A 115,343-nucleotide genomic window follows, 5' to 3' on the forward strand; every position below is an offset into this window, starting at 1 on the left:
CCACGTGCATATAGGGGTTGCTGTAGCAGTGCCAGACGGTTTGGTTGTACCAGTGGTTAAATTTGCCAACGAGCAAACCTTACCGCAAATAGGCGCTTCTGTTAAAGACTTTGCAGGAAAAGCTAGAAATAAAAAACTAACCCCACAGGAGATGGAAGGAAGTACCTTTACGGTTTCTAACCTTGGGATGTTTGGTATAGAAAGTTTTACATCCATCATTAACCAACCCAATTCAGCCATTCTTTCGGTAGGGGCTATTGTACAAAAACCCGTAGTGAAACAAGGGCAGGTTGTTGCAGGAAATACCATGAAATTGTGTTTGGCCTGCGACCATAGAACAGTAGATGGCGCTACCGGAGCGCAATTCCTTCAAACCTTAAAAGGATATATTGAAAATCCTGTAACCATGTTGGTGTAAAACCATACAACATAAAACTCTTATAAGAAATCCTGCATCACGCAGGATTTTTTTTATATTTAGAGAATCTTCAAAAAAAAGACGTTAATGAAACACATCGTATTATTGTTTTCGGTTTTTATGCTTTTTAATTGTGAAAAAGCTAAAGGCCAAGTACAGCAGGCAACTGTTAGTAGTGAAGAAATTAAAAACATGGTAACCTATTTGTCGGCAGATAGCTTACATGGCCGAAACACAGGAACAGCAGGCATAGAGAATGCAGCCGTTTATATCGAGACCATGTTTAAGCAGTTTAATGTGAGTCCGTACTTTGAAAGTTATAGAGATCATTTTGAGGCCAAAGGGAAGGCGGCTTTTAACATGGTTGGTTTTTTAGAGGGTAACGACCCAAAACTAAAGAATGAAGTTGTAATTGTTGGCGCGCATTACGATCACATTGGTGTGAGTAAAAAAATAGTAGCCACCGATTCTATTGCCAATGGGGCTAACGATAACGCTAGTGGGGTAAGCACAGTGCTCGCTGTGGCAAAATATCTTTCAGAGCACAAGACCAACAAGCGCAGCGTAATGTTTGCCTTATTTTCTGCTGAAGAAATGGGGTTGTTGGGCTCTGAACATTTAGCAAATAAATTAAAGTCTCAGAACATAAATTTGTATACCATGGTTAATATAGAAATGGTAGGCGTGCCATTTAAGGACCGTGACTACACAGCTTTTATAACAGGTTACAATTTGTCTAACATGGCCGAACGGATTAACCATTACACAAATACGAATTTTATTGGATTTTCTGAAGTGGCTCAAAAATACAACCTGTTTAGGCAGTCTGATAATTATGCGTTTTACCAAGCGTTTAAATTGCCTTGCCATACCATTTCTTCTTGCGACCTATCAAATTACGACTATTATCACCATGTAGACGACGAAGCAGATAAGTTGGACTACAGCCATATGGCCAATTTAATAAGTAAGCTAATTCCAGCCATAGAGGCAATAAGCAATACCCCAACACAAGAAATTAAACTTTTATGAATAGTACAGCCAAAAAAAATATTGTTATAACAGGAACGAGTAGGGGTATTGGTTTTGAGTTGGTGCGTTTGTTTGCCGCAGCTGGTCATAATGTGTTGGCGCTGTCTAGAAACGCTCAGCCAGTAAACGAGTTGCGTTTAGAGCGTGTTTCGGCGTTTTCGTTCGATTTAGGCGAGGCAGCAGATTATAAAAAAGTAACGCACTTTATCGAGGACACTTGGCAGCAAGTCGATATTTTGATTAACAATGCGGGAGCCTTGTTAAACAAGCCGTTTTTAGAAACGACCATGGCAGATTTTGAACAGGTGTATAAAACCAATGTGTTTGGCGTTTCCGAGATGATCCGGACCGTTTTGCCTTTTATGGGCACGTCTGGCCATGTGGTTACCATAAGCTCTATGGGTGGGGTACAGGGCAGCATGAAGTTCCCGGGCCTATCGGCATACAGCTCGAGTAAAGGTGCTGTGGTTACACTTACCGAATTGCTGGCCGAAGAGTTTAAAACACAAGGCCCCTCGTTTAATGTGTTAGCCTTGGGGGCTGTGCAAACCGAAATGTTGGAAGAAGCCTTTCCAGGCTATCAAGCACCAATAACGGCCAAGGAAATGGCCGAGTATATCGCCGATTTTTCATTGCAGGGCAACAAATACTACAATGGCAAAATGCTACAGGTATCTAATTCTACGCCTTAATTTCGAATATGTTAAAATCACCTAACATATTACTTCTTTTCTTTGTTTTAGCCTCATTAGGAATGGTGTCGCAAACACAAACAAAAAGCTTTAAGGTTATCCATAAAAACAAGGCGTGTGGCATGCTAACCATAGCAAGAAGCGAGAACAAAGGTGTGGTGGAATACTATTCAAAAACTAGTATTAATGCAAATGTTTTGTTTAAGGACATTCAGGTAGATTACGAGTATAGGGTCTACTACCACAACAATGTTTTTAACAGATCGAATGTTGGGGTTTATATTAATGGCAAGCTTCATTCAAAATCAATTACGGTAAAAAAAGCGGACGGCTACGAACTCTCTAAAGATGAGAAAGAACCGTTTTTTATAGTGAACCCCATTAAATATTCTTCGATTAGACTCTACTTTTCCGAACCCAGCGATGCTTTCCCTACTTATTCGGAACAACACGGAACGTTCGATCAAATTGTTCCCGTTTCAAAGGGAGTTTACCAAAAAATTGACAATAAAAACCGCACCAATACCTACCATTATGAGGAAGGAGTTTTAAAACGAGCAGATATTGATGGTGGTCTGGTGAAGTTTCAACTCATATCGCATGGGTAGTTAATATCCTTAAAAACCGTTACCGTTTTAATAACTTTTAAAAATTGATGGGGATAGATGTTAAATCTGAACGAAAACGTTTTTTCAACCCCTTAAAAATAGCTAATTTTGCAGCATTAAATCAAAGTATCATGCAGCAAACCACCAACACCATTTTAATGGTTCGTCCTGTAAATTTTAGGATGAACGAACAAACAGCGGTAAACAACTACTACCAAAAAGTTCTTGATAACCTACTGCCAGATACTGTAAATGCAAAAGCGCAACAGGAGTTTGATGACTATGTTGAAAAATTACGACAAATAGGGGTAAATGTGGTGGTGATTGATGATACTAACGATTTTGATACGCCAGATTCTATTTTTCCTAACAACTGGATTTCTTTCCATGAAAATGGTACCGTAGCCCTTTATCCCATGTTTGCAGAAAATAGAAGACACGAACGCCGTGAGGATGTTTTAACCTTGTTGGAAGAAAAGGGGTTTAAAATTGATCATGTTGTAGACTATACCAGTGCCGAGGAAGAAGAGTTGTTTTTGGAAGGTACAGGAAGCTTGTTGTTGGATCGCGCCAATAGAAAAGCGTATTGTGCACTTTCGCCAAGAGCAGACGAAGGCCTGTTTATAGAATTTTGTGAAGATTTCGAATACACACCAGTCGTGTTTACGGCTTACCAAACTGTAAACGACCAGCGAAAAGCAATTTATCATACCAATGTTATGATGTGCTTGGCCGAAACGTTTGCGGTGATTTGCTTGGATGCGATAGACGATAAAAAAGAACGTAAAAATATTGTTGACCACCTAAAAGCAGATGGTAAAGAGGTTATTGCCATTACCGAGGCGCAGGTGAATAATTTTGCTGGGAACATGCTGCAGGTTAAAGGCGACAACAACCAAAAGTATTTGGTTATGAGCCAAGCGGCGTTTAATGCATTAACCCAAGATCAAATAACAGCTATAGAAAAACACTGTAACATCCTGTCTAGTTCGTTAGATACTATAGAAGCTTGTGGTGGCGGTAGTGCAAGGTGTATGATGGCCGAGGTTTTTCTGCCTAAAGGCTAATGGTTGTTGCCATTTTCCGATTTCGATTTAGGGAGCTCAACATAAAAGGTGCTGCCTACATTTAGGTCGCTCTCAACCCAAATTTTACCTTGGTTTAGCTCCACCAACTCTTTGCAAATGGTGAGCCCTAGCCCGGTGCCTTTTTCGTTTTGGGTACCAACAGTGGTGAAGGAACTGTTTTTAAAGAGCTTCTCTTGGTTTTCCTTAGAAATACCAACACCTGTATCGGAAATGCTAATAACAGATCTGCCATTGCTGATGTGGTTCGCTATGGTAATGGTATCTCCCGCTTTACTAAACTTAATGGCATTGGTAAGCAGGTTCTGGATAATAATTTCAACCATGCTTCTATCGGCGTAAATAAAGTCGGCCAAGGTTTTGTCCCTTAAGCGAATGTGTTTCTTGGTTAATTTGTGTTCCAACAGTTGAATTTTTTCTTCAAAAACCTCTTGAATATCAAACAAACAAGGGTTTGGCTCTAAAGACTGCATTTGGGATTTGGACCAGTTTAATAGATTGAACAACAGCAACGAAGCGTTGTTGGCATTTTCGCTTAGCTCAGGAATTAGGGCTTCGAACTCCTCGCTAGATACCGCTCCATCTTTTAACAAATCGATAAACCCTTTAATGGAGGATAGCGAATCTTTAAGATCGTGGGATATAATAGAAAACAGCTTGTCCTTTACTTTATTAATCTCTTCTAAATGCTTGGTCTGCTCTAGGATGGCCTCGTTTTGAAGTTCGATTTTTTTGTTTTTTTCTTCTAGCTTTCTGGTGTACTTAATCCTGTTGTTGCGTTTTAAGTAAATTAACACCAAAAAGGTAGACACAATGACCAAAGCCGCCAATAAGGCATAAAGAATTAACTTAAACCGGTTAATGTTGTTTATCTCGCCAGTTGTGTCTGGATTGGGCTGTTGTAAATGTGTTTGGTTATTGGTTTGGCCAACACTAAATAAATCTTCGGGAGTAACTTCTTCTATAGTTGTAGCCGGCTGCTGTTGGTTTTCTTTAGCCAATTCGCTTTTTAACTGGTAGTATTGCCGTTGCCAAACAAAAGCACGGTCGAAGTTTCTGTTGGTCGAATCTAAGGCTTTTAAAAACTTGTAGTTTTTAAGTTGTTCTGCTTTGTTGTTTACCTCGGTGGTTAGTGCTCTAGCTTCTAAAAGCTGTCCTTCGGCGTATTTTAGGTATTGCCGTTGTAGGTTTAAATGCCCCAGGTTGTTTAAAGCTATGAGCAAGCCATTTTTATGGTTTAAGGCGCGGTTTATTTTTAAGGCTTCAACCAGATGCTCTGTAGCTTTATCGTAATCTTTAAACTGTAAATATTCACCACCAAGTTTGGGCAGGATCTCACCTTTTAACGAGTCGGTTAGGTTTTTGGTTAGGCTAAGAGATCTTTCGTAGTATTCTATGGCCTTTCTGTGTTCTCTTTTTTGCGAGTATAATTCGGCAAGGCGCAATAAGGTAAAGATTTCGTTGGGAGCCTGGTTTTGCTGCTCAATTTCTAGCGATTTCACATAAAATGTTATGGCCTTATCGAAATCTTTTACACCGCAATAAGCTTTGGCCAGATTACTATACGTTAGCAAAAGCTCGTTTGTTAGGTTGCGTTTTTCAAATTCCTCTATGGCAGAGAGTGCATATTGAAGTCCTGTATTGTAGTGGCCTCGTTCTATTTCAATTAAACCAATGTTGTTGTTTATGTTGGCAATGCCTAAAGTATCTTTTAGCGTTATATAAATAGCCTTGGATTTATGGTAGTAATCCATGGCGTTTATGTAGTCCTGTTTTTGGGTGTAGGTAAGTGCCTTGTAATACGTAATTTGGGCGATGCCCTTTTGGTCGCCCAAGCTTTCGGCAAGTTTTTCGCTTTCTAAAATATAACTTAAGGCTTTGTTGTAGTTTTGGGTGTCGTATAAGGACTTTATCAAGCGTATGGAAGTAGCTACTTTTGAAGTGTCCGGATTTTGAAAGGCTAACTGAACCATAAGGCTGTCTTGCTCTTTGGTTTGGGAAAAACCAAGGAACGCAAAAAACATAACAAACAAGATGGTAAGCTTCTTCATAGTTAGTTACGCTAACAAAGGCATAAGGTACCCAACTTCCTGTAGAGGGATGAAGAAGTGAGAAAATCTTTACTTACTTAACAGTAATGTGCTAGTTCGTTTTAGATTGTCTATTGCCTTTTAGGGACATTTAGAATTAATAGCATTTACTAAAACAAAAATTATAAAAAGCATTGTTAAATACTAATTTATGCGTTTTTATGCGAAAAAATCAGATAAAAGGTTGAGAGATTTTTAAGGACAAACCATAATATCGACGAACAACACAAAATAGCGGCCGCCCAGCCTAAAAACATCCTGTATTAATTGTAAGCTTGTATGTTTTTTCTTTAGCTGTATTTCTTTAAAGCGGTATAAAACGTATCTTTGCCTACTTAAAAAACCAGTCGTTTATGAATCTTCAAGATGTGTTGTCTAAACAAGTAATACAGGCCGTAAAGGAATTATATCAAAAAGAATTGGATGCTGTAGAGTTTCAAGCCACCCGTAAGGAGTTTGCCGGAGACATTACAGTGGTTGTTTTTCCTATGCTACGTGTCGTTAAGGGGAACCCTGTTCAAATAGGAGAAGCTATAGGTGAATTTCTTGTAGCGCATGTCGAAGCGGTGAAGGCCTATAATGTGGTGAAGGGATTTTTAAACATAGAAATACACGATGGGTATTACATCCACTTTTTCAACAGCATAAAAAATGAACCGTACTATGGGTTTAAAGCCCCTAGCACCAATAACGATGCGGTTATGGTCGAGTATTCCTCGCCCAATACAAACAAACCCTTACACTTAGGGCACATTAGAAACAACCTTTTAGGTTACAGTGTTGCTGAAATTTTAAAGGCTTCAGGGAAAAAAGTCTATAAAACACAGGTTATTAACGACCGGGGCATTCACATTTGTAAAAGTATGCTGGCCTGGCAACGCTTTGGAAATGGCGAAACACCAGAAAACACAGGGCTTAAAGGCGATAAACTTGTAGGGAATTACTACGTGAAGTTCGACCAAGTATACAAACAGGAAATAGAAGCTTTAATGGCTGAAGGCAAATTGGAAGACGATGCCAAAAAACAAGCCCCTATTTTTCTTGAAGCCCAAAACATGCTTAGAAAATGGGAAGCAGGCGATAAGGAAACTGTTGCCTTATGGGAAAAAATGAACAATTGGGTTTACAACGGGTTTGAGGTGACCTATAAAAACCTTGGTGTCGATTTTGATTGCCTGTACTACGAAAGCCAAACCTATCTTTTAGGAAAAGAATTTATCGATCAAGGCTTGCGCTCGGGTGTTTTTTATAAAAAAGAAGACAGCTCTGTTTGGTGCGATTTAACCGATGAGGGCTTAGACGAAAAACTAGTGCTTAGAGCCGATGGCACAGCGGTTTATATGACTCAAGACATCGGAACAGCCATACAACGAATAAAGGATTATCCAGATGTAGGAGGCATGGTTTATACCGTAGGAAATGAGCAAGATTACCACTTTAAAGTCCTTTTCTTGATTTTAAAGAAACTAGGATTCGATTGGGCCAAGAACCTGTACCATCTAAGCTACGGAATGGTAGATTTGCCCAGCGGTAAAATGAAAAGCCGGGAAGGTACCGTTGTCGATGCCGACGATTTAATTGTAGAAATGGCCACTACGGCAGAGCATATTTCAAAAGAATTAGGCAAGCTAGAAGGGTATACCGAAACCGAAAAACAAGCGCTTTATAAAACCATAGGGCTTGGGGCACTAAAGTACTTTATCTTAAAGGTAGACCCTAAAAAACGCATTCTTTTCGACCCTAAAGAATCGATAGATTTCCAAGGAAATACAGGACCGTTTATTCAATATACCTATGCCAGAATACAGTCTATTTTAAGAAAGGCTGCCAATTTGGACCTTACCAAAGATATTACAGCGATAACTCTCGATACTAAGGAAAAAGAATTGTTAAAACAAGTACAGCTATTTCCAGAGGTTATCCAGCAAGCAGCCAGTAATTACAGTCCGGCGGTTGTTGCAAACTACATTTACGATCTGGTAAAGGAGTTTAACTCGTTCTATCAAAACATTCCTATTCTTGGCGCTGAACTAGAAGATGAAAAAATATTTAGGGTACAGCTGTCAAACGGAGTGGCAACCGTTATTAAAAATGGCTTTTTGTTGCTTGGTATTCAAGTGCCAGAGCGCATGTAAACCGCAAGGATATGACTGAGCAATTGGCGGGACATTTGCCCGAACATGCTTTACATGGGGTGTCGCAACTTTTGCGTCAAGACAATCTTACAGTAAAGATTAAGCAAGAACGTAAAACAAAACACGGCGATTATAGGCGCTTACAAAACGGGAAGCACCAAATTACCATTAATGGAAATTTAAACCCCTACCGGTTTTTAATAACGTTAATTCACGAGATTGCCCATTTCGAGGCATTTGCTCATTACGGGCTAACCATTAAGCCTCATGGTATAGAGTGGAAACGCACCTTTCAGCGGTTAATGTTGCCTTTTTTAAATCCCGCGGTGTTTCCTAATACCTTGCTGCCATTATTGGCCAAGCACTTTAAAAACCCAAAAGCGTCAAGCGATACAGATACCCAATTGGCATTAGCCTTAAAGCAATTTGATGCGCCTAACAATAAAACTTATATTTTTGAGGTACCTTTAGGAGCCAATTTTAAATTGTACAATGGACGTATTTTTAAAAAAGGCAATAAACGTGTAAAGCGTTTTGAGTGTGTTGAGGTTAAAACAGGAAAATTGTACCTTTTTAACCCCAATGCAGAAGTTGAAATAATAAATCAAAAATGATGCAAGAAAACTACTATGCTATTTTAATGGCAGGCGGTGTAGGATCGCGATTTTGGCCTGTAAGCACCCAAAGTTACCCCAAGCAATTTCACGATATGTTGGGAACAGGGGAAACGCTTATTCAAAAAACCTTCAATAGGCTAAGCAAACGCATTCCTAAAGAGCAGATTCTTATATTAACCAACGCCCAATATAACGATTTGGTTCTAGAGCAACTCCCCGAAATTACCCAGCAGCAAGTAGTCTTGGAGCCGGCCATGAGAAATACGGCGCCTTGCATTTTATATGCAGCCCTTAAAATACAGAAAGAAAATCCAGAGGCCCTTATGGTAGTTGCTCCAAGCGACCATTGGATTGAAGACGAACAGGCATTTTTAAACAATGTAGAGGAGGCCTTTAGGTTTTGTGCTGAAAATGATGCCTTAATGACTCTAGGTATTCAGCCCACCTTCCCCAACACCGGCTATGGTTATATAGAATATGACAGCGCGTCTGATGCAGCCATAAAACCAGTTAGCCAGTTTCGTGAAAAACCAGACTATCAAACAGCTAAAGCCTTTATAGCGCAAGGAAACTTTTTGTGGAATGCAGGTATTTTTATGTGGAGTGTTAAAAGTGTGATTTCAGCCTTTAAGGCCAATCAACCAGCACTTTTTGAGCTTTTTAATAGCGGTTACGATTCGTATAATACCGATCGCGAGCGAGCATTCATATTGGAGAATTATGCTAAGGCAGAAAACATTTCGGTGGATTATGCCTTAATGGAAAAGAGCAATAATGTATTTGTGTTACCGGCTCATTTCGACTGGAACGACCTCGGAACCTGGGGAAGCCTTTACGATAAGCTAGATAAAGATGCACAGAACAATGCTGTGGTTAACGCCCAGGTGCTTGCCAAGGAGGCTTCGGGAAACATGATTAGAACAAGCAATAACAAGGTTGTGGTAGTCGACGGGCTTAATGATTATATAATTGTTGATAAAGACGAAGTTTTGCTTATCTTTCCTAAAACAAAAGAGCAAGATATTAAACAAGTGCTTCAACAGGTGAAGGATACCTTTGGAGAACACTACGGGTAAATGCCTATGGAAGAAAATAAATTTAACTTTAACGAAGAAGAAAAGGTTAAAGATCAAAAAGTTGAAGCCTCTAAAAAGGCGGTAAAACAAGATGCCAAAGGGCTCTTGCAAAGTGTTAAGACCTTTTTAAACGAATTGCTCGATTTTAGAGACGATACCGATAGAGATGCCACCATAGAAGCCATTAAAAACGATATTTCCTTTCAGGGGGCAACCGCGTGGATTTTAATCTGTTCTATTTTTGTCGCTTCTATTGGGTTAAACGCAAATTCTACAGCAGTTGTTATTGGTGCCATGTTAATTTCGCCCTTAATGGGTCCCATTTTAGGGGTGGGCATGTCTATTGCCATTAATGATGTCGATACGCTAAAGAAGTCGTTAATTAACTTGGCTACTATGATTGTGCTAAGTTTGCTAACCGCTTTTTTGTTTTTTTACCTGTTTCCCTTAAGAGAAGATACCTCAGAGCTTTTAGGAAGAACACAGCCAGACATTAGGGACGTTTTAATTGCCTTTTTTGGGGGCTTGGCCTTAATTATTGCCAGAACAAAACGAGGCACCATCGCTTCGGTAATTTTTGGTGTAGCCATTGCAACCGCATTAATGCCACCTTTGTGTACGGCAGGTTATGGTTTGGCCCAAGGAAATTGGGAGTACTTTAATGGCGCCATGTACTTGTTTACCATAAACACCATTTTTATTGCCTTAGCCACATTTTTGGTGTTAAAGTTATTGCGTTTTCCTATGCTTAGGTATGCCAACTCCAAAAGGCGCAGAATGATTTCTAGAATAGCAACTACACTGGCTATTGTTGTTATGATTCCTGCAATTTGGACGTTTTTAAGTGTTTTGCGTCAAAATAATTTTGAACGCGATGCCCAAAATTTTATAGAAAAGGAAATAGATGCTTTGCCTCACGCCGATTTCATTAAAAAAAATGCATCCTATAAATATGTCGATGCCGAAAACTCGGTAATAGAGCTCAATACATTTGGGTTAGATGAAATTCCAGAATCGACCATTGCAGTACTTCAGGACAGGCTTAACGAGTACAGCTCTTGTAAAAATACGGTTTTAAAAGTAAATCAGAACAAGTCAAAAAACCTAGACCATTTAAGGTATATGGAGCAAATACGCTATCGGGATTCTTTAGACTTGCTTTCCCAAAGCCAACGTATTGTTTTCTTAGAAAACCGCTTAAAGAAACTGGAAAAGTTAGAGCGCAATTTAATTCCGTTCGAGGAGTTTACTAAAGAAGTGAACATTAATTACGAGGCTATTAAGCACATTTCGTTTTCTAACGTTATTGCGTCTAATTTTAAGAAAATGGATACTTTAACTGTATTTACGGTAGAATGGGATAAGGCGTTAATTGCCAAAGAGCAAATTCCGAGAAAACAAAAACAGCTGGAAGACTGGTTAAAAGTTAAGTACAACCTGGATAGCATGCAGGTAAAAAGCCAGTACTAGAAAACCACTAACTTTCGTTTTCCTCTAGGTACATTTTACGAACTTTTTTAAAGAGTTCAGACGAGTAAACAAAATTGGTTACCGCTTCGTTATCGGTTTTAAAGATGGTTTCTTTACTGCCTTCCCAGGCTTTTTTACCGTCTTTTAAGAAAACGATTTTCTCGCCAATTTCCATAACCGAGTTCATATCGTGCGAGTTTATAACCGTGGTAATATTGTATTCTTCGGTAATTTCCTGGATGAGGTTGTCTATAACAATAGCTGTTTTGGGATCTAAGCCAGAGTTGGGCTCGTCGCAAAAAAGGTATTTAGGCTTGTTAACAATAGCACGCGCAATGGCCACGCGTTTCTGCATCCCTCCCGAGGCCTCGCTGGGCATTTTGTAATGGGCATCGGCAAGGTTTACGCGTTTTAAAACAAAGTTAACGCGGTCTTCCATTTCGCTTTTGCTTTGTTTGGTAAACATTCTTAATGGGAACATGACATTTTCGGCAATGGTCATAGAGTCGAACAAAGCACTTCCTTGAAAGACCATGCCTATTTTAGAACGGATGTTCCTTTTTTCATCGGCATTTAACTGCCCAAAGATTTTTCCATCGTAAGAAATACTGCCTTGTTCATAATCGAAGAGGCCGAGCAGGCATTTTAAAAATACCGTTTTTCCAGAGCCACTTTGCCCAATTACCATACTGGTTTTGCCTTTTTTGAAGGTGGTAGATATATCCTTTAAAATATGCACATCGCCAAACGATTTGTGTAGGCCTTTAACTTCTATCATTAGCTTAGTAGTAATTGAGTTATTATGTAGTTTAATAGAATGATGGCAACACTGGTCCAAACAAATGCTGTGGTGCTGGCCTTACCAACTTCTAGGGCGCCGCCTTTCATGAAAAATCCATAAAACGAGGGCACTGTAGCAAGTACAAAAGCAAAAACAATGGTTTTTATAAAGGCATAAGTAATATGAAACGGAATAAAATCTAATTGTACCCCGGTTACATAATCTTCCAATGTGCTAAAACCACCATAAATACAGGCAGCCATACCTCCTAAAATGCCTAAAAACATAGCAATGGAAATGACAAAAGGGTAAAGCATAAGGGCGATAAACTTAGGAAAAACCAAGTAGTTTATGGCATTTATACCCATAACTTCCAAAGCATCGATCTGCTCGGTAACACGCATGGTACCTATACTAGAGGTAATAAACGAGCCCACTTTACCTGCCATAATAATAGAGATAAAGGTTGGAGCGAATTCTAAAATTACCGATTGCCTAGTGGCAAATCCCACCAAGTACTTCGGAATTAAGGGGTTGCTTATGTTTAAAGCTGTTTGAATGGTTACTACTCCGCCAACAAAAAATGAAATGAATGCCACGATACCAAACGAGCCAATAATTAAATCGTCTATATCCTTTAAAATAAGCCCTTTCATTACAGACCATTTTGTGGGTTTCCTAAACATGTCTTTAACCATGATAAAGTAGGCGCCAATATTGTGAAAGTATGTCATAGTTTTTTTGTTACCGCTAATGTATAAAATCTGTGGTTTTTTTAACCTTAAATTTAAATTAAGATATTTAAAAAGATGTACTTTTGATACTTTTAAGTAAAGTAAATACCATGAAAAACCTTATTTGTCTTTCTTTTGTATTATTCGCCACTTTGGCAATACAGGCACAGCAAAACAACAATAACAATAACCCTAAGTTGGTTGTGGGTATTGTTGTGGACCAAATGCGCTACGACTATTTAACAAGATTTGAAGACCGCTATGGCGATGGCGGCTTTAACCGCATGGTTAAAGAAGGGTTTAATTGTAAGAACAACCATTTTAACTACATCCCGACCTATACGGGACCAGGGCATGCTTCGGTTTTTACGGGAACAACACCTAAAAATCATGGCATTATAGCCAACAATTGGTACGATAAAGACCTAAAACAAAGTGTGTATTGCGCTGGCGATACTGTAGTAAATTCGGTGGGAACGGCTTCCGATGCAGGAAAAATGTCGCCACACCGTATGAAAACCACAACATTTTCTGATGAAAACAAGCTTTTCACGCAAATGCGCGGAAAAACCATTGGTATTGCCATAAAAGATAGGGGAGCTATCTTGCCCGCCGGTCACACCGCAGATGCCGCATATTGGTTTCATGGAAAAGATGAAGGGAAGTGGATTAGCAGTACGTTTTACATGAACCAGCTTCCTAAATGGGTGGTAGACTTTAACCGCTCTAAACAAGCTGCTTCGTATTTAAAAGTTTGGGATACGTATTACGATATTGATACCTATGTTGAAAGTGGTGCAGACCTAAATGCTTACGAAAGAGGGTTTAAAGGAAAAGAAACCGCAACGTTCCCATACGATTTAAAAGTACTTCAAAAAGACAACAAAGGGTTCGATATCTTAAAAACCACAGCTTACGGAAACAGCCTAACGGCAGATTTCGCCATAGCAGCCATAGATGGCGAGCAACTAGGCCAAGATAACATTACCGATGTTTTAACGGTAAGTTTTTCCAGCACCGATTATGTGGGGCATAATTTTGGAGTGAATTCAAAAGAAATCCAAGATACTTACATCCGTTTGGATAAGGATATAGAGCGTTTGCTAAATAAGTTAGATGCGACTGTGGGTGCTGGAAATTACACTGCATTTTTAACGGCAGATCACGGTGCGGTTAATGTGCCGGCTTACTTGCACGACCACGATGTGCCGGCAGGATATTTAAACCAATCTGAAACCAAAGCGAAGTTTACGGCGTTTATGGAACAAGCGTTTGGAGCAACAGATCTGGTAGAGAATGTTAGCAACAATCAGATTTTTCTGAACAGAAAAAAAATAGCCTCGCTAGGCCTCGATTTAACACAGGTGCAAAACGCCATTGTAAACGAGATAATTAATTACAATCATGTTTACAAGGCCTATACAGCAACAACCATGGCCTCTGTAGCTTTCGAGTCTGGTGTAGAATCTTTTTTACAAAAAGGGTTTAACCAAAAACGTTCTGGCGATGTTTTGGTTGTTTACGATCCCGCCCATATTTCGTACAGCAAAACGGGATCTACCCATGGTTCTGGATTTAATTACGATACGCATGTGCCATTGGTGTTCTTTGGTAAAGGCATAAAACAAGGCGAAACCCTAGAAAAAACAGTAATTCCAGATATTGTACCTACCATTTCGGCTTTATTGGGCATTAGTTTTCCTAATGGCGCAACTGGGAGGCCTTTGGAGTTTGTAATGGATTAAAAGAAAGGTGGGTTATTTTCGGTAAAGAAAGTAATTGTTAACCAAGTCGATATAAATTTGTTTGGCTTCTTCCTGCGATACATTTTTAACTTGAAATAACGCATTGGTTTTAAACGCATTTATAATAGCCTTCCTGCTTTTAGGTTGGCTATAATCGTTTGTAGCCCTTTTGTAATAGGCGTAAAGGCGCAAGAGGAAATCTGCTGGGAAAGGCTCGTGGTGGTTGTTTATCCTTTCTACAGCGTCCTTAAAGGCTATATTTAATTCTTCTGAAGTCATTTATTTATCGCTCTGCAATAACGGTTTCTCCGCCTCGTACTTTTTGATTGAGTTGTACCTTAATATTACTGTCTAAAGGAAGAAACAAATCAACCCTAGATCCAAATTTTATAAAGCCAGAATCGCTTCCTTGTTTAACAGATTGGCCAGCCTCGGCATAATTTACAATACGCTTGGCCAAGGCTCCGGCAATTTGCCTGTGCAGTACCTTGCCAAAGTGTGAGTTTTCTACAACCACAGTTGTACGTTCGTTTTCTTCGCTAGATTTTGGGTGCCAAGCCACTAAAAATTTGCCCGGGTGGTATTTGCTAAAAACAACATTGCCCCCAATAGGATAACGGGTAACATGCACGTTAATAGGCGACATAAACACACTTACCTGAATTCTTTTATCCTGAAAGAACTCTTTTTCTTCAACCTCTTCAATAGCAACAACTTTCCCGTCAACAGGCGAAATGGCTTGCGATTCGTTAAGGTGGGTGTGTCTTTTGGGGTTTCTAAAAAACTGAAGGATGAGTATAAAAAAGACTAAAATGGCAACCATTAACAAGGTGCGTAACCAGGTAGTTGCAACAAAATAATCGATAAGCAAAACACTTATGGCTACAAAAAAAGTAGCGCCTAATATAATTTTATGACCTTCTTTATGAAACATAGTTCAAGAGTTGTAAATACAAAAATACAAATGGAGCGGCAAATATAATACTATCCAGCCTATCTAAAAGGCCGCCGTGCCCAGGCATAATACCGCCACTATCTTTTACTTGGGCTTGACGCTTAAACTTAGATTCGATTAAATCGCCCAGTGTGCCAAACACGCTAATAATTATGGCGAGCACTAGCCAATTGTTAAAGTTTAAAGTGTGTGTAAAGGTAGCGATAAAATAGCTTGCAATGGTAGAAAAAAATAGCCCACCTAAAAAGCCTTCAACAGTTTTTTTAGGAGACACTTTTTCGAATAGCTTTTGCTTGCCAAATTTTTTACCTACTAAAAAGGCAAAGGTGTCATTGGTCCAGACAAGAATAAAGGCCCCTAATAGCAAAAAAGGGTTGTATTCTTCGTGGAATTTTGCAATTAAGATTAAAAACACAAAGCTACTAGACAAATAAAATGTTGTAATAATAAACCGTTTGGATATAAATAGCGGAATGTGTTTTTGGGTAAATAAATCCTTAATAAGGATTAACTGTACAAAAATCGTAAGGACGAGTAGGATTTGTGTGGCCTCTTTAAGCCCGTAATTAGAGTTCATAACAAACTGCCAATAGCCAAAAACAAAGTACAGCAGTGTAAAGATTATATAGGGGATAAAAGAGTTGTAGTTTATAAGTTTTTTAAACTCTGAGATGGCAATGATACCAAACACAAAAAACACAACAATTAAGGCATGTACATTAAACATGGCCGCCATTAAAAGTAAAATGTACAGCAACCCAGAGAACGATCTAACAAAAATTTCCTTCATGTTTAAAGATCTTCTAACAGTAAAAGGTATAGGTTTTTAGAGCTGCTCCCATAACTCATAAAGTCTTTTTCTTCGACGGTTTTTTCTGGTTTAAAGTGTTTAATGGTTGTAATGTTAGTTGGTATTTTTTTCTTGTTTTTAGATTTAATGCCTCTTAGGCCTTCGCCAATATTCTCGACAATTTGACTTGTGGTGGCAAAAACAACAAAATGATCGGGAAGTTCTTTTAATTTTTTTTCTGCAATTTGGTTAGAAGAGATAAGCAACGAACCGTCATCGCCAATTAGGTGCTCGCAAGTGGTTAAAAAGAAAGCAGCATCCTGTGCTTTGTTGGCCAGATTTAAACCAAAGTCTTTAAAGCGGTCTTTTAGGTTGTTATCTATAATTAGGGCTAAACTGTCCTGCCAAGCGTTTTCAATAATAATATTGTTTAAACTATCGTAAATTTCATCTAGGTTTTCGCAATACAGAAATTTGCCGCCATTGGCTTTGAAATTTATGGTAAACCTCTCGTCGATGGGGAGTTTAATTTCTGGCATGTACTTGCTCCTTTCCTCTGATTTTATGGTTTCTTCTGATTTATCAGATTTGGAGCCAAAAAGTTTTCTAAATAGACTCATTTACTATGTACCTGTTAAGGGCGTTTTTCAAATATAAAAAATCTTAAATTAACAGTTAAGTCAATTTAAGATTTTTGATGGTATTAAAGGTAAATTGGAACGGAATTACTCCTCTTCTTCCAATGTGTTCTCTTGTGTTTTAACGGGTTGGGTATCGTTTACGTCTTCTTTTTCAAAAGGGCGTTTACCAAAAATCTTCTCTAAATTGTCTTTAAAGATAACTTCTTTTTCCAACAAAACATCGGCCAGCTCGGTAAGTTTGTCTTTGTGTTGGGTTAAAAGATCGATGGCTCTTTGGTACTGAACCTCAATAATATCGGATATTTCCTTATCGATTAACTCGGCCGTTTGCTCGCTATACGGTTTGGTAAACCCATATTCGTTTTGCCCTGAAGAATCGTAATACGTTAGGTTGCCCACTTTGTCGCTCAAGCCATAAATGGTTACCATGGCTCGCGCTTGCTTGGTTACTTTTTCTAGGTCGCTAAGGGCGCCTGTAGAAATTTTATCGAAAATCACTTTTTCGGCGGCGCGGCCACCAAGAGCAGCACACATTTCGTCCAGCATTTGTTCTGGCCTAACAATTAAGCGCTCTTCTGGAAGGTACCAAGCGGCACCTAACGAGCGACCTCTAGGCACAATAGTAACTTTTACCAAGGGTGCGGCATGTTCTAGCATCCAGCTTACTGTAGCGTGTCCAGCTTCGTGAAAAGCAATGGCTTTTTTCTCTTCTGGGGTAATGATTTTGTTTTTCTTTTCCAAACCGCCAATAATCCTATCAACAGCATCTAAGAAGTCCTGCTTGTCAACCGCTTTTTTGCCATTTCTAGCTGCAATTAAGGCGGCTTCGTTACAAACATTGGCTATGTCGGCTCCAGAAAATCCTGGGGTTTGTTTTGAAAGGAAATCGGTATCGAGATTTTTGGCCTTTTTTAAAGGTCTTAAATGCACCTCGAAAATTTCTTTGCGCTCGCGTATGTCTGGTAGGTCTACAAAAATCTGTCTGTCAAAACGCCCGGCACGCATTAAGGCTTTGTCCAGTACATCGGCGCGGTTGGTGGCTGCCAATACAATAACGTTGGTGTTGGTGCCAAAACCATCCATTTCTGTAAGCAGCTGGTTTAGGGTGTTTTCACGCTCGTCATTAGAGCCCGAAAAATTACTTTTTCCTCTTGCGCGTCCAATGGCATCAATTTCATCAATAAAAATAATAGAAGGCGATTTTTCTTTGGCTTGCTTAAACAAATCGCGAACGCGCGATGCGCCAACGCCAACAAACATTTCGACGAAATCTGACCCTGAAAGGGAGAAAAACGGCACTTTAGCTTCGCCGGCAACGGCTTTGGCCAATAAAGTTTTTCCTGTTCCTGGAGGGCCAACCAATAGGGCGCCTTTTGGAATTTTACCACCAAGAGCAGTATATTTTTCTGGGTTTTTTAAGAAATCGACAATTTCTTGTACTTCTTCTTTTGCGCCTTCTAAACCTGCAACATCTTTAAAAGATACTTTTACATCGGTGTTTTGATCGAAAAGTTTGGCTTTCGATTTTCCGATGTTAAAAATTTGGCCGCCAGCACCACCAGCACCACCAGAAGACATGCGTCGCATAATAAAAATCCAAACCGCAATAAGAATAATAAACGGCAATAAACCAATTAGGAAATCGCCCAAGAGGTTTTGCTCGGTTTTATATTCAACTTTTGGCTGGGGATCCAATTGGTAATTGGCCACAATTTCGGCTATGCCATCTTCAAAATTTTGAAGGTCCCCAAATTCAAATTTGTAGTTGGGTAAGTTGTTTGAAGAAGCTATAAGCGATGTGGGCTTAGAGGCTTTATGCACTTCTTTTTCTTGGGCTTGTGGTGTTAAATACACTTTGGCCTCCCGACGGTTAACAATTTCTACCTTACTTACGTCGCCATTTTTTAGGAATTCCATAAACTGCGACGGCGTGGTAGATTTAGCTTCCTGGAACGAGCTGCCACTAAAAAGTTGCATACCTAGGAAAATAGCAATGATAGCCCCGTAAATCCAATAAGGATTGAATTTAGGTTTCTGGTTTTTAGTGTTTTTATTATTTGCTGCCATTAATTCGTTTTAGTAGTTTGTTTCGATTACCGTTGTTTTTGCGTCTCCCCAAAGACTTTCTATGTCATAATAGTCTCTAATGTGTTTTTGGAACACATGCACGACAACGTTAACATAATCCATTAACACCCACTCGGCATTGTCGACACCTTCAACATGCCAAGGTTTGTCTTTTAATTCTTTACTGACCTTTTTTTGGATTGCATTTACAATGGCATTTACTTGCGTATTTGAATTACCTTCGCAAATAATAAAATAGTCGCAAACCGTATTTTCAATTTCCCGTAGATCTAAAATGGTAATCTCGTGCCCTTTTACATCTTCAATTCCGCTAATAATCGTTGTTATAAGTTGATCTGCGTTAGAGTTATTTTTTGCCATTAATTTTATTTAGTTTGTGCAAAGTTATTATTTTTTGGTTCTTTATACTTTAAAAAAATCATAAGATTTAAAGTGCGAAGATAACGATATTTATGATGCGTATAATCAAACTTGATGCCATTGACTCTACCAATCTTTATTTAAGGCGTTTAAGCCTTAAGGAACGCTTGGTAGATTATACTGTGGTGGTTGCTTCTAGCCAAGAAAAAGGCAAAGGACAAATGGGTGCCAACTGGGTTTCTGAACCCCATAAAAACCTTATGGTTAGTGTGTTTAAAGGGCATTTGGATTTACCGGCTAACCACGCTTTTTATTTAAGTAGGGCTGTGGCTTTGGCGGTTGTTGCCACCTTAAACGGGCTTGGGGTGCCAAATTTAAGTATAAAATGGCCTAACGACATTTTGTCAGATAATAAAAAAATATGTGGCATTTTAATCGAAAATGTGTTTAAGGGCCATTGTGTGTCGTCGTCGATAATTGGAATTGGGTTAAATGTAAATCAAGAAAATTTCGACGAATTGCCACAAGCATCATCATTAAAATGTGTGACTGGTCGTGATTTTGATTTAGATGAGGTTTTGATAGCTTTACTGGGCGATTTAAAAGCGTACTTGGCTGTTTTGGCTTCTACAAATTACCAAGCAGAGCTTAAAACAGCTTACGAGCGCTTGTTGTTTAAACGGGGAGAAATCGCAGAGTTTACCACCAAAACAGGAGCTGCTTTTAAAGGGGTTATACAGGCCGTGTCAACCTCTGGAAAGCTACAGGTTTTAGTAGCAGGCAATAAGGTTGAGGAATTCGACTTAAAGGAAATTACATTGGCCTATTGAATAGCGTTTGGCATATTTTCTGCCAATGTTTTTATGAAATTTGAAATGGGGCCTTTAATCATCATGGCCATCATGGGGTTAAAGTCGCCATTAAAGGTTAGTAATACCTCACTCGTTTCATGGTCTACTTGAGAGATGTCTCCGGTTAGAGAAAAATCTATTTTTCCACCAGCGGCGCCAAGGATAATTTTGCTAGGAGCTTGGGTGTCTTTTTTCTTTAACTTAATTTCGGGCATGCCTTTTAGGGCAAAAAGAAACGAGTCGCTGTCCAGAGCTTCAAACTTGGTGTTTTCGGGCATGAGCTTTTCAAAGTTCTCAACATTGGTTAAAAATTCGAAAACCTTTTCTGGTGTTTGTTTTACGGTTACCTTGGGTGATTCTAAAGTCATGTTTGCTTTTAGGGTTTGGTTATCAAATAGCGTTCCATTCGCTAGGATTGGCATTCCATTCAGAAAGCGTTTCCAATTCTTTTTGGGTAATATAATTGGTATCTAAGGCTTGTTCCAATAAGGTTTGGTAGTCGCCAAGGGTGTGCAGAGTAATGTTTTCTTTTTCAAAATTTTCTTTAGAAACATCAAAGCCATAAGAAAAAATGGCCACCATACCCTTAACGTTTAAGTGGGCTTCCTTTAAGGCTTTTACGGCGTTTAGGCTGCTTTGTCCGGTACTGATTAAGTCTTCGACCACCACAACATTCTGCCCGCTTTCAACATACCCTTCAATTTGGTTTTTTCGGCCGTGCTCTTTGGCTTTTGGCCTAACATAAATAAAAGGAACGCTTAAATATTCGGCAACCAACATGCCAATGCCTATGGCTCCTGTAGCCACACCGGCAATAACATCGGGTTTGCCATATTGCTTTTCAATATGTTTGGCCATGGTTTCCCTAATGTAATTTCTAATGGTAGGGAACGAAAGAATAATCCTATTATCGCAGTAAATGGGCGATTTCCAGCCCGAAGCCCAGATAAAAGGATCGTTTGGGTTTAACTTGATCGCGTTTATTTGTAATAAAACTTCGGCCGTTTTTCTTGCAGTATGTTTGTTGAAAATCATAGTCGCAAAATTACATTTTTTTATTAATTTTTTAATTTGGAAAATTAATATAATTAACTATTAGAAGCTTTTTATCACGTTAAAAATTATATTTTTACGTTCTTAAAAAGGACTTAAGCTATTACATGATGTACAAAGTTTTTGTTGGAGACAAGCCCTTGGTATTAACAACTAAGGTAGAACAAGAGACAAATTTTAAAAATTACTTGCTTAAAACGGTAAACATAAGCAAAGCAATTAAACAGTTAGGCAAACCCAATGTAGAAGAGGTTAGGCTAATACATAAAAATAAGGACAAGCTTTTGGCAAAGTTTTTAAAGAAACTGCCCAAGGTTATCGCCGGAGGAGGTAAGGTGTATAACGAAAAAGGCGAGGTGTTGTTTATTTATAGAAACGACAAATGGGATTTGCCCAAGGGGAAGGCAGAGAAAAAAGAAACGATAGAACACACAGCTTTAAGAGAGGTAGAGGAAGAGACAGGCGTAGAAGGCCTAAAAATTACTAAACCATTAGAGACCACTTACCACATTTTTAAAAGAAATGGCCGAAACAAAATAAAAATCACCTATTGGTTTGAGATGAAAACCAATTATTCAGGCAAACTATGCCCACAAGAAAACGAGGGGATAACCAAGGTCGCATGGCTTAGCCCTGATGAGAGTGTAAAAGCACTTGAAAATTCGTATGCTAATATTAGAGCTTTGGTTTAGTGTTTCTTATAAATTTACTCTAAAACTAAAGTTTGGTGTAATTCCTAAAGAGGTATTCTCTACTTTATTTACTGTATTACTATCTTCTAAAGTGTAGTAAGTGTTAATTATGTTTTTTCTGTTTAAAACATTCCAAACAGACGCGCCTAAGACAGCTTGTTTATTTTTAAAAATTGAAAATGTATAAGTGGTAGAAATGTCGGTACGAAAATAATCGTTTAAATGTTGACTATTGGACGATTGATAATTGATAGTGGTATTTTGAGTTTGATTAAACTCTTTTGGGGGCGTGTAAGGTCTTCCGGTGTGCCAATTTAAACCAAGGGCTATTTTAAACCTGTTAATAGCATAAGATCCAGCAAATGAAAGCTGATGCCTAATATCTATATTGTTAGGAAAACTATGGTTATTATTTAAGGATTTAAAAACATAATCGTTTTTACTGTAAGTGTAACTAAGCCACGTACTCAAATTATTAAAGTGTTTATTGATTAAAAAGTCAATACCATAAGTTTTGTAACGCCCTGTAGCGTTTGTAAACTGGTATTGATTTTGAAACCCTTGACTTCGGGTTGTAATACCATCAACGTGTTTAATAAAACCTTCCGCACTAACTAATAATCTGTTTTTGTTAAAATGAAGCCCAAGTGAAGCTTGCTTGCTTTTTATTATAGGAATAGTAGTGTTGTTAGCTAAAACCCAACGCCTTTTTTCTATGCCTAAAAAGTCTTTTTGAAGATCTATAATTTGAGAAGTTGTCTGGCTTTTTAATTCGCCCAACAACTCTACTTTAAAGAAGTTTAAAAATTTTTGATTAAAACGAGCTCTAGGTTCAACTAAAAGTGTCTTGAATTTTGAAATATAATTTGTTCTAGCACCTATTTTTAAAAGGGTTTTTTGGTTTTTAGTTGATAACTGCCCTTCAACATATCCAGAATGCGTGCGAATAACTTCTTTAATGTAGCTATTAAAAGGCGGGTTGTTAACATCTTCAAAATTACTTATGCCAACTTCAAAAAATTGATAACCACCTTCAAGTTTTAAATATGGAGATACGCTATAATCTACATGTAATTTAAATGTGTTTTCAAAAACCTCGTTTTCCTGTTTTAAACGCTGATTATTAGCAAGGTCTACATTAGCAGCATTTAAATTGTAATTAGAAATGTAGGCTTCGGCTGTTGTGGTTAGCTTAGTATTCCAATGTCTAGAATAGCTTAATCCACCAGCAAGGTTAACTTGCTTTAAATAACTGCCTGAGGCCGAAGTGTTTTCGTTTATATTAGCTTGTTCCTTATAGTCAAGAGTATTTTTACTTAGCGTACCATAAACCTGAAATTTATCTTTTGGCGAGACATTGTGTAAATATTTTGCAGAGACATCATAAAAATAAAACGTTTCATCGCTAGAGATTGTATTAGATAAGTCGGAGTCTTGAAATACCCGTTTTGTGTATTGATTGTATGTTGGCGTTTTTACAGCATCTGTTAAAGAGCGTCTTGCAGCTATTTGAATGTTACTATTTTTTGAAATTGGTGTTTTAGCAAACCCATCAACACTAATTAAATTTACACCAACACCATAACTAGATTTTTGTTCAATAGAATCGGTTAATTGCATATCGATTACGCTAGATACGCCATCGCCATATTTAGCGCTGCTACCATTTTTTGTAACTTGAATTTTTTCGGTTAAATACGGGTTGAAAGCAGAAATTAAACCAAAAAAGTGTCCAGATTGGTACATTTTAATACCTTCCCAAAGTATTAAGTTTTGGTCGTGCGTACCGCCTCTTACATTAATATTTGAAACGGTTTCGTCGACACTTAAAACACTAGGAAGTGTTTGTATGGTTTGCAAAACATCGGGTTCGGTTAAACCTGGTAGAAGATCAAATTCTTTAGGTTTAATAATAAGATGCCCTTGTTTAGAAATAGAGAGTCCTTTAATTAAATATTTTGTAATAAACACTTCGTCTAATTGCTCTACTTTAGGAGGGTTTGTTTGTGGTTTTGTAATAACAACAAATCTATTGTTTAAAGTTTCAAACTGTAAGTGCGTGTGTTTTTCTAAAATACGTAAAGCTTCCTCTAGAGAAAGAGTGTTGTTAGGTAATGGACTTGAAATATTTTTTATATGATTATCGGCATAAGAAAAGCTAACGTTATAACGCGATTCAAGTCGTTTTAAAATAGTTGTAAGTGGTTGCTGTTCTTGCTGAATAGTTTGTGAAATGATTTCAAAAGTATTCAGAAAACATAAAATTAAAACAAGAAATAAGGCTTTTCTATTATTCACGTTTTAATACAATTGTATCTTTAGTTTTGCTGTAAGATAAATGCATAGGTAGTGTTATAGATTTTAAGGCAACTTCTAAATTGTTGTGTGTAAAACTACCTGTAAATAACATTTTTGTATCTACCTTATCAGTAACAAATGTTACTTGGTATTGGCGTTCAAATTCTGCAATAACATACTTAAATGGAACACTCTTAAATGCACTTTCGTTATTTAACCATTGTGGTGTTTTAACGGTTTCTTTTCCAGTAGTAACTTGTTTTCCATCACGTATTAAAAATCTATGTCCAGGAAGCAATTTTGTGTTTTTAGATTGGTATGTAACGCTAACCAAACCTTCGTAACAAGTGACTTCAAAAAAGTTGTCATGTTGTTTTACGTTAAATTGTGTGCCTAAAACTGTTACGGTTCCTAAATCTGTAATAACATTAAATTTAGAGCCTTTGGCTACTTTAAAAAATGCTTCGCCTTGTAGCATGACATCACGATTATCCTTCCACGAATGTTTGTTGTAGGTTAAGGTAGATTGGGCGTTTAAAGTTACCTCAGAATTATCAGGAAGGTTAATTTCATTTTTTTGAGCGATATGTGTTTTAGTTGTTGTGTCTTGTGTTGTGGTGTAGTAATAAACACAAAAACCAATGGCTAATAAAGCTGCAATACGTAACAAAGGTTTATACCATTGGCGTTTTTGATTGGTGGAATTAATGCTATTTAATGTCGATTCTAGCGCATTTTCGGTATGGAAGTCAGGGGCTTTAAAATGTTTTAAAGCATGAGATAGTTGGGTTAATTCGGCAAAATCCTCACGCTGTTTAAATGCTTGAAGTTCTTCCTGGGTTAACTTGTGATTAAGCCATTTTTTTAATAAATCGTCTTTTTCCATAATCTATGTAACACTTATATAACAGTTCGGGTTTAATTTTTCCTACCCTTAATATGTCTTTTTTAAAATTTATAACTCATCAATGTCTTTACGTAGTTTTTTTAAGGCGCCATAAATACGCTTTTCAACAGCTTTTGTCGAGATATCTAAAAGAGTTGCAATCTCTTTAAAGGTTTTTCCATCAATTCTATTAAGCATAAAAGCTACTCGTTGGGATTCGGTTAATTTAGAGATAGCTGTTTCTAATTTGTTTAAGTATTCTTTTTCCTGAAGTAAAAATTCAGGAGATTCATTGGTATGAGATTTTGGTTTTGTTTGTTGATGTTTCCATACTATTTTTTGATGAGCAGCCTCATTAAGCATTAAATTATTAGCCACGGTAAATAAAAAGCTCTTGGCTTTTTGGGGCGATACTTTAGCACAATTTTGCCACAGTTTAATAAAAGCCTCTTGTACTTTGTCTTGAGGATTTAAATGGCTGCCAAACTTGTAATACAAGAAGTTGTGAAGGTTTTCGGCATGCGTTTTAAACAGTTTAGAAAACAGGGGTTCATTGCAAATATTATCGTTTAAATTGTTGGGCATTTTAGTTTTTTAGAAGTATAAATGTAAAAAAAAATGACTACCATGGTAGGAGATTTTAGCTTTTGTCTGTTTCATTAACAAACAATGTTTAATTAAAATACCAGCTATGAAACCAAATTTTAAGTACTTGTTTATTTTGGCATTTATCACATTATTTTTTGTGTCCTGTCAAGATGAAGAAACCGAAATTAACAATCCAACACCAGAGGAAGTTGTAGCTCCTAATTCCTCTTTAGCAAGTTTAATGCGCTCAACAGTAGCTTTTGATGGTTCTTTTGATGATATTTTAGATAACGCTAATTGTATAGGTGTTAATTTGCCTGTTACCGTTACAGCGAACAATACAACAATAGTTATTGAAACTATAGACGATTTAGAGCTTATCGAAGATATTTTTAACGCTTTTAATGATGATGAGGATGTTCTAGAATTTTTATTTCCTATAACTATTACGCTAAACGATTATACCGAAGTTGTTGTAGAAAATGAAGAAGAATTAGATGCTTTTGTAAATAATTGCGTTAACGAGCCCGATGTTATAGAATGTGTAGACTTTGTTTATCCCATTGTATTTTCTATTTATAATACCGATTTTCAAGTTATTGATACTGTAGAAATTCAAAGTGATTTTGAATTATACGTATTCTTAGAAAATTTAGATGGAGATGAAGGTGCTGTATTAGCTAGCTTAAATTTCCCTGTGTCGTTAATATATGCCAATGGTGATACCGTTGAGGTAACAAGCAATCAAGAATTGGAAAATGCTATTAATAGTGCCGAAGAAGATTGTAATTATGTAGACTGCCAAGCAGAAGATATAGCAGTTAATTTACAAGAATGCCAATGGGTTATTACGTCGTTTAATGGCGATGATAATTTTATCCAGTACGACTTACATTTTAATGCCAATGGCGAACTTCAAATTACTCATGGAGACACTACCGAATTTATAGGAGGTGAATGGCAAGTAACAACCGAAGAAAATGTTGTTTTAACACTTTCAAACTTAACGGCTTTTTCAGGAGACTTAGGCGGCGATTGGTTAGTTCAAAACTGTGAATCTAATCAGCTTGTCCTTACACAGGAGTTTGAAAATCAAACCGTAGAAGTTATTATGGAGCAGGATTGCGAAACCGTAGAAACACCATTTAATTGTTTTGAAAATACAACCATAACAGCTTGCGATTATGATAATGATGGATTTGCAACATTTGAAATGGAAACACAAATTTTAGGCAATGTTGTTTGTAATGTAGATTTTGTAGCTTCATTTCATGTTTCTCAAACCAATGCCGAAGCTAATATTAATGCTATTGTAGCACCAAATGCGTATACCAACACGTCAAATCCGCAAACTATTTATTTAAGAATAGAAGCAAACGATGGTAATTTCCAAATTTTTGAAATAGAATTAATAGTTGAAGACTGTAGTTCAAACTGTACAGAAGCAGATATTGATGCCTACCTGCAAGGATGCAATTGGAATGTAGTTAATTTTAATGGCGATGATCATTTAATGGCCTACGAAATAGATTTCTCATCAAGCACAGAGGCAATTATTACAGGAAATGGTATAACAACAACAATGTACTGGTCGTCTTATCAAGCAGCAGAAGGTGTTGTGGTAGAGTTTTCAAATGTTGCTGCTCCTAATATACAAGCTATAACAGGAAGTTGGTTAGTTGTAGCTTGCGAAGAAGGTAGGTTAGAGTTTGAATCTCTTGATAGTGCAAATACCATGGTTATGGAATGTCATTATTACACTCCAGAAGAGTTATTAACCACTTTAAGCGCATGCCAGTGGGAAGTGTATAGCTTTCAGGTTGAAAATGTAGATCAAACATCAGATTACAATGACGTCTTATTCTCATTCTTTGAAAACGATTTCGCCCTTGCCGAAGTTGGCGCTAACACCATTAACTATGGAAATATAGAAGCAGAGTCTGTTAATGGAGGTACAGAGTTGTCAGCATTTTTATCTATCAATGGAACGATTTCTAGTTTAGGCGGATACTACTCAGTACTTTCCATCACTGAAGATGAGGTTACGCTTATGACTGCGCAACCAAAACGTTTAATTTTAAGAAAAACCTGTACAAACGATAATCAAGATGGCGATACTACTCAAATAAAAGATTGGTTATACGATGGTAATTGGGAAGTAACATATTCTACCATGGAAAATGCAGAAAACTCTCAAGATTATGATGGGGTTGTGTTTAATTTTCAAAGTAATGCTACGTTGTTAGGCGATAATGGTAGTTGGATAGCAGAGTTAGACTACGATGTACTTAGAGATAATGAAGGGAATTTAAGGTTTGTAATTAATTATTTAGGACAATTCCCTTACTGGCAAATGGATGACGATTGGTATATTACCAGTGTCAACAGTACACAAATAGAATTACATGCTGTAAACGATGTAAACAATACCGATTTCGTGCTAATATTTGAAAAAATGTAAAACATTAAAACATAGAAAGAGAAAAATTTAAGTTATTAAACTGGGAGAAAACCATTCTAAAAATGTTTTCTCTCAGTTTTTGTGTATATAATTAATCACTACGCTTTATAAATACACGACAAATCCTTAAATTTGCAAACTTTAAAACAGATGACAGATTATGTTTAATAATTTAAGTGAAAAGTTAGATAAAGCGTTACACGTATTAAAAGGTCATGGTAGTATTACCGAAGTTAATGTTGCCGAAACCTTAAAAGAAGTAAGACGTGCGCTTTTAGATGCCGATGTTAACTTTAAAATAGCCAAAAATTTTACCAATACCGTTAAAGAAAAAGCGTTAGGCCAAGATGTATTAACCACCTTACAGCCAGGGCAATTAATGGTTAAAATCGTTAAGGACGAACTAACCCAGTTAATGGGTGGCGACGCCGAAGGTATTAACCTGTCTGGCAACCCAAGTATTATTTTAATGTCTGGTTTGCAGGGGTCTGGTAAAACAACCTTCTCTGGTAAATTGGCCAACTACCTAAAAAGCAAAAAAACAAAAAAGCCGTTATTGGTTGCTTGCGACGTGTACCGTCCGGCAGCGATAGACCAGTTACACGTAGTGGGAGACCAAATAGGTGTAGAGGTTTTTAGCGATAGAGGCAATCAAGATCCCGTGGCCATTGCTCAGGCAGGTATTGCCCACGCCAAAGCCAACGGGCATAATGTGGTTATTATAGATACTGCAGGTCGTTTAGCTGTTGATGAAGCGATGATGACAGAAATCTCGAACATCCATAAAGCCATTCAGCCACAAGAAACCCTGTTTGTGGTCGATGCAATGACTGGTCAAGATGCGGTTAATACCGCCAAAGCCTTTAACGATGTCTTGAATTTTGATGGGGTTATTTTAACCAAGTTAGATGGTGATACACGTGGTGGAGCTGCAATTTCCATTAAATCTGTAGTTAATAAACCCATTAAGTTTATTGGTACGGGCGAAAAAATGGAAGCCATCGATGTGTTTTACCCTTCGCGTATGGCCGATCGTATTTTGGGCATGGGAGACGTGGTGTCTTTAGTAGAAAGAGCCCAAGAACAGTACGATGAGAAAGAAGCCAGAAAACTTCAAAAGAAAATCGCCAAAAACCAATTTGGATTTGATGACTTCTTGAACCAGATTCAGCAAATCAAGAAAATGGGTAACATGAAGGATTTGATAGGAATGATTCCTGGCGCAGGAAAAATGATGAAAGATATCGATATAGACGACGATGCCTTTAAACATATAGAAGCCATTATTCATTCTATGACGCCAAGCGAGCGTACCACCCCAAAAATTCTTAATGCCAGCCGTAAAAAGCGTGTGGCAAAAGGATCGGGAACTTCTGTTCAAGAGGTAAACCAACTGCTCAAACAATTTGACCAAATGAGCAAGATGATGAAAATGATGCAAGGCGGAAAAGGAAAGGCCATGATGCAGGCCATGAAAAACATGAGATAGTTTCTAGTTTTTAGTAACAGTCTCAGTTTACAGCTTAAAAGAAAATATAGTAAGCAGAATTGGTAAATTGAAGAAATGGATTTTAAAGAGTTGTTAGCTTACCAAAAGGCTTTCGATTTGTCGATGGTTATTTTTGAGATGTCTAAATCTTTTCCTAAAGAAGAAACCTATTCTTTAACCGACCAGATTAGAAGAAGTTCACGTTCGGTTTGTGCCAATATTTCAGAAGCTTACAGAAAAAGAAGATATATAAAGCATTTTATAAGTAAGTTAACTGATGCTGATGGCGAAAATTCTGAAACGAATACTTGGTTAGACTTTGCATTACATTGTAAATACATATCACTTGAAGCGTACTCAATTTGTAAAAATCAAAACGAAGAAATAGGAAAATTAATAAACTATATGATTCATAACCCTGAAAAATTTGGAGTGAAAATTCAATAGTTTATTTAAACAACTGAAACCTGCGACTGAAAACTAAATAACCATGATTTTATTAGACGGAAAAAAAACAAGTAACGACATTAAAAACGAAATTGCTGCCGAGGTTCAGAAAATGAAGGGCAGAGGTGAGAAAGTGCCGCATTTAGCAGCCATTTTGGTAGGTAACGATGGGGCAAGCTTAACATACGTAGGCAGTAAAGTAAAAGCCTGCGAGCGTGTTGGGTTTGAGTCGACTTTGGTAAGAATGTCTAATACAACCAGCGAAATAGAATTGTTGGATAAAATTGATGAGCTTAACAACGATCCAGATATCGATGGGTTTATAGTGCAGTTGCCTTTACCAAGACAAATAGACACCCAAAAAGTGCTTTTGGCTGTAAATCCAGATAAGGATGTCGATGGGTTTCACCCAACAAATTTTGGGAAAATGGCATTGGATATGAGTACCTTTATTCCCGCAACTCCTTTTGGTATTTTAGAATTGTTGGATAGATACGGTGTAGAAACAAAAGGAAAGCACACCGTGGTTATTGGCCGTAGCCATATTGTTGGTCGCCCAATGAGCATTCTTATGGGAAGAAAAGGATTCCCAGGAAACTCTACCGTAACATTAACACACAGCCATACTAAGAACATTACACAAATTACTTCGCAAGCCGATATTATTATTACAGCTTTAGGCGTGCCAGGATTCCTAAAAGCCGAAATGGTTAAGGATGATGCCGTGATTATTGATGTAGGCATTACACGCGTTACAGACGATAGCTTACCAAAAGGCTATAAAATTACAGGTGATGTAGATTTTGAAAACGTGAGTAAGAAAGCTAGTTTTATTACTCCGGTACCTGGTGGCGTTGGCCCGATGACTATTGCCATGCTGCTAAAAAACACCTTGTTGGCTAGAGAACGTAATATGAACAACAGAAAATAAGGAAAACCGTCCTTATTGAGACCTTCTTGGCCTTGTTTTGGGCTGGAAGGTTTTTGTCGAGCTTTCTAAAAGTGCCTTAAGGGTGCTTAATTCCTCTTGGGTAAGCGGTCTATGTGTGCCAACAGGAACATCTAGCTTAATGTTCATAATGCGAGTTCGTTTTAAGGTTTGCACCTCATAATTCAAATACTCGCACATACGCCTAATTTGGCGATTAAGCCCTTGGGTTAAGATAATCTTAAAGGTAAACGTATCTAATTTTTCAACCTCACATTTTTTGGTTACCGTATCTAAAATGGGCACACCTTGGCTCATCCTTTCAATAAAGGTTTGCGAAATGGGCTTGTCTACCGTAACAATATATTCCTTGTCGTGGTTGTTGCTCGCCCTGAGAATTTTGTTTACAATATCACCATCATCAGTAAGAAGAATAAGGCCTTCGCTAGGCTTGTCTAGCCTTCCAATAGGGAAAATACGTTTGTGGTAGTTAATGTAATCTATAATGTTATCTTTTTCAACTCTGGTATCGGTTGTGCAAACAATTCCCACCGGCTTGTTAAATGCCAAGTAGGTAAACGATGCTTTGGTGTTTTCAATCACTTTTCCGTCAACGGCAACCACATCATCTGTACTTATTTTAGTTCCCATTTCGGGTACTTTTCCATTAATGGTTACGCGTCCGGCATCTATCAGCTTGTCGGCTTCGCGTCTAGAGCAATAGCCAACTTCACTTAAATACTTATTAATGCGTTTTAAATTCTCTGCCATACTGCAAAAATAAGACTAGTTTTCTAAAAACTCACATATGTGCTTATTAATACTGTGGTCCCTTAACGCATGCCCAAATCCTTCGGTGGTTATTAGGGCACTTTTTTTAAAATGTGTCTTAATTAAAACGGCGTCTTCATAGGGGATAACATGATCGTTCTTGTCGTGAATAATAAGCCCTTCGGAAGTGATGTTTTTAAGCTGTTTTGCTGTTGAAAAGTCTTCTGGAGAAGAACCGTACCGGGCTATAATAGTAGATGTAATTTGTTTTGTTGTGCGTTGGTTGTACCCCAATACTTGGGTGTAGCGATCCAGAATGTTTTTAAACTCTGAAGGCGAGCCCAGCAAAACAATTTTTTTAATAAAAGGGTTTTGGTATTTGTTTTGGGAAAAAATAGTAGACATGCCCCCAACAGAATGCCCAATAACAACAGCGGGATTAAACCGTTGGGCAACAACTTGGATAAACTCGGCATAGAGCAAGGCATTAAATCTATTGCCTCCAGAATGCCCATGGGCTGGTGCATCTAGAGCAACAATGTTGAAATTTTGTTGTTTTAGTGCCAAAATAAGGTTTTTCCAGCGCGACGAATTGCTTTCCCAGCCATGAACCAAAAGAACCGTGTCTTTTTGGCCTAACCAACGGTAGCTCATAATAGGGGTGTTTTTATAGAAAAACTCTTCCCTAAAAGCGGTGGCTAAAAAATCTGACTGGTCTTTGGTTACGTGCCCTTTAAAGGGTTTGGTAAACAAAAAAATGGCTATTCTGGCAGAAGCTTTAGGAGAAATAAAACTGATAAGGTTTACAGACAACCCTATAATTTTTTGAAGAATAATCATAAAAAAGGTTACTCTCTATTTACGGTTTCCATATTAAAAGCGGGTTGGCAAATAGAAATGTATTCGCAGGGTTCTGTAAAAGGGTTGGCGTATTGCACACGGGTGTGTTTGTTTATTTTAATAGATTCGCCAGCTTTTAAAACCACCTTTTCGTCTTCAATAGTAAATTGTTTTTGGCCTTTTATAATAAAAGTGTACTCGTCGAATTCTGGTGTTTGAAAGGGTTCGCTCCATCCGGGAGGGGCGGTCATGTGGGCAATGCTAATAGCGCTATTGCCATCGCTGGCCAATCCAAAATGCTCTTTTATGGTTTTGCCGTCTGTTGTTGGAACAACAAAGGGCTGGGTTTGTTTGGTGTATTTTTTCATTTTTTCTCTAAAGGTTTGCGCTTAATCATGCCGCCTTTAAGGTCTTTAACTTGCCCCATAATTATAAACGCTTTATTGTCTATTTTATCAATTTCGGTGTGCAGTTTGGCAAGTTCTAGTCGGGTTACAACGGTATAGATAATATCTTTGTCGTAGCTTTTTCCGTTGCTGCCATAGCCACCTTTTCCGGCATAAATGGTACAAGCACGCCTAAGTTTTTCAATAATCATAAGCTTTATGGCTTCGTGCTCTTTAGAAATAATGGTAACCCCCACATATTCTTCAACGCCATCTACAACAAAATCTACAGTTTTTGCTGCCGCCAGATAGGTTAAAATGGCATAAAGGGCTATTTCAATAGAAAGGATATAAGCACCAAACGAAAAGATAATAATGTTAATAAGCAATAACACATCACCAACGGTTAAAGAGAGCTTTCGGCTTAGGTAAATGGCCAAAACTTCTGTGCCATCAATAACACTACCGCCCCTCATGGACATGCCAATACCCAGGCCAAGAAAAAACCCGCCAAAAACTGCGATAAGCAACTTGTCGTCGGTAATGGTGGGGTAGTCTACATAGTGCACTACAAACCCTAGAAGGGCAATGGCCATAATGCTTTTTAGGGCAAATTTTAAACTGAAGGTTTTAGCGCCCAAGATTAAAAACGGAATGTTAACTAAAATAAGCAAAAAGCTTAATTCTATTGACGTGATGTTTTCTAACAACAGCGAAATACCCGTTGCACCACCATCGATAAACCGATTTGGTAGGAGGAAACCTTTTAGGCCAAAGCCAGCAGAAAACACCCCAATAATTATAAAAAGTGCCTCTTTAAAAGCGTGTGACACCTCTACCTTAAGCGACTTTACAGCTGGTGCCAGTTGTTTTTTGGTAATAGGCGCGGTGGGCGTCTCTGCTTTTAGCCGTTTTCGGGCAATGTCTGTTAATATTTTAGAAAAAAATGGGTTCATCTGTTTACCAGCCTATCATAAAGTATTTAATTTTTGCTTGTCCCGGGATTTGAATGGCTTCAATTTTTGCCGAAGCATCAAACTGTAACTCCGCGGGCAGTTCTTTTTTATCAATAGTAAAAAAGGCGTTAATATCGTTTACAAAAACAACAACATTTCTTAGGGTGTTTTGAATGTTGGAAATCTTGTAGTTGTTTTGAATGTCTGCAAAGGTACTGTTAATGGTTAGACCTTTTTTAGTTTTAAACTTAGAATCCATAATTTTTATTGTCCCTATGGTCGATGTGGAATCGTTAAGTTTTTTTGGCGTTAACGCTAAAAGCTCTTGGTTGTTAGTATTGAAAATAGTAATTGGCGAATCGGTTTTTAAAAAGGCATCTTCTGGAGAGCTTTTAACAATCGAATCTTTTGGAAATGCCATTTTTAAATCCTTTACCAAGGTAGAGTCTGTAAGTAAGCCAATGTTCTGTTTTTCAATTAAAAACGGATCTTGTTCTTTTTTGCAGCTTACAGCTGTTACGGCTATGGCCAAAACGGTTAAAAGGGGTTTTTTCATAATAGGTTTTTGTGTTTTTTTATTTTAGCATTTTTCCAAGAATACCCAAAACACTGCGTATAACAGTTGGGCTGCTTAATACTTTTACAATGGGGTTTTGTCTTGAACTCGACCTTGATGCCGATTTTCTAGATGCTGCTTTTTCCAGCTTCTCTTTTTCTTCTTGGGCTTTTCTTTTGGCTTCTTCGGCTTCGGCCTGTTCTATTTTGTCGTTTAAGAGCTCGTAGGCACTCTCCCTATCGATGGTTTCGTTGTATTTTTCAATCAATTCGGAAGTGTGCAACAAATCTTTCAGTTCGCTATCGGTTAAGATATCCATACGGCTCATGGGAGCGCGCATCATGGTGGCGGCCAAAGGGGTTGGTCGTCCTTTTTCATTTAAAGCAGAAACAAGGGCTTCTCCTGTACCTAGAGCGGTTAGCACTTCGGCGGTGTTGTAATAATCGGTGTCTGGGTAGTTTTGTGCTGTAAGCTTGATGGCTTTTCGGTCCTTGGCCGTAAAGGCGCGTAAGGCATGTTGCACTTTTAAGCCCAATTGCCCTAAAACGGCCTCGGGGACATCGGTGGGGTTTTGAGTCACAAAATAAAGCCCCACACCTTTACTTCTAATAAGCTTTACAATGCTTTCTATTTGGTCCAGTAAGGCATCGGAAGCTTCATTAAAAATTAAATGGGCTTCATCTATAAACAAAACCAATTTGGGTTTTTCGGTATCGCCTTGCTCTGGGAAGGTAGCGTATATTTCGGCCAACAAACTCAACATAAACGTAGAGAATAGTTTGGGTCTGTCCTGTATGTCGGTAAGCCTAATAATGTTTATAAAGGCCTGTCCGGTATCGTCCAAGCGTAGTAAATCCTGTACGTCGAAGGATTTTTCACCAAAAAACAAGTCGCCTCCTTGTTGTTCAATTTCAATAATCTTTCTTAAGATGGCTCCCGTCGATGCGGTTGAAATCCTGCCATAGGCGTTTTGAAATTCTGCCTTGCCTTCGTTGGTAGCGTATTGCAGTATTTTTTTAAAATCCTTAAGGTCCAGCAATGGCAGCTTGTTGTCGTCGCAATATTTAAAGATGACCGAGATAATACCTGCTTGGGTTTCGGTAACATCTAAAATTCTAGAGAGTAACACGGGGCCAAACTCACTAACGGTAGCGCGTAGCCTAACACCTTCCTGTTCAGAAAGGGTCATGATTTCCACAGGAAATTTCTTGGCCTCGAAAGGGAGTCCAATTAGGCTGTGGCGCTCATCAATTTTTTCATGGCCAGGGCTAGGTTTTGCCAATCCACTTAAATCACCTTTTATATCCATAAGCAATACAGGAATGCCTTTTTCGCTTAAATTCTCGGCAAGCACTTGTAGGGTTTTGGTTTTTCCCGTTCCTGTTGCACCTGCAATCAAGCCGTGGCGGTTCATGGTTTTTAGCGGTATGTTTACAAAGGCGTTGTTTATGGTTTTGCCGTCTAACATGGCAGCTCCCAACGTAATGTAATCGCCTTTGTGGGTGTTGCCTTGGGTAATGTGTTGTAAAAATTCGTCTGATTTGCTCATTGCATGGGAAAATTTTGATAAAAGTACTACATTTTGTGTAAGTATAAAACGAGCAGCAAATAAGAAAACGACTTTTACAGGATATTTTAAAGGCTTTAAGCGGTAGCTTCTTGTTGATTGATTATCTTTGCCCTAATGAAAAAAGATGTACAAGAAATGGTGGATAGGGGCGAAATGCTTCCGTTAATGGAAGAGTTTTACACCATCCAAGGCGAGGGCTTTCACAAAGGAACTGCAGCTTACTTTATTCGTGTTGGCGGCTGTGATGTGGGCTGCCATTGGTGCGATGTAAAAGAGAGTTGGAATGCCGAAATCCATCCGCCAACATTAACGTCAGAAATTGTAGAAAACGCTCGTAAATACAGCGATACTATTGTGGTTACTGGAGGCGAGCCATTAACTTGGGATATGGGGCCGTTAACCAACCGGCTAAAAGCTAACGGGTTAAATGTTCATATTGAAACTTCTGGCGCTTACCCGTTAACGGGAACGTGGGACTGGATTTGCTTGTCACCAAAAAAAATGAAGCTACCTACAGACGAAGTGTATGCCAAAGCAAATGAATTAAAGGTTATTGTTTATAATAAAGATGATTTTCGTTTTGCCGAAGAACAAGCAGCCAAAGTAGGTGATGCTTGTATTTTATACCTCCAGCCAGAATGGAGCAAGCGAGATAAGGTCGTGCCGCTTATTGTAGATTATGTAATGGCTAACCCCAAATGGAAAGTTTCCTTGCAAACACACAAGTATTTAAACATACCTTAAAAAAAAGCCTTGGTTATTGCCAAGGCTTTTTTTAAAAGGTGTTAAGAACAATTTACTCTGAAATAGGAATGGCTAAGCGCAGGGTTTCCCAGCCTAGGTGCATGGTGCCCTCATCGTCAAAAGCAATGGAGAACGACTCTAAGGTATCTTGGCTTTTGTTCACTTGTGCCAATACTCTTGCAACATCCTTGTTTTTATTGTAGCTGTAAGCGCCCCAAACATCAACTTCGGCATTAAGAATGATGGTCCATGTTTCTTTTTCGGGGATGGTAAAAAGCGTGTAGGTGCCGGCTTTAACGGGTTTTCCGCCAAAGGTAACATCCTTAAAAAAAGTAATTTCTGTAGCTTCGTTGGCGCCAGTACGCCAAACCTTGCCGTTGGGAGCTAAAGATTCTATTGGCCGGCCTTTTAATTGTGGCCTGCTGTAAATAACCTTGACTAGTTTTTTTGAAATTCTATGGCTGCTGGGGTATGTTGCCGCATCCATAGGGCTTACATCAAGTGGTTTAAAATTTTGTCCAACAAGTGTGAAGGAGGTTAAAAACGCAGCGATTAAAAAAGAAGTTGAAAAGGCTTTGGGTAATGTCATGGCTAAGTTTTTTTAGATGAATTTGAATGAGTTTTAAAATTTTATTTTTTGCTTTTGCTATAAAAACGCATTATTCCTTAATAAATTTTAAGGAGGTCCTTTGAAAATTGTTGTGGAAATTGACAAAATACATGCCAGACGATAGGTTATCCACATTAAACGTATAAGTTTTGGTGGTTCCGCCTAGCACATTAACTACCCTTGCGAGTTCTTCTATGTATTGTCCGTTGGCGTTATAGAGTTCAATTAGGGCGTTGTCGCTGTCGGGAAATGTAATAGTGAGTTCTAAATGGGATTTAACAGGGTTTTTGTTAAGCGAAATGTTAAGAGGGTTGGGTGTTGGGTGTGTTTGGTTTTCGGTACTTAGGGTTTCTTCGGTAAATTTGTATATAGTGGCACCCGATGCATAAGCTAGCTCCTGATTGAGAATAAAAATACGATTTAAGTTAGCGCCCACATTTATATTAGTCCAGGTTTGGCCGCCATTATCGGTTTGGTGGAAGCCTGTGTTGTGGCCACCCATCCATCCGGTGTTCTCGTTTATAAAACCAACAGCTTGTATGTTGGTTTCGGGGGCGTTAAAGCTTTGCCAGCTGTTACCATCATCTAACGATTTTATAAGTTTTCCTAGGTTTGGTGCTACCGATGAGACTGCGCCAAAAATAATGTTGCTGTCTTCCAGTAGTTGAAGTTTCCAGACATATTCACCGGGAATGTTGGTGTTGTAAATTTCGGTCCAGCTAAGACCGCCATCGGTAGTTTTTAAAATACAGCCGCCATTTTGGTTTCTGCCACTGGCATACCCTAGGCTTTCAGATTGAAATAGGAGTTCGACCAAGGCCGTAGCATGGGCAGACATGTCGGTAAATTGCCAGTTTTCGCCACTGTCTGAAGATTTTATAATGTAGGCAGGGGTAAAATAGGCTCCACAACCATAAATGGTTGATGGTCCCACCGCATCTAAACCGCAAATGGCCTGTGGGTTTGGAGAAATAGCAACTTCAGTCCAAGTATCTCCACCGTCAACTGTTTTAAAAAACGTGCCGTTAAGAGTGCCTAAAAAACCAATGTTGGCATTTAAAAATTCAATGTTCCTAAAATAATAATTCCCATCTAGGTTGTTTTCGTTAAGCTGTTCTGTCCAGGTTGTGCCGCCATCAACAGTTTTAAATACCGCGGCATAATAACCGTTAGCAGCCCATCCTGTAGATTCATTAATAAAGAAAACATCATCAAAACGTTGGTTGTTGGTGTTGTTTGCTAAAGGTGTTGCTTGCCAGGTTTGCGAGTGGCAAAACCAAGATAGAAAGTATAGAATTATGCTTAAAAATTTCATATTGTAAAAATAAGGAATAAAATTAATGTCTTATGATTACACATTTTATCATTATGTGTTTTTAATGTTTTAAAATAAATCTATTTTACTCCTTGTTGTTTTTAATTATAATTTTAATTCAAATATTTGCTTAGTAATTAAAATTAAATAATAAAATTATGTGCGGAATTGTATGTGCGTTCGATTTAAAGCAAGAAGTAGGAGAGTTGCGTCCCCAAGTGTTAGAGATGTCAAAAAAAATACGCCATCGTGGCCCCGATTGGAGCGGGATTTTCAATAATGAGAAAGCTATTATGGCTCACGAGCGTTTGGCAATAGTCGATCCGGCCTCTGGAGGGCAGCCATTGTTTTCAGAAGATAAAAAACTGGTGCTTGCAGCCAATGGCGAAATATACAACCATAGGGCACTAAGAACACAGTTAAAAGAAGGGTATTGTTTTCAGACAAAAAGCGATTGCGAAGTTATTTTGGCGCTTTATAAGGAAAGGGGTGTCGGTTTTCTTGATGACTTAAACGGTATTTTTGGCTTTGCTATTTACGATGTCGACAAGGACGAATATTTTGTAGCTCGGGACCACATGGGTATTATTCCATTGTATGTTGGCTGGGATGAACAGGGAACCTTTTTTGTGGCTTCAGAACTCAAGGCATTAGAAGGGTATTGCGTTAAAATAGAGACGTTTCCTCCAGGGCATTACCTGTCAAGCAAAGACGGCGTATTTGTGCCTTGGTACAAGCGCGATTGGGAAGATTACGATGCTGTAAAAAACAATGAGACCAGTATTTTAGAAGTACAACAAGCGCTCGAAGATGCTGTGCATAGGCAATTAATGAGCGATGTGCCTTATGGTGTGTTGCTGTCTGGTGGCTTAGACTCTTCGGTAATTTCGGCCATTGCTAAAAAGTATTCGCAAATGCGTATTGAGACCGATGATAAAACCCAAGCCTGGTGGCCACAGTTACACAGTTTTTCGGTAGGGCTAGAAGGCGCACCAGACTTGGTTGCAGCCCGTAAGGTTGCAGCCCATATTGGCACCATTCATCATGAAATTACATTTACTATTCAAGAAGGGCTAGATGCAGTAAGAGATGTTATCTATCAGTTGGAAACTTACGATGTTACAACGGTTCGCGCCAGTACTCCTATGTATTTAATGGCTCGGGTAATTAAATCGATGGGGATTAAAATGGTACTGTCTGGCGAAGGTGCAGACGAATTGTTTGGTGGGTACCTCTATTTTCATAAAGCGCCAAATGCCAGAGAGTTTCATGAGGAAACCGTTAGAAAATTAAAAAAACTCCACCAATACGATTGCTTACGAGCAAATAAAAGTTTAGCGGCCTGGGGCATTGAAGGGCGTGTTCCGTTTTTAGATAAAGCGTTTATAGATGTTGCTATGCGCATCAATCCGAAAGATAAAATGATAACGCCAGAACGCATGGAAAAATGGGTGGTTCGCAAGGCTTTTGAAGCTTACCTGCCAGAAAGTGTGGCTTGGCGACAAAAAGAACAATTTAGCGATGGCGTGGGCTACAGTTGGATAGATACCTTAAAAGAAGTGGCAGCGGCAGCCGTAACCGATGCAGAACTGGCAAATGCCAAACAGCTGTTTCCGGTGCAACCTCCAACCACCAAAGAAGAGTTTTATTACCGCACTATTTTTGCCGAACACTTTCCTAGCAATACCGCAGCGTTAAGTGTTCCGCAAGAGCCCAGTGTGGCATGCAGTACCAAAATTGCTCTGGAGTGGGACGAAGCCTTTAAAAACCTAAACGATCCAAGTGGTAGGGCCGTTGCAAAAGTGCATGCAGAGGCTTATTAAAACAATATGCGGTGCTAAAAATGAATTCAAAATCTCGCCTGTGCGGGATTTTGTCTTTTTTGGCTATGGTGTGAAATGTTAAAATAATTCAATATCGATTTTAAACCTGTTTTAAGCTTGTTTAAGGCAGTTTAAAGAAATTAACAATTGTTGATAAATTTTAACTTAAGGCGCTTAAAAGCTTTAATAAAGCCTTAAAGTTTTGTATATTTGAAAGTGGTAGAACAAATGCACAAAAAGTGCATTTTTTTATGGCATAACCTTAAAAAATAATCAAAAGAAAATATATGAGCGAAGAAGCTAAAAAACAGTATTCCGCCGATAGTATTCAGGCCCTAGAAGGGATTGAACACGTGCGCATGCGTCCGTCGATGTATATTGGAGATGTGGGAACCAGAGGATTGCACCACCTGGTATATGAAGTTGTGGATAACTCGATTGATGAAGCATTAGCTGGACATTGCGACACCATTAAAGTAACCATTAACGAAGATAACTCCATCACCACCGAAGATAACGGGCGTGGTATTCCTGTAGATATCCATAAAAAAGAAGGCGTTTCTGCACTTCAGGTGGTTATGACCAAGATTGGTGCCGGAGGAAAATTCGACAAGGATTCTTACAAGGTTTCCGGTGGTTTGCACGGGGTAGGGGTAAGCTGTGTTAACGCGTTATCTACCCATTTAAGAGCAACGGTTTATAGAGATGGAAAAATATGGGAGCAGGAGTACGAAAGAGGAAAAGCTCTTTATCCTGTTAAAGCCATAGGTGATACCGATTTAAGAGGAACCGTGGTGACCTTTAAACCAGATCCAGATATTTTTCAGCAAACCCTAGAGTATAGCTACGATACGTTAGCGAGCAGAATGCGGGAGTTGGCTTATTTGAACAAAGGCATTACCATTGTACTTACCGATAAACGCCACAAAACCGAAGCTGGTGAGTTTGAAGGGGAAGTTTTTCATTCGGAAAATGGCTTAAAGGAATTTGTTCAGTTTTTAGATGGCAATCGTGAGCCTTTAATTAAAAAAGTGATTGCTTTTGAAGGTGAGAAAAACGATATTCCAGTAGAAGTGGCCATGGTTTACAACACCTCGTATGCCGAAAATCTTCACTCTTACGTAAACAATATTAATACCCACGAAGGGGGAACGCATTTAACAGGATTCCGTCGAGGGTTAACACATACCTTAAAAAAATATGCCGACGAGTCTGGCATGTTGGATAAACTTAAATTCGATATTTCTGGCGATGATTTCCGCGAAGGATTAACAGCCATTGTATCGGTAAAAGTAGCAGAGCCACAATTTGAAGGGCAAACCAAAACCAAACTAGGTAACCGCGAAGTATCGGCCTCTGTTAGCCAAGCGGTTTCAGAAATGCTTACCGATTATTTAGAAGAACACCCAGACGATGCGAAAACCATTGTTCAGAAAGTAATTCTAGCAGCTCAGGCACGCCACGCCGCACAGAAAGCCCGTGAAATGGTTCAGCGTAAAACGGTTATGAGCATAGGAGGCTTGCCAGGGAAGTTAAGTGACTGTTCAGAACAAGACCCGGCCCAGTGCGAAGTGTTTTTGGTAGAGGGTGATTCGGCAGGTGGAACCGCCAAACAAGGTCGTGACCGAAAGTTTCAGGCCATTCTACCCTTACGAGGTAAAATCCTGAACGTAGAAAAAGCCATGTCACACAAGGTTTTTGAAAATGAAGAAATCAAGAACATCTTTACCGCATTAGGAGTAACCATCGGGACCGAAGAAGATAGTAAGGCACTTAACCTGTCTAAATTACGTTACCATAAAATTGTAATTATGTGTGATGCCGATATCGATGGTAGCCATATTGCCACTTTAATCCTAACGTTCTTCTTCCGCTACATGAAAGAACTTATCGAAAATGGCCATGTGTATATTGCCACACCACCATTGTATTTGGTTAAGAAAGGGAATAAAAAACGATATGCTTGGAATGATAAAGAACGTGACGGCATTGCCGAGGAATTTGGCGGAAGTGTAAGTGTGCAACGATACAAAGGTCTTGGAGAGATGAACGCCGAGCAACTTTGGGACACAACCATGAACCCCGAGTTTAGAACCCTACGTCAAGTAAATATAGACAATGGTAGCGAGGCCGATAGAATCTTTTCAATGCTAATGGGCGATGAGGTACCACCGCGTAGAGATTTTATTGAAAAGAATGCCGTTTATGCCAATATAGATGTGTAATTAAATTGCGGCTGTTCTTCACTTAAAAAGGAATCTAAAAACAGCGCATGACAATTTTTAAACTAAAACTAATAAAAACACCTTTGCAATCTGCAAAGGTGTTTTTCGTTTAATAAATATGTGCTACTTTTAAAATTAAAAACAACAACCTACTTATATATGAATAGCATAAAAACAACTTTTGCAGTCTTTTTAATGGGCTTAACAGGGTTTGCCCAAGAAAACATAAACGACTTAATGGCCGCAGGCATTAACGACGCCAAAACATTTACTTCGCATTACATAGCGCCCGCTAGCGATGGTTTAGGGTATGGCATTAACAACGGCTGGTTTAATAGCGGGAAGGCCTTAAAACGATTTGGCTTTGAAATTTCTGTTATAGGCAATGCCATTTTTATAAAAGACAAGCATAAATCGTTTACCATGCAGGCATCCGATTATGAAAACGTGCGGTTTTCCGATGGCAGTACATCCAAGCAGGTAGCCACGGCCTTGGGGCATAACGATCCAGGCATTAGCGTGGTTATAACTTACGACGACCCCATTTTTGGGCAGCAAGAAACCACTCTAACCCTGCCAACAGGCTTGGGAGCTACGTCTGTTAATTTCATTCCTACGGCCTTTGTTCAAGCAGCGTTCTCACCGTTTAAAGGCACGCAGATAAAAGGGCGGTTTTTTCCAAAAACCAATGTAGAAGATGCTAAAGTAAGCTTGTATGGGGTGGGGCTACAACAAGAATTCACTACCTTTTTACCAGCCGACAAGCTGTTTCCTGTAGCCATTTCGGGCTTAATTGCTTACACGCACTTAGATGGCGCATACGATTTCACCGACACCGAAATAGTGGCTGGGAGCAAACAGCGTATAGAAACCGATGTTAATACATGGTTGTTTGAAATGATTGTGTCAACAAAACTAAAGGTTATTAATGTTTATGGCGGTTTGGGGTATATGACAGGAACAACAACCTCCGATTTGTTGGGAAGCTATGTGGTGTCTGACGGCGTGTTGTTTTCCCAAGAAATAAAGGATCCGTTTTCTATAGAGAAAGATGTGTCTGGTGTGCGTGCAACACTTGGCGCCAATCTTAAACTAGGCTTTTTTGGGCTAAACCTAGATTATACCCTGGCAGCGTTTAATAGTGCGGTATTGGGACTTAATGTTTCATTTTAGGGCCATAGCTTAGGTTAAAACAGTAAAAGTGTAGGATTTAGTCCTGCGCTTTTTTATTTACAGCATAATAATTCGTATTTTCGCTGTCTTGAAAATCAACACAAAATAATTTAAAATTTTAATAAACAAATGAAAGTAACAGTAGTTGGAGCAGGAGCAGTAGGTGCTAGTTGTGCCGAATATATAGCCATTAAAAACTTTGCATCGGAAGTGGTATTATTGGACATTAAAGAAGGTTTTGCCGAAGGAAAAGCCATGGATTTAATGCAAACCGCTTCGTTAAATGGTTTCGATACTAAAATTACCGGTGTAACAAACGACTATGCCAAAACAGCAGATAGCGATATTTGCGTAATTACATCTGGAATTCCGCGTAAACCAGGCATGACCAGAGAAGAGTTAATAGGCATTAATGCCGGGATTGTTAAAACCGTATCGTCTAGTTTAATTCAACACTCTCCAAATACCATTATAATTGTTGTGAGTAACCCAATGGATACCATGACATATTTGGTGCATAAAACAACCAATTTACCAAAAAACAGAATTATTGGAATGGGCGGTGCGTTAGACTCTGCACGTTTTAAGTACAGATTGGCAGAAGCTCTAGAGGCTCCAATTAGCGATGTAGACGGTATGGTAATTGGTGGTCATAGCGATAAAGGAATGGTGCCATTAACCGCACACGCTACAAGAAACAGCGTTAAGGTAACCGAGTTTTTATCAGACGAGCGCTTAAACCAAGTAAAAGAAGATACCAAAGTAGGTGGGGCAACCTTAACTAAACTACTAGGAACATCGGCTTGGTATGCACCAGGAGCAGCCGTAAGCGGTTTGGTTCAAGCCATTGCCTGCGACCAAAAGAAAATGTATCCGTGTTCGGCCTTATTAGAAGGAGAGTATGGGTTAAACGACCTTTCAATAGGTGTGCCTGTTATTTTAGGACGTAACGGTATTGAGAAAATTGTAGAAATTGAATTAAGCGATGCCGAAAAAGCACATCTAACAGAAAGTGCTGAAGGGGTTAAGAAAACCAATGGTTTATTAGCCTTATAATATTCTAAAAATTAAATAGATATTTATAAGTAAAGACTGTAGAAATACAGTCTTTTTTTTATATTTGGCGCATGAAAGTAAAATGGTACCTTGGTGCTTTATTAATTGTTCTTTCTGTATTAGGATTATCGCAATATAATGGGGCGCATCCTAATCAGGAAATCATATTAAATTTCACAGATGAAAACACAACATCTGATGAAGCCCAACGTGCTATTGTACTGGTAAAAAATCAGCTTCAAAGCATAGGCGCCGCCTCGGTTAAGGTTCATGAGTTAGACAAAGGAACGCTAAAAATAACCTATTACAGCCCTACAGATGTTTCTAGTGTAAAAAATCTGCTGGTAAACGATAAGCATTTAGAAGTAGGCTATGCATCACATTCTAAGCAGCCAAAACCTTTAAATGAAAAAGATTATAAGCTAGAGGTTTACGAGCTTCAAAATAACGATTTAGAAACTTCGGGACTGAATGGAAAATGCATGCTAAGTGCCAAGCAGGATTTTGATCGTTTTCACTCGCCAAAAGTAAACACGCTTTATAAAAAAAATACTCAGGTGGCTGCTGCCAACAACACTTTTAAAGTAGCTTTAAAAGTTTTTAAAGCAGTAGAAGACACCATAGAAAAGACTTCGCAAGATATTCCAGATGTAAGAGCTGGACCAATATGTTAGTAAACTTCTAACATCATTCAAAAAAAAACATCATTACTCAAGTTTAAACTTAAACAAAAACAGTCAAGGTATTTAAGATATTGAATAGTAACTTTGACTTAAAACAATTAAAACATGCAAAATAAAGGATTAGTAAAACTGTTTGCTATTTTGTTTGGTTTGGTAAGTATTTATCAATTATCATTCACATTCAAAGCCAACAGTGTTGAAAACGAAGCGCAAGCGCTCTCAAATGGAGATTTTGAAGCGGAAAGAACCTATCTAGACTCGATTTCCAGCGAGAAAGTATTTAATTTAGGATTTGCCGATTATACATACAATGAAGTTAAGGAAAACGCCATGAACCTTGGCTTGGACCTTAAAGGTGGGGTTAGTGTTATTTTACAAGTATCTGTAAAAGACATCTTAAAAGGTCTTGCCAACTACAGTAAAGACCCTGTGTTTAACAAAGCTTTGGACGATGCTTCCGAGCTTCAAAAAAATAGCCAGAACACCTATTTAGAAGATTTCTTTGTGGCTTTCGATGCCATTAAAGGCGATAAAAAATTGGCAGCACCAGAAATTTTTGCCAACAGAACCTTAAGCGAAGAGATTACTTTCGATATGTCTGATGATGAGGTAAAGCCTATTATCGAAAGAAAAATTGACGAATCTATCGTTTCTGCATTCGAAGTGTTGCGTAAACGTATCGATGAGTTTGGTGTTGTGTCGCCAAGCATTCAACGTTTAGGGAACTCTGGGCGTATTTTAGTAGAACTACCTGGTGTAAAAGATAAAGAACGTGCTATAAAATTATTACAAAGCACAGCACAGTTAGAGTTCTGGGAAGCCTACAAAGGCGAGCAGTTTTTAGGCTTTTTAAACGAAGCCAACGAACTCTTGAAAAATATGGAAGCACAAGAGGAAGCCGCTTCTAATGAAACTGAAGAGTCTGTAGACGATACCGAGCAAACCGAAGATGATAAGATTGCCGACCTGTTAGGAGAAGATCCAGATTCTACAATTGTAGAAAACAACCCTATAGGGAAACTAATACGTGGGTTTGGCTATCAAGGCGGGCCTATTGTAGCACAATTTGCCGTTAAGGATAAAGACCAAGTAGAGGCGTATTTAAACATGCCGCAAGTTAGAGCTTTACTACCAGCAGAACTTCGCGATGTGAAATTTCTTTTTGGTAAGCCAGCAACCGATAGCGAGATTCTAGACCTATATGCTTTAATTGGAAACCGCGATAATGTACCGCCGTTAAGTGGAGCCGTAGTAACAGATGCAAGACAAGAGTACGGACCAACAGGGAAGCCTGTGGTTTCTATGCAAATGAACTCTAAAGGCGCTAAAGTTTGGGAAGAATTAACTGGAAAAGCTTACCAACAACAAAGCCAGATTGCCATCGTACTTGATAACGTGGTGTATTCGGCACCGGGAGTAACTACAGGAGCCATTTCTGGAGGAAACTCTCAAATTTCAGGGGAGTTTTCGTTAAACGAGGCAACCGACCTTGCAAACGTACTTCGCGCAGGTAAATTACCGGCTTCAGCAGATATTATTCAAGGTGAAGTGGTAGGGCCGTCATTAGGGCAAGAAGCTATAGATAGCGGTAAACTATCGTTCTTAATCGCTTTAGCCGTTGTTTTAATCTGGATGTTATTCTACTACGGAAAAGCAGGACTTTTTGCAGATATCGCAATGCTATTTAATATCTTATTAATTTTTGGTATCCTATCAGGATTAGGCGCCGTACTAACATTACCGGGTATTGCAGGTATTGTTTTAACCATAGGGATGTCGGTTGATGCCAACGTACTTATTTTTGAGCGTGTAAGGGAAGAACTTTACAAAGGAAAAGATCAAAAAGAAGCAGTAAAAGATGGATTTGCCAATGCGTTATCATCCATTCTAGATGCCAACATTACAACAGGTCTAACGGCTTTAATCTTATTTATTTTTGGTACGGGACCAATTAAAGGATTTGCTACCACCTTACTTATAGGTATTGGTACATCGTTATTCACCGCTATTTTTATCACGCGTTTAATCGTAGACTGGTATGTAGGCAGAGGTGGAAAACTGGAGTTCTCTACGGGAATTACTAAAAACCTATTCAGAAACATTAACATTAACTTCCTTACCAAGCGTAAAACAGCTTACGTGGCATCTGCCATTTTAATTGTTGTAAGTTTAGGATCGTTGTTTACAAATGGCTTAGACCAAGGGGTAGACTTTGTTGGAGGTAGAACATACCAAGTGCGTTTTGCTGAAGACATTAGCGCTTCTGAAATTACATCAACCTTAAACGAAGTATTTGGAAGTGCCGATGCTAAAACATTTGGAAGTGCCAACCAATTAAAAATCACCACCAAGTACAAGGTGAACGAAGTAGGTACAGAAATTGATGAAGAAATAAGACAAGACTTATACAATGCCCTACAACCTCACTTTGAAGGCGTAAGCTACGACGAGTTTATTAGCGACGACGCTCACAAGTCTGTAGGCTTAATGAAATACTACAAAGTAAGCCCAACCATTGCCGACGATATTAAAAAGGATTCGTTCTGGGCTATTTTAGGTTCGCTAATAGTGGTGTTCCTTTATATCTTATTCCGTTTTAAAAGATGGCAATTCTCGCTTGGTGCTGTGGCAGCAGTATTCCACGATGTACTTATCGTTTTAGGGATTTTCTCTTTAACGTACAAATTCATGCCATTTACTATGGAAATAGACCAGGCCTTTATTGCGGCAATCCTTACCGTAATTGGATACTCGTTAAACGATACCGTGGTTGTTTTCGATAGAATTCGTGAATTCTTTAACGAGCACACAAGCTGGGATTTCGACAAAGTAATTAACGTGTCTTTAAGCAGCACATTAAGTAGAACGCTAAACACCTCTTTAACAACTTTGGTGGTGTTGTTATCCATTTTTGTTTTTGGTGGCGACTCGATTAGAGGCTTTATGTTTGCTTTAATTATAGGGGTTATCGTTGGTACCTACTCATCGTTGTTTATTGCAACACCAATCATGTACGATTCGGTTAAAAAGGGAGATGCCAAAGAAGCCTTAAGAAAAAAGGAGGAAACGCCTGCTGAAGAAGAGGCACAAGCCTAGGTAAATAAATTATGTACAAAAAAGCCCTTCAAGAACTCTTGAAGGGCTTTTTTTATGGCTTTGCGTAAAAAGCGTTAGCCAAGCTTAAAGTGTTTTTTTTAGTTGCTGCTTTCGGTGAATTTAATACGATCGCCTTGGCTAAGCTGCCAAGTCTCGGAAAGGCCAGCATTAACTTCCAGAACGTACTTTGCAGGCACCTTAGAGGGGAGTGAGCTTTCATCTAGAGGTTTGGCGTTCTTCTGAATGCTAACCACAACTTGCTTATCGTCTAAATAAATAATATCCAAAGGGATTAGCGTGTTCTTCATATAAAAATACCGCGGCGATACATCTTCAAAAATAAACAACATCCCATGGTTGGGCTTTAAAGTGTTTCGGTACATTAAACCTGTTTGGGTCTCGTAACTGGTTTTGGCAATTTCAATATCCAAATGCGCCAATACCGAGTCGGTTTTTGCTTTTAAAATGGTGAGCTCGCCTTCCTTTTTAAAGCTTATCTTGGTTGGCTTTAAAGCAGGCGCTTTATCCTCTTTGCATGCAATGCTCGATAAAGAAACGGCACTGACCAGTAGGGCAGGGGCTACATGGTTTTTTAATAATTTATGCATGGGCAGGTTTTTTCTTGTATAAAAACATGAAATACAGGCCAATTAATATAAATGGTATACTAAGCCACTGGCCGGTGTTTAGTCCCAACCAATTAATGTATTCGTCGCCTTGCGGTTCTTTAGAAAATTCGACAAAGAAACGTATGCTCCACAACAGGATTAAAAACAACCCGAAAAGAAATCCTGTTTGCTCGGCCTTTTTCGTTTTGGTGTAAACAAACCAAAGGATTAAAAAGACAAAAATATAGCAAAACGATTCGTAAAGTTGCGACGGGTGTCTGTAGGGGACAGCCGCTAACAAATGGCTAAATTCTGGGTTGGTGGCTATGGCATTATAGGCGTCTTGTGCAGGCTGTATGCTGGTTAATTTAACCACTTCGTATTTGTTGTAAGCCTCTTGAATAAAGCGTACACCAAAGGCAGAATCGGTTACTTTCCCTATAATTTCAGAATTGATAAAATTACCAATACGAATAAAAACAGCACCTGCCGAAACAGGCAGCACAATGCGGTCTAAAATCCACATAAGGGATTTGTAGGTATATTTTTTTCGGTATAGGTACATGCCAATAATAATGCCTATTGCAGCACCGTGGCTTGCCAAACCTTGAAAACCGGTAAATTCGAACTCTGGTTTAAACCTAAAGGGTAGAAAAATACTGAAGAAATCTTGCGAGATTAACTCCGATTGATAAAATAAAACATGTCCCAGTCTAGCGCCAATCATGGTGGCTAAAACGGTATAGATAAAAAGGGGATCTAGGTATTCAAGCTTTACCTTTTCACGATTAAAAATACGTTTCATAATGTGCCAACCTAATAGAAAGGCCACAATCCACATCATGCTATAAAAATGAAGTTTAAAATTTCCGGCAATATCAATACCTGTTATAGGGTTCCAGTCGAATTTTAGGGTGTGCATAGTTAAGTTTTTCGTTACGTAAAGATATACAAATGTGCTGTAATGAAAAGGCAATGGTAGCCAACAAAACGTTAATTGTTATTTTTTTGATGTTTAGGGTCGGGAACCGGGTCGTATCCAGAACCACCCCAGGGATGGCAGCTAAAAATACGTTTTAAGGCCAATTTGCCTCCGTGCCAAAGGCCGTGCTTTGTTAAGGCCTCTATGGTATAATGCGAACAGGTGGGTTGGTAACGGCAGGTGGCCGGAAAAAAAGGGGATATGGCGTTTTGGTAAAACTTCACTAAAAAAATAAATGGAGCTATAACAAAACGCCTCATCGTACCGGTTAGTTTACAGTAAAGGTTGTCCCTTCTTTACCGTCTTTAAGTTGAATGCCCATGGCGGCCAATTGGTCCCTAATCTGGTCGGATAGTTTAAAGTCCTTATTGGCTCTGGCCTCTTGGCGCATTTTAATAAGAAGTTCTACAACTTGCGACAATTTATCTTCCGATTGGGCATTTTCGCTAGTCGATTGCGATTGTAGTCCTAAAATATCAAACACAAAACTGTGCATGGTTGTCTTTAAGGTATCTAGGTCGTTTTGTGTTATGCTGGCAGAACCGTCGTTAACTTGGTTAATGTGCTTTACGGCTTCAAACAAATGAGCGATTAATATGGGGGTATTAAAATCGTCGTTCATGGCATCGTAGCATTTCTGTTGCCAAGCCAAAACATCGAAGGTCGATGTGTTGCTGGTTTGCAGGCCGTCTAATGCTTGAATGGCTTCCATAAGGCGGTTAAAGCCTTTTTCGCTGGCCAAAAGGCCATCGTTGGTAAAGTCAAGAACACTTCTGTAGTGGGCTTGCAGCATAAAAAATCGGGCAACACTTGGCGAAAAGGCTTTGGTGATGTGCGGGTTGTCGCCAGTAAATATTTCGTTTGGCAAAATAAAATTCCCGGTAGATTTTGCCATTTTCTTGCCGTTCATGATAAGCATGTTGGCATGCATCCAGTAGTTTACGGGGCTTTGCCCTTTGGCTGCTTCGTTTTGTGCAATTTCACATTCGTGGTGCGGAAACTTGAGATCCATACCACCGCCGTGAATATCGAAATGGTCGCCTAGGTACTTTGTACTCATGGCGGTACATTCTAGGTGCCACCCTGGAAAGCCATCGCTCCAAGGCGAAGGCCAACGCATAATGTGTTGGGGTTCGGCTTTTTTCCAAAGCGCAAAATCCTGTGGGTTCTTTTTATCGCTTTGCCCATCCAAAACTCTGGTGTTGTGGATTAAGTCTTCCACATTTCGTTTGCTTAGTTTTCCGTAATGGTTGGTTTTGTTAAATTTTAGCACATCAAAATAAACCGACCCGTTTACTTCGTAGGCAAACCCATTTTCTATAATGCTTTTTACCAGCTCTATTTGCTCAATAATATGGCCTGTTGCTGTAGGCTCGATGCTTGGCGGTAAAAAATTAAATTTGTTAAGAATGTTATGGAAATCTACTGTATAGCGTTGCACCACTTCCATAGGTTCTATTTCCTCTAGGCGGGCTTTTTTGGCAATGCGGTCTTCACCCACATCGGCATCGTTTTCTAAATGCCCGGCATCTGTAATGTTTCTTACATAGCGTACTTTGTACCCTAGGTGTTTTAGGTACCTGAAAATCATGTCGAAAGACATAAAGGTCCGTACATTGCCTAAATGAACATTGCTATAAACCGTTGGCCCACAAACATACATGCCCACGTGGCCGGTATTAATAGGTTTAAAAACGGCTTTTTCTCCCGTAAGGGAATTGTAAATTTTTATGGTTTGCGTGGTGTATAGCTGCATGGGCATTACTTTAAAACGAGGTGTCTAATTTAATATAATCCAAAAACTCTCGGCGTGTTTCCTTCTCTTTAAATTTTCCTCCAAATTCAGAGGTTACCGTACTGCTGTCAACATCGCGAATGCCTCTAGAGTTTACGCACAAATGCTTAGCATCGATAACACAAGCAACATCTTCGGTATTTAAAACCTTTTGAAGCTCTCTAACAATTTGAATGGTTAGACGCTCTTGTACTTGTGGGCGTTTGGCAAAATGGTCTACAATACGATTCATTTTAGACAAGCCAACAACAGTACCGTTCGAAATGTAGGCAACATGAGCCTTGCCAACTATGGGCAATAAGTGGTGCTCGCAGGTAGAGTAAACTGTAATGTTTTTTTCTACCAACATTTCACCATACTTATATTTGTTGTCGAAGGTTGATGCCTTGGGTTTGGTGTTCGGGTTTAACCCGCCAAAAATTTCTTTAACATACATTTTTGCCACACGCATGGGGGTACCTTTAAGACTGTCGTCGCTTAAATCTAACCCTAAGGTTTCCATAATGTGTCTTACATCATCTTTTATGATGTCAATCTTTTCTTCATTGGAAAGCGTAAAAGCATCTTTTCGTAATGGCGTATCGGAAGACGTGCCTATATGGGCATCTCCTAACGACTCGAACTCCTCTATTTTACTGTCAAATTTCATGCAATAGGATATATGATATTTAATCGGCAAAGATAAGAAATTCACCTAAGTATTGCTTTATGGCGTTTTGTTTTATTTTGAAAACACTTAAAAATTAACTAACTTTTAGATAAAATTTTCTTAAATTTCGGCTCGATTTTTTAACAAAACCTTAATAAAGTAAAGCTACTCCTTATATAGTGGCTTGGTATTTAGTTTAATATTATGAAAAAGATAGTTATGCTATTTGCGGTGTTACAATGCCTATTTGTAACCACCTTAGTAGCTCAAAATCAGCAAAGGCAAAATAAAGTACCTTTAAAAGTAGTGCAATATGGTGATAATGTAGCGGCACCTTTAACCTTTAAAGAAAAGCAACAGTTAGAAGAAGTATATGGCGATAAACTGGAAGCTTATGTTTTAAATAGGCCACAGCGCTTAAAGGATATTAAGCATCTTTTAAGAAATAGGGTCGTGTATCAGGAAATACCAAACCCAAACGATCAAAAACCATGTCCGCTGTTATCGGAGGTTTCTTTGTTTAATAATTATGTACCAGATTTAAAACGTGACTTGGTATTTAACCAACAAACGTTTAATCCTCTAAAGTATAATTTTAATTTTTATGCCCGTGGGTCTCACATGTATCGTGTAGACAATACCAACTACTTTATTATTATTAAATCTCAACACCAACGAGTGAAAAAATAAAGACTTCTTATGAAAAAGATAATACCCCTTTTAATAGCACTTTTATTTAGCGCAACGGTCTTTTCGCAAGACGTTCTAATGCAAAACGGTACATCTAGCCAATGTTCGGGCATGTTTTACGACTCGGGCGGTGCCACAGGTAATTATGGTGATGGCGAAAGTTTTGTATATACCATTTGTCCTGAAAATCCAGGGCAACAAGTACAGCTTGATTTTACGGTTTTTAATACTCAGATAAATACCGATACCATGGTCATTTATGATGGTCCAGATACAACAGCCAATGCATTTGGAACTTTTTCAGGGGGGCCAAATGATAGTCCTGGCTTAGTTCAAGCAACACCTAACAATCCTTCTGGCTGTTTAACGATAGAGTTTACTAGTGATGGCACAGGAAATGGTTCAGGTTGGGAAGCAACAATAAATTGTTTAACACCATGTCAAACCATAACATCTCAGTTAGATAGTGCATCTCCAGCACCTAATGCAGACGGTTACATACGTGTTTGTCCTGATGAAGACATTACTTTAACAGGTAGCGGAAACTTCTCTGTCGATGGGACTGGTGCAACCTATGAATGGGATTTAGGCGATGGTAATACAGCTACAGGACAAACAGCAACGTTTTCTTATAGTACACCAGGAGTATATATAGTAAATTTAAATATTACAGATACTAATACCTCAATAAACCCAGATGGTTGCTCAAATACTAATTTAATAAATCAAGTTATACAAGTAGGAACCGAACCTGATTTTACAGGAACCCAAGCAGCAGATAGTGTACTTTGTTTTGGAGACTCAACAACAATTGATGGTGTTGTTACGCCAACAGAATTTATTAATGACTGTACACCACCAGTAAGTGGTACAACATATTTGCCTGATGGTAGTGGAGCGGTTTACCAAACTTGTGTAACAGTAGATTGTTACGATTCAAGTGCAACGTTAACAGATGTTAGTCAGCTTATAAGTATTTGCCTTAACATAGAGCACTCTTATTCTGGAGATTTAGATATAATTATAACAAGTCCTAATGGACAAACAGCAGATTTATTTACACAAGCAGGAAGTGGCACCTATTTTGGAGGGGCAAATGATGATGGAACAAATACACCAGGTGTAGGTGCTGATTATTGTTTTTCTATGTCTGGAAGTGTAACGCTAGCGAATGCTCCAACAGTTACAGCTGGTAGTCCCGCAAATGCTTCATGGCAACCAGGAACTTATTTGCCTGTTGAGTCTTTTAACTCGTTGATAGGTAGTCCGTTAAATGGTGATTGGTGTATTACAGTTGTTGATAACTTAAGTATTGATAATGGTTATATTTTTTCATGGGGCTTAGAATTTGACCCTAACTTACAGCCACCAGAACTATCATTTACACCTGTTATTACCTCTGAAGCTTGGGATGCAGATCCATCTATAGTTTCCACAAGCGGAAATACCATTACAGTACAGCCAACTACAGAAGGTGTACATTGTTACACATATCGAGTAACAGATGATTTTGATTGTGAGTATACCGAGGAGGTTTGTATAACAGTATTACCAGAAATTATAACAGAAACGCCTAATAACTTATTTTTATGTAACCCAGGGGCGCCTCCTTATATTTTTGACTTGACAGAAAATACACCAGTGGTTACAGCTTCCGCTCCTAATGCAAGTGATTTGGTGGTTACCTACCACAACTCACAGGCCGATGCCGATGCCGATACAGGGGTGATAGGCACACCGGCAGCCTATTCGGGTATCGATGGTGAAGTAATTTTTATTCGAATTGAATACCAGAGCTCGGGTTGCTACGAGACGTCATCTTTTACATTAAACATTACGCCAGAGCCCACGATAAATCCAGTGGGTGATTTAGTGCAATGTGATGATCCGAGCAACGACGGCATCGCAGACTTCGATTTAGAGAGCCAATCGGCCACGATTTTGGGAGCACAGCCCTCAAGTGATTTTGTGGTGACCTATTACGACAGCCAAACTTCGGCAGATGCCGGTACAGGCTGGTTAAGTAGCCCATTTTCGAGTTCCGGTCAGCCCATTTGGGTGCGTGTGGAACTGGCTAGCGATGCCAGCTGTAGCAATGTGTCTGTAGGGCCGCTTTTCAATTTGGTTTTAAACCCAGTCCCCGAGATTTTACCGGAGACTCAGACCATCTGTGACAATGTCGCCCCTGGCGATGACGGTTTTGGGACGTTCGACCTGACCCTATCCGAGGGCGGGATTTTAAACGGCCTGATAGCCGCAGACCATGCGATTACTTACTACGAAGATGAGACAGATGCCGAGACAGGCCCAGGTACGCCAAGCGAGATATTAACACCAACGGCTTATACCAATACCACAGCAACCACGCAAACGGTTTATGTACGTGTTGAGAATATTACCACAAACTGCCACAGTGTAACCGAACTGGCCCTTCAGGTAGACCCTCTGCCGGTAATCACCGCATTAAGCACCAACACCGATATCTGTAGCGGTGCCGATGCCATCTTTACCATCACGGGAGCACCAGGCGATGTCGTGGATTATACCGTAAACGGAGGCGCTACCCAGCAAGTCACCCTAGATGCCACCACAGGCGAGGGAGTGGTAACGGTAGCAGGTGCCACAATGGACCAAACCATTACACTAACCCAAGTAACTAACCCTACAACGACCTGTAGCAGCAGTTTAACAGACACAGCAACAGTAACAATAGTACCTTTGCCAAGCATTACCTCCTTAACCACCAACACAGACATTTGTAGTGGTTCGGATGCGATCTTTACAATAACCGGTACACCAGACGATGTTGTAGATTATACTATTAATGGCGGTGCCACCCAACAAGTTACCCTAGACGCCACCACAGGCGAGGGGCTTGTAACCATAGCAGGTGCCGTTTCAGACCAAACAATAACGTTAGAACTAGTTACAAGCCCAGCAGGCTGTAGCACCCCATTAACCGATACGGCTACAATAACAGTAAACCCCAACCCAACAGCCACAGTGGTGGCCAATGGCGATATCTGTCCTAACGGCGACGCCTCGTTTACCATCACGGGCGATGCTGGCGATGTTGTAGACTACAACATTAATGGCGGTGGGAGTGTTCAAGTAACCTTAGATGCCGCAGGAGAAGCCATAGTTACGGCAGCTGCTGTAACGGTAGACCAAGTCCTTACCCTAGAGCAGGTAGAGAACCTTGGAACAACATGCTTAAGTATGTTAACAGCCTCGGCCACGGTTGTGGTTAACCCATTACCAACCCTTGTGGCCCCAACACCATTGGCTGTATGCGACGACAACATCCCTGATGGGATTACGGAGATGAACCTTACGGTAAAGAACAATGAGATTACCGGCGGCAATGCGGGTTATGTGGTAACCTACCACAACGACCTAGCCTCGGCTCAGATCGGCACCCCAGAAGTAGCCCCATCGGCTGCGGCCTATATTGGCACGAACGGCGAGGTGGTACATGTACGTGTAGAGAACGCTGCGACAGGCTGTTTCGATATAACCACACTTACCCTTGAAGTGGTGGGCGCCCCGGCGGCCAATGTTCCGGCAGACCTGGAATATTGCGATCCAGACAATGATGGTTTAGGAATCTTCGATTTAGACAGTACAATAAATGAGATTACCGGTGGCGATCCAACGTTGGATGTGACATTCCACCTAACACCAGAAGATGCCGCAAACGATGTGCTGCCCCAAAGCAGCCCATTGTCAAACGTAGTAAACCAGACCATTCATGTTCGGGTAGACTATGTTAATGGCGCGACCAACTGCCCAACGATAGTTACCTTAAACCTAGTGGTACTGCCCACCCCCGAGATAGCCGACCCAGAGCCCTATGAGCTTTGTGATGACGACGGCACCGCAGACGGCATGACAACCTTTGCCCTGCCGACCATGGATGCCGAGATTTTAGACGGGCTAAACGCAGCAGACTATGAGGTAACCTATTACGGTCTAGTTTCCGATGCAGAGATTGGGACAACAGCCCCTTCGTACATCGCCACACCAGGCGCTTATACAAGCGGAACAACAACATTGGGCGTTCGTGTAGAAAACCTAACAACAGGCTGTTACAGCACAACGACCCTAGACTTGATTGTTAACCCATTACCGGTACCAGTAACCACGGTAGAGGCCCTATCGCTGGCCATCTGTGACGATACCGATGCCAACGATGCGATTGCGACGTTCGACCTTTCCGGTCAGAGTGGCACCATCACCGGTGGGGTATCGAACTGGGCGGTGGACTACTATGAAACCCTTGCCGATGTGCAATCGGATACACCTATAGCAGACTACACAGCCTATACAAACCCGATGCCAGCACCAATGACAATCTGGGTGAAGGTAACCAACACCGATACAGGCTGTTTCGACCTAACAACACTGACCCTAGAAGTAGATCCGTTGCCTACACCAGCCGACAGCGCAGACCTGTCTCCCATAGAATTATGTGACGACAATACCCCTGGCGACCTGGTAGAGACCTTCGACCTAACAATCAACGAACAAGCCGTATTGAATGGCGAGCCCAACGTAACGGTAAGCTACCATACTACTTTTTCGGGAGCAGCATCTGGGGACAGCTCTATTGCAGACCCTACAGCGTACCAGAATACAGATCCGGTAGAAACCATTTATGTGCGCGTTACAAACACAGGCGACCCCAACAATACAAACGATATGGGCACGGGCTGTTATAACATCACCTCGTTCGAGATTATGGTACACCCACTTCCAGACGCCACTGCGGTACTGGAGGATATGATTGCCTGTGAGGACAATACCGATGGCATATATACCTTCGACCTAACGGTTCAGGATGCGATTGCCTTGAACGGTCAGAGCGCTACGGACTTTGCGGTGACCTATTACGAGACCTTGGCAGCTGCAGAATCTGGCCTTGGCGGAATTGCAACCCCATCGGCTTATGCAAACAACAATGCCAACCCACAGGAGATCTTTGTAACAATTAGAAACCTAACCACCGGCTGTGATGTGGTGGCGACCAGCTTCTTTGTAGAAGTACAAGAAGCCGCCAATGCCAATGCGCTGATGCCATTGGTTAGCTGTGACGACAATATGGAATTTGATGGCAACCCGAGCAACGACTCAGTGATGTTCGACCTAACGACTCAGGATGCTACGGTTCTAGGAGCTCAAGCTGCTACCGACTATACGGTGACCTATTACGAGAGTGAAGCCGATGCACTAGCAGGCAGCAATGCCATAGCTGGAGCAACATCGTATTTCAATACCGTAAACCCACAGACCATCTGGGTACGTGTGGACAACGATACCAGACCAGAGGACATCTGCTATGAAGTGACCTCTTTTGACCTTCAGGTGAACCCAGTTCCGGCCTTTGTTCTAGAAGACACATACGTACTTTGTGTGGGCACGAACGGGACAGAAGTCATCAATGTACCGGTTATGGACACTGGACTAGATGCTACGCTGTACGCTTTTGAATGGACCGAAGCAGGTGACCCAGCAACCGTATTAAGTACAGACCCTAGCTACGAACCTTTAATAGGCGGTACCTATACCGTTTATGTGGAGGACTTGGCCACGGGTTGTAACAGCAGTCTTACAACCACGGTTATAGAGAGCGCACCACCAGCAGTAACGGCAGACCCCGCCACCGAGGCCTTTGCCGATACCCATGTTGTTGTGGCCACGGCCACGGGCAATAGCGTCTATGAGTTTAGTATAGACCATGGGCCTTGGGTAAGCAACGGCACCAACACCTATACCTTTACCGATGTAGCCTTTGGCGAGCATGAGATAATGGTAAGAGATGCCAATGGTTGTGGTGTGTCTAGCACTACCGTATTTGTTATGGACTACCCGCTGTACTTTACGCCTAACAACGATGGATATAACGATACTTGGCAGATTGCCGGTATAGGCAACCAACTTAACGCTAAAATTTATATCTTTGATCGCTATGGCAAGTTGTTAAAGCAACTTAGCCCAACCGGAGCAGGTTGGGACGGAACCTTTAATGGCGAGCACATGCCTTCCAATGATTATTGGTTTACGGTAGAGTACCGCGAGCCGGGAGATATTAGTGGAAACACCAAGGAGTTTAAAGCACATTTTAGCTTGAAACGATAAGATAATAGAATACAATAAAAAGCCCGAGCATATGCTCGGGCTTTTTTTATTGGCACACCTAAATCCAATCAGAAAAGTAAAAAGTATCAAGCTTTTAGTTTTAAATAACACTGTACGCTTATAGCATTACAGGATGCTAAACAAGGGAAGGAAGGAAACAGGTTTTATATGGTTGTGCCTTATTTGTATAGTAAAAAGAAAAGACCTGAAGTGTTAACACCTCAGGTCTTTTTTCTATAATAAGCTATTTAAATAACTGGTTAAATAGTCATTTATTAGTTATAAGTTAAAGCCTAGTGTTAGAATAACATTAGAGCTTTTCGAATCTATTTTTGCTTTATTGGTTAGTCCAACATTATACAGCTGGTTTTCATATTCGCGGGCAGCGTGATCGAAAGATAAGTCTAAATTAAATCGGCCAAAACTATAACCAAAACCAAGCGAATAACCGTTTAAGTCACTCATGGTATTGCCGTTGTTATCATTGTTGTCGTAAGGGCTCTCTTCAAAGCGATAACCAGCTCTTAAACTAAGCTGTTTTATGCGAAATTCTCCACCTAATCTATAGGTTGAAGCAAGTGTTAGACGGTTGCTCATACTTTGGTTAAGATGTGAAAAGTAGGCATCAGACGTGGGTTTGAATTTAATGCTTCCATAGTCTTTCACAGCATAATCAAAGCTCAATAAGCCATATTTCCCGAAAATGTAGGCCAAGCTACCTGTAAATTCACTTGGGGTTTGCAGTTTATAGGAAGGATATATGTTGGTAACCGTAGAAATGTAGCCAATATCTTGATCGGCCATATTAGAATCGATGTTTTGGGTTAATTCTTCTTCTATGTGATACCACGTTGGCGAAGCATAAGATAACCCTGCTCTTAGGTTTTTGGTAATGTTAGCTATGGCGCCTATTTGAAACGAAAAGCCAGAACCTATGGTAGATAAACTATTCTCAAAAAGGATGTTATTGGCTAAGGAATTTGGGTTTGAATTGGTTTCGTAAAAGCTTGTAATACTATCGTAGTTGATAAAGTGGGAGTTTAAATTTAGCCCTAGGTACAGTTTGTCTTTAAACTGTGTGGCAAAATTAAACGAAAATTTGCCGTTGTATCCAGAAGAAGCGTAGTAGTGCTCTTGGTTAAAAGATGTTGCTGGGGCAGTATTGGAAATATAATTAGTGGTTTGCATGTCGGTATCATCATCAGGATCTATAATACCGGCCCAATACCCAAGAAACACCTGTTGGTAATCGTAACCGTAGTTAGTGCCAATATCAGCATAGGCTTCTTCAAGGTATTCGCCATTTTGTAGTGTTAAAACCCCAAAAGGGAATTGCCCTGTTTCGGTTCTGTCCAGGAAGTACCGGTCTATAGAAAGGTTGCTGGTACCTTGAGCCAGCCAATCGTTATCAAAGTCGCCAGTCTTATCATAGGCCACGGCCAAGGTGAATTTTTTCCAGTTGGAATTTTGGTTTCCATTGTAGAAAACAAAAGCAGCTCCTGTTTGGTTTAAATCGAAGTTAGAATTGGTCGCTTTGCTATGTCCTTCAAAATATTGGGTGTTATTTTTTAAATGGTTATTGGCAAGGGAAATTGAGATGTGGCTGCCGGTAAATACAGCCGATCCTGCAGGGTTTATTCCAACGGCACTCATATCGCCTCCTAAAGCTCCAAAGGCGCCACTTAAAGCTCTAAAACGGGCGGTGCCTTGAATGTTATCTTGAGAATATCTTAGGGCGTCATTAATGTCTTGGGCATAAAATATTTGTGTAAAAACAAGCCCTAAGGTTAATACGATTAACTTTTTCATAGTGGTTTTTTTGTTTGATACGCTATTTTAAGGTGCATTACTATCGGCCGCCACCTCTTCTCGTGCTACCAGATCCAGAAGAGCTTCTGCTGCTTCTAGATGGTGATCCGTAAGAGGAAGATCTAGACCTGCTACTGTTAATAGAGGAGTTGTTGCTTCGTCTAGGCGCTGTATTTGTTCTTACTCTAGGGCGAGGCGTAGAAATGGTATTGTTTCTAGTATTAGAATTGGTTCGTACTCGAGGTCTCGTGGTCGAGTTGCTGTTTGTTCTTACCCTAGGACGAGTTGTGTTGTTTTGATAAGTTCTTGTTCTGGGGCGTACAGTCGTGTTGTTATTTCTTCTAGAAGATTCTAATCTGTTTCTACTAGAATAATTTAAATAGCTGCCACGTCTTGTATTGCTATGGGCAAAGCTTCTTCTGTAGTAATTATTGCCATAATAATGGTTGTGGTAATGCCCGTAATAAGGGTAGGACCAGCCCCAATTCCATCCGTAGCCATAATAGCCTCCGTAATAGTATGGGTCGTAATAGCCCCATGAGGTGCTCCAGTAAGGCGAGTAGTAGCCCCAGCTGTAATAGCCCCAAGGTCTGTATGGTCTGTACCACCAGCTGTTATAGCCCCAGCTGTTGTTATAAACGTTTATGGTTAAATTGTCGTTGTTTTCTTCGCCCCAGCCTGCATAGCGGGAATCGGTAGTTGCTGTAGAATCATTTTCCTGATAATTGCCTTGGTAGGCATCGACGTCTGTAAAGTATTCATCGCTTTCGGGAATTTGATATTCTTCAGATTTTTCCCTGAAATAGTTTTTGTAAAAATCGCTATTGTTTTCTTGAGCTTGCACAACTTCGTTTTCGTAAGCAATATCAGGATTAGGGTTGTAAATTCCATCATTGTCATACGTAGCATATTGAGAAGACCCGCATGATGACAAGATCAAGAGAAGGCCTAGTAAGCTGGCAAAAGGCCATTTGTTTTTTAGGGTGTGTTTAAATTGCATATCTCTTGAATTTTATTGTTGAACATAACAAAAATAGTTAGTTTTGTGCAACTATTTTCTATATTTAACATAATCACAATATTTGTGCCAAATTCCTATATATGAGCAAGAAACTTACAAGTAGAGCCGAAGACTATTCAAAATGGTATAATGAGTTGGTTGTAAAAGCCGACCTAGCAGAAAACTCGGCAGTTAGGGGCTGTATGGTAATAAAACCTTATGGCTATGCGATTTGGGAGAAAATGCAAGCTGAATTAGATAGAATGTTTAAAGAAACAGGCCATAAGAATGCTTATTTCCCGTTGTTTGTTCCTAAAAGCCTTTTTGAGGCAGAAGAGAAAAATGCCGAAGGGTTTGCAAAGGAGTGCGCCGTTGTAACACACTATAGATTGCAGAACGACCCAGACAACCAAGGAAAGCTTAGGGTAGACCCTGAGGCTAAACTAGAAGAGGAGTTGGTAGTTAGACCAACAAGCGAGGCCATTATATGGAACACTTATAAAGGCTGGATACAGTCGTACCGCGATTTGCCTATTTTGGTTAACCAATGGGCTAATGTTGTGCGTTGGGAAATGCGTACACGTTTGTTTTTAAGAACAGCAGAATTTTTATGGCAAGAAGGGCATACAGCACACGAAACGCGAGAAGAAGCGGTAAAGGAAGCAGAGCTTATGAACAACGTTTACGCCAATTTTGCTGAAAATTTTATGGCCATTCCTGTTGTTAAAGGTCTAAAAACAGAGAGCGAGCGTTTTGCTGGCGCTGTCGAGACCTATTGTATAGAAGCGTTAATGCAAGACGGTAAGGCGTTACAGGCCGGAACCTCACATTTCCTAGGGCAAAACTTTGCTAAGGCGTTTGATGTTAAGTTTACCTCTAAAGAAGGTAAGCTGGATTACGTTTGGGCCACATCCTGGGGGGTTTCTACTAGGTTAATGGGGGCCTTAATCATGACTCATAGCGATGATAACGGCTTGGTATTGCCACCAAATTTGGCTCCTAACCAAGTGGTTATTGTACCTATATATAAATCGGAAGCGCAATTAGAGGACGTCTCTAAAATAGCCCATTTAATTATGGCAGACTTAAAAGCCAAGGGGATTTCGGTAACCTTTGACGATAGAACCACGCACCGCCCAGGCGCTAAGTTTGCACAACACGAATTACAGGGAGTACCTTTAAGGATTGCCATAGGCCCAAAGGATTTGGAAAATGGTACAGTAGAATTGGCGCGTAGAGACACCTTAACAAAAGAGGTGGTTCCTTTAGATAGTTTAACACCAAGAATAGAGGTTTTAATGGATGAGATTCAAAGGGCGCTATACAAAAAAGCATTAGATTATAGAGACTCGCATATTACCGAGGTAAATACCTTTGATGAGTTTAAGCAGACTTTAGAAACCAAAGGTGGCTTTATTTCTGCGCATTGGGATGGTACACCAGAGACCGAAAACAAAATAAAAGAACTTACCAAAGCAACCATTAGATGTGTGCCTTTAGATGTAGCGAGTACGCCAGGCGTATGCGTGTACACTGGTAAACCATCTAACGGGCGAGTACTTTTTGCTAAGGCGTATTAATTTTTTTAAAAAAATGAATTTTGTTGTTGCAGAATATAAAAATAGAATTATATTTGCACCCGCAATGGCAACATTGAGGTTTTGAAAAAAAGTTTTGCAGGAATAAATTTTTAGTTTATATTTGCACTCTCAAAAACAAAATGGCCCGTTCGTCTATCGGCTAGGACGCCAGGTTTTCATCCTGGTAAGAGGGGTTCGATTCCCCTACGGGCTACTTTTTTATAATCGAAATAAGAAGTTAAGGAAATAAAATGGCAAACCATAAGTCAGCTTTAAAGAGAATTAGAAGTAGCGAAAAGAATCGCTTAAGAAATAGATACCAGCACAAGACGACACGTAATGCTGTTAAGAAATTACGTGATTTGACAAACAAAGATGAGGCTGAGAAATTATTTCCTTCAGTTGTTTCAATGATTGATAAATTAGCAAAGAATAACATTATTCATGCTAACAAAGCAGCGAACTTAAAATCGAATTTATCGAAACACGTTGCTTCATTGTAAATTAGAGTTTAAAAGTTATATAATACTATTTGGCTTCTCTTTTTAGGGAAGCTTTTTTTTATTTGTTAATCTGATTTGTTCATAAAAAACCCCGTTGAATTTTCAACGGGGTTTTTTTATTGTAAATGGGTTTGTAATCCCTATCTATCCATTCATAGAAATTAAAAACTCTTCGTTATTTCGGGTTTGCTTCACCTTGTCGTTAATAAACTCCATAGCTTCAACAGGGTTCATATCGGCTAGGTATTTTCTTAATACCCACAGACGTTGTATGGTGGCATCGTCTAGTAGCAGATCGTCACGACGCGTGCTTGATGAGATTAAATCGATAGCCGGGAAAATTCGTCTGTTGGCAATTCGTCTGTCTAATTGCAGCTCCATGTTACCAGTTCCTTTAAACTCTTCAAAAATAACTTCGTCCATTTTAGAGCCTGTTTCGGTAAGTGCGGTGGCTATAATAGAAAGCGATCCGCCACCTTCAATGTTACGGGCGGCACCAAAAAAGCGTTTTGGTTTGTGTAGTGCATTGGCATCAACACCACCACTTAAAATCTTACCAGAGGCGGGTTGTACCGTATTATAGGCACGTGCCAAACGGGTAATAGAATCTAGAAGGATAACAACATCGTGTCCGCACTCTACCAAGCGTTTTGCTTTTTCTAAAACGATGTTGGCAATACGTACATGCTCGTGTGCTTCTTTATCGAAGGTAGAAGAAACCACTTCGCCGCGTACATTGCGTTGCATGTCGGTTACTTCTTCTGGGCGCTCATCTATTAAAAGGATAATTTGATAAACTTCTGGGTGGTTTGCTGCTATGGCATTTGCAATGTCTTTAAGCAACATGGTTTTACCAGTTTTAGGTTGCGATACAATCATGCCTCGTTGCCCTTTTCCAATAGGCGAGAACAAATCCATAATTCTAGTAGAAATGGTACTTTGTCTTTCGGCAATATTAAACTTTTCCTTAGGAAAAAGAGGCGTTAAATGCTCGAAGGACACGCGGTCTCTTACCACTTGTGGGTCAAGGCCGTTAATTTTGTTGACTTTTATTAGCGGAAAATACTTTTCGCCTTCTTTTGGAGGGCGTACATTACCTAATACGGTATCTCCTGTTTTAAGTCCAAATAAACGAATTTGGGATTGCGATACATAAATATCGTCTGGAGAGGATAGGTAATTGTAGTCCGATGATCTTAAGAATCCGTAGCCATCTTGCATAATGTCTAAAACGCCTTCACTTTCTATAATGGCATCGAACTCGTAATCTGGTTCTCTATACCTGTTGCGGGTGTCCTTATTGCCGTTATTTTGAGATTTGTTGTCTCTTTTTGGCTGGTCCTGCGTGTTAGGGTTGGAGTTTGAATTGTCTTTTTTAGGAGCTTTGCTGTTGGTGTTGTTGGTATTGTTGTTGGTGTTTGTAGCTTGCTCTTTGTTTTTGGTGTTTTGACGGCCTTGGTTGCTTTTTGTATTGTCTTTAGCAACAGGTTTAGCGTCTGAAGGTTTTTTGTTGGGGGTGTGCTGAGGCGTTTTTTGAACCCGTTTTCTAGGTTGTTTTTTCTCAGCTTTTGGGGCTGCTTGCTCTTCTTTTTTATCCTGTACGGCTACATTAGAGATGACCTCTGGATTTGCCGCTTGATGGTCAAGGATTTTATAGACCAAGTCAAGTTTTTTAAGCGAACGGTATTTAGACACGTTCAATTGTTTAGCAATTTCCTGCAATTCAGGAAGCTTTTTTGCTTTTAATTGTGATATTTCAAACATTGATGTTGATTAAAAAAAATGTTTCAGTTAAATAATGTGTTTAGAATTTTTCTGAAAAAAAAAGAATTTTATTCTGAAGAATTAACAGGCTACTAACGTGGTAGTTGTGCTTGTTACTGCAAGTATACGACTTTTATTTTAAATATTTGGGTGTATTTTTTAAAATAATCTGCTATTTTTGTGCCTCAATAATTGAAAAACACGTGTTACAAAGAATACAAACAATATATTTATTAGTTTCTGCCATTGTTTCTGGAGGACTTGTTTTTGTGTTTCATTTGTGGATAACCAGCCAGGAGGAAAAAGTATTTGCAGTTGATAACTTGCTTTACTTAGCCTTGTTTTTAGGGTCTGCGTTGTTATCGGTTGTTTCAATTTTTAATTTTAAAAACAGAAAGTCGCAATTTGTTTTAGGGCGGCTTAATATGATATTAAACTTTATTTTACTAGGATTATTCGTGTACCAATCACTAAATTTATCTGGAGAAACAGTAGTTTCTGAGAAAGGTATTGGGATTTTTCTTCCTATTATTTCTATCGTGTTTTTGGCCTTGGCCAACAAAGCCATTAAAAAGGATGAAGATCTTGTAAAATCTGTAGATAGGTTGCGATAGGCCTAACATCTTAGTAGTATTAGTGCGTTAAAAACCCAAAGCGAAAGCTTTGGGTTTTTTTATCTTTTAAACTCGATGACTTCTAGCTGCTCAATTTTTTTACCGTTAATAACAAAGCGCAGCATGGTCCTGGCCTTATGAAACCCGTGTTTTCCTATGGCGCCGGGGTTCATGTGCAATAGGTTTAGTTTTTTGTCGGGCATAACTTTAAGAATGTGAGAATGGCCACAGATAAACAAATCTGGCGGGTGGCTAGCCAGTTTTTCGCGAATGTTAGGGGTATACCTTCCAGGGTAGCCACCAATATGGGTTATCCATACATCTACTTCTTCGCAAAAAAAACGGTTGTCTTTTGGGAATTCTTGCCGTGCCTTACTATCATCAATGTTGCCATAAACCGCCCTTAAGGGCTTGCGTTTCTTTATGGTATCGGTTACTTGCAGGTTGCCTATGTCTCCAGCATGCCATACTTCATCGGCTTGTTCGACATATTTTAGTATGGTGTCGTCTATATGGCTGTGGGTGTCAGAAAGCAGTAAAATTTTTGTCATGGGACGGTAAAACCTCTATTTTAGTATGCTATATTCCTACCTTCATAGGAATAAATTTATCTTTGTAGCTTCAAAAGTAAAAATACAATTTCAAATTGCGCTATTTTATTGAGTTATCATATAACGGAAAAGCTTATCACGGTTGGCAAAACCAGCCCAATGCTATTTCTGTTCAGGAAGTTTTAGAAAACGCCCTTTCAAAGGTATTGCGCGTGCCCATTGCTATTGTCGGGGCAGGTAGGACAGATGCTGGGGTACACGCTATGCAAATGTTTGCGCATTTTGATGTAGCTGAACCTTTTTCTGTACAAGACCTAGTATATAAACTCAATTCTTTTTTGCCCAAAGATATTGCTATTCATGATATTTTTAGGGTAAATGATCAAGCGCATGCCAGATTTGATGCCACCAGTCGCGCGTATGTGTATCGAATTGCCTTGAAAAAAAATGTGTTCAATCAGGATACGGCCTACAGTTTGCGCGTGCCTTTAAATATAGATGATTTAAGAGCGGCTTCGAAAGTTTTATTTGACTATAAGGATTTTCAATGCTTTTCTAAAAGCAATACCGATGTAAAGACGTATAATTGTAAAATTATGGCTGCAGACTGGCGCTTGGTAGAAGATGAACTGCATTTTTACATTAAAGCCGACCGGTTTTTAAGAAACATGGTGCGGGCTATCGTTGGAACGTTAATAAACGTTGGCCAAGGAAAAATAACCGTGGCGCAAATGCACGACATTATCGCATCGAAAGACAGAAGCTGTGCGGGGTACTCTGTTCCTGCGCATGGGTTGTACTTAAAAGAAGTTACGTATCCAGAAAACATAAAAACGATTGGCTAAGACAAAAAAAATATTCGATACCCTCCTGTTTAAACGCTTGTTTAAATTTATAAAACCCTATAAATATGTGTTTATTGGGGTTTTGGCAGCGGTTATTTTATTGGCGCTTTTTGGCGCGGCTAGGCCTTATATTTTACAACAGGCTATAGATAAAAATATAGCAACAAGAACGTTCGATGGGTTTTTACCCTACATTTTAATTATGGCAGCCTTATTGTTTGCCGAAGTGGTGTGCCAGTTGCTGTTTATATTTTATTCGGGGTGGTTGGGCCAAACTGTGGTTAAGGATATTCGGGTTAAGCTGTTCAATCATATCATCCGGTTTAAAATGAAGTATTTCGATAAATCCTCGGTTGGTGTGCTAATTACAAGGTCGGTAACAGATATGGAGCGTATAGCCGATGTTTTTGGAGAAGGCTTGTTTATGATATTTAGGGATCTGTTAACCATGTTGGTGGTTTCCTTGGTTATGGTTTACATGAATTGGGAGTTAAGTTTTATTGTGTTTTTAATGCTGCCATTGGTATTGTATGCCACCAGACTGTTTCAAAAATACATGAAGAAGGCTTTTGAAGAAGTTAGAAACGAAGTCTCTAACCTAAACTCTTTTGTGCAAGAGCGGTTGGTTGGTATGAAAATTCTTCAGTTGTTTACACGCGAAGCGACCGAGTACGGGAAGTTTAAGGCTATTAACGAACGCCACAAAAAGGCGTGGTTAAAAACGGTTTGGTACAACTCCATATTTTTTCCAATAGCCGAATTGTCATCATCAATAACCATTGGGTTAATTGCTTGGTATGGTGGGTTGAATATCGTAATTTCATCAACGGCATCTCTGGGGGATTTAACGGCTTTTATTATGATGATCCCAATGCTGTTTAGACCATTAAGGCAAATAGCCGATAAATTTAACACCCTGCAAATGGGGATGGTGGCTGCCAATAGGGTATTTAATGTGCTGGATACGACATCGCAGATTGACGATTCTGGTACCACAGAACTAAGTCATTTACGGGGGCATATAACCTTTAATAGGGTGCATTTTAGTTATGTTGAAGGCGAGGACGTACTAAAGGGCATTTCTTTTAAGGTAAAACCGGGAGAAACCGTAGCCATAGTTGGGGCAACTGGCGCTGGTAAATCGACAATTATAAACCTGTTAAACAGGTTTTACGAGATAGATAGTGGTCTGGTAGCTGTAGACCATATTAATATAAAAGACGTAACGCTGGCTTCGCTAAGGAAGCAAATAGCAGTGGTATTGCAAGATGTGTTTTTGTTTGCCGATACGATTTTAGGTAACATTACCCTTAACAATCCAAACATAACAGAAGCCCAAGTGGTTCAAGCGGCTAAAGATATTGGTATTCACGATTTTATAATGAGCTTGCCCAATAATTATAATTACAATGTAAAAGAGCGAGGAAGCATGCTCTCGTCTGGGCAGCGGCAATTAATCTCGTTTTTAAGGGCTTATGTTACCAATCCAAGCATTTTAGTTTTGGATGAGGCGACTTCTTCGGTAGATTCGTATTCGGAGCAATTAATTCAAAATGCCACAGATAAAATTACCAAGAACAGAACATCAATCGTTATTGCGCATCGTTTGGCCACCATTATAAAGGCCGATAAGATTATTGTTATGGACGATGGTAAAATTGTGGAGGAGGGTACCCATTACGACTTGCTTAAAACCCCCAATGGCTATTATAAAAACCTTTACGAAGTTCAGTTTTTAAAGAGTGAAATGGTGTAATGGTTAAGACAGGTCTTTTTTAATAATTTCTATAAGATCCTGTGGGTCTTCAAACATCACAAACTCGCCATCTTTAAAGTAAGAGATCTGTCCGGTTTCTTCGCTAACAACAAGTGCAAGCGCATCGGTTTTTTCGGTAATGCCAATGGCGGCTCTATGCCTTAGGCCAAATCGTTGTGGTATGCTGCTATCGTTGCTTACAGGAAGAATTACCCGAGTGGCTTTTACGGTGTTGTTTTCTATAATTATGGCGCCGTCGTGTAGCGGACTGTTTTTAAAGAAAATACTCTCTATTATAGGTTGGGTGACTTTAATGTTCATTTCGTCTCCGGTACTAACCAAAAAATCCAGGTTGTTGTTGTTCTGAAAAACAATTAAAGCGCCTGTTTTTGTGCTTCCCATCTTGTTGCAGGCCAAAACTACGGCTTCGACGTTTGTAGAATTACTGCCCTCGGTTTTTAAGAATTTAAAGGCTTTGAAAAAGTTTTTTTTCTTTCCGAAATTCGTCGATCCCACCATAAGTAGGAACTTTCTAATCTCCGGCTGGAAAACAACAATCAAGGCAATTAATCCCACACTCATAAACCCGCCTAAAATCTTGCTGAGCATTTTCATTTGCAACGCATGGGTAATTAAATAGGTGAAATAGGTCATAACAATTCCAATAAAAATGTTAATCGCTACCGTACCTTTTACCAATTTGTATATGTAATAAAGTAAAACAGCAACCAGAATGACGTCTATAACATCAATAATGGTGAATTTTAAAAGGTCATCGAAAATCTCCAAGAGTTGTAGGGTTTGTGTAAAAGTAACAAATTAAGCTTAATAAATAAATTCGTTCGGGTTGATGGCTATTTTTTTGGTTTCTAAACCCTCAACATCTTTTTTAAAGGTGATGTACTCTTGAAAAGTCATGTGTTTGTTAAAGCACAGCGTAATGGAATCCTGAGCGGTAAAATAGCGGTCTGCCTGATTAAGTGTTTTTAAAGTTGTAGTTTGGTTTTTATGGGTAATAATAATACTGTCTTTTTTTATAAATCTTATGGTGCTGAGTGGTTTGCTGTTGGTTGTTAAAACGGGAGCGTTAAATTGGTAAAACACGTGGGTAAACTCCATAAAACCAAGGTTTTTAATAGCGGTATCGTTACAGGAATAATAGTTTTTGGCGCTTTCGTTTTTGTGCATTTTGGCGTTTCGTTTTTTATCTTGAATAAACTTAATTTTAGGCAGTGCCTGTTCCAAGGTAAGGCGTTTATCAACATTAACCAGCCAGTTTGTGGTGCTTATCAAGTTTTTTCGGTTTAGCTCGACACTATCGGGTTGGGTTTCGTTAAAAAAAATGTAGGCGGCAGAAACATCATTAACAACCGTAGTTTGAGCATTTGAAATTTCAGGGAGTAAAATAACCTTATCCGATTGGCAGCTAAAAGCGGAAATTAAGCAGACAAGCAACAGGATGTTTTTCATGTTTAAGGGTTTAAAGGGTTGAAGAGATTAAAGGTTTAAGCGTTTAATTGGTTAACAATGGTGAGGCATTCCATAGCTGCCTTCACATCGTGAACACGCAAGATGTTAGCGTTTTTTTGAAGTGCTAGGGTGTTTAGAACGGTGGTGCCGTTAAGGGCCTGTTGTGGCGTGGTTTCCAGAAGTTTGTAAATCATCGATTTTCTTGAAATACCTACCAATAAAGGGCGTTCAAGAACATTAAAAAGTTCTAAATGATTCATGAGTTCGTAATTTTGGGCTAAGGTTTTCGAAAAACCAAAACCTGGATCGATAATGATGTCGTGAATGCCATGGGCGTTAGCTTGGGCAAGCCGCTCAGAAAAATAAAATAAAAGGTCTTTCCCTAAGTTATCGTAATGGGTAAATTGCTGCATGGTTTGTGGTGTGCCCCGCATGTGCATCATGATGTAGGGTACTTTAAGCTGGCCTACGGTTTCCAGCATTTTGGGGTCTAAAAGTCCAGCAGAAATATCGTTTACAAGGGCAGCACCGGCTTCAATACATTGCTTGGCAACTTCGCTTCTAAACGTATCGATAGAAAGTATAATCTCTGGAAATGCGTTTAGTAACAATTCAATAATGGGGATAATTCTATCCAGTTCTTCGGTTTCGCTAACAAACGCGGCATTTGGTCTGGAGCTGTAAGCGCCAAGGTCTATAAAAGTGGCGCCCTGTTCTAGCATGGTGGCTGCGTGTGTTAAAAGGCTTTCGGGCGCGCTGTATTTTCCGCCGTCAAAAAACGAATCGGGGGTAACGTTTAAAATGCCCATTATTTTAGGGCGACTAAGATCTATAAGCCGTCCTTTGCAATTTATGGTCATAGGTTTTCTAATTGGTCTGCAACTTTAATACTTTAAACTTGAAACTTTAAACTATTTAAGCGAAATTTACGCAAAATTATACTGTATTAATGCAAAATACTTCAAAACAATACGATAGGGTTATTGCTATTTGCCGTGATCTTTTCGTAAAAAAAATGTTAGATTATGGGAGTGCGTGGCGTATTTTAAGGCTACCATCCTTAACCGATCAAATTTTTATAAAAGCACAGCGTATACGAGGGTTGCAGGAAAATGCTGTTCGCAAGGTAGACGAAGGCGAAGTAAGTGAGTTTATAGGTATTGTTAATTACTGTACCATGGCCTTAATTCAATTGGAAAAAGGCGTGGTTGAACAACCCGATATGGATGTTGAAGCGGCTACAAAGTTGTACGATGAGAAAATAGCCGAAACCAAGCAGTTAATGCTAGATAAAAACCACGACTATGGCGAAGCGTGGCGCGATATGCGTGTAAGCTCGTTAACCGATTTAATCCTTCAAAAGCTATTGCGGGTCAAACAAATTGAAGACAACGCAGGCCAAACTTTGGTTAGCGAAGGTATTGATGCTAATTATCAAGATATGATTAATTACGCTGTTTTTGCAATGATTCATTTAAACGAAGAATAAGATGAAATTTATAGTTACCCTTTGCCGAATAGTAGTTGGCGCTTTATTTATTTTTTCAGGATTTATAAAATTAAACGACCCGCTGGGGTTTTCGTATAAATTAGAAGAGTACTTTAGTTTCGAGGTTTTAAACCTTCCGTTTCTAGAACCCTATGCCCTTATTATTTCGGTGTTGGTTGTGGTATTCGAAGTGGTGCTTGGAATCTTTTTGCTTATAGGTTACAAACCTAAATTTACGGTTTGGAGTTTGCTGGGCATGATTGTTTTCTTTACGTTTTTAACTTTTTATTCGGCGTATTTCGATAAGGTAAAAGATTGTGGCTGTTTTGGCGATGCCATAAAATTAACCCCCTGGGAGTCGTTTACCAAAGATATAATCTTACTGGCCTTAATATTGGTGCTGTTTTTTGGCATGCGCTACATAAAACCCCTGTTTAACAAGCTAGGTACCACTGTAGTGGCCTTGGTTGGGTTTATTGCTTGCCTGTGGTTTGCCTACCATGTGCTAATGCACTTGCCAGCAATCGATTTTAGGGCGTATAAAATTGGCGATAACATACAAGAACAAATGAGCGTACCCGAAAATGCCAAAAAACCCATAGAAGAATGGACGTATACGTTTAACGTTAATGGCGAAGAAAAAGAATTTGTTACCAACGGAGCTTATCCAAATGTAGACGGCGAGTTTGTTGGTGTAGAAACTAAAGTTATCGAGCCCGGTTACGAGCCGAAAATTTTGGACTTCTCCATCGAAACATCTGAAGGTGACTTTACTACACAATTTTTAGAAGAAGATAAACTGGTTATGGTGGTTAATTATAGCTTGGAAAGTGCCGAGGCCAATGGTATGGCAAAAATAAAAGCCATGACGCAAATAGCCCAAGAAAAAGGGTATACGGTTATTGGTTTATCGGCTTCTGGCGATGAGGCCAAGCAGAAAGCCAAATCGGATTACGGCTTAAACTTCGACTTTTATTTGTGTGATGAAAAAGTGCTAAAAACTATCGTACGCGCCAATCCGGGGGTTGTTGTACTCGAAAAAGGCACCGTGACCCAAAAAGTACACTGGAACGATATTAATGACCTAGAGTTTTAATTGTTGTTAAGCTATTTTATAAATAAAATTTTTTATGCAGCCCTAACGTTGTTTGGTGTTGTAACGGTTATATTTTTTCTTTTTAATGTATTGCCTGGCGACCCTGCGCAAATGATGCTGGGGCAAAACGAAGACAGCCATCAACTGGCAATTGTAAAAGCTAAGTATGGGTTTGATAAGCCCTTGTCTACGCAGTATTTGTATTACTTAAACGATTTGTCACCGCTGTCCTTTCATTCAAAGCAGGCAGACCACTATACCTTTCTTGCCAAAGACAAGTACAGTGCGGTTAAACTTGTTTCAATAGGCGACGTAAACATAGCCCTAAAGGCGCCGTATTTAAGGGAGTCGTTTACCAAGCAAGGCAAAAAAGTAACGGCAGTAATTGGCGAAACCTTGCCCAATACGTTTGTTTTGGCCATTTCGGCTATAACCATTGCGATTGTAATGGGCCTTGTTTTAGGGGTTGTTTCGGCCCTGTTTAAAGACCGGTGGTTGGATAGACTAATACAGGTATTCAGTACATTTGGCATGAGTGTGCCGTCATTTTTTAGCGCGATTTTGTTTGCGTGGTTGTTTGGGTTTGTTTGGCATGAATACACCCATTTGGAAATGACAGGAAGCTTGTACGAGTTGGACGATTTTGGAGAAACTATGCACCTGCGTTGGAAAAACCTTATTCTGCCTGCCATAGTGCTGGGCATTCGCCCACTGGCAGTAGTTATTCAGCTTATGCGAAACTCCTTGCTAGAAGTTTTTAACCAAGATTATATTAGAACAGCGCGGGCCAAAGGCCTGTCGGAATACCAGATTATAATAAGACACGCTTTAAAAAATGCATTAAACCCTGTGGTTACAGCTATTTCGGGTTGGTTTGCCTCAATGTTGGCTGGTGCCGTTTTTGTAGAGTATATTTTTGGTTGGAACGGTTTGGGAAAAGAAATTGTAAATGCCTTAAACACCTTAGACTTGCCTGTAATAATGGGTGCCGTTTTGGTTATTGCAACCGTATTTGTAAGTATTAATATATTTGTCGACATAATTTACACGTGGCTAGACCCGAAAGTAAAACTCGAATAATAAAAACCTCTATTTTAAAATGAAACACATTTTTTTAGTCCTTTTTACAAGTGTCCTATTGTTTAATTGCCAGGCACAGGAAGCGCCAAAGCACTTTTCGGAAAGCGCTCTTAACGATACGTTTATAGCTCTTGATGGCACATCCTTGACATTTTCAGAAATACTGGATAAACATAAAGGCAAAACCATTTTAATTGATGTTTGGGCCTCTTGGTGTGGCGATTGTATAAAGGGCATGCCTAAGGTAAAAGAGCTTCAAAAAGCACATACAGATATTGTTTATCTTTTCTTATCATTAGATAAAAGCGAAGATAGCTGGAAGCGAGGTATTAAAAAGTATGATGTGCAGGGCGAACATTATTATATGCAATCTGGGTGGAAGGGCGCCTTCGGAAGTTTCTTAAATTTAGATTGGATACCAAGATATTTGGTTGTAAATCCTGACCAGAGCATCACATTGTATAAGGCCGTAAAGGCAACAGATAAAAACTTAAAAGCCGCATTGGTAAAATGAGAAGACAAATAGTAGCAGGAAACTGGAAGATGAACAACGATTTGGCTCAGACACAAACGTTGATAACCGATTTAAAACAACAAACCAAAACCTCTAAGGCCGAAGTAAAAATAGCACCGGCATTCACTAATTTATGGTCCGCATTCGAGGCAACAAAGGAAACCGATATAGAGGTTGTGGCCCAAACGATGCATTTTGCAGACAACGGGGCCTTTACAGGCGAGGTGAGTGCCTCAATGTTAAAAAGCATAGGGGTAAAGACCGTTATTTTAGGGCATAGTGAAAGACGTACCTATTTTAACGAGAGCGACGAAGATTTGGCAAAAAAAGTAAATGCGGCATTGGCGCACGATATGGAAATTATTTTTTGTATTGGAGAAGTTTTAGAAGATCGAGCTGCTGGACGAGAAGAAGCTGTTGTGGCTGCCCAAATAAAAAATGCACTTTTTCATTTAGAGGGTGAAGCTTTTAAGACTATTGTTTTAGCATACGAGCCAGTATGGGCCATAGGTACGGGAGAAACAGCCAGTCCGGAGCAAGCACAAGACATGCACGCTTTTATTAGAAACACATTGGCCAGCAAGTATGGCGATACGGTGGCTAATACTGTGCCTGTTTTATACGGGGGGAGTGTAAAACCCAGCAATGCTAAGGAAATTTTTTCTAAACCAGATGTCGATGGTGGGTTAATAGGAGGCGCTTCGTTAAAGGCCGAGGATTTTTATGCTATTGTAAATGCGTTTTAATCAAAAAGAATGTCCCAGGTGTATTGCCTTGGGCAATAAACTCACTAAAATAAAAATAAAAAAGGCTCGCATAACGCGAGCCTTTTTTATTAAATGCCTATTTCTATTTGAAATCTAACATACCAATCTTCGTTTGTGGTATTGTCTATAAAATTAGAGTCTGTTCTGGTTACTTCGGCTTGAAGTTTTAAAGCGTGTTCCCAAATGTATTTGGTAACGCCTAGGCTGTATTGGTTTCTTTGTGGCGTTAAAATTTCTATGTCGCTATGAGGTTCTTGGTGCGAAAATCTTCCTATAACTTCGTAATCGTTTTCAAAAATGTAACTCAATTGCGTATCAAAACCGCGTCCTGTAAAAACGTATTCAATATCGTTAATGTCGTCTGGGTTTGCCGTAATAGGGTTGTCTGCAAAGCGGCTTAAATAGGCCGTTTGAAAAGCCCAACCGTTGTACTTTAATATGGCATCTAAAAGCAAGGAGCTCATATCGCGTTGTTCAAACAGCTCGTTGCCCGTACCACCTCTTGTACGTCGTCCCTTATCGTTGTGGTGGTAAACACCAGAAAGCATTAACTTTGGGGTTTCCTCTCGTTTTACATCACCTTCAAAAAAGGCACCGTTGCCTTTAAATGGGCCAAAGGGGAACAGTTCTAAACGCCCGGTAAAGGCCAATCCGTTGTCGGGATTTTTGGTCCAGTTTCTACCTTCACCCGTACTAACAGCTGTTTTTATGTTGTATGAAAACTTGTCCTTGGTCTCGTTTAGGTAATAGGCATGTACACCAAAATCCCTATCAATGTTAAAGCTCGAATTGTTAATGGATCTGTCTGTAAGCTGCAATGCGCCAGAGGAGTTAATACGTTGGCGGTTTCCGGGAAGTTTTGTTTGTCCAAAACCAAAGTTCCAATGTTTGTTTGGCCTATAAAACACAATCGCATCTCTAATAATATTAATGTTACCATGGTCTTCCAATGGGCCAACATCTCTAGGAGAAAAAGACAATTGAATAACGTAAAGTAATTTTGGGTCACCTACATAACCATCAAAACGCAAACGCAGTCGGCGAATCATGGCTTCGTAAGCGGCATCTTCTCCGTCGTCTTGTAAATACGTTAAACGGTTTTGCATTCTAAATCTAATGTTTAGTTTAAAAATGCTATCGGGAGAGGTTATCCCCAGGCCTTTACCATAACTATAATAAGGCAAGGCAGAGAGTTTTATGTCGTTGTTTTCTTGTGCTTTAATTGTGCTAAAGCAGCATAACAAAAACAAGGTAAAGATAAATTTGTACATATGTTAGTTATATTTTGCTGCAAAAATAACAGTATCTAACCAATCATTGCTAAATTTGTTAAAAAAAGTATGTCGGCCATTTACATAGGATATAAATTTGTAATCGCTCCTTTACAACCTGGGGCAGAAATTTTAATTGCAGAGTTGGGAGCTGCTGGTTTTGAGAGTTTTGTTGAAGAAGAGGATGGGGTTTTAGCTTACATTCAAAAAGACGAATGGCATGAGGATATTTTAGATGAGGTTCAAATTTTGAGTTCCGAAGCGTTTGATATCACCTTTACTTTTGAAGAAATCGAGCAGATTAATTGGAATGAAGCTTGGGAAAAGAACTTTAACCCCATAGTAGTCGATGAAGTTTGTGCTGTTAGAGCGCCATTTCACGACCCCTTTAACACGCCGTACGAGGTAATTATAGAGCCTAAAATGAGTTTTGGTACGGGGCACCACGAAACCACGCATATGATGATTCAGCATATTCTAAAGCATGATTTTGAAGGCAAATCGGTTTTAGATATGGGTTGTGGCACAGCCGTTTTAGCCATCTTGGCAGAAATGAAAGGCGCCAACCCTATTGATGCCATAGATATAGACAACTGGTGTTATTTAAACAGTTTGGAGAACATTGCACGTAACAACCGTAAACACATAACAGTTTACGAAGGCGATGCTAGTTTACTTAACGGCAAACATTACGACATTATTATTGCCAACATTAACAGAAACATATTGCTTAACGATATGGAAACCTATGCCGCTTGTTTAAATAAGGATGGGGTGTTATTTTTAAGCGGTTTTTATAAAGACGATATTTCTACAATTGAAGAGGCGTGTAATAAACACCACCTTTTTTACGTTGATGGATTAGAAAAAAACCAATGGGTAGCGCTACAATTTAAAAAAGCTTAAACATGAGTACACAAGAAAAAACGCTAGAGGATGTTCTGCTAGATGAAGCGGTTAACAAAGAAAACGAAATAGTGCTTTATAACGACGATGTTAATACTTTTGATCATGTAATAGAAACACTAATCTATGCCTGCGACCACACCCCAGAGCAAGCCGAACAATGTTCCATTATTGTGCATTACAAAGGCAAGTGTACGGTAAAAACCGGTGCTTACCCCGATTTAGAGCCACGGTGTAGTATGCTTTTAGAAGCTGGATTGAGTGCAGAAATTGTATAAAATGAATATTTTTTTAAAATCCCTTTTAAGAAATAAATAATTAAGTTATATTTGCACCCACTTAAAAAAGGCCTCGTGGCGCAACTGAATAGCGCATCTGATTACGGCTCAGAAGGTTGCAGGTTTGAATCCTGCCGAGGTCACTAAATAAAAATGCAACTCACTAAATATTAGTTTGTTGCATTTTTTGTTTTATGTTATGAGTGAAATTGCTTATTTCACAATTAATTTTTTAACCAGTTTTTTGTTGTTGCCGTTAAATTCAACAAAATACACCCCGGGGTTTACGGGTAAGTTTATTTGGTGTTCCTCTAGGTTAAGGCTACGTTCCAGAACTAACTGCCCTTGAATATTAAAGACCCTTAACTGTTTAAAGTCTGCCAGTTGGTTGTCGAAAAATAAAGTGCCATTATTGGGATTGGGGTAAATGTTAAGTGCGTTAACATCGTGTTCCTGGGTGCTTAGGAAATTACAGTCTACAGGATCGAAAGTAACTTCTCCCAAAGAAGCATCATCGTTTAGATGAACAATAACTGCCTCGGCAGCTGCCAAAGTATTAGGTGTATTGGTTTCGTCCCAGCAATTGTTCATAGCCATAATAGGGCCGCTGGTATTGTTGTATAAAGCGTATGTTATGCCGTTGTTTCCATTTTCAGAAAAGACATTTTGCCCTGGGTTGTCTACGCCGTCTCCCAAGTTAATAGAGGCTTGGCCAATAACCGTAATACCCCATAGGTTGCCCCTAATGGCATTGCCAGAAGCGATAACTTCCATTGGAGGCGCTGAGGTGTTTATCGAAATACCGCTACCGCCTATATTCGGTTGGTTTTGGGTGTTGTTGTTTTCTATAACGTTATTTCTAATGTAAGCAAAGGAGTTGTTTCCTAATACGGTCAAGCCGTACCGGTTGTCGGTAATAACATTATCGTCTATAATAGCGCGTATGTTGCCACCTACAAAGTTAGAAACAGCAATACCGCCAACCTGATCTAAAGCAACATCGCCTTTTATGGTGTTCTGGATAATCTTTAAAGTGTCGTTAACCAAGGTGGTACCTATGTTTATTTGTGGGCGGTTAGAGTTGCCTTGGTTGTTGCCTTCAATGTAGTTGTTAAAAATGTAAGGCGACACGAGATTGGTGGCTCCAGAGCTAATGGCGGGAAGGAAGTTAAAGGTTATGGTGTTGTTTGTAATTTGTGGTGTGCCTCTAGAAAGGGAAATGACGCCACCGGTTGTAGCGCCCGCAACATTGTTGGTTAAAGTGCAATTGTTAATGGTAAAGGTCTCGGTAAGTACCCTTAACCCGCCACCATACGAGATTGTAGCGTTTTGAATGTCGATGGTAGAAAATTCTTCAAACCTAAACCCTTCATAAGGTGTTGCGGTGTTTGCGGCAGTCATGGTAACTTGATTGCCGCTTACGGTAAAGGTTCCGAAAACGGTAATTAATAAATCGGCTTCAATTTCTAGGGTAATGTCGGTATCAATAATAATACTGTCGTTTCCAGAAATGGTTAAGTTTTCCATTAAAGTGTAAGTGCTGCCAGAGACCGTTATGGTAGAAGGGCTTTGGGTAGCGATATCATCTAAGGTCCAGGTAACTCCTGTGTCTGGAGTGCTGTATGTTTGTCCGAAAACAGAGCAGACTGTTGGTAGGCAAACAAGCAATAGTACGAGTAATTGTTTTTTCATAATTTAGGTTGTTTTTATAAAAATACACAATAAGAAAAATATTACAGGTTATTTTTAAAAGATTTTTAGGTGTTAGAAAATAGCCTTGTAAATTATTGACTAACAAGCGGGTGTTTGAAAAGGGAAGGGGATTAGGAAATGTGAAGAATTGCCAGCACGAAGGGTTAATCCAAAGCATTTTTAACCACAAAATACTTCCAACCAATTATGGCCAATTGTACTTTGGTAGCTTTGCCCAAATCTAACCTTTTTTTGGTGTAGTTGGGTAAAACCACTTTGTTTATGCTTGCAAGAAGTTTAAAAAAAGCCTTTTTCATACCTTGTAAATATAATGTTTTAAATGTTGTCTTGCTACTTTTTTTAAATGAGTAAAACTTATTCTAGAACTAAGTTTTACTGGCATCAATTAAAATAAGGACACAATAAATTCAATTATCGCAATAGCAAGTGTTAGCATCATTTTAAGGGTTTTAAAGGTTATTAGTTTAGTATTGAGTTTTCAATATATATTTTTAGGAAAGTTACTTCCAAATAAAGTGTGTAAAATCTATGAAACTGACTTCTTATTTAGTAGTGAAAAAATGATTTATATTTTAATGTGAAATATTAATGCCTTAATTAATGTTTGTTTTTGTTATTGTTTTGTGTGATTATGTTTAATAACTGTAACTTTTATAGGGTGTTTTTTAATTCAATATTAAAAGAATAGGGGGAAGCTATGCGAAAAACAGGTGGTTTAGGGCAATGTCATCTTTATGCAGTAGCTTTTTATCATGTAGACAAGTTGAAAAATGGTTCCCAACTAGAAGCTGTTTTTTTAAAAAGCACCATCTGATTTATTAGAAAATAAGGTGTAAAACGGCCAAGTTTTAACCGAAAAATAAAGCCTGCTTTTCTATTTTTTTAGTTGAAGTTAAAAGCAGCTGTAAAAAAAGCCGCTTAAATTTTAAGTGGCTTTCTTAAGAGGAACGTAGTCTATTTTTTTAAATCGCATGGCGTTCCAATTGGCGTTAATTTCAATTTGTCTAACGGGCTTTAACCAAAAGTCCATTAAATCGTCCCAAGCATTATCGTGGTAGAGTTCTACAATAAGTGCTTTGGATGTTTTTTGCGGGTAGGCAATCCATAACACACAATCGTCATCGAGTTTAGGGAGTAAGGTAAGCATTTGGTCTATAAGTTGTTGCCTAGAGGTAATAAACAGTATGGCAAAGCCAACGCAAGAGGTTTGTATTAAAGATTCAGAAATAAGAACCTCCTTTAATCCCAATGCGTTTAATTCATCTTCAAAATCATCGGGCTTGTTAAGCACCACAATATGATCGCGGTTTTTAAGCTTTAATCTACTGATAAGCGACTTCATAGGAATAAAATTACTAACACTAAAGATAATGATTTTAAATGAAAAAGTGGTGTGCAATATGTTGTAAAGCAAAAAACCTCCCAAGCACAGTTGAGAGGTTTTTTAATGATGGTATTAAGCAATACATTACTTAATCATATCGTAACTACGCTTAATAAAGTTGGTGAGTTCTTCACCTTTTAACAACCCTTGGCTTAAGCGGGCCAAGTCTAAACTTTGATTAATTAAGCGTTCTTGTTTTTTCTGGGTTTTGGTGTTTAAAATTTCACTCACCAAATTGTGGTTGGTGTTTACCACTAAATTGTACATGTCTGGCATATTGCCCATGCCAAACATACCGCCGCCACCTGTTGCTTGCATTTCTTTCATACGACGCATAAATTCTGGCTGTGTAATTATAAACGGTGCGGCATCGCTATCCATAGCTTCTAACTGTACCGTGAATTTTTCGGCAGGAATCACCGTTTTAAGCAATTCGTCTAAGGTAGTCTTTTCCTCTTCACTTAATTTAGAGATTTTGGTGTCGTCTTTTTTAATTAAATTATCAATATGGTCGGCATCTACGCGGGCAAACGAAATGTTCTCTTTGGTTGTCTCTAGTTTCTGCATTAAATGCGATACAATTGGCGAATCTAATAAGAGCACTTCGTAACCTTTAGCTTTGGCTGACTCGATATAGCTGTGTTGCTCTTCTTTGTTAGAGGCGTAAAGAATAACCAGTTTGTCGTCCTTATCAGTTTGCTTAGCTTTAATTGCGTTGTACAGCTCATCGTAAGTGTAATACTTACCATCTACCGTAGGGTAAAGGGCAAAAGCATCGGCTTTTTCGAAGAATTTGTCTTCAGAAAGCATGCCGTATTCAATCACAATTTTAATATCATCCCATTTCTTTTCGAAATCTTCACGGTTGTTGTTGAAAAGCGATTTTAATTTATCGGCCACTTTACGTGTGATGTACGAAGAAATTTTCTTAACAGCGCCATCGGCTTGCAGGTAAGAGCGCGAAACGTTTAACGGAATGTCTGGCGAATCGATTACCCCGCGAAGCATGGTTAAAAATTCAGGAACAATACCTTCAACATTATCGGTTACAAAAACCTGGTTTTGGTACAGTTGAATGCGGTCTTTTTGAACGTTTAAATCGTTGGTCATTTTTGGGAAATACAAAATTCCCGTTAGGTTAAATGGATAATCAACATTTAAATGAATGTGGAATAACGGCTCTTCAAACTGCATGGGGTATAGCTCGCGGTAGAAGCTTTTATAATCCTCATCTTCTAAGTCGGTGGGTTGTTTGGTCCAGGCCGGGTTAGGGTTGTTAATAATGTTGTCAACGTCTTGAGTTGGCGCTGGGTCTTCTTCTTTGGCGCCTTCTGGTTTTGGTAACGTTTCTGTTTTGGTGCCAAACTTAATTGGAATGGGCATGAACTTGTTGTACTTCACTAAAAGTTCACTAATTTTAGATTCTTCTAAAAACGCTTTATCATCTTCTGTAATGTGAAGAATAATTTCTGTACCACGCTCGGTTTTATCGTGAGGTTCTAAGGTGAACTCAGGCGATCCATCGCAAGTCCAGTGAGCTGCGGGTTCATTCTCTAAATACGATTTGGTGATAATCTCAACCTTATTGGCTACCATAAAAGCCGAGTAAAAACCAAGACCAAAATGACCAATAATACCAGAGTCTTTAGCAGAATCTTTGTATTTATCTAAAAATTCCTCAGCACCAGAAAAGGCCACTTGATTAATATATTTTTCAACTTCTTCAGCAGTCATACCAATCCCTTGGTCAATGATGTGAAGGGTGTTGTTGTCTTTATCAATTTTCACCTCAATTTGTGGGTTGCCATAGGCTACCTTAGCCTCTCCAATACTGGTTAGGTGTTTTAGTTTTAATGTTGCATCTGTTGCATTACTAATTAATTCACGTAAAAAGATTTCGTGATCACTATAGAGGAATTTTTTAATTAATGGAAAGATATTTTCTACCGAAACATTAATACTTCCTTTTGCCATAATATATCGTTTTTTGTGTTTGTAAATTTTAAACTCAATAAGTCAAAAAAAATACCAAGACGAAGGATGTGACAAAGTGACATAAAACGGGTACTATGCATGCATAATAATAAGAGTGCGATTTTTTAAAAGTGTTTTATAGGAAATATTTAACTTGCAGAAGCTAATTTTTATGATATGTACAATTCAAAAATAATCGGGCTAGGCTATTACGTGCCAGACAATGTGGTTACCAATGATGATTTAACCAAGCTAATGGACACCAGTGACGAATGGATTCAGGAGCGCACAGGTATTAAAGAACGCCGTTGGGTAAAGCCAGGATCTGGCGAAACAACCTCTTCTATGGGGGTTGAAGCTGCAAAAGTAGCCATTGACCGCGCAGGTATAGATAAAAATGATATCGATTTTATTGTTTTTGCAACCTTAAGTCCCGATTATTATTTTCCAGGACCGGGTGTTACGGTCCAGAAAGAGTTGGGTATAAAAACGGTAGGCGCGATCGATGTACGTAACCAATGTTCTGGTTTTGTATACGGTTTGGCCGTGGCCGATAACTTTATAAAAACCGGCATGTACAAAAATGTGTTGGTGATAGGAAGTGAGCTGCATTCGCACGGATTGGATAAAACCACGCGAGGACGTGGCGTTTCGGTTATTTTTGGCGATGGGGCAGGAGCGGCTGTTTTAAGTAGAGAAGAAGACTCTTCTAAAGGAATTTTGTCTACACACTTACATGCTGAAGGCGAGCATGCAGAGGAGTTAAGTTTAATTGCTCCAGGCATGGGCAAGCGCTGGGTGAACGATATTATTGCCGATAACGATCCCAACGACGAGAGCTACTTTCCGTACATGAACGGGCAGTTTGTATTTAAAAATGCCGTAGTGCACTTTAGCGAGGTAATTATGGAAGGCCTCACAAAAAATAACTTAAAGCCCAGCGATATCGATATGTTAATACCGCATCAGGCCAACTTGCGTATTGCACAGTTTGTTCAGAAGAAATTCCAGTTAAACAACGACCAGGTGTTTAATAACATCCAGAAGTATGGCAACACCACTGCGGCCTCTATACCAATTGCTTTAACCGAAGCTTGGGAACAAGGAAAAATAAAAGTAGGCGATACCGTAGTGCTGGCCGCTTTTGGTAGCGGGTTTACTTGGGGTAGTGTCATTATAAAATGGTAGAGAATAACGCCTTTTAGAGCAAAACACAGGAAAACCCAAAACTATTGAAGAAAGGTTTTGGGTTTTCCACTATTAACCAACTTAACTAACACTAAAAGAATATGTGCTGATTAACTTATCACTCATATATATAGACGTAAAAACGCCGAAAATATTTCATGGCACATTAATTTTAACTATCATTTAACAGAAAACGAAAACCCGGGCTAAAACAACCCGGGTTTTCTTATTTAACAGCCAAACATTAACACTAACCATCAACTATTATGCTGTGGCTGCCAAAATTGCGTTTCTACATAAATCCGCCACTGCTAGAATTCACGTCGCTATCTCTTTTCTTGCGTTGTAACGCTCTGTATTTTCCGCCGCCAAATCGGTAAGACAAGGTCACGTTCCAAGTGTTGCTCTCCCAGTTAAACTCGCCTTTTTCAGGGAAAGGGGTCTTACCTTCGAAGGCAAATTTCATGGTGTCGAAAATATCGTTGTAATTAAACCCAAAGGTCGCTCGGTTGTCTTCTAAAAAACTGTAGCGTAGCCCTGTATTAACAAAGTACATCGGGTCTCTTGTAAACTGAATGCCTTTTTGTTTGCCGCGGTACATAGCAAATACCGATAGGTTTAAGTGCTTGGTGGCTTTAAAGTTGTTAAACATTCTAAAGTTCCACACCATATTCTCAACCTCGGTTTTAACGGTAGCAATATCGTTAACCGTAGCATTCTGAATATCGTCGGTGTCTAAAAATTCGGTCAGGCCTTTTTGGGTTTGCGAGTATAGGTCGAAACTTCCGTTTAGGCTCCACCATTTGGTAGGTCTGTAATTTCCAGAAACCTCTAGCCCGTAAGCCGATGAGTTTTCGAAGTTATCGTAAGACAAGATGGAGTTGGCATCGGAAACATTGGTACGGTCTATCCTTACCATACGGCTAATTTGGTCTTCAATAATACGGTAAAATACACCAGCGGTTAAACTTCCTTTGCTTAGGCTTCTGGTGTAGTTAAACTCGGTAGAGTTGGTAAATTGCGGTTGTAATTCAGGATTTCCGTAAGATGACACTCTAGGCGTGCTCCATTCGCGAATGGGGTTTATTTGTCCCAGTCCCGGGCGGTCCACACGGCGACTATAGCTTACTTGGTATGAGTTTTTATCGGATGCTTTGTAAGTTAAAAAGGCCGAAGGGTATACTTGAAAGTAATCGTTCTCAAAAGGAAGAAACTCTGTGGTATTGTCTTGAAATGTACGTAATGGCTCGGCATCTACGTTTACTTGTTCCAGACGGGCGCCTAGTTGATAACTCCATTTATCTAGCGTTTTGCCATAGGTGGCGTACAGTGAATAAATGTTTCGTTGGTAATCGAAATTGGTTTGGGGTGTAGGGATAAGACTGCCGTTTTGGTCGTAGGTTACCCCGGTTGATTTGTAATCGATAACCGAATTGAACAACCTCACCTCGCCGCCAACTTCTAATTTAGCCACATCGCTTAATGGGTTAACATAGTCTACATTTATAGTGGTTTGGTCGCGGTTGGTGTCAACAAAATCTAGGTAATCAACAGGAAAACTAAAATTTATGTAGTTAAAGTCGGCCAGCTGGTCTTGGCTAAAATCGTTATAGTCAATTTCAACATCTAGGGTTTCATTTTCTTTTTTAAACTTGTGCTTGAAGGCTAAGTTGTACTGGCCAGAGCCATTGTCGGTTTCGTCGGTAAATATCTGTTGCCTTGTAGTGGCGTCGGCATTGGTAATTAGGGTGTTTCCTACGCCATTACCTTCAAAAAAGTTCTGATTGGTAAAGAAGGAGATGGTGTTTCGGTCGTTAAGGTAATAATCAACACCAACTTTAAACAGGTGCGATTTGTTGTTATTGAAGAACTTAAAATCCTGGCGGGAAAGATCGTCTAGCCTGTTAACCTGACCAAAGTTGTCCCATTTGCCAATATTGTTGCCGTAATTCCCGTAAAAGTTAAGCTTGCCGTTGCGGTAGTTCATGTCGATAGAGCTGTTGAACTTGGCAAAAACCTCTTTGGTTACCCCAAGGTTTATGTTTCCGTTAAAACCTAATTTGGTGTTTTTATGAAGGATAATATTAATAATACCGCTCATACCTTCGGGGTTGTATTTTGCCGATGGGTTGGTAATTAACTCAATGCTTTTAATGGATGTCGATGGAATTTGACGCAGCAACTGAGCCACAGGAACGTTACTTAGTTTGCCATCAACCATAACGCGTACATTTTCGTTGCCGCGTAAGCTAATGTTTCCGGTTTGTTGGTCTACGTTTACCGAGGGTAAATTGGTCATAATATCGGAAGCGGTTGCGCCTGCCGTTGTCAGGTCCTTTCCAATGGTAATAACCTTTCTGTCTACCTTTTGTTGTATGGTAGAAACCTCGGCAACAACAGTCACTTCGTCTAGTGCCGCGGCTTCCTCTTCAAGCTTAATCTGGCCGAGGTTTACCCTAAAGTTGTCTTTGTTTATCGTGACGTGCTTGGTTATGGTTTTGTACCCAATAAATTGTATATTAACAACGATATTTCCTTCTGGAACAGAAGTTATTTTAAAGTTGCCATTATCATCGGTAATAGATCCCGTAATGGTTTCGCCAGCGTTGTTTTTTATCACAATGGTCACGTAGGGCATCGGTTGGTTTAAAGTCGCGTCTATAACTTTACCCCTTATGGTGCCGTCCTTAAATAAGGTGTTTGCAGAGCTTTGTGCATGGGATAGCATGCTGCCGAGCAAGACACAAAAGAAGAATACATGTTTCATTTGGTTGGTTTTGGTTGCTTAATTTTGATTGATGTTTTGTTTTATTACCATTAAAGACGCTTCTTTGTAAGAACTGTTACTGCATTTAACACGACTTAACAACATTTTAACATTATGAACAAAAAAACACTAGTGTTTGGCGCTTCGCTTAATCCCAATAGATACGCGTATATCGCAATCAATAAATTGGTAGAGAACGGTATAGAGGTTGAAGCTTTTGGTTTGGAAAAAGGGACGGTTTCGGGTGTCGAGATTCAAACAGCACTCTTGCCTTATACCGATTTGCATACCATTACATTGTACGTAAACCCAACAAACCAGAAAGGGTACTATAACGCCATTGTTTCATTAAAACCCAAACGGGTTATTTTTAATCCTGGAACAGAAAACCCCGAATTCTACGACATACTTAAGCAGCATGATATTTATTTTGAAGCAGCTTGTACACTGGTGTTACTTGCGACGAATCAGTACTAAGCCAAGAAACATTAACAGGCCGTTAATAATTAATATTTCAAACCCAATTTGATAGCCGTTAAGCAATACAGGCGAATATAGGTTGATTGCGTAAGAAACAATAGGGGCAATTAGGGCTACAACCCAAACATACTTGTCCTTAATTTGCGAGGAGGTTAAAATGCCAAAGGCAAACAAACCAAGCAAAGGCCCGTAAGTATAGCCGGCAGCCTTAAACAGTTCCCAAATAACAGAAACGTCTTTAAAAATTAAATCGAACAATAGAATAACAATAACCAAGACCACACTGGTAAAAACGTGCACCGTTTTTCTGGTTTTCTTTTGTTGGTGTTTAGGTTTTTTGTCCAAGTCTATAATATCTATACAGAAAGCTGTAGTTAACGATGTTAAAGCAGAATCGGCGCTGGAATAAGCAGCGGCAATAAGCCCCAGTATAAAGAAAGCAGAGGTTGCAAGGCCTATTTCCGGTAGCATGGCTATGGTTGGGAATAGGTTGTCTTTTTTAGCCGAAATACCGTGTTCGGCAGCATATTGTGTGAGTAAAAGCCCAAGCACTAAAAAAAGGATGTTTACAAAAATTAAAACCACACTAAAAGAAATCATGTTCTTTTGGGCGTCTTTTAAGGTTTTACACGTTAGGTTTTTCTGCATCATATCCTGGTCCATACCTGTCATGGTAATGGTAATAAACATGCCCGATAAAATACTTTTTATAAAATATTGAGGGTCGTTTACATCATCCAGAAAAAACACCTTGCTCATGGGGCTAGAAGCAACATTGTCGTAAATCGCGCTAAAACTGTTGAGGTCTAACGTGTTGGCAATAAAAATAATGGTAACCACAACCGATATTAACATGAATAGCGTTTGTAGTGTATCGGTAAAAATAATGGTTTTTATACCGCCTCTAAACGTATACAGCCAAATAAGCAAAATAGTCGTGATAACTGTTATGAAAAAAGGAATGCCAAATTGATCAAAAATAAGCAACTGCAAAACTTTAGCGACCAAAAAGAGTCTAAAAGCGGCTCCCACTGTTCTAGAAACCAAAAAGGCAACAGAACCGGTTTTGTACGAATACATACCAAAACGATCCTTAAAATAACTGTAAATAGAGGTTAGGTTAAGTCTGTAGTACAAAGGCAAAAGCACATAGGCAATAACCAAATAACCTAGCAAATACCCAAAAACCACTTGTAAATACCCAAACTGCTTATCTTCAACCGCACCAGGAACCGAGATAAACGTGACGCCAGACAAGGAGGCGCCAAGCATGCCAAAGGCCACCAAATACCAAGGCGCCGATTTGTTGGCTTTAAAAAAGGCCTCGTTAGTATCTTCTTTTCCAGTAAAATATGAAATGGCTATAAGCAGGCCAAAATACGAAAGAATTAAGGCGGCAATAAAAAAGGGTGACATAATTTCGCTATTGATTATAAAATACAAATGTAGAAGTATTTCTTTAATGTAAAATCGTAAATTCGCAGCTATGGAATTTTCTTCTAAATTATTGGAAAAGGCGGTAAACGAAATGTCGCAGCTTCCGGGCATAGGAAAACGTACGGCGCTGCGTTTGGTGTTGCATTTATTAAAGCAGCCAGAAACGCAGGCAATAAACTTGGCCAATGCATTAAGCCAACTTAGAACAGAAGTAAACTTTTGCAAAAGTTGCTTTAATGTAAGTGATACAGAAGTTTGCGAAATATGCGCCAACCCCAGACGCCAACCAGAAATAATTTGCGTAGTAGAAGACATTCGCGATGTTATGGCCATAGAAAATACCAGTTCGTTTAAAGGACTGTACCACGTCTTGGGCGGTAAAATCTCGCCAATGGATGGTATTGGTCCTACCGATTTAAACATTCAGCCTTTGGTAGAAAAAGTAAAATCGGGTACTGTAAAAGAGCTCATCTTTGCGTTGGGGTCTACCATGGAAGGCGATACAACCAATTTTTATATCTACAAGCAAATTCAAGGCTATAACATTGAAACCTCTACCATCGCCCGCGGGATTTCGGTAGGGAACGAACTGGAGTATACAGACGAGATTACCTTGGGAAGAAGCATTATCAACCGTATTCCTTTCGAGGCGTCATTAAAATCTTAATTCCAGCGACATTGAAACTTTCCGTTGTCATATTAAACTATAATGTCCGCCATTTTTTAGAACTCTGCCTGGCAAGTGTGCATGCAGCTGTTAAGGATTTGGATGCCGAAATTATAGTGGTTGATAACAACTCGCCAGACGATAGCTGCCAATTGGTTAAAACATCCTTTCCAGAGGTGGTTTTAATCGAAAATAACACAAACGCAGGGTTTTCTAAAGGCAATAATCTAGGGGTAGCACAGGCAAAAGGCGAATACGTTTGCATTTTAAACCCAGATACCGTGGTAGCCGAAGATACGTTTAAAACCTTACTGGCCTTTGCGCAAAACCAACAAAATTTAGGAATAGTAGGCTGTAGGTTGGTAGATGGTACAGGAGCGTTCCTGCCAGAAAGTAAGCGCAATGTTCCAACGCCGGCGGTTGCCCTCAAAAAAATGATGGGCTTCCCAAAACAGTATTATGCCAATCATGTTCAACAAGAGCAGGTTGCAGAGGTTGCTATTTTGGTGGGAGCTTTTATGCTTATGAAAACTTCGGTATACCGTGAAGTAGGTGGGTTCGATGAGGATTATTTTATGTATGGCGAAGATGTAGATCTGTCCTATAAGGTGCTCAAGGCGGGCTATGCCAATTTTTACAATGGCACAACCACCATCATACACTTTAAAGGGGAAAGCACATTAAAGGATGTTAACTATGCAAGGCGCTTTTACGGTGCCATGCAAATCTTTTACCAAAAGCATTTTAAAACGCATGCCCTGTTTAATGCCTTGGTATGGGTAGGAATAAAATTGGCCTTTTTGTTCAGAAAGCAACCTAAGCAGACCAAAACAAATAGGCGAAAGTATGTGTTTTATACAACAGAAAACAAACGTTTAAAAACCTTAAGAGACGGTTTAAAGCGAGATGTTGAGGTGGTACAGCAGCTAGACCAGATAGCGCCACAGACCGAAATTATTTTCGATGCCAATACCGTGACATACAGGGCAATGATTGAAAAAATGAAGGGTCTAAGCGATAAAAGAATGTTTTCATTTAAAATTTTTCCCAAAAACGCTACCTTTATCCTAGGAAGTAACAGCTCCAAAAATCAAGGAGAAGTAATTAATTTACTGAGAAAATAATTAAACAAAACACAAAAAAATAAACGTTTTTTCGTTAATTTTGCAAGCGAAAATTTAAAAAAGACCTTTTCATTACAGATATGGCAAAATTTGAATTAAAGCTACCCAAAATGGGAGAGAGTGTTGCCGAAGCAACAATTACATCATGGTTAAAAGAAGTTGGCGATACCATAGAGGCCGATGAAGCCGTTTTGGAAATCGCAACCGATAAAGTAGATAGCGAAGTACCAAGTGAAGTAGAAGGCACACTGCTTGAAAAGCTGTTTGATGTAGATGATGTGGTGCAAGTTGGGCAAACCATAGCCATTATAGAAACCGATGCCGATGTAGCTGTAAGCGACAGCACACCTACCGAAACAAAAGAAGAAACAACACAGGCGCCATCTGTTGCCGAAGTGTCTAAAACGGTTGAGGTTGCCAAGGAAGCTGCCGCACCAATAACCTCGTCTGGCGATCGCTTCTATTCACCATTGGTAAGAAACATTGCCAAGGAAGAGGGAATCTCGCAAGCCGAATTAGACGCCATGCCAGGAACAGGCAAGGACGGTCGCGTAACTAAAAATGATATTCTAGCATACTTAAATACCCGTACAACGCAACCTTCGCAGCCAGTACAGGCCAGTCAGCAGGTGCAGCCTAAAGCAGCAGCTCCTAAAGAGGAAAAAGCTCCAGTAGTGCCTACAGGCGATGACGAGGTGATAGAAATGACACGTATGGGGAAACTTATTGCCCATCACATGACAGCTTCTGTGCAAACCTCTGCGCACGTACAAAGCTTTATAGAAGCCGATGTTACCAAAATTTGGAACTGGCGTAAAAAAGTAAAAGACGCTTTTGCTAAACGAGAAGGTGAAAACCTAACGTTTACACCCATTTTTATGGAAGCCATAGCTAAAGCGCTACGTGATTTCCCTATGATGAACATTTCTGTTCAGGGCGATAGCATTATTAAGAAAAAGCATGTTAACCTAGGTATGGCAGCCGCATTGCCAGACGGTAACCTTATCGTTCCGGTTATTAAAGATGCCGACCAGTTAAACCTTGTAGGCTTAACCAAAAAAGTAAACGATTTGGCTAACCGCGCACGACAAAACAAATTAAAGCCAGACGAAATACAAGGCGGTACCTACACCGTTACCAATGTAGGAACCTTTGGTAGTATCATGGGAACGCCAATCATCAACCAGCCACAAGTAGGTATTTTAGCACTTGGAGCCATTAGAAAAGTGCCAGCGGTTGTCGAAACACCAGAAGGCGACTTTATTGGCATTCGTTACCGCATGTTCTTGTCGCATTCTTACGACCACAGAGTGGTTAATGGTGCCTTGGGTGGCCAGTTTGTAAAAGCCGTTAAAGATTATTTAGAGGCTTGGGACCCAAACAGAGAAATTTAAATTCCTGCGTGGTCATTGAGGTAACTCGAAATGTAGGCAGGAAATCGAAGATTCAGCAAAGCTAATCTCATATAAAACAAAAAAGCACAATTTTAGGATTGTGCTTTTTTTATTCGCCTTCAAAAAAATCAATATCTAATTCTTTTACTTCGTAAGTAGACCTTGTCTGAATGCCTACATTATATTCATACATTAGGTCGGTAAGTTTTTGTCCGTCAATAAGTATTATTGTGTGATGTGCATTTTCAGCTTTCTTTTTTGCTCCATTATCAAAACTGGATGTTGTTACAAATACCCCTTTTTGGGTGTCACCACTCATAGCGCCAATAAAGTTCCTTATGTCTTTTTCACGTACTTTGTTTTCGCCATATCTTTTTGCTTGGATGTATATTTTATCTAAACCCAATTTATCTTCGTTAATTATTCCGTCAATTCCACCATCTCCTGTTTTTGAGGTTTCTATAAAGTCTCCATATCCCATTTTCTTTAAAAGGATTAAGATGACTTTTTCGAAATAAAAAGGATCAATTGATTTTAGTTTATCTAAAAGTTCAGATTGAACTTCGTTTTCGATTTGAAGAAAACCTTCGTCAATTAAATCTTGAGGAGAAGCATTCTCAATTTTCTTAGGGGTTGTTTCTTTGGAAGGATTTTCTTCGGTGTAAAAATCTAAAAAACCATTAGAGCTTTCAACTTCTTTTAATGTCAGTTTTTTATTAACATAGTTTTTCCCTTTCTCAGTAATCTTAACAATTCCTCTTTTAGGAAATTCAATAAACCCTCCTTTTTTTAAATAAGATTTTCCCCAAGCAATTCTATTCATTATTAATATGTCACCACTTTTTGTTTTCTTTTCAAGTTGCTCTTTTGTCAGATTAGAATAAAATTTTTCAATGACTTTGATACTCATTTCTCTATGGTGCATGGGGTTTCCTTCTTGTAAAATGTTTAAAATTGGGATAAACGTTTCGTGAAATTTAGGGATCTCCATAGAATGATAATTACGTCGAATATTTAACGAAGTAAATGTAATTATTTTAAAAAGTCAAATTGGTTTTAAAAGTCTTTCTTCACAATTCTAATTATCTTTGCCCAAAATGATACTAAAATGAGTTTAAACCTTAATAAGCCCATCTGCTTTTTTGATCTGGAAACCACAGGAATCAATATCTCCAAAGACCGTATTGTGGAGATCTCTATATTAAAGGTCTACCCCGACGGTAAAGAAGAACGGTACACACAATTGGTTAATCCTACCATTCCCATCCCTGCCGAGGTAACCCAGGTACACGGCATATCTGATGCCGATGTTGCCGACAAACCAACCTTTAACGAGATTGCCAAAGAAGTTAATAACATGATTAAGGACTCAGACTTAGGCGGGTTTAACTCCAATAGGTTCGATATTCCGCTATTGGCAGAAGAAATGTTGCGTGCCGAGTTGGATTTTGATATGAAAAACCGAGTGGCTGTCGATGTTCAGACCATTTTCCATAAAATGGAACAGCGCACCTTAAGTGCTGCATACCAATTTTATTGCGATAAAACATTAGACAATGCCCATAGCGCCGAGGCCGATACCCTGGCGACTTACGAGGTGCTAAAGGCTCAAGTGGCACGTTACGACGAGCTGGAAAACGACACCAAATTCCTAGCTGAATTTAGCGCACGGAAAAAATTTGCCGATTTTGCTGGGTTTATCAATTACAACAAAAAAGGCGAAGAGTGCTTTTCGTTTGGCAAACATAAAGGCAAGCGCGTTGTAGATGTTTTAGAGCAGGAACCGGGCTATTTTGGATGGTTGCTCAATGCCGATTTTCCGCTATACACAAAAAAAGTGCTAACAGCCATAAAGCTTAGAAGTTTTAACAACAAACTGGGGTAAATGAAGCTGATTTGTATCGGGCGTAATTATACCGCTCACATTGCCGAATTGGCAAATGAAAAACCCGAAGAACCCGTCGTGTTCCAAAAACCAGATACGGCTATTTTATTAAAAAAACAGCCGTTTTTTATCCCCGATTTTTCAAACGATGTACACCATGAGGTCGAGGTTTTGGTAAAGATAAACCGCGTAGGGAAGTATATCGATAAAAAATTTGCCCATAAATATTACCAAGAAATTGGCCTGGGAATAGACTTTACGGCACGAGACCTTCAAAAGCAATTAAAAGAAAAAGGCCTCCCTTGGGAAAAAGCCAAAGCCTTCGATGGCGCCGCAGTTGTAGGGAAATGGATGCCAAAAACAGATTTTGAAGACCTAAACCAATTAACATTCTCATTGGAAAAAAACGGACATACCGTCCAGCAAGGAAACACTAGTCACATGCTCTGGAAAATCGATGAGATTATAGAATATGTGTCAAAATATTTTACTTTAAAGATTGGAGATATTATCTTTACAGGAACACCAGCAGGTGTTGGTAAAGTAGATGCTAACGATAAATTGAAAGGCTTCTTAGAGGGAAAAGAAATGTTTTCAATAACAGTTAAATGATGGAAGAAAATTATAAACTATTTAGAGTAAGGGAATTGGCCGACAACGACGAGGATTTTGTAAAAGCACTTGTCGAAGCCTTTTTAGTAGAAGTGCCCGAAGATGCCGAGCGCCTTAAACAGGCCGTAGCAGAAAAAGACTATTACACAACATATCAGGCTGCCCATAAAATGAAACCCACAATAGACCTTTTTGAGCTAGGTGTTTTAGACGATTTGATAGAGGTGCAAGACTGGGGCAAGTTCGAAAAAACCAACGACGATATATCAGAAAAACTCCATATCGTTTTAACCGCAGTAAATAGTACGGTTCAAGAGTTAAAATCTGACTTTAACTTGTAGTGTATGCAAGCCGAAATTATAACCATAGGCGATGAGATTCTCATTGGCCAGGTTGTCGATACCAATTCAGCATTCATAAGTAAAACCCTAAATAAAATAGGGGTTTCGGTATATCAAATCACATCGGTTCAAGACGAGGAGGCCCATATTGTAAAGGCCTTACAGGAAGCCGAAGAAAATGCCGATATTATTATTGTTACAGGCGGTTTGGGGCCTACCAAAGACGATATTACCAAAAGCGCCATTGCAGGATATTTTAACGATGTTTTGGTGCAAGATCAGGCCGTGCTTAAAAACATTGAGCACCTTTGGAAAACGCATGTAAAAAAACCGTTGCAACAGGTTAATATAGATCAGGCTTTAATCCCTTCAAAAGCAAAAGCTTTGATGAATGTTTATGGGAGCGCCCCGGGAATGTGGCTGGAAAAAAATGCCAAAGTTTTTATATCGCTGCCAGGCGTGCCTTTTGAAATGCGAGCCCTTATGGAACATGAAGTGGTGCCAAGGCTAAGGAAAAAATACAAGTTTCCGTACATTAAACACAAAACCTTGTTGACGTATGGTTTGGGCGAAAGTGAATTGGCCGAGCGTATAGCCACTTGGGAAGACCAACTGCCCAGCTATATAAAACTGGCCTATTTGCCCAATTTGGGGAAGGTAAGGTTAAGACTTTCTGGAAAACATGAAGACAAACGGCTACTCGAAACCGAAATGGCCCAACAAATCGACCAGTTATTACCCCAAATAAGCGATGTTTTTTTAGGGTATGAAGATGCCGGTAATATTGAAGCTGTTGTAGGAAAGCTATTAGTAAAAGAAGGCAAGACCATAGCCGTTGCCGAAAGTTGTACCGGAGGCAAACTGGCCGAACGTATAACCTCGGTTGCCGGAGCATCGGCCTATTTTAAGGGCGGTATAGTAAGTTATGCCACCCAAACCAAAATACAGGTGTTAGGGGTCGATAAAAACCTTATCGAAAAACACTCGGTGGTTAGTCATCAGGTGGCCCAAGCCATGGCCGTGCAAGCATTAAACCTGTTTCATGTAGACTATGCTGTAGCCACAACAGGAAATGCCGGGCCAACAAAAGGCGACGCCGATGCCGAGATAGGAACGGTTTTTATTGCCATAGCCACAAAAGAAAACGTGTTTTCTGAAGAATTTAATTTTGGAAACCACAGAATTAAAGTGGTTAATAAAGCCGTAAATAAAGCCTTTGAAATGCTTCAGAAAGAAATTTTAAAAAAGTAACGGTTTTAGTTTGCGGGTATTGCAAAGATTTCTTAAATTTGCAGCCTGTTTTGAAATAACACACACATAAAGTTAGAAAAAGATGTCAAGAGTTTGTGAACTTACTGGAAAAAAAGCGATGGTTGGAAACAACGTATCACATGCGATGAATAAAACCAAGCGTAAATTTGACGCAAATTTGGTGAAAAAACGTTTTTATATTCCTGAAGAAGATAAGTGGATAACTTTAAAAGTTTCTACATCTGCATTAAAAACCATTAATAAAATTGGAATTACTGCAGCATTAAAACAAGCTAAAGCCAAAGGGTTTATAAAATAATAGCACAACGTATAAAGCTTACGAAAAATGGCAAAAAAAGGTAATAGAATACAGGTAATATTAGAATGTACAGAGCATAAAGAGTCTGGAAAACCAGGAACTTCTCGTTACATTACAACAAAGAATAAAAAGAATACGCCAGATAGAATGGAGATTAAAAAATTCAACCCTATCTTAAAGCGTATGACCATCCATAAAGAAATTAAATAATTCGAGATTTTTACTTCGGTAGAAATGTCAGGTGAAAACATTTGAATCATGGCAAAGAAAGCAGTAGCATCATTACAAACAGGATCAAAAAGATTGAGTAAAGCCATAAAAATGGTGAAGTCTCCTAAAACTGGAGCTTATACTTTTGTGGAATCTATCATGTCTCCAGAACAAGTTAACGATTGGTTAAGCAAACAAGGTTAATCATCTTTTGATACCTAGCACAATATTTAAGCAGCTTTCATGTATTTGAAAGCTGCTTTTTAGTTTATATTTGTGCTCAAAATGGCACAACAATTTTCAATTTTTGTTTTTGGATAAGAATTTAGACATGTGTGCTTACCTTTAATTTGAATTATATGGGTTTTTTTAAAAAAATATTTTCATCAGAAAAAAAAGAGACTTTAGATAAAGGCTTGGAAAAGTCTAAAACATCCTTCTTTAATAAATTAAGTAAGGCTGTCGCAGGAAAGTCTAAGGTAGACGACGATGTTCTGGACAATCTAGAAGAAATTCTGGTAACCAGCGATGTGGGAGTAAATACCACCCTTAAAATTATAGAACGCATCGAAGCCCGTGTTTCTAAAGACAAATATTTAGGCACCAGCGAGCTAAATGATATTTTACGCGAAGAAATTGCAGGCCTGTTAAGCGAAACCAATGTAGGAGAGGCTACAGAATTTTCTATACCAACAGCCAAAAAGCCCCATGTAATTATGGTGGTTGGCGTAAATGGCGTTGGTAAAACCACAACCATTGGTAAAATGGCCTATCAGTTTAAAAAGAAAGGCTTAAACGTGGTTCTTGGAGCTGCAGATACTTTTAGAGCAGCGGCCATAGACCAACTACAGGTCTGGGCAGATCGGGTAGAGGTTCCTATTGTAAAACAGGCCATGGGGAGTGACCCCGCCTCGGTAGCGTTCGATACCCTTCAAAGTGCCGTTAACCAAAATGCAGATGTGGTAATAATAGACACTGCGGGGCGTTTGCACAACAAGGTAAACTTAATGAACGAGTTAACCAAAGTAAAACGCGTAATGCAAAAAGTGGTTGACGATGCCCCGCACGATGTATTATTAGTGCTGGACGGCTCAACCGGACAAAATGCCTTCGAGCAAGCCAAACAATTTACAGCAGCTACAGAAGTAAGCTCGCTAGCCGTAACCAAACTAGATGGCACCGCAAAAGGTGGCGTGGTTATTGGCATTTCAGATCAATTTCAAATCCCCGTTAAGTATATTGGCGTAGGCGAAGGAATTGAAGATCTGCAAGTGTTCAATAAATTTGAATTTGTAGACAGCTTTTTCAAATAAAAACAGATAACAAATAAAAAAAACCTGTGTGCTAACACAGGTTTTTTTTATGATAACGATTTAGACCATCAATGCATTATAATACATAAATCATTATGTATCTTTGCACCCTAATTTCTTAAGCATGAGAACAAAAACACGTAAAAAAAACAAGATCAATGTGGTTACCTTAGGCTGCAGTAAAAACGTTTACGATAGCGAGGTGTTGATGGGGCAATTAAAAGCCAGCGGAAAGGATGTTGTGCACGAGCAGGAAGGCAATGTTGTGGTGATTAATACTTGCGGGTTTATTAATAATGCTAAAGAAGAAAGTGTGAACACCATTTTGGAGTTCATGCAAAAAAAAGAAGCTGGCGAGGTCGATAAAGTTTTTGTAACAGGCTGCTTAAGCGAACGTTACAAGCCAGACTTAGAGAAAGAAATACCAAATGTAGACCAATATTTTGGCACAACCGAGTTGCCACATTTATTAAAGGCTTTAGGGGCAGACTACAAACACGAACTGGTTGGCGAGCGCCTTACCACAACGCCTAAAAATTACGCCTATTTAAAAATTGCCGAAGGCTGCGATCGCCCATGTAGTTTTTGTGCCATTCCCTTAATGCGGGGCAAACATAAAAGCACGCCCATTGAAAATTTGGTGACAGAAGCAGAGAAACTTGCCGCAAATGGTGTAAAGGAACTTATTCTTATCGCACAGGATTTAACCTACTACGGCTTGGATTTATACAAAAAAAGAAACCTAGCCGAATTGTTGGAAAACTTGGTTAAAGTTGAAGGCATCGAGTGGATTAGGTTGCATTATGCCTTTCCAACAGGTTTTCCTATGGATGTTTTGGATGTGATGAACCGCGAGCCAAAAATATGCAATTACCTCGACATACCGTTGCAGCACATTTCCAACCACATCTTAAAGAGTATGAGGCGTGGCACCACAAAAGAAAAAACCACCAAATTGCTTCAGGATTTTAGAGCGGCAGTGCCACAAATGGCCATTCGTACAACCTTAATTGTTGGCTATCCCGGAGAAACCGAAGCAGATTTCCAAGAGCTTAAACAATGGGTTCAGGACATGCGCTTTGAACGTTTAGGGTGCTTTACCTATTCCCACGAAGAGAACACACATGCGTTCTCACTGGAAGACGATGTGCCGGAAGCCGTTAAGCAAGAGCGTGCAAACGAAATTATGGAAATTCAATCGCAAATTTCATGGGAACTCAATCAAGAAAAAATAGGCCAGGAACTACAGGTCATTATCGATAGAAAGGAAGGCAATTACTTTGTGGGCCGTACCGAATTCGATTCACCAGATGTTGATAACGAGGTGTTAATAGATGCCACGACTGTTTATCTGAAAACAGGTGAATTTACCACAGTAAAAATTACCGACGCCTCAGATTTTGATCTCTATGCCGAGGTATGCCACAAATAAATAGCGCAACACGGTATTTATTATGGACTTCTAGCTGTAAATGCTTGTAGCATAATGCGCTTTGTTTTAGTTCTTTTTTTAGTTAAATTAAGAAAATTACCCCATGTTGTTTTAAGAATTTATTAAATTTAGTAAGACTGGGTTAGCTTATACATGTATAAAATTAATTTATAGAAAATTGGTTTTAATAAGTTTAAGTTATTCTAATTTTATTGTAATCTAATAACTTCTAAAAACATAAAACGCATGGAAAGTACGCATCACAACCAAAATGGTGGCCAATGTCCCTTCTCTGGAGCAGCCAAAAAAAGTGCTATTGGCGGCACTAAAAGCCACAACTGGTGGCCTAATCAATTAAAAGTTAGTATTCTTCGTCAAAACTCAAGTCTTTCCAACCCTATGGATAAAGGGTTTAATTATGCCGAAGCTTTTAAGGCATTGGATTATGAAGGACTAAAAAAAGACTTACATACCTTAATGACCGATTCGCAAGCGTGGTGGCCAGCAGATTTTGGCCATTATGGTGGCCTGTTTATCCGTATGGCCTGGCACAGCGCAGGAACCTACCGTATTGGCGATGGTCGTGGTGGTGCCGGTGCAGGACAACAACGGTTTGCGCCACTAAACAGTTGGCCCGATAATGCCAATTTAGACAAAGCAAGACGATTGCTGTGGCCAATAAAACAAAAATATGGCAAACACATTTCTTGGGCCGACCTTTTAATCTTGGCGGGAAATGTAGCTTTAGAGTCTATGGGATTCGAAACTTTTGGCTTTGCCGGCGGACGAGAAGATGTTTGGGAGCCTGAAGAAGATGTGTATTGGGGATCGGAAACCGAATGGTTGACAGATAACAGGTATTCTAAAGAACGCGACCTGGAAGATCCTTTGGCCGCAGTAGTGATGGGCTTAATTTATGTAAATCCAGAAGGCCCAGATGGTAACTGGGACCCCATTTCGGCGGCTGTCGATATTCGAGAGACCTTTAAACGTATGGCCATGAACGATGAAGAAACCGTAGCCTTAATTGCAGGCGGCCATTCGTTTGGTAAAACTCATGGTATGGCAGACCCGAGTAAATATGTTGGACCAGAGCCAGAAGCTGCACCATTAGAAGCCCAAGGGCTTGGTTGGTTAAGCCATTACAAATCAGGTAAAGGCCCCGATACCACTACAGGCGGGCCAGAAGTTACCTGGACCCAAACCCCAACCCAATGGAGTAACAACTTCTTTAAAAATTTATTTGAGTATGAATGGTTGCCACACATAAGTCCGGCAGGGGCAAAGCAATGGATTGCCAAAGATGCCGAAGCAGATATTCCAGACGCTTTCGATAAGTCAAAAAAGCACAAACCTACCATGTTAACCACAGATTTGTCCTTGCGTTTTGATCCGGAATATGAAAAAATATCCAGACGCTTTTATGAAAACCCAGATGCATTTGCCAAAGCTTTTGCCAAAGCCTGGTACAAACTAACCCATCGTGATATGGGGCCTGTTTCTAGGTATTTGGGACCAGAAGTGCCCAATGAAACGTTAATTTGGCAAGATCCCATTCCAGCCATAGATCACGAATTGGTAAACGATCAGGATGTTTCTAATCTGAAATCTAAAATAGCCGATTCCGGATTGTCGGTTTCAGAATTGATATCGGTAGCTTGGGCTTCGGCATCTACATTCCGCGGATCGGACAAACGAGGAGGGGCCAATGGTGCTCGAGTAAGGTTGGCACCTCAAAAAGATTGGGAAGTAAATAACCCCCCAAGCCTTTCCAAAGGATTAACGGTTTTAGAAGGGATTAAAAATAATTTTAATGACGCACATGGGCCAAAAAAGATTGCTTTGGCCGATGTAATTGTTCTGGCCGGTAATGTTGGTGTAGAACTCGCCGCAAAGCAGGCCGGTTACACGGTGACCGTACCGTTTACTCCAGGAAGAATGGATGCTTCTGCAGCAGAAACAGATGTTGAAGCGTTTGAGTATCTGGAACCTGCAGCCGATGGGTTTAGAAACTACCGCAAGACAAAATTTCCAGTATCTACCGAAGAGCTGTTAATCGATAAGGCCAATTTATTAACCTTAACAGCACCTGAAATGGCTGTTCTTGTCGGGGGAATGCGTGTTATGGAGGCTAATTACGACAACTCCAAACACGGTGTGTTTACAACAGCGCCTGGAGCACTAACCAATGATTTTTTTGTGAATTTATTGGATATGGCCACCGAATGGGTGTCTGTTTCAGATGACAACGAGCTGTTTGAAGGACGCGACCGCGCTTCTGGCCAAGTAAAATGGACAGGAACTAGGGCAGATCTTGTATTTGGATCGAATGCCGAATTAAGAGCAATAGCCGAGGTTTATGCTGCTAACGATGCAAAAGAGAAGTTTGTTAACGATTTTGTTTCGGCCTGGGCAAAAGTTATGGAACTAGATCGCTTTGATTTGTAAGTGTTCAAATTGATAAGATTTTTCAGGCGGGCTTTTGGCCCGCCTGACTATTTTTAATCCATAATAAACTTAAAGCCTCCCGTGATCATGTGGGCGCTTAAGGTGTTGTTGCGTTTGTAGTGGTAGTATTTTAGATCAATGCTTTTTAACCCAAATTTCCAGAGGTGCATTTTAGTAAAAATATCGGTATAAGAGGCACCAAACCCAAATTGGTTGGACGAGTAATTGGACAGGTCGTAATCCGATGTGTAAAACTCGGCTGTCGACAAGTGGGTGTCGTAAGGTTTAAAATAATGGGCCGCCGTTTGGGTGTAAAACCGATAGGAAGGGTATAGGGTAAACTTGTCTGAGATTTTAACAGGCAGCTCAATATTGGCGGTATGTGAGTTAATGCCCCAATCGTCAAAATAATACCTGTAATATGTTCTTACCGTAAGAAATTCGTTTATAAAATAATGAAGCCGGCCACCTAGGGCAACTTTAAATCTCGAGTTGGGGAGCTGCTCAACAGCATCGGCTAAATGAAAATCATCGATATAGGAATTGGCAACATCAGAAAAATAGACCCTTTGGAACGGCGTTGCTAATTGACCGTCTTGCTTTATAACATCGATGGCTAGAGTGCCTTGCAGGTTTTTATTGAGTATTTGCGAAAACGTACTCCCTAAAGCATACGAGTTTCTACCTTTGCTATTAATTTCGTTTAGCATGGGCTGGTAATTGGCATGGCCTGTTATGGTATTGGCTTGAAACAAGCCGTCGGAAAGACCGGCTCCTCCTTGGGCAAAAGGCCTTAATTCGAAAGGGTAAATAATTTTCCAAGTGTCTAGGTATACACTTCCATGAATGCCGAGTTCGGTATTTTTTTCGTTAAAGAGTTTGGTGTAGCTTCCGCCAAATCCTATTGAAAAATAATCGTATTCGGCTGCTACAGATAGTTTGGCAGACCACAGGCTGTTTCTGTCGTTTGAGGAATGGCTATAAGAAATCACACCGCTGCTCCAGACATCGCTAGCCGAGGCGCCACTAGAGGCAACATAGGGACTGGCATAGCCATCGTCGAAAGGGTTAACGTTACTGGATGAGGCCGAGGTATAGGCCGATATGCCAGCATCAATAGTTAGGACATCGTCATCATTTAAAGGAATGGCTATAACGATGGTGCTTGTTATATCGGTAAGAGCTTCGGTGCCAATGCCGCCCGTGACCGCTGCATTATCGCCATCCTGACTGTAGTAGCTGCTTAAAATATCGACCTCGGTACTTTCGAGAACCCGCTTTTTGTAAACGTTCGACGAATCGGTTGGAACAGAAGTTTGGGCTTGTACAACTCTACCAAAGCCTAAACTTACAAGAGACGTTATAATAATAGATTTTAGTGTCATAATACATACAATTAATTGCAACCACATCCACCGCCGGTTTTTCCGCCATTTGCTCCAGAGGCGGCTTCGCGATAAGAATGGAAAGTGGTTAGGTTTCTGTCTAATGGTCGGTCAGATAGTGTCATATCTGGGTCGTTAAGGTTTACTTTTTCATATTCTTTAACTGTGGTGCAGGAGCTTGCTAAAACAATAGGAAGGGCGAAAAAAAGTATGTTTTTCATAATTAATGGGTTATTTTAATATGATGGGATGTAAAAAGTTGGCCTTTATCATCCACAATAATGCATGCTATATTGGGCAGTTGGTTAATTCGGTTAAGGCCTGCATCAATTCCCATAACAAAGACCGAAGTGGCTAGGGCGTCTGCAAGTTCGGCTTTTGGGGCAAATACAGTTACGCTAATAATTCCCGTGGCAGGATAGCCTGTTCTAGGATCGATGATGTGGGCGTATCTAATGTTGTTAAATTCTACATATTTCTCATAATTTCCAGAGGTAACAACGGCGCCTTGGGTTATGGGTAGCAAGCCGTAGGCTTTAGCTTTGTCCATGGGGTTTGTAATGGCCACTTGCCATGGTTGTCCATTGGGTTGTGTGCCCCAGGTAGTCATATCGCCAGAAGCATTAATAATACCCGATGGCACGCCTTTTTGTATTAAGAGGGCTTTAGCCTTATCGGCGGCATACCCTTTGCCTATGGCTCCAAACCCAATTTTCATGCCTTCATTTTTAAGGAAAACAGTATGGTCCTTTTCGTTTAAAATAACATGGCGGTAATCAACTTTAGAGACCGATTGTTTTATCTGCTCTGGTGTGGGCATTTGGGTCATGCTGCCATCAAAGGCCCAGATGTTATCCATGGCGGCATAGCTAATATCGAAAGCACCATCGGTAATTTTCGAGAGGTCTATGGCGCGTTTTATCAGGTTAAAAAGCTCTGCGTCTACACTTACGGGGCTAATACCCGCATGGGCATTTATTTTAGATGTTTGCGAATTGGGATCCCAAGAAGAAATGAGTTTCTCGATTCTGCTAATTTCATCAATGGCTAGATTTATATATTGATTGGCTTGTTCTTGCGAGTGGGTAACAACAGTAATTTCAAACCTACTTCCCATAAGTTTTAAGGTACTTTTGTAGGGGTGTTGGGCGGATGCAGAAGTAGCAATAAGCACCATAAGACCGATGACAATGTAGCGTTTCAATTAATAGGATTCTAGAAGTTTTATAAAATCGTTAGGGGAGGTTTTTTTATATCCCGTACGTCCTTTTACCTGGCCTTTTTCATCTAAAACCAAAACATAGGGAAAGAACCCATTGGGGTTGTATTTTTCTGCTAATGCGTTGTTGTGTTGTTGCTGTGTTGCTGTTAGGCTGTTTTTTTTCTTTCGGGGGAAATCGGCTTTAAGCAGCACAAAATGCGATTGGGCATAGTCTTTAAACGTTTGGGTACGCCATATGTCTTGGTCGAGTTTCATACATGGTGCACACCAATCGGATCCTTGGAAGACTAAAATAATGGGTTTGTGTTCGTTTGTGGCTTTAAGCTTGGCTTCGTTAAAGTCTGTTAGCCAATCTTGGCCCAGTGTTATTTGGGTGAAGAGCAGTAAAAAGCACCCAAAAATAAAATGTTTCATAATGTGATGATTAAATAATGATGTAACGCTCGTACAGCGATTAAAGTGTTTAACAAGAATAATTTGTATTTGTTCTAAATAAAAACAGAGGCCATTGGCCTCTGTTTGATTGTTCTTATGATTTTGCAAGTTGTTTGCTTATTTTTTTAATAGCCGATTTTATGGATTTTTCAGGTTCTATAATGTTGTATTCGCCCCAAAAATTTGGGTCGGAAAATCCAGAGGCCTTTTCGCTTAAAATCATGCTTGGTCTAAACGTTTCTTTTTTGGTGGTAAACTTGCGGTTGTTTTCTTCCCAATCTGTAATGGCCATTTCACTGTTTAAGGTGTATTTGCTGTTAAACAGTTTGGCTTTCCAGTTAATTTTAAAGGCCAGTTGTACGTTACTGTACCGGTAGTGCCACTTGCCATTATGGGTTTTGTAATCCACCCGGTAAGCAGCTTCTGTAGGAAGCACTTTGGCGTTTAAGGGTTTTTTCTTAATAAATAATTTGCTGGCTTCAACTTGGTCGTTAACATTTAAATTAAACACGGCACTTACCAAAGCGTAATTATCGGTATCTATATACAGTTTTCCGTAATATAGAGGCTCAGTAATTTCGGGTTTTTGTTTAAAATTAACCACGTATACTTGCTGGTTGTTTATTTGTGTAGGACTGGCAAAGGCGAATTCGTACTTTTTTAAATCTTCAAAAGAAAAAATAAACTCATTGTACTTAATCATATCGACATATAAGGTGCTAAAAGGGCCGCCCTGTAATTTTAGGGTTAGTGTGTCTAAACGTGAATAGTCAACGCTTTTTCTGGCTTTAATAAGCCTCACCTTATCCTGCTTTGCCGAGCTGTAAGGTTGCTTGTAAATTTCTACCACGGCTTCGGCCAGAGATGCATTTTTACGGCGTTTTTTTATGGTCTCCCGGTAAAATGCCGTCATGATATTTTGCGCATCAATGTAGTTTTCGCCCTTTTTGTTTAAAGTAGCTTTAACCAACGCAAGGGCATTTTTTGGTGCATTAATTTTAACCTCGGTAAGCTTTGAAGCCGATTCGGTTAAATAAACCTCCGGGGTATTGGCCAAATGGCTTAGGGCAATATCCTTTTTAGCATACCCCAAGAACGATACCGTGATGGATTTGTTTAGTAATGCATTAGGAACCTTTAATAAAAACTCCCCCTCAGTATTGGAAATGGTACTCATGTTGGTGTCTTCTAAGGTAATATCGGCAAAAGTAAGAGGGGTTTTGTCGTTGGCATCGTAAACAGCACCCTTGTACTCGGTAAACGCTTGCTCTTGAAACGCAAACCCTGGTGTAAAATAGCTGGTTGATAAAAGCACAACTGCTAGAAAGATCAAAAATTGAGGCATTTTGGATTGTAAGTGTAGATGTTTCATAACACTTTAATAGATTATTAGTTGTGTCTACCTAATTTTCTAAATTAAAAGATACGCATTTTTTTTAACATTTAAACGATGTTAGCATTTGTTTAACACCTGCTAATTTTTGATAGCACCGCTCTTAACGTTTTGTTATGGATATAGTTTTTAAAACAATGTATATTTGTGTCTTTATAAAAAAGTGTTTATGCCAACAGTCAGTATTCCGTTTAAAGAGACCCATTATTTTTCGTCGCTTATTTGCGATTATTTAGATGAGAAGGCTGCCTTAAAGCCTTTTTATAATAGATTTCCTAAAAAGGAAAACTTTAAAGAGCAACTTGAAGAAAAACAACAGCATTTTAACGCCGAAACTAGAGCCGTTTTGGTATCGGCCTTAAGGGCGCAATACAAGAATGTGGCGGCTTCTGTTTTAACCACTCAAAACATCACGGCCTTAGCAGACGAGAAAACATTTACCATAACAACAGGGCACCAGTTAAACCTGTTTACAGGCCCTTTGTACTTTTTCTATAAAATAATAGCCACTATTAATTTATGCAAAGAGCTCAAGCAAACGCATCCGCACTATAATTTTGTTCCGGTGTATTGGATGGCTACAGAAGATCACGATTTTGAAGAGATAAACTTTTTTAACTTCCAAGGAAAAAAAGTACAATGGAACAAAGCTGCTTCAGGAGCTGTTGGCGATTTGGATCTAGACGGATTAGATGATGTTTTTAGTACGCTGTCCTCGCAATTGGGGCCAGGCCACAATGCCCAAGCATTACGGGAGTTGTTTAAGCAGGCGTATTTAGAACATGATACGCTAACCCAAGCAACCCGGCATTTGGTTAACAGCTTGTTTTCTTCCTATGGCTTGGTAATTTTAGATGGAAACGACCCCGCTTTAAAACGGTTGTTTGTGCCTTACATTAAAACCGATGTGCTGGAGCAAAAGGCTTTTCTAGAAGTAACCCAGACCAACAAAAAGCTAGAGGCGCTGTCTGCTAACTACAACATACAGGTCTCGCCAAGGGCGATTAATTTGTTTTATATTAAAGCAGGGGTTAGAGAACGTATTGTTGAAGAAGAAGCAGGGGTGTTTTCGGTTGTAGGAACCCAGATTACCTGGACCAAATCCCAACTGTTAAAAGAAATAGAAGCCTTTCCGGAGCGTTTTAGCCCCAACGTAATTTTAAGGCCGTTGTACCAAGAGGTTATTTTGCCCAATCTCTGCTATATTGGCGGCGGAGGCGAATTGGCATATTGGCTGCAGCTAAAATCGAGCTTTGAAGCGCAAAATGTACCATTTCCAATGTTGTTGTTGCGAAATTCTGTCTTGTTAGTTAAAGCGCAACAATTGGAAAAACTTGAAAAACTACAGGTCACCATAGCGGATTTGTTTTTAAAACAACCCCGTTTAATGACCAAAATAACCAAAGAAATATCGGAGGTCAACATCGACTTCTCTCCTCAAAAAGCACATTTACAACAACAGTTCGAAGCGCTTTATAAGTTGGCAGAGCGTACCGATAAATCATTTCTTGGTGCAGTTGGCGCTCAAGAGCGGAAACAACTAAAAGGGTTGGAACATTTAGAAAAGCGCTTGCTTAAGGCCCAAAAGCGCAAGCTAAGCGATGTGTTAGAACGGGTTAAAATAGTACAAAATGCCTTGTTTCCCAATCAAAGTCTACAAGAACGACAGCTTAATTTTTCTGAATTTTATTTGGAGTATGGTGACCAATTAATCCAACAGTTAGTGTTAAATTTGCATCCATTACACAGCGAATTTATAATACTAAAGTTAGACTAACCCATGCACAAAATAGATATCGATTTAGTAGAGATGACTCTCGATGTCATGAAGTATGCTATCGATAGGATTTCGGCTACCGAGCACCCCATAGGGAAACCCAAAAAAGAAGAAGAACTAAGGCAATTGGTTGGCGAAACAATAACCCCAAAAGGGGTTGGTGGCGAATATGCCTTTAACCTATGGAAACAGCATTTATCTAAGGCCAATGTTCCTGTGGATCACCCCAGAAACCTCGCTTTTGTGCCAGCATCTCCAACACGTTCGGCCATTATGTTCGATTTGGTAACTTCGGCATCAAGCATACACGGCGCCTACTGGATGGAAGGCGCAGGCGGGATTTTTTGTGAAAATGAAGCCATGCGATGGATTGTGTCCTTAACAGGTTTGCCCGAAGGAGCCTTTGGGGTCTTTACCAGTGGCGGAACCGCAGCCAACTTATCGGCCATCGTTACCGCTCGCGAATATTGGCGACGCGACGATACTTACAAGCGCGAAAAAGGCTTGATTATTACCTCTATAGGCGCACATTCCTCTATAAAAGCCATGGCAAAAGTGGCCGATGTAGACATTCTTCTGGTCGATTCGGAAGAGATGCTAACAGGCGATGCTCTAAGGGAAACTATAGACAGCCTAAGCTTTCATCAGCGCAAACGACTATTTGCTGTTGTGGCCACCGGCGGAACAACCAATGCCGGAATTATTGACGACCTAGAAGGCGTTGCCCAAGTGTGCGAAACCGAAAAACTATGGTTTCATGTCGATGCGGCCTATGGCGGTGGCGCTTTAGCTGCCGATTCGGCACGACCGCTGTTTAAAGGTATAGAGCGTGCAGATAGCATTACAATAGACCCGCATAAATGGATGTTCTCGCCTTACGATTGCGGCGCGGTAATCTATAAACAGCCAGAACTGGCCAAGGCCGCCCATTCGCAACAAGGATCGTATTTAGATATTTTTAAGGATGAAGGTGCCCATGGCTTTAATCCCACAGATTATCAAATTCAATTAACACGACGGGTACGTGGCTTGCCTTTGTGGTTTTCATTGGCAACCCATGGTACAGACCGCTATAAACAAGCTGTAGAACGCGGTTTGGAACTGGCCCAAATAGCTGGTAAAATGATTGAAGCTCACCCAGACGTAGAATTGGTTAGAGAACCTAGTTTGTCTTGTGTGTTGTTCAGACGTAAAGGCTGGCAGCCGGAAGACTATACAGAATGGACCTATAAAAACCACAAATCCGGATTTGCATTGGTTACACCTACCAAATGGAAAAACGGCCAGACATTTGAAACGGTATCGCGGTTTTGTTTTATAAATCCAGACACCACAGAAAAGGACATCCAAATGATTTTGGATTCCATGACATAAAAAATCAAATTCTTCAAACGATAATAAAAATCAATTGTTAATTTTGCACATGCAACACAACAACGTACTTATTTTAGATTTCGGGTCGCAATACACACAGCTTATTGCACGCCGCGTAAGAGAACTTAACATTTACTGTGAAATTCATCCTTACAACAAAGTTCCAGACCAATTAAACAAATACCATGCGGTTATTCTATCGGGAAGCCCTTTTTCTGTTAGGGCCGATAATGCACCACATCCAGATTTAACCAACATTAGAGGCAAAAAACCTATGCTGGCCGTATGTTACGGGGCGCAGTATTTGGCGCATTTTTCGGGAGGTGAAGTGGCACCGTCTAATACCAGAGAGTACGGGCGTGCAAACTTATCATTTGTAAAAGAAGACGACCTGTTTAAAGGCATTTCTACCGGAAGCCAAGTATGGATGAGCCATAGCGATACCATTAAAGCTTTACCAACCCATGGCGAATTGTTGGCAAGTACCCACGATGTGGAAAACGCAGCATATAAAATTAACAACGAGCAAACTTATGCCCTACAATTCCACCCAGAGGTTTACCACTCGACAGATGGCAAGCAACTGCTAGAGAACTTTTTGGTACACATTGCTGGAATAAAACAAGATTGGACACCCCAATCGTTTGTTGAAGAAACCGTTTCAGATTTAAAATCGAAACTGGGCAACGATAAAGTGGTACTGGGCCTATCTGGAGGGGTAGACTCTTCTGTTGCAGCCATGTTACTGCACAAAGCCATTGGCGAAAACCTATACTGTATTTTTGTAAACAACGGCTTGCTTAGAAAAAATGAGTTTACAGAAGTGTTAAAACAATACGAAGGCATGGGCCTAAATGTAAAAGGCGTTGATGCTTCGGCACGCTTTTTGGGAGCGTTAAAAGGATTAGACGACCCAGAGCAGAAAAGAAAAGCCATAGGTCGTGTGTTTATTGAAGTTTTTGATGACGAAGCGCATGCCATTCAAGATGTAAAATGGTTGGCGCAAGGCACCATTTACCCAGATGTTATCGAAAGTGTTTCGGCAACAGGCGGACCAAGTGCAACCATTAAAAGCCACCATAATGTTGGTGGGTTGCCAGATTTTATGAAGTTGAAAATTGTCGAGCCTTTAAAACTGTTGTTTAAAGATGAGGTAAGACGCGTTGGAGCTTCTATGGGAATGGATAAAAACCTGTTGGGACGTCACCCGTTTCCAGGACCAGGATTGGCCATTCGTATTTTAGGAGATCTAACCGAAGAGAAAGTTCGTATATTACAGGATGTTGATGCCATTTTTATTAGCAACCTAAAATCTTGGGGACTTTACGATCAAGTATGGCAAGCTGGGGCAATTTTGTTGCCTGTAAACAGTGTTGGCGTTATGGGAGACGAGCGTACTTACGAAAAATGTGTTGCCCTACGTGCCGTAGAAAGTACCGATGGCATGACAGCAGATTGGGTGAATTTACCGTATGAGTTCCTTCAAAAAACATCAAACGAAATAATAAATAAAGTTAAGGGCGTTAATAGAGTAGTGTATGACATTAGCTCAAAACCGCCAGCCACAATCGAGTGGGAATAAAAACAAACCTAATTACATGAAACAGCTTTTTTATCTATTTGCCTTAATTTTTATATGGGGGTGCGGAACAGCAACCCTACACGCCCAAAACTATCAAACCCATAAAATAAAGCAAGGCGAGACGGTTGAGGAAATTGCTAAAATGTATCGTGTAACGCCTTATGATATTTACACGCTAAACCCCGATGCCAAAAAGGGGCTTAAGGTAAATAGCGTATTAATTATTCCTAATGCTAAAGGAGGCCTAAAAGCCGACACAGCAGGAGATACACGGGAGTTGGTAGGTTTTAAAGAACATAAAACCAAAAAAAAGGAAACGCTTTACAGCATTTCCAAAGCGTATAACATAGAGATTAAAACACTTAAAAAGCACAACAGCTTTTTATATGCCAACAACCTAAAAAAAGGCGATAAGCTTAAAATTCCGGTATACAAAACCATAAAAAACAACACCTCTGCAGACGGGCAGCACACCGCTTCTAATGCAAAAACCAAGGATTATAAGGTGCTTCCTAAAGAAGGTAAATGGCGTATTGCGTATAAATTTGGGATTACCGTTGAAGCTCTGGAGGCTTTAAATCCCAATATGGGCGCGGTTTTAAGTGAAGGGCAAATCATACAAGTGCCAAATACAACCACTGAAGAAAATCCTATAGACGAACGCTATTCTTACTATACCGTGCTCCCTAAAGAAGGGTTTTACCGGTTAAAAGTAAAGCTGGGAGTTAGCCAAGAAGAACTGGAAGCCTTAAACCCAAGTTTAAAAGAGAATGGCCTAAAAAAGGGAATGGTTTTAAAAGTACCTTACCAAGCGTCTTTACCAGGAAATGCTGTTGTAGGCAAACCAAAACACCAAATCGATTTAACCGATAGCATTTCAACATTTAGTAGCAAGCGCATAGCCATTATGCTACCGTTTCAGCTTGATAAAATTGTAACAGATTCGGTGCTTGACAACAAAGCGCAAATTGCCAAAAACCCTTACCTTAGAACATCGTTAGATTTTTATGAAGGGGCCTTAATGGCTTTAGATTCCCTAAAAAAATTAGGGGTTTCCTTAACGGTTGATGTGTACGATACCAAAAATAAATTAAGCGAAGTATCGCACATTTTAAGAGCCAATGCTTTTGATGAGGTCGATGCTGTGATAGGACCGTTAATGGCCGATAATGTTAATAAAGTCGCTTCAGAATTAAAGCGCGATAACATTCCTGTGGTGTCTCCAATAACCAAAAACATTCAGCTTTATGATAATGTTTTTCAAACAAGACCATCAGAAGATTTGCTACGCGATAAGGTCGTGCACTTTTTTGCCAACGATACCCTTGCGAGCAACATCATAATCATTTCAGATGCCAAGCATACCAAAGTAAGTAACGACCTGAAAACGGTCTTCCCTAGAGGGGCTCAAATTTATTCAAGAATGAATAAAAAGAACGAAGATGCTTATTTTGTATATGATGCCGATATTACCGACAAGTTAAAACCAGGACGTAATGTGGTGTTTCTAGAATCGGATAATCCCGGGTTTGTTTCTAATGTTACCAGCAAGTTAAATGCTTTTAACAGCCTAAACGATAAGACCATTATATTGGCAACAACCAATATGAACGACGCCTTCGAAGACGACGATGTGTCTAACTACCATTTGTCTAACTTGCAGTTTCATTTCGCGACAATCGCAAAGTCTTACGACGATGATAACCCACAAGGCTTTGTAAAAGGTTACGAACAGCGTTATGGCGTAACCCCCAATAAAATTGCCGTGCGTGGTTTCGATATTACAATGGACACTGTGTTGCGTTTGGTAGCGTATAACGATTTGTATGCGTCGGTAAATAAAGCGCCATTAACAGAGTATGTTGAAAATAAGTTCGCTTACAAAAAAGAGGTGTTTGGCGGCTACTATAACAATACGGTATACTTGGTGAAATACAACAGCGACCTAAAAATAATTGAAGTAGAGTAAATGGTTTCTAAAGTAACATATCTAGGCGATTTAAGAACAGAAAACCTGCATGTTAAATCGGGGCAAACCTACATAACCGATGCCCCAACAGACAATAATGGTAAGGGTGAAGCGTTTTCTCCTACAGATACGGTTGCAACAGGCTTGGCAAATTGCATGTTAACGGTTATGGGCATTAAAGCCAGAGACCTAAAAATAGATATGGCAGGAACAACGGCCGAGGTGACCAAACTTATGGCGAGCCACCCAAGGCGAATTTCCGAGATTAAAATAGAACTTTCCTTTACAGGGGAGTTTGATGAAAAATCGAGAAAAATACTTGAAAAAACAGCCTTAACCTGTCCCGTTTATTACAGCTTGCATCCGGATATAAAAAAAGACATTAGGTTTAAGTGGTAAATTTATGATAAGGCTTTTAATGGTATGCTGTTTTTTTGTTGGGTTCTCACAAGACAACGAACAGGCCATCCCGTGGCACGATACCCTTAGCCTAAGTTGGACCGATTTTAAAGCACGTCCAGACCACACCTCTAGCGCCGCTGCTGTTACAGCTTCTGGTTTTGTGTTTGCCTATGCGGTAAAAACAACCAACGAAAAAATTACAGGATTTAATGCCGAAGTAACCTCCTGGTTTTACCCTGATAAATCGTGGTTTAAAAAAGCCTTGGTGAATGATCGGGTGTTGGCACACGAGCAATTGCACTTTGCCATTACCGAACTTTTTGCCAGAAAACTGAGGCAACAGCTTTCGCAGTTAAACGTATCAGATAAAATTAAAGACACAATAGATCATGCCCATGCCAATGCCCTTAAAGCCTTGGCTGCTTACCAAGACCAATACGATACCGAAACCGATTACTCCAGAAACCTAGAAGCGCAGTTGCGGTGGCAGCAGCAGGTTTATTTAGAACTGGATAAACTTTCAGATTTTAAACCATAACACACATTTTGCAACCCGATAAAACCTTTTTAATTAAGCTGGCCCATACTAAAATGCCGTATGGAAAATACAAGGGCAGGTATTTAATAGACCTCCCGGAATATTACGTGGTCTGGTACCATAACAAAGGGTTTCCAAAAGGCAAGTTAGGCGATATGTTACAAACAGTTTACGAGTTAAAAGTAAACGGATTAGAACATTTAATTAGGGAGATTAAAAAGCAGTACCCAAACGCTTAATGGGCATAGTGCTAACGTAAGGTTTGGGGTAATCCCCCAGAGCCGTTGAATAAAATATTAAGGGGTGAGCAAGCGGTCCTCGCGAATGTTGCCAATATGGTAGTAAGCAATAACCTCCT

General features: G+C 39.6%; 107 protein-coding genes and 2 tRNA genes (2 of these 109 cut by a window edge). 61 read left to right on the forward strand and 48 right to left on the reverse strand.

What is annotated here, in order from left to right:
• From IA57_RS08715 to ctlX, 5 genes are all read left to right on the forward strand, one after another.
• A protein-coding gene (locus IA57_RS08715; RefSeq protein WP_036122133.1) for a pyruvate dehydrogenase complex dihydrolipoamide acetyltransferase crosses the window boundary here: on the forward strand, positions 1-418 show its 3' end. The gene continues 1,202 nt to the left of window position 1, outside the view; only the last 418 of its 1,620 coding nucleotides appear in the window; its start codon lies off the left edge, out of view; the stop codon is at positions 416-418.
• 87 nt (positions 419-505) lie between these two features.
• A complete protein-coding gene (locus tag IA57_RS08720; protein ID WP_036122135.1) occupies positions 506-1,450 on the forward strand; it encodes a M28 family peptidase in 945 nt (314 codons plus the stop codon).
• Complete coding sequence (locus IA57_RS08725) at positions 1,447-2,142, forward strand: SDR family NAD(P)-dependent oxidoreductase (RefSeq protein WP_036122145.1); 696 nt, start codon at positions 1,447-1,449, stop codon at positions 2,140-2,142. The genes IA57_RS08720 and IA57_RS08725 overlap by 4 nt, the downstream gene beginning before the upstream one ends.
• 8 nt (positions 2,143-2,150) lie before the next feature.
• Positions 2,151-2,750: a DUF6134 family protein gene (locus tag IA57_RS08730; protein ID WP_131505681.1), complete on the forward strand. Its 600-nt coding sequence runs from the start codon at positions 2,151-2,153 to the stop codon at positions 2,748-2,750.
• Between the two features lie 131 nt (positions 2,751-2,881).
• On the forward strand, positions 2,882-3,817 hold the full coding sequence (gene ctlX / locus IA57_RS08735; RefSeq protein WP_036123247.1) for a citrulline utilization hydrolase CtlX: 936 nt from the start codon (positions 2,882-2,884) through the stop codon (positions 3,815-3,817).
• Here ctlX and IA57_RS08740 read toward each other — a convergent pair.
• Complete coding sequence (locus IA57_RS08740) at positions 3,814-5,886, reverse strand: ATP-binding protein (protein ID WP_036122150.1); 2,073 nt, start codon at positions 5,884-5,886, stop codon at positions 3,814-3,816. The genes ctlX and IA57_RS08740 overlap by 4 nt on opposite strands.
• Positions 5,887-6,278: 392 nt before the next feature.
• Here IA57_RS08740 and argS point away from each other — a divergent pair, with 392 nt between their 5' ends.
• From argS to IA57_RS08760, 4 genes are read left to right on the forward strand one after another with little or no spacing between them, the layout of a single operon-like run.
• The gene (argS, locus tag IA57_RS08745) at positions 6,279-8,060 is read left to right on the forward strand and encodes an arginine--tRNA ligase (protein WP_036122153.1); all 1,782 of its coding nucleotides are present in this window, start codon (positions 6,279-6,281) and stop codon (positions 8,058-8,060) included.
• Positions 8,061-8,071: 11 nt separating this feature from the next.
• Positions 8,072-8,674 (forward strand): SprT-like domain-containing protein, encoded by a 603-nt coding sequence (locus IA57_RS08750; protein WP_036122156.1) that lies wholly within the window; start codon positions 8,072-8,074, stop codon positions 8,672-8,674.
• Positions 8,674-9,753 (forward strand): mannose-1-phosphate guanylyltransferase, encoded by a 1,080-nt coding sequence (locus IA57_RS08755; protein WP_036123250.1) that lies wholly within the window; start codon positions 8,674-8,676, stop codon positions 9,751-9,753. The genes IA57_RS08750 and IA57_RS08755 overlap by 1 nt, the downstream gene beginning before the upstream one ends.
• Positions 9,754-9,759: 6 nt before the next feature.
• The gene (locus IA57_RS08760; RefSeq protein WP_036123253.1) at positions 9,760-11,223 is read left to right on the forward strand and encodes a DUF389 domain-containing protein; all 1,464 of its coding nucleotides are present in this window, start codon (positions 9,760-9,762) and stop codon (positions 11,221-11,223) included.
• 7 nt (positions 11,224-11,230) lie between these two features.
• Here IA57_RS08760 and IA57_RS08765 read toward each other — a convergent pair whose 3' ends face one another.
• Positions 11,231-12,001 carry an ABC transporter ATP-binding protein gene (locus IA57_RS08765; RefSeq protein ID WP_036122164.1) on the reverse strand — a complete coding sequence of 257 codons (771 nt, stop codon included), beginning with the start codon at positions 11,999-12,001 and terminating at the stop codon, positions 11,231-11,233.
• Positions 12,001-12,738 (reverse strand): MlaE family ABC transporter permease, encoded by a 738-nt coding sequence (locus IA57_RS08770; RefSeq protein ID WP_036122166.1) that lies wholly within the window; start codon positions 12,736-12,738, stop codon positions 12,001-12,003. The genes IA57_RS08765 and IA57_RS08770 overlap by 1 nt, the downstream gene beginning before the upstream one ends.
• 110 nt (positions 12,739-12,848) lie before the next feature.
• On the opposite strand from IA57_RS08770, the gene pafA reads away from it, so the two are divergent.
• Positions 12,849-14,483, forward strand: a complete 1,635-nt coding sequence (gene pafA / locus IA57_RS08775) for an alkaline phosphatase PafA (protein WP_036122168.1) — start codon at positions 12,849-12,851, stop codon at positions 14,481-14,483.
• Positions 14,484-14,495: 12 nt separating this feature from the next.
• On the opposite strand, the gene IA57_RS08780 is transcribed toward pafA, so the two are convergent.
• The 6 genes from IA57_RS08780 to rsfS all read right to left on the reverse strand — a co-directional run bounded on the left by IA57_RS08780 (position 14,496) and on the right by rsfS (position 19,317).
• Entirely contained in the window at positions 14,496-14,762 is a 267-nt protein-coding gene (locus tag IA57_RS08780) for an acyl-CoA-binding protein (protein WP_036122170.1), read from the reverse strand.
• Between the two features lie 4 nt (positions 14,763-14,766).
• On the reverse strand, positions 14,767-15,417 hold the full coding sequence (locus IA57_RS08785) for a phosphatidylserine decarboxylase family protein (protein WP_036122173.1): 651 nt from the start codon (positions 15,415-15,417) through the stop codon (positions 14,767-14,769).
• Entirely contained in the window at positions 15,407-16,228 is an 822-nt protein-coding gene (locus IA57_RS08790; protein ID WP_036122182.1) for a phosphatidate cytidylyltransferase, read from the reverse strand. Before IA57_RS08790 ends, IA57_RS08785 begins: the two co-directional genes overlap by 11 nt.
• Positions 16,229-16,230: 2 nt before the next feature.
• The gene (locus IA57_RS08795) at positions 16,231-16,848 is read right to left on the reverse strand and encodes an LUD domain-containing protein (protein WP_036122185.1); all 618 of its coding nucleotides are present in this window, start codon (positions 16,846-16,848) and stop codon (positions 16,231-16,233) included.
• A 105-nt stretch (positions 16,849-16,953) separates the two neighbouring features.
• Complete coding sequence (ftsH, locus tag IA57_RS08800; RefSeq protein ID WP_036122188.1) at positions 16,954-18,936, reverse strand: ATP-dependent zinc metalloprotease FtsH; 1,983 nt, start codon at positions 18,934-18,936, stop codon at positions 16,954-16,956.
• Positions 18,937-18,945: 9 nt separating this feature from the next.
• The gene (gene rsfS, locus IA57_RS08805; RefSeq protein ID WP_036122189.1) at positions 18,946-19,317 is read right to left on the reverse strand and encodes a ribosome silencing factor; all 372 of its coding nucleotides are present in this window, start codon (positions 19,315-19,317) and stop codon (positions 18,946-18,948) included.
• A gap of 92 nt (positions 19,318-19,409) precedes the next feature.
• Here rsfS and IA57_RS08810 point away from each other — a divergent pair, with 92 nt between their 5' ends.
• On the forward strand, positions 19,410-20,147 hold the full coding sequence (locus IA57_RS08810; RefSeq protein ID WP_229730305.1) for a biotin--[acetyl-CoA-carboxylase] ligase: 738 nt from the start codon (positions 19,410-19,412) through the stop codon (positions 20,145-20,147).
• Here the strand turns inward: IA57_RS08810 and IA57_RS08815 are convergent.
• The gene (locus IA57_RS08815; RefSeq protein WP_036122190.1) at positions 20,141-20,536 is read right to left on the reverse strand and encodes an SRPBCC family protein; all 396 of its coding nucleotides are present in this window, start codon (positions 20,534-20,536) and stop codon (positions 20,141-20,143) included. The two genes, IA57_RS08810 and IA57_RS08815, sit on opposite strands and share 7 nt — an antisense overlap.
• Positions 20,537-20,558: 22 nt before the next feature.
• A complete protein-coding gene (gene pyrE, locus IA57_RS08820) occupies positions 20,559-21,203 on the reverse strand; it encodes an orotate phosphoribosyltransferase (protein ID WP_036122191.1) in 645 nt (214 codons plus the stop codon).
• Between the two features lie 128 nt (positions 21,204-21,331).
• On the opposite strand from pyrE, the gene IA57_RS08825 reads away from it, so the two are divergent.
• Entirely contained in the window at positions 21,332-21,913 is a 582-nt protein-coding gene (locus IA57_RS08825; protein ID WP_036123260.1) for an NUDIX hydrolase, read from the forward strand.
• 6 nt (positions 21,914-21,919) lie between these two features.
• On the opposite strand, the gene IA57_RS08830 is transcribed toward IA57_RS08825, so the two are convergent.
• The 3 genes from IA57_RS08830 to IA57_RS08840 all read right to left on the reverse strand — a co-directional run bounded on the left by IA57_RS08830 (position 21,920) and on the right by IA57_RS08840 (position 25,682).
• A complete protein-coding gene (locus IA57_RS08830) occupies positions 21,920-24,211 on the reverse strand; it encodes a FecR domain-containing protein (RefSeq protein WP_036122192.1) in 2,292 nt (763 codons plus the stop codon).
• On the reverse strand, positions 24,204-25,097 hold the full coding sequence (locus IA57_RS08835) for a FecR family protein (protein ID WP_036122195.1): 894 nt from the start codon (positions 25,095-25,097) through the stop codon (positions 24,204-24,206). The genes IA57_RS08830 and IA57_RS08835 overlap by 8 nt, the downstream gene beginning before the upstream one ends.
• Positions 25,098-25,166: 69 nt before the next feature.
• Complete coding sequence (locus IA57_RS08840) at positions 25,167-25,682, reverse strand: RNA polymerase sigma factor (protein ID WP_036122196.1); 516 nt, start codon at positions 25,680-25,682, stop codon at positions 25,167-25,169.
• 106 nt (positions 25,683-25,788) lie between these two features.
• Between IA57_RS08840 and IA57_RS12365 the strand changes: the two genes are divergently transcribed.
• From IA57_RS12365 to IA57_RS08860, 4 genes are all read left to right on the forward strand, one after another.
• Positions 25,789-28,146 carry a hypothetical protein gene (locus IA57_RS12365; RefSeq protein ID WP_051881021.1) on the forward strand — a complete coding sequence of 786 codons (2,358 nt, stop codon included), beginning with the start codon at positions 25,789-25,791 and terminating at the stop codon, positions 28,144-28,146.
• A 160-nt stretch (positions 28,147-28,306) separates the two neighbouring features.
• Entirely contained in the window at positions 28,307-29,635 is a 1,329-nt protein-coding gene (gene ffh / locus IA57_RS08850) for a signal recognition particle protein (RefSeq protein ID WP_036122199.1), read from the forward strand.
• A 75-nt stretch (positions 29,636-29,710) separates the two neighbouring features.
• Positions 29,711-30,082: a four helix bundle protein gene (locus tag IA57_RS08855; RefSeq protein ID WP_036122202.1), complete on the forward strand. Its 372-nt coding sequence runs from the start codon at positions 29,711-29,713 to the stop codon at positions 30,080-30,082.
• A gap of 43 nt (positions 30,083-30,125) precedes the next feature.
• The gene (locus tag IA57_RS08860; protein WP_036122203.1) at positions 30,126-31,013 is read left to right on the forward strand and encodes a bifunctional 5,10-methylenetetrahydrofolate dehydrogenase/5,10-methenyltetrahydrofolate cyclohydrolase; all 888 of its coding nucleotides are present in this window, start codon (positions 30,126-30,128) and stop codon (positions 31,011-31,013) included.
• Positions 31,014-31,025: 12 nt separating this feature from the next.
• On the opposite strand, the gene rluF is transcribed toward IA57_RS08860, so the two are convergent.
• Genes rluF through IA57_RS08890 form a run of 6 tightly spaced genes read right to left on the reverse strand, consistent with a single transcriptional unit; the run spans position 31,026 to position 36,068 of the window.
• Positions 31,026-31,781 (reverse strand): 23S rRNA pseudouridine(2604) synthase RluF, encoded by a 756-nt coding sequence (gene rluF, locus IA57_RS08865; RefSeq protein WP_036122206.1) that lies wholly within the window; start codon positions 31,779-31,781, stop codon positions 31,026-31,028.
• A 15-nt stretch (positions 31,782-31,796) separates the two neighbouring features.
• Positions 31,797-32,621, reverse strand: a complete 825-nt coding sequence (locus IA57_RS08870; RefSeq protein ID WP_036122209.1) for an alpha/beta hydrolase — start codon at positions 32,619-32,621, stop codon at positions 31,797-31,799.
• Between the two features lie 8 nt (positions 32,622-32,629).
• Positions 32,630-32,989 carry a cupin domain-containing protein gene (locus IA57_RS08875; RefSeq protein ID WP_036122211.1) on the reverse strand — a complete coding sequence of 120 codons (360 nt, stop codon included), beginning with the start codon at positions 32,987-32,989 and terminating at the stop codon, positions 32,630-32,632.
• A complete protein-coding gene (locus IA57_RS08880; protein WP_036122216.1) occupies positions 32,986-33,963 on the reverse strand; it encodes a YitT family protein in 978 nt (325 codons plus the stop codon). Before IA57_RS08880 ends, IA57_RS08875 begins: the two co-directional genes overlap by 4 nt.
• Positions 33,964-33,967: 4 nt before the next feature.
• Positions 33,968-34,519: a hypothetical protein gene (locus IA57_RS08885; RefSeq protein ID WP_036122219.1), complete on the reverse strand. Its 552-nt coding sequence runs from the start codon at positions 34,517-34,519 to the stop codon at positions 33,968-33,970.
• A gap of 19 nt (positions 34,520-34,538) precedes the next feature.
• Positions 34,539-36,068 carry a helicase HerA-like domain-containing protein gene (locus IA57_RS08890; protein WP_036122221.1) on the reverse strand — a complete coding sequence of 510 codons (1,530 nt, stop codon included), beginning with the start codon at positions 36,066-36,068 and terminating at the stop codon, positions 34,539-34,541.
• 135 nt (positions 36,069-36,203) lie between these two features.
• On the opposite strand from IA57_RS08890, the gene IA57_RS08895 reads away from it, so the two are divergent.
• Complete coding sequence (locus tag IA57_RS08895) at positions 36,204-36,833, forward strand: 7-carboxy-7-deazaguanine synthase QueE (RefSeq protein WP_036122224.1); 630 nt, start codon at positions 36,204-36,206, stop codon at positions 36,831-36,833.
• 52 nt (positions 36,834-36,885) lie between these two features.
• Here the strand turns inward: IA57_RS08895 and IA57_RS08900 are convergent, their stop codons facing one another.
• Together IA57_RS08900 and IA57_RS08905 are read right to left on the reverse strand one after the other, a co-directional pair.
• Entirely contained in the window at positions 36,886-37,422 is a 537-nt protein-coding gene (locus IA57_RS08900; RefSeq protein WP_036122227.1) for a DUF2911 domain-containing protein, read from the reverse strand.
• A 70-nt stretch (positions 37,423-37,492) separates the two neighbouring features.
• The gene (locus tag IA57_RS08905; RefSeq protein ID WP_036122230.1) at positions 37,493-38,758 is read right to left on the reverse strand and encodes a YCF48-related protein; all 1,266 of its coding nucleotides are present in this window, start codon (positions 38,756-38,758) and stop codon (positions 37,493-37,495) included.
• Between the two features lie 158 nt (positions 38,759-38,916).
• On the opposite strand from IA57_RS08905, the gene asnB reads away from it, so the two are divergent.
• From asnB to secDF, 6 genes are all read left to right on the forward strand, one after another.
• Positions 38,917-40,581, forward strand: a complete 1,665-nt coding sequence (gene asnB / locus IA57_RS08910) for an asparagine synthase B (RefSeq protein ID WP_036122232.1) — start codon at positions 38,917-38,919, stop codon at positions 40,579-40,581.
• Between the two features lie 287 nt (positions 40,582-40,868).
• Positions 40,869-42,806, forward strand: a complete 1,938-nt coding sequence (gyrB, locus tag IA57_RS08915; RefSeq protein WP_036122235.1) for a DNA topoisomerase (ATP-hydrolyzing) subunit B — start codon at positions 40,869-40,871, stop codon at positions 42,804-42,806.
• A gap of 159 nt (positions 42,807-42,965) precedes the next feature.
• The gene (locus IA57_RS08920; RefSeq protein ID WP_036123265.1) at positions 42,966-43,979 is read left to right on the forward strand and encodes a DUF6588 family protein; all 1,014 of its coding nucleotides are present in this window, start codon (positions 42,966-42,968) and stop codon (positions 43,977-43,979) included.
• Between the two features lie 129 nt (positions 43,980-44,108).
• Entirely contained in the window at positions 44,109-45,035 is a 927-nt protein-coding gene (mdh, locus tag IA57_RS08925) for a malate dehydrogenase (protein ID WP_036122237.1), read from the forward strand.
• A 71-nt stretch (positions 45,036-45,106) separates the two neighbouring features.
• Complete coding sequence (locus tag IA57_RS08930) at positions 45,107-45,709, forward strand: hypothetical protein (RefSeq protein WP_036122240.1); 603 nt, start codon at positions 45,107-45,109, stop codon at positions 45,707-45,709.
• Between the two features lie 114 nt (positions 45,710-45,823).
• On the forward strand, positions 45,824-48,814 hold the full coding sequence (gene secDF, locus IA57_RS08935) for a protein translocase subunit SecDF (protein ID WP_036122242.1): 2,991 nt from the start codon (positions 45,824-45,826) through the stop codon (positions 48,812-48,814).
• Positions 48,815-48,912: 98 nt separating this feature from the next.
• Here the strand turns inward: secDF and IA57_RS08940 are convergent, their stop codons facing one another.
• From IA57_RS08940 to folE, 5 genes are all read right to left on the reverse strand, one after another.
• Positions 48,913-49,422, reverse strand: a complete 510-nt coding sequence (locus IA57_RS08940) for a DUF192 domain-containing protein (RefSeq protein WP_036122246.1) — start codon at positions 49,420-49,422, stop codon at positions 48,913-48,915.
• Positions 49,415-50,344 carry a prolipoprotein diacylglyceryl transferase gene (lgt, locus tag IA57_RS08945; protein ID WP_036122254.1) on the reverse strand — a complete coding sequence of 310 codons (930 nt, stop codon included), beginning with the start codon at positions 50,342-50,344 and terminating at the stop codon, positions 49,415-49,417. The genes IA57_RS08940 and lgt overlap by 8 nt, the downstream gene beginning before the upstream one ends.
• Positions 50,345-50,415: 71 nt before the next feature.
• Complete coding sequence (yidD, locus tag IA57_RS08950) at positions 50,416-50,664, reverse strand: membrane protein insertion efficiency factor YidD (RefSeq protein WP_036122260.1); 249 nt, start codon at positions 50,662-50,664, stop codon at positions 50,416-50,418.
• 8 nt (positions 50,665-50,672) lie between these two features.
• Positions 50,673-52,160, reverse strand: a complete 1,488-nt coding sequence (gene cysS / locus IA57_RS08955) for a cysteine--tRNA ligase (protein ID WP_036123268.1) — start codon at positions 52,158-52,160, stop codon at positions 50,673-50,675.
• A gap of 10 nt (positions 52,161-52,170) precedes the next feature.
• Positions 52,171-52,848, reverse strand: coding sequence for a GTP cyclohydrolase I FolE (gene folE / locus IA57_RS08960; protein ID WP_036122263.1), 678 nt, complete (start codon positions 52,846-52,848; stop codon positions 52,171-52,173).
• 204 nt (positions 52,849-53,052) lie between these two features.
• On the opposite strand from folE, the gene IA57_RS12370 reads away from it, so the two are divergent.
• The gene (locus IA57_RS12370; protein ID WP_051881022.1) at positions 53,053-53,538 is read left to right on the forward strand and encodes a hypothetical protein; all 486 of its coding nucleotides are present in this window, start codon (positions 53,053-53,055) and stop codon (positions 53,536-53,538) included.
• 9 nt (positions 53,539-53,547) lie between these two features.
• Positions 53,548-59,676, forward strand: coding sequence for a T9SS type B sorting domain-containing protein (locus IA57_RS12375; RefSeq protein WP_084176743.1), 6,129 nt, complete (start codon positions 53,548-53,550; stop codon positions 59,674-59,676).
• A gap of 279 nt (positions 59,677-59,955) precedes the next feature.
• Here IA57_RS12375 and IA57_RS08975 read toward each other — a convergent pair whose 3' ends face one another.
• On the reverse strand, positions 59,956-61,485 hold the full coding sequence (locus IA57_RS08975; protein ID WP_036122265.1) for an OmpP1/FadL family transporter: 1,530 nt from the start codon (positions 61,483-61,485) through the stop codon (positions 59,956-59,958).
• Between the two features lie 40 nt (positions 61,486-61,525).
• Positions 61,526-62,485, reverse strand: a complete 960-nt coding sequence (locus IA57_RS08980) for a hypothetical protein (protein ID WP_036122267.1) — start codon at positions 62,483-62,485, stop codon at positions 61,526-61,528.
• 101 nt (positions 62,486-62,586) lie between these two features.
• Here IA57_RS08980 and proS point away from each other — a divergent pair, with 101 nt between their 5' ends.
• From proS to rpsT, 3 genes are all read left to right on the forward strand, one after another.
• Complete coding sequence (proS, locus tag IA57_RS08985) at positions 62,587-64,065, forward strand: proline--tRNA ligase (RefSeq protein WP_036122271.1); 1,479 nt, start codon at positions 62,587-62,589, stop codon at positions 64,063-64,065.
• A gap of 142 nt (positions 64,066-64,207) precedes the next feature.
• A tRNA-Glu gene (locus IA57_RS08990) sits at positions 64,208-64,279 on the forward strand.
• Between the two features lie 37 nt (positions 64,280-64,316).
• Positions 64,317-64,568, forward strand: coding sequence for a 30S ribosomal protein S20 (gene rpsT, locus IA57_RS08995; RefSeq protein WP_036122275.1), 252 nt, complete (start codon positions 64,317-64,319; stop codon positions 64,566-64,568).
• Positions 64,569-64,712: 144 nt separating this feature from the next.
• On the opposite strand, the gene rho is transcribed toward rpsT, so the two are convergent.
• A complete protein-coding gene (gene rho / locus IA57_RS09000) occupies positions 64,713-66,332 on the reverse strand; it encodes a transcription termination factor Rho (RefSeq protein WP_036122277.1) in 1,620 nt (539 codons plus the stop codon).
• A gap of 203 nt (positions 66,333-66,535) precedes the next feature.
• Here rho and IA57_RS09005 point away from each other — a divergent pair, with 203 nt between their 5' ends.
• On the forward strand, positions 66,536-66,946 hold the full coding sequence (locus IA57_RS09005; RefSeq protein WP_036123278.1) for a DUF4293 domain-containing protein: 411 nt from the start codon (positions 66,536-66,538) through the stop codon (positions 66,944-66,946).
• Positions 66,947-67,005: 59 nt separating this feature from the next.
• On the opposite strand, the gene IA57_RS09010 is transcribed toward IA57_RS09005, so the two are convergent.
• Positions 67,006-67,497, reverse strand: coding sequence for a metallophosphoesterase family protein (locus tag IA57_RS09010; RefSeq protein ID WP_036122278.1), 492 nt, complete (start codon positions 67,495-67,497; stop codon positions 67,006-67,008).
• 95 nt (positions 67,498-67,592) lie between these two features.
• Here IA57_RS09010 and truA point away from each other — a divergent pair, with 95 nt between their 5' ends.
• Both truA and IA57_RS09020 read left to right on the forward strand, forming a co-directional pair.
• Positions 67,593-68,342, forward strand: a complete 750-nt coding sequence (gene truA, locus IA57_RS09015; protein ID WP_036122280.1) for a tRNA pseudouridine(38-40) synthase TruA — start codon at positions 67,593-67,595, stop codon at positions 68,340-68,342.
• Positions 68,335-70,098: an ABC transporter ATP-binding protein gene (locus IA57_RS09020; protein WP_036122286.1), complete on the forward strand. Its 1,764-nt coding sequence runs from the start codon at positions 68,335-68,337 to the stop codon at positions 70,096-70,098. Before truA ends, IA57_RS09020 begins: the two co-directional genes overlap by 8 nt.
• Positions 70,099-70,101: 3 nt before the next feature.
• Here the strand turns inward: IA57_RS09020 and IA57_RS09025 are convergent, their stop codons facing one another.
• Genes IA57_RS09025 through folP form a run of 3 tightly spaced genes read right to left on the reverse strand, consistent with a single transcriptional unit; the run spans position 70,102 to position 72,428 of the window.
• On the reverse strand, positions 70,102-70,887 hold the full coding sequence (locus tag IA57_RS09025) for a diadenylate cyclase (protein WP_036122287.1): 786 nt from the start codon (positions 70,885-70,887) through the stop codon (positions 70,102-70,104).
• 36 nt (positions 70,888-70,923) lie between these two features.
• Positions 70,924-71,568, reverse strand: a complete 645-nt coding sequence (locus IA57_RS09030; RefSeq protein ID WP_036122289.1) for a hypothetical protein — start codon at positions 71,566-71,568, stop codon at positions 70,924-70,926.
• 35 nt (positions 71,569-71,603) lie between these two features.
• Positions 71,604-72,428: a dihydropteroate synthase gene (gene folP, locus IA57_RS09035; protein WP_036122291.1), complete on the reverse strand. Its 825-nt coding sequence runs from the start codon at positions 72,426-72,428 to the stop codon at positions 71,604-71,606.
• A gap of 89 nt (positions 72,429-72,517) precedes the next feature.
• On the opposite strand from folP, the gene IA57_RS09040 reads away from it, so the two are divergent.
• The 5 genes from IA57_RS09040 to tpiA are packed head-to-tail and all read left to right on the forward strand — an operon-like array spanning position 72,518 to position 76,493.
• Entirely contained in the window at positions 72,518-73,057 is a 540-nt protein-coding gene (locus IA57_RS09040; RefSeq protein WP_036122294.1) for a DUF1599 domain-containing protein, read from the forward strand.
• 1 nt (position 73,058) lies between these two features.
• Positions 73,059-74,153, forward strand: a complete 1,095-nt coding sequence (locus tag IA57_RS09045; RefSeq protein WP_036122297.1) for a BT_3928 family protein — start codon at positions 73,059-73,061, stop codon at positions 74,151-74,153.
• A gap of 3 nt (positions 74,154-74,156) precedes the next feature.
• On the forward strand, positions 74,157-75,233 hold the full coding sequence (locus IA57_RS09050) for an ABC transporter permease (RefSeq protein WP_036123281.1): 1,077 nt from the start codon (positions 74,157-74,159) through the stop codon (positions 75,231-75,233).
• A gap of 19 nt (positions 75,234-75,252) precedes the next feature.
• On the forward strand, positions 75,253-75,747 hold the full coding sequence (locus tag IA57_RS09055; RefSeq protein WP_036122299.1) for a TlpA family protein disulfide reductase: 495 nt from the start codon (positions 75,253-75,255) through the stop codon (positions 75,745-75,747).
• Positions 75,744-76,493 carry a triose-phosphate isomerase gene (gene tpiA, locus IA57_RS09060; RefSeq protein WP_036122302.1) on the forward strand — a complete coding sequence of 250 codons (750 nt, stop codon included), beginning with the start codon at positions 75,744-75,746 and terminating at the stop codon, positions 76,491-76,493. The genes IA57_RS09055 and tpiA overlap by 4 nt, the downstream gene beginning before the upstream one ends.
• Positions 76,494-76,582: 89 nt before the next feature.
• On the opposite strand, the gene IA57_RS09065 is transcribed toward tpiA, so the two are convergent.
• Positions 76,583-77,785, reverse strand: a complete 1,203-nt coding sequence (locus IA57_RS09065) for a porin (RefSeq protein ID WP_036122306.1) — start codon at positions 77,783-77,785, stop codon at positions 76,583-76,585.
• A 69-nt stretch (positions 77,786-77,854) separates the two neighbouring features.
• Between IA57_RS09065 and prmA the strand changes: the two genes are divergently transcribed.
• From prmA to IA57_RS09080, 3 genes are all read left to right on the forward strand, one after another.
• Positions 77,855-78,691 carry a 50S ribosomal protein L11 methyltransferase gene (gene prmA / locus IA57_RS09070; RefSeq protein WP_036122309.1) on the forward strand — a complete coding sequence of 279 codons (837 nt, stop codon included), beginning with the start codon at positions 77,855-77,857 and terminating at the stop codon, positions 78,689-78,691.
• Between the two features lie 2 nt (positions 78,692-78,693).
• On the forward strand, positions 78,694-78,969 hold the full coding sequence (locus IA57_RS09075; RefSeq protein ID WP_036122313.1) for an ATP-dependent Clp protease adaptor ClpS: 276 nt from the start codon (positions 78,694-78,696) through the stop codon (positions 78,967-78,969).
• A 69-nt stretch (positions 78,970-79,038) separates the two neighbouring features.
• Positions 79,039-79,112, forward strand: a tRNA-Arg gene (locus tag IA57_RS09080).
• A gap of 70 nt (positions 79,113-79,182) precedes the next feature.
• Here the strand turns inward: IA57_RS09080 and IA57_RS09085 are convergent.
• The 4 genes from IA57_RS09085 to htpG form a co-directional block, all read right to left on the reverse strand.
• The gene (locus IA57_RS09085; RefSeq protein WP_036122315.1) at positions 79,183-80,661 is read right to left on the reverse strand and encodes a T9SS type A sorting domain-containing protein; all 1,479 of its coding nucleotides are present in this window, start codon (positions 80,659-80,661) and stop codon (positions 79,183-79,185) included.
• 164 nt (positions 80,662-80,825) lie between these two features.
• Positions 80,826-80,978, reverse strand: a complete 153-nt coding sequence (locus IA57_RS09090; RefSeq protein ID WP_036122316.1) for a hypothetical protein — start codon at positions 80,976-80,978, stop codon at positions 80,826-80,828.
• Between the two features lie 629 nt (positions 80,979-81,607).
• Positions 81,608-82,024 (reverse strand): hypothetical protein, encoded by a 417-nt coding sequence (locus tag IA57_RS09095; protein ID WP_036122318.1) that lies wholly within the window; start codon positions 82,022-82,024, stop codon positions 81,608-81,610.
• 126 nt (positions 82,025-82,150) lie between these two features.
• The gene (gene htpG, locus IA57_RS09100) at positions 82,151-84,040 is read right to left on the reverse strand and encodes a molecular chaperone HtpG (RefSeq protein WP_036122321.1); all 1,890 of its coding nucleotides are present in this window, start codon (positions 84,038-84,040) and stop codon (positions 82,151-82,153) included.
• A gap of 177 nt (positions 84,041-84,217) precedes the next feature.
• Here htpG and IA57_RS09105 point away from each other — a divergent pair, with 177 nt between their 5' ends.
• Entirely contained in the window at positions 84,218-85,228 is a 1,011-nt protein-coding gene (locus IA57_RS09105) for a 3-oxoacyl-ACP synthase III family protein (RefSeq protein ID WP_036122324.1), read from the forward strand.
• 292 nt (positions 85,229-85,520) lie between these two features.
• Here the strand turns inward: IA57_RS09105 and IA57_RS09110 are convergent, their stop codons facing one another.
• Positions 85,521-87,995: an outer membrane beta-barrel family protein gene (locus IA57_RS09110; RefSeq protein ID WP_036122327.1), complete on the reverse strand. Its 2,475-nt coding sequence runs from the start codon at positions 87,993-87,995 to the stop codon at positions 85,521-85,523.
• A gap of 114 nt (positions 87,996-88,109) precedes the next feature.
• Here IA57_RS09110 and IA57_RS09115 point away from each other — a divergent pair, with 114 nt between their 5' ends.
• Positions 88,110-88,472: a CoA-binding protein gene (locus tag IA57_RS09115; RefSeq protein ID WP_036122330.1), complete on the forward strand. Its 363-nt coding sequence runs from the start codon at positions 88,110-88,112 to the stop codon at positions 88,470-88,472.
• Here the strand turns inward: IA57_RS09115 and IA57_RS09120 are convergent.
• Positions 88,449-89,891: a sodium:solute symporter gene (locus tag IA57_RS09120; protein WP_036122333.1), complete on the reverse strand. Its 1,443-nt coding sequence runs from the start codon at positions 89,889-89,891 to the stop codon at positions 88,449-88,451. The genes IA57_RS09115 and IA57_RS09120 overlap by 24 nt on opposite strands.
• 70 nt (positions 89,892-89,961) lie before the next feature.
• On the opposite strand from IA57_RS09120, the gene recR reads away from it, so the two are divergent.
• From recR to IA57_RS09135, 3 genes are all read left to right on the forward strand, one after another.
• Positions 89,962-90,579, forward strand: a complete 618-nt coding sequence (recR, locus tag IA57_RS09125; RefSeq protein WP_036122338.1) for a recombination mediator RecR — start codon at positions 89,962-89,964, stop codon at positions 90,577-90,579.
• An 11-nt stretch (positions 90,580-90,590) separates the two neighbouring features.
• A complete protein-coding gene (locus tag IA57_RS09130) occupies positions 90,591-91,703 on the forward strand; it encodes a glycosyltransferase family 2 protein (RefSeq protein WP_036122340.1) in 1,113 nt (370 codons plus the stop codon).
• An 80-nt stretch (positions 91,704-91,783) separates the two neighbouring features.
• A complete protein-coding gene (locus IA57_RS09135) occupies positions 91,784-93,097 on the forward strand; it encodes a dihydrolipoamide acetyltransferase family protein (protein WP_036122343.1) in 1,314 nt (437 codons plus the stop codon).
• A gap of 109 nt (positions 93,098-93,206) precedes the next feature.
• Here the strand turns inward: IA57_RS09135 and IA57_RS09140 are convergent, their stop codons facing one another.
• Positions 93,207-94,088, reverse strand: coding sequence for a restriction endonuclease (locus tag IA57_RS09140; protein ID WP_036122346.1), 882 nt, complete (start codon positions 94,086-94,088; stop codon positions 93,207-93,209).
• A gap of 117 nt (positions 94,089-94,205) precedes the next feature.
• On the opposite strand from IA57_RS09140, the gene IA57_RS09145 reads away from it, so the two are divergent.
• The 10 genes from IA57_RS09145 to katG all read left to right on the forward strand — a co-directional run bounded on the left by IA57_RS09145 (position 94,206) and on the right by katG (position 102,908).
• On the forward strand, positions 94,206-94,982 hold the full coding sequence (locus tag IA57_RS09145; protein WP_036122347.1) for a 3'-5' exonuclease: 777 nt from the start codon (positions 94,206-94,208) through the stop codon (positions 94,980-94,982).
• A complete protein-coding gene (locus tag IA57_RS09150; RefSeq protein WP_036122348.1) occupies positions 94,983-95,594 on the forward strand; it encodes a fumarylacetoacetate hydrolase family protein in 612 nt (203 codons plus the stop codon). It abuts the gene before it with no gap.
• Positions 95,591-95,935, forward strand: a complete 345-nt coding sequence (locus tag IA57_RS09155; RefSeq protein WP_229730303.1) for an Hpt domain-containing protein — start codon at positions 95,591-95,593, stop codon at positions 95,933-95,935. Before IA57_RS09150 ends, IA57_RS09155 begins: the two co-directional genes overlap by 4 nt.
• A gap of 3 nt (positions 95,936-95,938) precedes the next feature.
• Positions 95,939-97,186 (forward strand): competence/damage-inducible protein A, encoded by a 1,248-nt coding sequence (locus IA57_RS09160; RefSeq protein ID WP_036122350.1) that lies wholly within the window; start codon positions 95,939-95,941, stop codon positions 97,184-97,186.
• 82 nt (positions 97,187-97,268) lie between these two features.
• The gene (gene rpmB / locus IA57_RS09165; protein WP_036122351.1) at positions 97,269-97,505 is read left to right on the forward strand and encodes a 50S ribosomal protein L28; all 237 of its coding nucleotides are present in this window, start codon (positions 97,269-97,271) and stop codon (positions 97,503-97,505) included.
• A 27-nt stretch (positions 97,506-97,532) separates the two neighbouring features.
• Complete coding sequence (rpmG, locus tag IA57_RS09170) at positions 97,533-97,715, forward strand: 50S ribosomal protein L33 (RefSeq protein WP_036122354.1); 183 nt, start codon at positions 97,533-97,535, stop codon at positions 97,713-97,715.
• A 48-nt stretch (positions 97,716-97,763) separates the two neighbouring features.
• The gene (locus IA57_RS12500; RefSeq protein WP_084176744.1) at positions 97,764-97,919 is read left to right on the forward strand and encodes a DUF4295 domain-containing protein; all 156 of its coding nucleotides are present in this window, start codon (positions 97,764-97,766) and stop codon (positions 97,917-97,919) included.
• Between the two features lie 155 nt (positions 97,920-98,074).
• Positions 98,075-99,028 (forward strand): signal recognition particle-docking protein FtsY, encoded by a 954-nt coding sequence (gene ftsY / locus IA57_RS09175; protein WP_036122357.1) that lies wholly within the window; start codon positions 98,075-98,077, stop codon positions 99,026-99,028.
• A gap of 124 nt (positions 99,029-99,152) precedes the next feature.
• Positions 99,153-100,460 (forward strand): 30S ribosomal protein S12 methylthiotransferase RimO, encoded by a 1,308-nt coding sequence (gene rimO, locus IA57_RS09180; RefSeq protein WP_036122361.1) that lies wholly within the window; start codon positions 99,153-99,155, stop codon positions 100,458-100,460.
• A 246-nt stretch (positions 100,461-100,706) separates the two neighbouring features.
• Positions 100,707-102,908 carry a catalase/peroxidase HPI gene (gene katG, locus IA57_RS09185; RefSeq protein ID WP_036122363.1) on the forward strand — a complete coding sequence of 734 codons (2,202 nt, stop codon included), beginning with the start codon at positions 100,707-100,709 and terminating at the stop codon, positions 102,906-102,908.
• Between the two features lie 53 nt (positions 102,909-102,961).
• Here katG and IA57_RS09190 read toward each other — a convergent pair whose 3' ends face one another.
• From IA57_RS09190 to IA57_RS09210, 5 genes are all read right to left on the reverse strand, one after another.
• The gene (locus tag IA57_RS09190) at positions 102,962-104,293 is read right to left on the reverse strand and encodes a DUF3570 domain-containing protein (protein WP_051881024.1); all 1,332 of its coding nucleotides are present in this window, start codon (positions 104,291-104,293) and stop codon (positions 102,962-102,964) included.
• Positions 104,294-104,304: 11 nt separating this feature from the next.
• Entirely contained in the window at positions 104,305-104,514 is a 210-nt protein-coding gene (locus IA57_RS09195; protein WP_051881025.1) for a DUF4266 domain-containing protein, read from the reverse strand.
• A 2-nt stretch (positions 104,515-104,516) separates the two neighbouring features.
• Complete coding sequence (locus IA57_RS09200) at positions 104,517-105,497, reverse strand: FAD:protein FMN transferase (protein ID WP_036122368.1); 981 nt, start codon at positions 105,495-105,497, stop codon at positions 104,517-104,519.
• Positions 105,498-105,929 (reverse strand): thioredoxin family protein, encoded by a 432-nt coding sequence (locus IA57_RS09205; RefSeq protein WP_036122371.1) that lies wholly within the window; start codon positions 105,927-105,929, stop codon positions 105,498-105,500.
• Between the two features lie 115 nt (positions 105,930-106,044).
• Positions 106,045-107,322, reverse strand: a complete 1,278-nt coding sequence (locus tag IA57_RS09210) for a carboxypeptidase-like regulatory domain-containing protein (RefSeq protein ID WP_036122374.1) — start codon at positions 107,320-107,322, stop codon at positions 106,045-106,047.
• 190 nt (positions 107,323-107,512) lie between these two features.
• Between IA57_RS09210 and bshC the strand changes: the two genes are divergently transcribed.
• Genes bshC through IA57_RS09245 form a run of 7 tightly spaced genes read left to right on the forward strand, consistent with a single transcriptional unit; the run spans position 107,513 to position 115,224 of the window.
• Positions 107,513-109,120 carry a bacillithiol biosynthesis cysteine-adding enzyme BshC gene (gene bshC / locus IA57_RS09215; protein ID WP_036122376.1) on the forward strand — a complete coding sequence of 536 codons (1,608 nt, stop codon included), beginning with the start codon at positions 107,513-107,515 and terminating at the stop codon, positions 109,118-109,120.
• A 3-nt stretch (positions 109,121-109,123) separates the two neighbouring features.
• Entirely contained in the window at positions 109,124-110,494 is a 1,371-nt protein-coding gene (locus tag IA57_RS09220; RefSeq protein ID WP_036122378.1) for a pyridoxal phosphate-dependent decarboxylase family protein, read from the forward strand.
• Positions 110,495-110,543: 49 nt separating this feature from the next.
• Complete coding sequence (guaA, locus tag IA57_RS09225) at positions 110,544-112,076, forward strand: glutamine-hydrolyzing GMP synthase (protein ID WP_036122381.1); 1,533 nt, start codon at positions 110,544-110,546, stop codon at positions 112,074-112,076.
• A gap of 16 nt (positions 112,077-112,092) precedes the next feature.
• The gene (locus tag IA57_RS09230) at positions 112,093-114,045 is read left to right on the forward strand and encodes a LysM peptidoglycan-binding domain-containing protein (RefSeq protein ID WP_036123286.1); all 1,953 of its coding nucleotides are present in this window, start codon (positions 112,093-112,095) and stop codon (positions 114,043-114,045) included.
• On the forward strand, positions 114,046-114,444 hold the full coding sequence (locus tag IA57_RS09235; protein WP_036122384.1) for an OsmC family protein: 399 nt from the start codon (positions 114,046-114,048) through the stop codon (positions 114,442-114,444). It begins immediately after the preceding gene.
• A 4-nt stretch (positions 114,445-114,448) separates the two neighbouring features.
• Positions 114,449-114,985 (forward strand): DUF922 domain-containing protein, encoded by a 537-nt coding sequence (locus IA57_RS09240; RefSeq protein ID WP_036122386.1) that lies wholly within the window; start codon positions 114,449-114,451, stop codon positions 114,983-114,985.
• A 5-nt stretch (positions 114,986-114,990) separates the two neighbouring features.
• Complete coding sequence (locus tag IA57_RS09245; RefSeq protein WP_373283099.1) at positions 114,991-115,224, forward strand: DUF3820 family protein; 234 nt, start codon at positions 114,991-114,993, stop codon at positions 115,222-115,224.
• A 57-nt stretch (positions 115,225-115,281) separates the two neighbouring features.
• Here IA57_RS09245 and IA57_RS09250 read toward each other — a convergent pair whose 3' ends face one another.
• Positions 115,282-115,343 carry the 3' end of a hypothetical protein gene (locus tag IA57_RS09250; protein ID WP_036122393.1) on the reverse strand. It continues 292 nt past the right edge of the window, so 62 of the gene's 354 nt are visible here — the last part of the coding sequence; the start codon falls outside the window, past its right edge — the gene reads right to left on this strand; its stop codon occupies positions 115,282-115,284.

The sequence above is a fragment of the Mangrovimonas yunxiaonensis genome (genome assembly GCF_000733475.1).
In the GTDB taxonomy this organism is placed as follows: domain Bacteria; phylum Bacteroidota; class Bacteroidia; order Flavobacteriales; family Flavobacteriaceae; genus Mangrovimonas; species Mangrovimonas yunxiaonensis.

What these genes read in the sequence shown, in the direction of transcription:
- IA57_RS08720 (WP_036122135.1), top strand. Translation starts at nt 506, where the DNA reads ATGAAACACATCGTATTATTGTTTTCGGTTTTTATGCTTTTTAATTGT.
- IA57_RS08725 (WP_036122145.1), top strand. Translation starts at nt 1,447, where the DNA reads ATGAATAGTACAGCCAAAAAAAATATTGTTATAACAGGAACGAGTAGG.
- IA57_RS08730 (WP_131505681.1), top strand. Translation starts at nt 2,151, where the DNA reads ATGTTAAAATCACCTAACATATTACTTCTTTTCTTTGTTTTAGCCTCA.
- ctlX (WP_036123247.1), top strand. Translation starts at nt 2,882, where the DNA reads ATGCAGCAAACCACCAACACCATTTTAATGGTTCGTCCTGTAAATTTT.
- IA57_RS08740 (WP_036122150.1), bottom strand. Translation starts at nt 5,886, where the DNA reads ATGAAGAAGCTTACCATCTTGTTTGTTATGTTTTTTGCGTTCCTTGGT.
- argS (WP_036122153.1), top strand. Translation starts at nt 6,279, where the DNA reads ATGAATCTTCAAGATGTGTTGTCTAAACAAGTAATACAGGCCGTAAAG.
- IA57_RS08750 (WP_036122156.1), top strand. Translation starts at nt 8,072, where the DNA reads ATGACTGAGCAATTGGCGGGACATTTGCCCGAACATGCTTTACATGGG.
- IA57_RS08755 (WP_036123250.1), top strand. Translation starts at nt 8,674, where the DNA reads ATGCAAGAAAACTACTATGCTATTTTAATGGCAGGCGGTGTAGGATCG.
- IA57_RS08760 (WP_036123253.1), top strand. Translation starts at nt 9,760, where the DNA reads ATGGAAGAAAATAAATTTAACTTTAACGAAGAAGAAAAGGTTAAAGAT.
- IA57_RS08765 (WP_036122164.1), bottom strand. Translation starts at nt 12,001, where the DNA reads ATGATAGAAGTTAAAGGCCTACACAAATCGTTTGGCGATGTGCATATT.
- IA57_RS08770 (WP_036122166.1), bottom strand. Translation starts at nt 12,738, where the DNA reads ATGACATACTTTCACAATATTGGCGCCTACTTTATCATGGTTAAAGAC.
- pafA (WP_036122168.1), top strand. Translation starts at nt 12,849, where the DNA reads ATGAAAAACCTTATTTGTCTTTCTTTTGTATTATTCGCCACTTTGGCA.
- IA57_RS08780 (WP_036122170.1), bottom strand. Translation starts at nt 14,762, where the DNA reads ATGACTTCAGAAGAATTAAATATAGCCTTTAAGGACGCTGTAGAAAGG.
- IA57_RS08785 (WP_036122173.1), bottom strand. Translation starts at nt 15,417, where the DNA reads ATGTTTCATAAAGAAGGTCATAAAATTATATTAGGCGCTACTTTTTTT.
- IA57_RS08790 (WP_036122182.1), bottom strand. Translation starts at nt 16,228, where the DNA reads ATGAAGGAAATTTTTGTTAGATCGTTCTCTGGGTTGCTGTACATTTTA.
- IA57_RS08795 (WP_036122185.1), bottom strand. Translation starts at nt 16,848, where the DNA reads ATGAGTCTATTTAGAAAACTTTTTGGCTCCAAATCTGATAAATCAGAA.
- ftsH (WP_036122188.1), bottom strand. Translation starts at nt 18,936, where the DNA reads ATGGCAGCAAATAATAAAAACACTAAAAACCAGAAACCTAAATTCAAT.
- rsfS (WP_036122189.1), bottom strand. Translation starts at nt 19,317, where the DNA reads ATGGCAAAAAATAACTCTAACGCAGATCAACTTATAACAACGATTATT.
- IA57_RS08810 (WP_229730305.1), top strand. Translation starts at nt 19,410, where the DNA reads ATGATGCGTATAATCAAACTTGATGCCATTGACTCTACCAATCTTTAT.
- IA57_RS08815 (WP_036122190.1), bottom strand. Translation starts at nt 20,536, where the DNA reads ATGACTTTAGAATCACCCAAGGTAACCGTAAAACAAACACCAGAAAAG.
- pyrE (WP_036122191.1), bottom strand. Translation starts at nt 21,203, where the DNA reads ATGATTTTCAACAAACATACTGCAAGAAAAACGGCCGAAGTTTTATTA.
- IA57_RS08825 (WP_036123260.1), top strand. Translation starts at nt 21,332, where the DNA reads ATGTACAAAGTTTTTGTTGGAGACAAGCCCTTGGTATTAACAACTAAG.
- IA57_RS08835 (WP_036122195.1), bottom strand. Translation starts at nt 25,097, where the DNA reads ATGGAAAAAGACGATTTATTAAAAAAATGGCTTAATCACAAGTTAACC.
- IA57_RS08840 (WP_036122196.1), bottom strand. Translation starts at nt 25,682, where the DNA reads ATGCCCAACAATTTAAACGATAATATTTGCAATGAACCCCTGTTTTCT.
- IA57_RS12365 (WP_051881021.1), top strand. Translation starts at nt 25,789, where the DNA reads ATGAAACCAAATTTTAAGTACTTGTTTATTTTGGCATTTATCACATTA.
- ffh (WP_036122199.1), top strand. Translation starts at nt 28,307, where the DNA reads ATGTTTAATAATTTAAGTGAAAAGTTAGATAAAGCGTTACACGTATTA.
- IA57_RS08855 (WP_036122202.1), top strand. Translation starts at nt 29,711, where the DNA reads ATGGATTTTAAAGAGTTGTTAGCTTACCAAAAGGCTTTCGATTTGTCG.
- IA57_RS08860 (WP_036122203.1), top strand. Translation starts at nt 30,126, where the DNA reads ATGATTTTATTAGACGGAAAAAAAACAAGTAACGACATTAAAAACGAA.
- rluF (WP_036122206.1), bottom strand. Translation starts at nt 31,781, where the DNA reads ATGGCAGAGAATTTAAAACGCATTAATAAGTATTTAAGTGAAGTTGGC.
- IA57_RS08870 (WP_036122209.1), bottom strand. Translation starts at nt 32,621, where the DNA reads ATGATTATTCTTCAAAAAATTATAGGGTTGTCTGTAAACCTTATCAGT.
- IA57_RS08875 (WP_036122211.1), bottom strand. Translation starts at nt 32,989, where the DNA reads ATGAAAAAATACACCAAACAAACCCAGCCCTTTGTTGTTCCAACAACA.
- IA57_RS08880 (WP_036122216.1), bottom strand. Translation starts at nt 33,963, where the DNA reads ATGAACCCATTTTTTTCTAAAATATTAACAGACATTGCCCGAAAACGG.
- IA57_RS08885 (WP_036122219.1), bottom strand. Translation starts at nt 34,519, where the DNA reads ATGAAAAAACCCCTTTTAACCGTTTTGGCCATAGCCGTAACAGCTGTA.
- IA57_RS08890 (WP_036122221.1), bottom strand. Translation starts at nt 36,068, where the DNA reads ATGAGCAAATCAGACGAATTTTTACAACACATTACCCAAGGCAACACC.
- IA57_RS08895 (WP_036122224.1), top strand. Translation starts at nt 36,204, where the DNA reads ATGAAAAAAGATGTACAAGAAATGGTGGATAGGGGCGAAATGCTTCCG.
- IA57_RS08900 (WP_036122227.1), bottom strand. Translation starts at nt 37,422, where the DNA reads ATGACATTACCCAAAGCCTTTTCAACTTCTTTTTTAATCGCTGCGTTT.
- IA57_RS08905 (WP_036122230.1), bottom strand. Translation starts at nt 38,758, where the DNA reads ATGAAATTTTTAAGCATAATTCTATACTTTCTATCTTGGTTTTGCCAC.
- asnB (WP_036122232.1), top strand. Translation starts at nt 38,917, where the DNA reads ATGTGCGGAATTGTATGTGCGTTCGATTTAAAGCAAGAAGTAGGAGAG.
- gyrB (WP_036122235.1), top strand. Translation starts at nt 40,869, where the DNA reads ATGAGCGAAGAAGCTAAAAAACAGTATTCCGCCGATAGTATTCAGGCC.
- IA57_RS08920 (WP_036123265.1), top strand. Translation starts at nt 42,966, where the DNA reads ATGAATAGCATAAAAACAACTTTTGCAGTCTTTTTAATGGGCTTAACA.
- mdh (WP_036122237.1), top strand. Translation starts at nt 44,109, where the DNA reads ATGAAAGTAACAGTAGTTGGAGCAGGAGCAGTAGGTGCTAGTTGTGCC.
- IA57_RS08930 (WP_036122240.1), top strand. Translation starts at nt 45,107, where the DNA reads ATGAAAGTAAAATGGTACCTTGGTGCTTTATTAATTGTTCTTTCTGTA.
- secDF (WP_036122242.1), top strand. Translation starts at nt 45,824, where the DNA reads ATGCAAAATAAAGGATTAGTAAAACTGTTTGCTATTTTGTTTGGTTTG.
- IA57_RS08940 (WP_036122246.1), bottom strand. Translation starts at nt 49,422, where the DNA reads ATGCATAAATTATTAAAAAACCATGTAGCCCCTGCCCTACTGGTCAGT.
- lgt (WP_036122254.1), bottom strand. Translation starts at nt 50,344, where the DNA reads ATGCACACCCTAAAATTCGACTGGAACCCTATAACAGGTATTGATATT.
- yidD (WP_036122260.1), bottom strand. Translation starts at nt 50,664, where the DNA reads ATGAGGCGTTTTGTTATAGCTCCATTTATTTTTTTAGTGAAGTTTTAC.
- cysS (WP_036123268.1), bottom strand. Translation starts at nt 52,160, where the DNA reads ATGCAGCTATACACCACGCAAACCATAAAAATTTACAATTCCCTTACG.
- folE (WP_036122263.1), bottom strand. Translation starts at nt 52,848, where the DNA reads ATGAAATTTGACAGTAAAATAGAGGAGTTCGAGTCGTTAGGAGATGCC.
- IA57_RS12370 (WP_051881022.1), top strand. Translation starts at nt 53,053, where the DNA reads ATGAAAAAGATAGTTATGCTATTTGCGGTGTTACAATGCCTATTTGTA.
- IA57_RS12375 (WP_084176743.1), top strand. Translation starts at nt 53,548, where the DNA reads ATGAAAAAGATAATACCCCTTTTAATAGCACTTTTATTTAGCGCAACG.
- IA57_RS08975 (WP_036122265.1), bottom strand. Translation starts at nt 61,485, where the DNA reads ATGAAAAAGTTAATCGTATTAACCTTAGGGCTTGTTTTTACACAAATA.
- IA57_RS08980 (WP_036122267.1), bottom strand. Translation starts at nt 62,485, where the DNA reads ATGCAATTTAAACACACCCTAAAAAACAAATGGCCTTTTGCCAGCTTA.
- proS (WP_036122271.1), top strand. Translation starts at nt 62,587, where the DNA reads ATGAGCAAGAAACTTACAAGTAGAGCCGAAGACTATTCAAAATGGTAT.
- rpsT (WP_036122275.1), top strand. Translation starts at nt 64,317, where the DNA reads ATGGCAAACCATAAGTCAGCTTTAAAGAGAATTAGAAGTAGCGAAAAG.
- rho (WP_036122277.1), bottom strand. Translation starts at nt 66,332, where the DNA reads ATGTTTGAAATATCACAATTAAAAGCAAAAAAGCTTCCTGAATTGCAG.
- IA57_RS09010 (WP_036122278.1), bottom strand. Translation starts at nt 67,497, where the DNA reads ATGACAAAAATTTTACTGCTTTCTGACACCCACAGCCATATAGACGAC.
- IA57_RS09030 (WP_036122289.1), bottom strand. Translation starts at nt 71,568, where the DNA reads ATGAAAAACATCCTGTTGCTTGTCTGCTTAATTTCCGCTTTTAGCTGC.
- folP (WP_036122291.1), bottom strand. Translation starts at nt 72,428, where the DNA reads ATGACCATAAATTGCAAAGGACGGCTTATAGATCTTAGTCGCCCTAAA.
- IA57_RS09040 (WP_036122294.1), top strand. Translation starts at nt 72,518, where the DNA reads ATGCAAAATACTTCAAAACAATACGATAGGGTTATTGCTATTTGCCGT.
- IA57_RS09045 (WP_036122297.1), top strand. Translation starts at nt 73,059, where the DNA reads ATGAAATTTATAGTTACCCTTTGCCGAATAGTAGTTGGCGCTTTATTT.
- IA57_RS09055 (WP_036122299.1), top strand. Translation starts at nt 75,253, where the DNA reads ATGAAACACATTTTTTTAGTCCTTTTTACAAGTGTCCTATTGTTTAAT.
- tpiA (WP_036122302.1), top strand. Translation starts at nt 75,744, where the DNA reads ATGAGAAGACAAATAGTAGCAGGAAACTGGAAGATGAACAACGATTTG.
- IA57_RS09065 (WP_036122306.1), bottom strand. Translation starts at nt 77,785, where the DNA reads ATGTACAAATTTATCTTTACCTTGTTTTTGTTATGCTGCTTTAGCACA.
- prmA (WP_036122309.1), top strand. Translation starts at nt 77,855, where the DNA reads ATGTCGGCCATTTACATAGGATATAAATTTGTAATCGCTCCTTTACAA.
- IA57_RS09075 (WP_036122313.1), top strand. Translation starts at nt 78,694, where the DNA reads ATGAGTACACAAGAAAAAACGCTAGAGGATGTTCTGCTAGATGAAGCG.
- IA57_RS09085 (WP_036122315.1), bottom strand. Translation starts at nt 80,661, where the DNA reads ATGAAAAAACAATTACTCGTACTATTGCTTGTTTGCCTACCAACAGTC.
- IA57_RS09090 (WP_036122316.1), bottom strand. Translation starts at nt 80,978, where the DNA reads ATGAAAAAGGCTTTTTTTAAACTTCTTGCAAGCATAAACAAAGTGGTT.
- IA57_RS09095 (WP_036122318.1), bottom strand. Translation starts at nt 82,024, where the DNA reads ATGAAGTCGCTTATCAGTAGATTAAAGCTTAAAAACCGCGATCATATT.
- htpG (WP_036122321.1), bottom strand. Translation starts at nt 84,040, where the DNA reads ATGGCAAAAGGAAGTATTAATGTTTCGGTAGAAAATATCTTTCCATTA.
- IA57_RS09105 (WP_036122324.1), top strand. Translation starts at nt 84,218, where the DNA reads ATGTACAATTCAAAAATAATCGGGCTAGGCTATTACGTGCCAGACAAT.
- IA57_RS09110 (WP_036122327.1), bottom strand. Translation starts at nt 87,995, where the DNA reads ATGAAACATGTATTCTTCTTTTGTGTCTTGCTCGGCAGCATGCTATCC.
- IA57_RS09115 (WP_036122330.1), top strand. Translation starts at nt 88,110, where the DNA reads ATGAACAAAAAAACACTAGTGTTTGGCGCTTCGCTTAATCCCAATAGA.
- IA57_RS09120 (WP_036122333.1), bottom strand. Translation starts at nt 89,891, where the DNA reads ATGTCACCCTTTTTTATTGCCGCCTTAATTCTTTCGTATTTTGGCCTG.
- recR (WP_036122338.1), top strand. Translation starts at nt 89,962, where the DNA reads ATGGAATTTTCTTCTAAATTATTGGAAAAGGCGGTAAACGAAATGTCG.
- IA57_RS09135 (WP_036122343.1), top strand. Translation starts at nt 91,784, where the DNA reads ATGGCAAAATTTGAATTAAAGCTACCCAAAATGGGAGAGAGTGTTGCC.
- IA57_RS09140 (WP_036122346.1), bottom strand. Translation starts at nt 94,088, where the DNA reads ATGGAGATCCCTAAATTTCACGAAACGTTTATCCCAATTTTAAACATT.
- IA57_RS09145 (WP_036122347.1), top strand. Translation starts at nt 94,206, where the DNA reads ATGAGTTTAAACCTTAATAAGCCCATCTGCTTTTTTGATCTGGAAACC.
- IA57_RS09150 (WP_036122348.1), top strand. Translation starts at nt 94,983, where the DNA reads ATGAAGCTGATTTGTATCGGGCGTAATTATACCGCTCACATTGCCGAA.
- IA57_RS09155 (WP_229730303.1), top strand. Translation starts at nt 95,591, where the DNA reads ATGATGGAAGAAAATTATAAACTATTTAGAGTAAGGGAATTGGCCGAC.
- IA57_RS09160 (WP_036122350.1), top strand. Translation starts at nt 95,939, where the DNA reads ATGCAAGCCGAAATTATAACCATAGGCGATGAGATTCTCATTGGCCAG.
- rpmB (WP_036122351.1), top strand. Translation starts at nt 97,269, where the DNA reads ATGTCAAGAGTTTGTGAACTTACTGGAAAAAAAGCGATGGTTGGAAAC.
- rpmG (WP_036122354.1), top strand. Translation starts at nt 97,533, where the DNA reads ATGGCAAAAAAAGGTAATAGAATACAGGTAATATTAGAATGTACAGAG.
- IA57_RS12500 (WP_084176744.1), top strand. Translation starts at nt 97,764, where the DNA reads ATGGCAAAGAAAGCAGTAGCATCATTACAAACAGGATCAAAAAGATTG.
- ftsY (WP_036122357.1), top strand. Translation starts at nt 98,075, where the DNA reads ATGGGTTTTTTTAAAAAAATATTTTCATCAGAAAAAAAAGAGACTTTA.
- rimO (WP_036122361.1), top strand. Translation starts at nt 99,153, where the DNA reads ATGAGAACAAAAACACGTAAAAAAAACAAGATCAATGTGGTTACCTTA.
- katG (WP_036122363.1), top strand. Translation starts at nt 100,707, where the DNA reads ATGGAAAGTACGCATCACAACCAAAATGGTGGCCAATGTCCCTTCTCT.
- IA57_RS09190 (WP_051881024.1), bottom strand. Translation starts at nt 104,293, where the DNA reads ATGACACTAAAATCTATTATTATAACGTCTCTTGTAAGTTTAGGCTTT.
- IA57_RS09195 (WP_051881025.1), bottom strand. Translation starts at nt 104,514, where the DNA reads ATGAAAAACATACTTTTTTTCGCCCTTCCTATTGTTTTAGCAAGCTCC.
- IA57_RS09205 (WP_036122371.1), bottom strand. Translation starts at nt 105,929, where the DNA reads ATGAAACATTTTATTTTTGGGTGCTTTTTACTGCTCTTCACCCAAATA.
- IA57_RS09210 (WP_036122374.1), bottom strand. Translation starts at nt 107,322, where the DNA reads ATGAAACATCTACACTTACAATCCAAAATGCCTCAATTTTTGATCTTT.
- bshC (WP_036122376.1), top strand. Translation starts at nt 107,513, where the DNA reads ATGCCAACAGTCAGTATTCCGTTTAAAGAGACCCATTATTTTTCGTCG.
- IA57_RS09220 (WP_036122378.1), top strand. Translation starts at nt 109,124, where the DNA reads ATGCACAAAATAGATATCGATTTAGTAGAGATGACTCTCGATGTCATG.
- guaA (WP_036122381.1), top strand. Translation starts at nt 110,544, where the DNA reads ATGCAACACAACAACGTACTTATTTTAGATTTCGGGTCGCAATACACA.
- IA57_RS09230 (WP_036123286.1), top strand. Translation starts at nt 112,093, where the DNA reads ATGAAACAGCTTTTTTATCTATTTGCCTTAATTTTTATATGGGGGTGC.
- IA57_RS09235 (WP_036122384.1), top strand. Translation starts at nt 114,046, where the DNA reads ATGGTTTCTAAAGTAACATATCTAGGCGATTTAAGAACAGAAAACCTG.
- IA57_RS09240 (WP_036122386.1), top strand. Translation starts at nt 114,449, where the DNA reads ATGATAAGGCTTTTAATGGTATGCTGTTTTTTTGTTGGGTTCTCACAA.